Consider the following 115343-nt stretch of genomic DNA (forward strand, 5'->3'; position numbering starts at 1 on the left):
GCGCGCGCTAGTTCAGCAGAGCGCGCGCCAGTTCAGCAGAGCGCGCGCTAGTTCAGCGACTCGCGCACGTAGGCGATGGTGTGGACCACGTCGACGAGTCGCTCACGCTGTTCCGCGGTGAGATTCACGAACTGGATCCCCATGCCGGGGTTGGGGCTCATCGCCAACGGACGCACAGGGTTGATCCATTGCACCACGCCATTGAGTACGAAGGGCTCGTCCGCGTCAGGAGGTGCGAAGCGCAGTGTGAGCGCCGTACCGACCTCGAGGGGTTGATTGGTTCGTACGAAGATACCCAACGCGGAGATGTTCGTGATCGCCGCGTAGAGGAAGGTATCGTCCGTCGTGCAGTCGACAGACCACGTCACGTCGATGCGATCCGCGCTGCGACGGTTCGAAGCTGCCTCGTCGGCATCAGGCTGCGAATCGCCGGATTCCCTCACCCGACTGGCCTTAGCGCCGTTCCGGCCTTCTGTCACGTTTCGTCCAAACTTCCTTACGAGTCCCCGCCTAACGCGAGCACTTTGAGTGGGTTCGTCGCACGCAACTGCGCGCGCTGGTGTTGAAAGGGGACGCCTTCCAAGATCGCGTCAATGAACGATGACGAAACCCGCCTTGATGCGGTTGTTGTCATGGCTGCCCTTCTTCACCTCGAGCCGCCGGTCACCGATGTAGAGACCGTACAACACCTCGTAGCGGCCGGGCGTGAAATGCGGTTCTAGACGGATGGTGTGAATGTCCACGATCTGATCGCTCGGACGCCAGAGGTGCGCGGGGTATTTGCCCCCCAGCGTCTCGTGATCCCCGTTGTAGCGTTTTCGGTAACCGTCGATGTGGATGAACGTCTTCCAGTTTCCGCTGATCGACCGATTCACTCGCCAATGGATCGCGAACTGGTAGTCGACACCAGGCTTGACCACCGGCCACGGCTTTCCGTCGACAGTTTCCGTAGGCACCGGCTTGCCATCTTTGGTGAGATCCCAACCCAAGTTGGTGAGCTGATCCAGATTCGCTCCCACGGTAAATTCCGGCTCTCGCGGAGCATCCAGAATCCAATCACGGAATGGATTCTGGTCGACTTCAGCCTCGCCGAGCTGGTTGCTGGCCAGCAGGATCTCGCTCGAGCGGCTATCTAGAACCGGGAGATTCTTGTGGTGCCGCTCACGGAACTTGGCGTTGATCTGCGCCAAGTCGTCCGCGCGCATCACCAGCCAGCGCCGCTCTTGAGCGTTGTCGAGCCAACGCGCTGCCGCCGGAGCGTTGGGTTGAGTGACCACCGCTGAGCCTGCGTAGTAGTTCGCGCTCTGTCCGTTATCACCCAACATGCCCAGGGGCTCCCCCGGCTTCGCTAGGCGACCGTAGGCTTCGAAGACCTCTTTCGGGGAAATCTGTGCCGCCAGCGCGGGGTAGTAGCCAAGACTGAGCACCAGCCCGAAGGCGGCCAGGGGCACTGCGGCCAAGCTGAAACGCGGAAACGCTCTGCGTGCGCGCAACCAGCGCAGCGCATCACGCGCGAGCATGGCAATCACGGGCAACGTCAACGCGAGTGGTAGCAGCAGCCAGACCAGCGCAAGCACGGATCGTAGCTGACTGGGCATGGTCTCGATTCGCTCCCAGTTCAGCATCCGCGAGGAAAGAAAGCTGAGCACCGCGAACGCCAGCGCCCCCGCTTCGATCAGCAGCAAAAAGAAGCGCAGGTTGCCTTCGAAGGCATCCTGGAGCGTGGCGACGTACTCTCGATAGGGCTTCCGATCGAACGGCTGCACACCGCTCGCGTCGCGCTCGCGGCCGTGCTCGAAAATCAGGCCGAAGAAGCCGCCGATACACAGCAACGTGCCGTACTTGACCACCTTCGTGGCGGTTTCCGCGAAGCTGTCGGGGAACTTCCCCCCCTCGACCACGAACGCCGTCAGGCCCTTGACCGGGAAGTTCTTGAAGTCGGTGTAGTAAATGATGGCGAGCGCGGCGACGGTGATACCGGCCGCCATTGAGCCGCCGAAGTGCCGCTGATCCGCTTCGCTGAGGGCTACCCCGATTGCGGCAGCGAGCGCGAACACGGCGCAGAACGGAAGCTCTCCCGTTGTGGGCGCCATCAGCGCGTGCGCGGCAAGCGCGAGCGAAGGCACCAACATCAAGAGCAGGTGCAGGCCTAGTCCGCGTTCACGCTTCGAGAGGGCCTCTTCAGTCTCGGCATCCGCCGGGGAGAACACCACGAAAAGGCGGCCAATTGCGAAAGGTACCAGGGCGCTCCAGGGCAACAGCCCGTGTCCGAGCTGCTCGAGCACGAGGTCGAAGGTCGGGCGCTGACGCGCTTCGTTGATGCCCGCCCCGAGCCAAATGTCGTAGTGCGTCGGGTCCACATGAGTCAGGGCGTAAAGCCCTTTCCACGTGGCAAATAATCCAACCAACAGACTCGCGCTGGCCACGAGCGTGGAAAATCCCGTACCGCGGCGACGTACGCCGTGGGAGACGAGCCACGCGAGACCAACGCCCAAGGCGGGCACCGCGACGCCAAGCAAGGCGCCGCGCGCGCCGAAGCCTGCCGCTAGCCCAGCCACGCCGAGGAGCGCCCAGCCAAGCTGCCTCGGGCGGAATGAGCCGTCGTGATCAAAGACCGCTAAGCCGAGCCCTGCGCAGGCCATGGCGACGGCGCTCAGGGTCACCGCGTCTCCGAGCATCGTGCGCGCCTGGAGGAAGTAGAGCGGCATCGTCGACAACGCGATCACGCTCAGGGAGGCCGCACGGCGGTCGACCAGCCGCGCCACCAAGAGATACACGCACAGCGCGCCAACGAGCGCCCACACCGCGAGTGGGAGGCGCCCGGCCCAGTCGTGGAGACCAAACAACTTGAAGCCGAGCGCCATCGACGTGAATGGCAGCTCGCCGCGCTCGAGCTCACCCAGCGTGGGCACCGTGTTGTTCGCGCCTTCGAGGGAAAGCCCGCTGGCTCCCATCACGTTGAGCGCAATACGACGTGCCTGATCGGCCACGTCGAGCTCGGGGGGCTCCCAGATCCCTGCCCTGCCGACCGGCATGAGTAGGCTGGCCAGCGCAATGAGTGCCGCAGACGCCGGCCAACCGAAGCGAGACCAGCCGCCTACCTTGTTACTCGGGGCTGCGGGTTGATCGCGCTCAGCCGTTGGCTGATCCGTCGCCGGCCTGGTCGACTCGTTGTCTGCTTCGCCGGGATCGGGCGTCGCGGAAGCGGACTCCGGCGGCTCCGAGTCTCGGTCTGAAGCAGGGGATTCGCTCATGCGTGCGGGACCTTAGCATCAGGGCCATGGGCGTCGGCAAGCGCACAAAAGCGCCCGAAGGGCGAAGAAACGCGCCCGAACTCTGCCTGTGTGCTGGCGCTCACGCCAAACCCAACCATACTCCGCGGCCATGCGTTTCGGGTCCTGCGCCATTGTCGGTCGTACCAACGTGGGAAAGTCCACGTTCTTGAATGCGGTGCTTGGCCAGCGCCTGGCGATCACGTCGCCATTGCCGCAAACCACTCGAGACGTGCTCCTGGGTATCGCCCAGCATGGCGACGCTCAGATCGCGTTCGTGGATACACCGGGTCTGCACGACCCGAAACACGAGCTCGGTCGCCGCATGAACTTGGCCGCACTCGACGCCCTCCGCACCACCGATCTGGTCGTGTTGATGACGGACGTCGGACACCTCACCAAGCTGCGGAAGACCCCTGACCCCAGCCCGGAGCTGGTCCTCGAGGCAGACCGCAAATTGATCGCGGAGTTCCCTAGCGCAGTCCCCTGCATCTTCGTGGTCAACAAGGTCGACAGCCTGAAGGACAAGACGCGCCTGCTCCCGTACCTGCAGTCGGTGGCGGAGTTGCGAGAGTTCACGGCCATCGTACCGGTCAGCGTGCTGAAGGACGACGGCGTGCAAATCGTGCTCGACGAGATCGCGCCGCACCTACCCGAAGGACCGCCAGGCTATGACCCGGATATGCTGACGGACAAGCCGCTGACGTTCTTCGTGCGTGAGTACGTACGTGAGCAAGTCATGCTGCAGCTACGCGCCGAGATCCCCCACGCGGTCGCTGTCACCGTGGAGCGCTTCGACGAGACGGAGCGGAACACCCAGATCAAAGCGACTATCCACGTGGAAAAAACTAGCCAACGTGGGGTGGTGGTTGGCAAGCAGGGCGAACGCATCAAGGCCATCGGCACCAAGGCGCGCGAGCGCCTACAGGAGCTGCTCGAGCGTCCAGTTCACCTGGAGCTCTTCGTGCGTGTGACCGAGCGCTGGAAGGACGTCCCCCGCCAGCTCACGGAGCTTGGCTACAACGTTGCAGACGCCGTCGATCTGAGCCCCAACCCGCGAGCCAAATCATGAGCGGCAACCCAGAGCGTCCCGACGCCGAAGACAGCCTCGAAGACGCTGAACTCGAGCAAACCGATTTCCTCCCGGAAGACGAACCCGTTGAATCCGCGCCGGTCCAATATCAGCGCTGCTTGATCGCCGTCGTGGGCCGCCCCAACGTGGGCAAGAGCACGCTCTTCAACCGTTTGATCGGAGAGCGCCTGGCGATCGTGCACGACGCGCCTGGCGTCACTCGCGACCGCAACTATGCAGACGCCGTGATTGGGGGGCGCAGCGTGACGGTGGTGGATACGGGCGGCTTCGACCCAACCACCGACGACCCCATGGGACAGGGCATCGCACGTCACGTGATGGCGGCCATCGCTGAAGCCGACCTCGTGTTGTGTGTGCTCGACGGCGTGAATCCGCCAACCCAAGCGGACGCCGACGCAATCAAGCTGCTGCGCCGCGCCGACAAGCCGGTGCTCTACTGCGCGAACAAGGTCGACAGCCAGAAACACGAGGCGGAGATCACCGAACTCTATCGCCTCGGGGTCGATCGTTTGTACCCCCTCAGTGCCTTACACGGGCGGGGGTTAGGTGAGCTGGAGTTGGCCATGCGGTCCGGCTTACCGGCGCCAGTTGTGCTCGAGACGGGAGCGACCGATGACCTCGAAGTACCCCGTGTGGCGCTGCTCGGCCGGCCCAACGCGGGCAAGTCATCGCTATTCAATCGCCTGAGCGGCAGCGAACGCTCCTTGGTGGACGACCGGCCTGGAACCACACGAGACGCGGTGGACTCCGAAGTGGAGGTCGCAGGGCAACGCTACTGGCTCATCGATACCGCAGGGATCCGCAAGAAGGCCAAGGTTCAAGAAGAGGTGGAGAGCGCCAGCGTGATGCGCTCCATCAAGGCGGCGGGTCGGGCAGACATCGTGATCTTGATGTGCGACGCCAGTGAAGGGATCGGCGACCAGGAGCAGCGGCTGCTTGGGCTCTGCGCCGAGCGCGGGCGCGGCATCGTCGTGGGGCTCAACAAGAGCGATCTCCTGACGGCCGCCCAGCGCAAAGCCGCCGTGCAACAGGCGGAAGAGAAGCTCGGGTTCGCACGCTGGGCCAAGGTGATGCTGCTCAGCGCGAAGAACGGTAACGGCGTCGAAGCGTTGATGAAGCAAGCCCGGCGCACCCACCGCGAGCTGCATCGGCGGATCCCCACGGCAGAGCTGAATCGCTTCTTCGAGAGCGTGCTGGAGCGGCGCCCCCCGCCGACTGCCGGGGGCAAGGCGCCGCGGCTGTACTACGTGACTCAGGCGCAGACGAACCCGCCGCTCTTCGTGGCGATGAGCAACGCACCCGAAGTGATCAACGAAGGTTACCGCCGGTTCGTGATGAACCAGCTGCGTAAGACCTTCGGTTTCGACTCGGTTCCGATCAAGATCGCTTTCCGCAAGCGCTCGCGCCGCGGCGACAGCTGACCGCAGAAGAGCAGCGGCTGACCTCCCCCCCGAAGAAGCCTGCTGGGGCGACCCTGCGTGCTTACGCCTGGTCACGCGGTGTTGCCTTTCGCTCCTGCCGTGCCCGCATGGCGCGAGCGGCTCCAGCGGCGGCGAAGGAGGACTGCGCGCTCACGCTGAAACCCGCAGTATGGGTGAGCGGATTGCTGGCGCAGGCGATCCGCGATACGGCGCGATGTCATGAGCGACGCAACGAACGTGGTGTTGAGTGAGGCGCAGGGACGCGTGTTGGTGATTCGGCTGAACCGGGCCGATGCGCGGAACGCGATCAGCGGAGACGTCGCCAAGGGCATGGAAGCCGCGCTCGATGAGCTCGAAAGCAACGACGAGCTGTGGGCGGGCGTGCTCGCGGCGAACGGCCCGACCTTCTGCGCGGGGGCCGATTTGAAGTGGATCGCCTCGGGGCGCGCGGCAGAGCTGTCCACTGAACGAGGTGGCTTTGCCGGGCTCGTGCGGCGCAAGCGCACGAAGCCGCTGATCGGTGCGGTTCACTCAGATGCGTTGGCGGGCGGCTTCGAAATCGCCCTCGCCTGCGACATCCTGGTCGCCGCAGAAGGCTCGAAGTTCGGTTTGCCCGAGGTGAAGCGCTCGTTGGTGGCGCTGGCAGGTGGCCTGGTCGAGCTGCCGCGGCTGATCGGTGAGAAGCTCGCACTCGAGCTGGCGCTCACTGGAGATCCATTCCCTGTGGAAAGATTGCTGACAGCAGGCCTAGTGAATCACGTGGTCCCGCAAGAGCAGGTCTTCGAGCGGGCACTGGGGATCGCGACTCGCATCACCGAAGCGGGTCCGTTGGCCGTGAAAGCGTCTCGCGAGATCATCGTCGGTGGACGAGATCTCCCCTCAGAGGAGCGTTGGCAGCGGTCTTTCGAGCTCGGGTGGCCGGTGTTCGGCTCGGAAGATGCCCAGGAAGGCCCGCGGGCGTTCATCGAGAAGCGCTCACCCGTTTGGAAGGGGCGCTAGACCCTCGAGGGCCACAGCAGCGCGCGCGCCCGGAGGATGTGCGCGTTTTGCCACGGGGCAATTGCTGGCTACTCTGCTTCGGCCAGCGGTCGCTCCGAGTGTGCTGGCGGCGCGTGCTGAGGATCGCTACGGCGAGGCGGCGGCTCGCTCGTACTCGGCGGACCGTAGAGCACGCTCCGCAAGTCCGAGCGAGTGAGGATGCCTACCAGCTTGCCATGGTCGAGCACCGGCAAGCGCCCAATGTCGTGGGACTGCATCTCGCGAAAAGCAGACTCGAGGGACGCCTCGGGGGTCGTCGTGCGTAAGTGGTGAGCCATGCAGCTCGAGACCGGCAAATGCAGCCGCCCGGCGGCCTCGGCTTTCTCGACGTCCCGCCGGGAGATCAGGCCAATCAGCTCCCCCGCCTCGACCACGGGTACGCCCGTGTGGTGCCACACCCGCAAGCTGTGCTTGAGTTCAACGAGGGGAGTGGTTGGGGTCACGCTGCGCACCAAGCGACTCATCACATCCGAGACGCGCTTGGGGTTTGGCGGTTCCGCACGAAAACCCGCGAGGATCTGTGCGTACAGTTCGTCGACATCTCCACCTTTGATCGTCGCCGCCGCGGCGCTTGGATGCCCGCCACCTCCAAAGGGCGCGAGCCGCTCAGCCACGTTGACGACCGGTGAACTCGAGCGAGCGACGATCTGCACGCGTTTGTCTTGAATTGCGTAGAACGCAAACAGCGCCTGATTGCCGTCGAAGCCGGCTACCGCGCTGGTGACGTCCGCAAGGCCATTGACCACCTTTTCCATGCGCAGCTTTGCGAAACCGACGTTGGTGCCGCCGATCTCCCGCGACTCGAGGGCGTCGAGCACCCGCTTGATCAGCTCGCGCTGATTGGGGCTGAACTCCGGCTTTAGGTAGCGGTTCAGGGTCTTCAGGTTGCCGCCCTGATCGAGCAGCCAGCCAACGGCGCGCGCGTCGCGTCCTGAGGTGTTCGGGTAGGTGAGTGAGCCGGTGTCCGCGTAGATCCCCAGGGTAAAGAGCGTGGCCTCCTCAACGTCAATGGGAATGCCGGACGCCTTGATGCGCTCGACGAGCAACGTGGTTGCGGAGCCGACGGGCTCGACTAACTCGACCGAACCCTCGACCTCATCCGCGCCTACTTTCGGGTGGTGATCGTAGACGTGGACGTCCAACGTGGGGTCCTGCGCTTCGAGCCGCTGTTGCAGTATCTCGAACGCTCCCAGGCGGCTCTTGCGCCGGTGATCGACAAGGATCACGCGACGCACGCTGTGCTGATCGATGTCGCTGTAGCGTAGCGTGCGGAAACGATCCCGATGCAACGCAAGGTAGTCGTGGAGTGCTGGAGACACGCGCCGCCCGAAGACGATCTCCGACCCCGGGTAGAGCTTCTGCGCGGCGACGGCGGCAGCGAACCCGTCGAAGTCAGTGAGCTCGTGGGTGAGGATGACCTCCATTGGTGCACAGGATAGTGACTTCTGGCGTTGGTTTCCGGCCTTTTTCTGAGCACCCTCGAGCACAGCGGGTGACAGGTGTAGGTCACGCACCAACCTGACCCGGGGTCGGAGCAGCTTCCAGTCACTCAAGACATCGGGAGATCGGTACAGCAGGCGCATCGCGGAGGCGCCGTCGGCTTTGCGATCTCCCGGCGTGGTAGCCGGAGGTCGCGCTGCGAAAACAGCGACAACGCAGTCTCCGGGCGACCGTGGGTCGAACAGGTTTCAGAGCGGTATCGAGTCGCGCGCCTGGCAGTGCGCCGCGGACACCCGCAATCCCGAACGCGACGTCAGCTGCCGGGCGCCAGCAACCGGGAAATTCCCGCCAGGGTCGAGATGTCGTGAACATCGCTCGGCAACGCGGGGATGTTGACCCGGGTTGGCGGGCTGCCATCCGGGTTGTTCGCGAGCGCGCCATCCAGACGGCTGAGGTGCGAACGATCGAGTTCCGCGAGGCTCTGCTCTTCGCTGACGGCGCGCACCAGGCGTGCCGGCGCATCCTGCCCCAACCGAATGCCGTGCTGGGCAAGCGCTGCTTCGACCTCGCCCTCAGTCGCGACAGAGCGTGGCGCCCGATGAACCCGATTCACCACGAACGCGTCCCGAGCCATGCCCTGGTCGTGGAGCCGTTCGGCGAAGAACAGCACCTCTCGAATGGCCATGGGCGCGGGACTGGTTACCAACACGTAGGCGAACTCGGTGGAGCGGAACGCCTTCGCTACCTCTGCCGCACGGCTCTTGAAACCACCAAACAGGTCGTTCAACTCGGTGATGAACTCCGCCATCTGCTCGAGGAAGCCACCGCCAGTTAGCTTGCCGATACCGCGCAGGACCAACGCGACGCTCTTGGCGACGAGATTCAGGCTGAATTTCCCCGAGGATTCAAATGCCTGAATGAACCAGCGCATGGCGGCGCTATCGATGGCCTCAGTGATGCGCTCTGGTGCGTCCAGGAAGTCGAGCGCATTGCTCGTCGGCGGCGTGTCGAGCACGATCAAGTCATAATGGGAGTCCTGTTTGACGCTCAGGAGCTTCTCCATCGCCATGTACTCCTGGGTACCCGCCAGGCTGGTGGACACGTACTGGTACAGACGATTCTCCAGGATCTTGTCCCGAGCGGCGGTTGACGACGCGTGGCGTGTCACCAGCTCGTCGAAGGTGCGCTTGGTGTCCAGCATCATGACCGTCAGGCTGCCTTGGACGTCCAGGCCAGCGCGCTGGAAGAGCGCTGGTTCCACCCGTTGCGCCTCCCCCGTCATCCGGTCGAGCCCTAGGCTATTCGCGAGGCGACGAGCTGGATCGATGGTGAGGCAAAGCACACGCTTGCCCCGTCGGGCACCCGCCAACGCAAGCGCAGCGGCAACCGTGGTCTTGCCTACGCCGCCGCAGCCCACGCACAGCACCACACGGCGCTCGTCGATCAGGGCATCCAGAGAGGGAAGGCTCATCGGGAGACTGCCTTTAGCACGAGATCCCGCGCGTTCCGTCAACCTTCCGGATCGCGCTTTAGTTGTCCGAAGACCGCCCGTTCTAGGAACGTAATGCGGATGTCTTCGCTGCCACACCGCCCCGAGCCCGTTGGTTATGCGGGGCCCGAACGCCGCGTTCTGCGGTCCAGCGACCCTCTGACCGCACTCGAACGCCTGCTCGATGAGGCTCGCCGCCAGAGCCGCGGCGCTGCACTGTTGGTCGCGGACTCCAGCGGCTTGTTGGTGGCTGCGTCGGGCTATTGGAGCCACTGCGAAGAGCTGGCGGCTGTGGCCGCCGCGAATCCCGCGAACGACTCAGGGGAGCGGCAAGTGCGCCGCGTGCGCGTCGCCGGACTCGAAGTGGTGTTATGCGCGGAGGGTGGTGACACGGACGCCGCTCTAGCTCGGGCCCAGAGCGGGACGATCCGCATTCTGGGCAACCGCCGACGCAGCGCCTGAGAACTACACAGCGGGCGATTCTGAGCTATACCGCCCGCATGTCCGGGGGTGCCCAGTACGTCGACTTGCACAGCCATTGGCTGGTGGGGATCGACGACGGTGCGCGGTCCATCGAGGAGAGCCGGGAGATCCTGAGTGGTCTGCAGGCACTCGGATTCGGTTTGGTGATCGCGACGCCTCATATGCGGCCCGGGCTCTTCGACAACGACCGGACGGCGATTCTCTCCGCGTGGGAGCGCACCCGTGAAGAGCTTGGCTCGCTGCGACTGCCGGAGCTGGCGCTAGCGAGCGAGCACTACTTTGACGATGTGGTCATCAACCGCATCAAGGTGGGAGACGGTCTGCCCTATCCTGGAGGTCGGGCTGTACTCCTCGAGTTCTACGACCAGCGCTTCCCCCTCAGCATCTCGCACCAGCTTTTCGAACTGCAGCGTCAGGGGTTGCGCCCAGTGATCGCGCATCCGGAGCGCTACCAGCGGATCTGGGAGGCGCCCGAGGTGCTGGAGCAGCTGGTCGACGCCGGCTCCCTCGCACTGCTGGATACCGCCGCGTTGATGGGGAAGTACGGCAGCCAACCCCGGCGCTGCGCGGAGCACCTACTCGAGGAAGGGCTGTACCACGCGGCCTGCAGTGACGCGCATCGACCGCGCGACGTCGCCGCCGTGGCAGAAGGGATGGAAATCATCCGTCGGCGTTGGGGCGAGGACGAGCTCGACTTTCTGTTCAACGAAGGTCCCCGACAGATCTTGGAGGGACGCGTCCAAACATGAGGGAGCCTTGGATGCGCCGCTATGGCCTGCGCCTAGTGGCTTCCCTCCTGGCCGGCTTGGTCGCGCTCTGGGTACTCCACGCCGGCGGCTTGCCCCTCGTCCCGCCCGCGAGCGCACTCAAGGCAGTTGCGCCTTGGTCCATCGCCGCATACGCCGTTGGCTTTTCGCTGGTTCACTTGTTGCGGGCTGCACGCTGGCATTGGCTGCTGCGTCCCCTTGGCGAGGTGTCCTTCCGCCGAATGCTGAACGTTTCGTTCATCGGTTTCGCGGCGATCGTGGTGCTGCCACTCAGATCGGGAGAGTTCGTGCGTCCGGTTTTGATCCGCAAGGATACGAACATCGGGGGCTGGGCGGCGACTGGGACGATCGCGGCGGAACGCGTGATCGACGGCGTGTTGGTGAGCCTCCTGCTCTTACTCGGCTTGTTGGCCTCCACCCCCTTGGATCCCCTACCCGACCGCATCGGGGAGCTCGCGGTCCCTGCACGCGTGATTCCCGGTCTGGCCTACAGCGCTCTTGCGCTCTTCGCGGGTGCTTTCACGGCGATGGGGTTGTTCTACGTCAAGCGCGAGCTCACGACCCGTCTCGTCAGTGCCACGCTGGGTCGCGTGTCTCCGCGGCTAGGCGCTTGGCTGACCACGCGGCTCGAGCAGCTTGCGTCAGGACTAAGCTTCCTGCCGAAGCCTTCCCTCGCCTGGCCGTTCATTGGGCTTAGCGTCGCCTATTGGCTGACAAACGCCGTGGCAACCCAGGCGCTGGGGGTTGGCTGTGGCCTCGAGGAAATGAGCTTTCCCATCGCGTGTGTCAGCATGGGAGTGCTCGCGCTGGGGATCTTGTTGCCCAATGCTCCAGGCTACTTCGGCGCGTTTCAGGTCGCTGTCTACGCCTCGCTCGCGCTGTTCTTCCCGGCGGCCGTGATCGACTCCAAAGGCGCCGCCTTCGTGTTCATTCAATATGTCGTGCAGACGGCTGTCACGTTGGGAGCAGCCCTGGTCGCGTGGCTCGTTGAGCGCAGTCACCTGAATGCCCGCGCCAAAAACTTGCCCGTGAGTGAGGCAACCCGCTAGCCCACGGCGGTATGTCCAGATCTCGCAACTGGCTTCGCGCCACTTGGTTCATTGGACTGAGCGCGCTTTGGCTCAGTGTTGCTGGCCCAGCAGACGCGCGCGTCGAAGACGACTCGGCCTACTCCAAGGCGCAGACCTTTAGCGGTGCCCTCCGCTACTTGCGGGTGGACCTTGGCTACGAGGTCGTGGAGAAAGATCCCGAAGCGGCGTACCTGCTGTTCAAGTACAGGCCGATGGGCTCTCGCGAGGAAACCAGCGGTTCGATCGAGATCGTCCAGGCCGAGGGCAAGGTGAAGGTCTTCGTGCAGCTCCCCAAGATGCCCGAATACCACGAACGTATGCTCTCCACCGGCCTGATGAAGAAACTGAAGACGGAGTACGGGGAGCCGCCGAAGCCAGCCAAGAAACCGAAGCGTGACGACGAAGATCGCGACGGAAAGTCACGCAAGAAGAAGCCCAAGGGCGACTCCGACGAGTCAGCCGACTGAAACTCCGCGCAGGTTCCAGAGCTCTTCGCCAATCAAGCGCGAAGCGGCGCATGCGCGCCCGTCGCCTGGGTGTATAACGCTCCATCGCGATGGACGAGACCCCCGAACGCATCGGTCGCTACCCGATCGTGCGCCCGTTGGCGCACGGTGCGATGGGTCGAGTCTTGCTCGCACACGATCCGGTGCTCGATCGCCCGGTCGCGATCAAGTTGTTGCGCAACGACCTCGGGCTCACGGCGGACCAGAAAGAAACGCTGCTCGAACGCATGCAGCAAGAAGCTCGCGCTTCCGCGCGGGTGAGCCATCCCAACATCGTAGCGTTGCACGATATGGGGGACTCGGACGAAGTCGGGCTGTTCCTGGTGTTCGAGCACGTCGAAGGCAAGAACCTCAAAGAACGGCTGCTACAGGGCCCGTTGGGTCCTGAATCCGCGGCCGAGCTCGCCGAGGGGCTCGGGTCGGCGCTCGCAACCGCACACGGAGCCGGAGTGCTCCATCGCGACATCAAACCGGAGAACATCATCCTGGCCAAGCATGGGCCGAAGCTCGTGGACTTCGGCATCGCGAGGCTCCCGGACTCCACGCTTACCCACGAAGGCGGCGTGCTTGGGACCCCGGCGTACGCGGCACCGGAGGCGATCGCGAACGGCAAGTTCACGCCGCTTTCGGATCAGTTTTCCCTCGCCACGACGATGTACGAGGCGATCAGCGGTCGGCGCGCTTTCCCGGGCGACGACGCCGTCGCCGTTGCGAGTCGCATCGGCACGGAGGAGCCACCAGCGATTGCCGCGGTATGCGGCGTGGACCCCCACGTGGACACCGTCCTTGCTCGCGGCATGAGCAAAGTGCCGCGGTCCCGCTTCGAATCAGCGGAAGACTTTGGACGAGCACTGGCCGAAGCGCTGCGCATGTCACCGCGCACCGCGATGCCCACCACTCCCGATCGTTACCATGCGGAATCGACTCAGAGTTCGGGTAGAGGGCTACGTGTTGGCGTTGGCGCCGCCGCAGCGGGAGCGCTGATCGCCGTCTCGGCTTTCCATTTGAGCCGTCAGCTCGAGGAACCGCCCCAGGCGGCCACGGTTCCGGTGCCCGTCGCCGTGAGCGTGAGCCAGACGGACGATCCAGACCAACCCGTAGCCGTCCTGGCGGAGCGTCCGCCCGACAAGAAGAAGCGACCTCCCAAGCGCCGAGACCGTCAGCGCACGAGCGTGGACGCTGGCACCAATCCAGATACACCGGAAAAAGCCGGAGATGCCGGATCCGGCGGGAATCCGAAGCCACCCAGCGGCGAGGGGCTGTAGCCCTTCCGTGGGCGGTGATTCGGGTCCGCTCGAACCGCCTTACGAGGCACAAACCCCAGTCAGAACACGGGCCTCTGAAGCTCTCGGCACAACATGAAACACCTCCGGGCCGCCTATCCCGGGAGGGCAAACACCTGTGTTTTGCGCTATGGGAAAGCCCGCTCGCTGTCAGTATAAGCAGCGAACCTTTCGGCGCGGACTTGGCTTGGTCGCGCCCTAGAGCATCGAGCGTCCGCTCGCTGCAACGGAGAACCTCATGCGACTCTCAGCACCGACCATCTTCACCATCGCTTTCGGCATCCTCACGGTCACCTTCGCGGGCTGTGCGGCGACCTCGGACAACAACAAACCGCTTCAGCAAGACTGCAGCGCGGTGACGACTTGCTACGACCAGTGCATCTGCGCCGGAAACGACAGCCAAGTCTGCCTGAACACGTGTAGCGCAAACGGCGGCACCGGCAACACTGGCAACGGCGGGACAGGCAACACCGCGAACGGTGGCACGGGTAACACCGCGAACGGCGGCACCGGCAACACCGCGAACGGTGGCACCGGCAACACCGGAAACGGTGGCACCGGCAACACGACCAGCTGCGACTCGGCCGTCGAGTTCAACGACCCGACCTGCAATGCGTGCATGATGGGCTCCTGCTGCTCCGAGGTGATGGCGTGCTTTGGCACCAGCACCGCTACCGAGCTGCTCCCCTGCGGCAACCTGCAACAGTGTCTCGCGCAGTACTGCGCCGACGCGGCCGACGACGCGGCGTTCCAGGCCTGTGCCCAGCAAGAGTGCTCCAACTTCCTCACCCAAGAGGCGGTCGACGCGCTCAACGCCTGGGGCACCTGCATCGAAAGCAGCTGCACCGCTGCCTGCGGCGGCTGATTCTAGCTTAGAACCAGCGCACCAACCGGCCGCGACCCCGCAGGGTGTCGCGGCCGCGTGCATTCAAGGACCGATTGTGCGAGTCCTGAAGCATGCGGGGCCTGCTCACGGCTGCTTGTTTGCTTGGAAGCGCCTGGCTGTTGCGGCCCCCTACGGTCGCAGAGGCAGCAAGCAACGTTCAAGCACAGCTGACCGATAGCTCGACCCCCGCCGAACGCGCGTACACCGGCGGAATCGTCACGCTTCGCGCGCCGACCTCCACGATGTTGCGGATCCCTTCCGTGAAGTTTCAGATGGGCTCAACGGCAATGGACGTGGTGGAGGCGCTGCTTCTGTGTAACCGCGAGCCCTACGGTGAGCTCTGCGATCAAGGCATGTTCTCCGATGAGCTACCTCAGCACGCGGTGACCCTCGACAGCTTCTGGATAGACCGCACGGAAGTGACGGTGGCCGACTACGCCCGCTGCGTACGCGTCGGCCGCTGCAAGCCGGTTAGAGAGGGCGGCGCGGCGCGCTTCGAGCGCCCGAACTATCCGCGCGGCTTGGTCAGCTATGACGACGCGCGAGACTACTGTCACTTCCGCGGCGCGCGCCTACCGAGTGAGGCCGAGTGGGAAGGTGCGGCGCGAGGCAAGGCACACCGCAAGTTTCCTTGGGGCAATTTGTACAACTCCCGAGCGGCAAACCACGGTCGCTTCGCTTGGAGTGAGACGGAGTCGAAAGACGGCTACGCCGAGCTTGCCCCAGTGGGCGCCTACCCTTCCGGCGCGACGCCTCAAGGGGTGCTCGACATGGCTGGCAACGTGGCCGAGTGGGTGAGTGACTACTACGGCCCTTATCCCGACACGCCCCAAAGGAATCCGCGCGGAACTGGCACAGGCCCACGCATCGCACGCGGGGGGCACTACCAGAGCGCCGCGCCGTGGCTGCGCACTGGCTCGAGGCTGTCCGCCGATCCCGATATTCGCCGGCCGTACATCGGCTTCCGCTGTGCGAAGAGCGCTCGCCGCGTCGCCCCGCAGCGGCTAGGACCTCGGGATGTCGAGTGAGCGACCCTCGAAGCAGGCGAGCAAACAGCGTCTGGTTGTGCCCGTCGCCCAGCGGACGCGTTTCATCCTCGTGGGCCCCCACTACCCAGAGAACGTCGGTGCCGCTGCGCGAGCGATGAAGGCAATGGGGCTGTCGCGTCTTGTCCTCGTCCGCCCAGGGCGCCTCGCGCGGCCGGATCATCCGATGGCGCGCAAGATGGCCGTGAAGAGCCTCGATGTCTTGGACGCGGCACCCATCCTGGAAACCCTCGAAGAAGCGTTGCTTGGGGTCGACTTCAGCATCGCCACCAGCGCCAAAATCGGAAACCGCGGCGCTTACACCCTGCGCACCGGCGCCGAGGAACTCGTGCGACTTGCGAGTCAAGGACTTCAGCTCGCCGTGGTCTTCGGCAACGAGAAGTCGGGTCTGAGCGATGTCGAGAGCCTGCTTTGCGACGCCACGCTGCGCATCCCGATGGCTGCACCGCAACCGTCGATCAACTTGGCGCAGGCGTGTCAGCTGGTCTCCTACGAGCTGTTCGCCACAGCGCTAGTGTCCTGTCTCCGTAGTCCGCTGCAAAACTCGCCCGCCCCCTGAGGGTGTGGGCGCACGAGTTTTGCGCCTTCGCACTACTTCTGAGACGAGGAAACGCTGTGTTGACTTGTTCAGCGAATCACTGATTCGCCTCACTAGCGAGCTGCTGAAAAGCTTCGGCTTTCACCACCCTACCCAGGAAGTCACGCGCACTTTCCAGCGACCCCGGCGAGCGAGACCGCTAGACTGCCGCGACCGATGCCGATTGATCTGCGCTCCGATACCGTAACCCAGCCGAGCGCCGCCATGCGTGAAGCCATCGCCAAAGCGCCGCTGGGGGACGACGTGTATGGCGAGGACCCTAGCGTGAACGAGCTGCAGGACGAAGTCGCGAGCCTGCTCGAAAAGCAGGCGGCGCTCTTCGTGCCCTCCGGCACGATGAGCAATCAGCTCGCGCTCATGGCCCAGACCGAGCGTGGTGACGAGGTCGTGATCGGGGAGCGCGCCCACTGCGCCTGGTTCGAGTCGGGTGCGGCGGCCGCGCTATCCGGCGTTCAGTTCGCGACCGCAGGCAGCGGCGGTCTGTTCGACGCGGATGATCTGCGGGCCGCCATCAAGCCGAGCAGCTACTACCTTCCCCGCACGTCACTGGTGGCAGTGGAGAATACGCACAACGCATCCGGCGGACGGGTGTTCCCCTTGGCAGACGTGGTGGCTATCGCCGAAGCGGCCCACGCCGCGAACCTGAAGCTCCACTTGGATGGCGCGCGCTTGTGGAACGCAGCGGCGGCCACAGGGGTGAGCCTCGCGGAGCTAGCGGCACCCGCCGACAGCGTCAGCGTCTGCTTCTCCAAGGGACTTGGAGCACCCGTCGGCTCGGCGCTCGTTGGTTCTCGGGAGCTGATTACCCGCGCCCGGCGCCTGCGCAAGATGCTCGGCGGTGGCATGCGCCAGGCCGGCGTGTTGGCGGCGGGTGCCCTGTACGCACTTCGGAACAACCAGAGCCGACTAGCGGACGATCATCGCCACGCGCGTTTCTTTGCGGAAAATATCGCAAGCTGCGAGGGTATCACGCTCGACCTAGAAAGCGTGCAGACCAACATTATCCTCTTCGAGGTACCAGGTAGCGCGGAAGAGCTATGCGAGCGCGCAAGGCAGCGCGGGGTACTACTCTCCGCGATGGGCCCAAAGAGCGTGCGGGCTGTGACCCACTTGGACGTCAGCTTCGATGAGGTGCGCGAGGCGGCGAGTTCCATCAAGCAGCTCCTCGACGGGGGTTGGGGGTGAGGGGCGAAGCGTTCTCGCCGCCGGCGGCTACGTTGCTCGCGCTGTCCGCGCTACTGACGCTTGGCGCCTGCGCACCGTCCTTCAGCGATGCGTTCGAGCGCGAGCGCGCCGCTGCCATTCGTACCTACGGCGCAGGCCGCTACGTCGAGGCAGCGCAGCACTGGGAACAAGTGGCGAAAGAAGCGCCAGACAAACATCAGCGCTACGAGGCGCTGTACCGCGCGGCAGTCTCCTACAAGCGCGGCAAGCGAGGCAGCGAGGCGCGAAGACTCTATCAGCGTATCCTTAAGGAAGCGCCAGACACGAGCCGCGCGCCAAGGGCGGCCTACGATCTCGCCGACCTCGACATTGAAGGCGGAAAGGACGCTGCTGGCTTCAAGGCGATGGAGCAGGTAATCGAGCGCTACCCCGACGCCAGCACGGGACCGTCTGCGCTAAACCGCTACCTCGTGTGGCTCGAGGATCAGCAAGGAGAGGCTGCAGCGAAGGCCTGGCTCGAGTCGCGCATTCCACGCCAGGAAGGCACAGAACTCGGGCAGTACCTCCACTACGCCTACGCGAAGCTGCTACTGAGTATGGGCGATAAGCGGGGCGCGCTCGCTCGCTACCTGCTGGTCGCTGATAAGTATCCCTACCCGAAGGGTGCCCTGTGGGACGACTCGCTGTTCCACGCGGCGGAGCTCGAGCAAGAGCTCGGGAACCCCCAAGGCGCAGTGAAGCACCTCAAGCGCATGCTGAAGGAGCGCGAGCCGTCGAGTCTGTCCGGTAGCTACGAGCGCCCCCGCTACAGTGAGAGCCAGTACAAGCTCGCGCTGCTCTACCGTGACGCCCTCCACCAGCCCGAGGACGCCATCCGTGAGTTCGAGCGCTTACGTAAGGACTTTACCACGAGCATCCTGAGGGATGATGCCGCGTGGCAAGAGGCCAAGCTGCGCGTCCAGCGCAACGACACCAGCGGCGCGTGTCGGGCGATGCGTTGGTTGCGCGACGAGATCCCGGATAGTCGCTACTCAGCTTGCGGTCAGCTGCTGTGCAGCGAGCTCAAGCCGCTCGACCGCGAATGCCGCGACTACATCCAGCGCGAGCTTCGGCCAGCAGCAGAAGAGCTCGACGACGCCAGCGAAGCGCCCTGACGAAACGCGCTCGCGAAAAACGCTCAGAGCCGACCACGCGGTGAGGAATGTAAGAAGGGGAGTCGCCTTGCGGCGCTCCCCTCACCCCCAATCGAGCAGTGGACGCGTATCCCGACGACGGCTCAGAGCTCGTCGTCTTCGTCTTCGAAGTACTCGTCGTCGTCTTCCGACTCGTCTTCGTCTTCGTCTTCTTCTTCTTCGTCTTCTTCGTCGTCGTCGTCCTCGTCTTGACGAGGTTCAGTCTTCAGATCGATTCCGACTTCACCCAGCTGGGTCTCGAGCAGCTCGAACAACTCATCGGTGTCGTCGCCGCTCCACTCGTCGAGGATGTCAGTCAGAAACTCGTAGAAGTCTCCGCTGTCCAGCCGTCGTTCGATTTCCTCGACTTGCTCTTCGGTAAAGCTTTCGAGGATGTCTTCGCGTAGCGACTCTGTATCGCCTTCTTCGATGGCCTCCTGAGAGGACAGTCGAATCTGCCGAACCGCACGCCGATCGAGGTAGATGTCCATGGATAGAGCTTCCTGAGTCCTTGGTCGGGCTTTAGACGATGCTTCGATGGCCCGTCAAGGGATCGTGAACACGCCCCGTTGAACTTCGGGTTGAGGTAGAAGATGGGAGTGGGCTGGACGGTTCGAACTCTGCTCGGGTTGATGGCGCTGAACTCGCTCTGCAGCGCCCAGACCGCTGGTGCGGAGGCGAACGTGCGAGACATCCCCGCGCCGCGCGGTGCACCCCCGATCTCGGCGCACTACCTGCAGTATGGGGTGGGGCTGGTGACCGAGTCCGCGGCGGATGCGGGCGACGTGTGTCCAAGCGGGGCATCGGCACCGTGCATTCTGGGGTCCGGTGGCGGCCTCGCGATTCGCGTCGGCTATCGCTCACGGGGCCCCTGGTACGTCGGTGGGGCCTACGAGTTCTCCAGGCAGGACCCTTCGAACCTGATGCGGCTGGCCATCTTGCAGCAGCTCCGCGCAGAAACACGCTTCTATACGAACACCGAGGCCCGTCTGAGTCCGTACCTAGCGGGCGGGCTTGGAATGGCGCTGTACGGCAACGAGTTCGGCAGCGACACCGGCGGGGTGTCGACTTTTCTGGGAGGTGGCCTCGAGCTCCAGCTGAGCCGCACGACGGTGATTGGGGGAAGCTTGGTGTACCGGCCGCTACTGCTTCGTGGCTGGACCGACTCGGCCGGCCAGCGCCGCTCTGATCGCTTCCTGGGTTTCGGATTGGCCCATCTGGTGGCGCTCGAAATCACCCTCGAGGTCCGGAGTCCGCTGAGTCGTTGGTAGTCGCCTTTCGCAAACAGATCCTTGACTCAGCTAGCAGGTAGTTGTCCTCTTGCCGGCTGTGAGGTGTGATCGCTGTGGGCGGGAAAACCCGGACCATGTGACATTCTGCATGGACTGCGGGAACCGCCTGAAGCCGGCGCAACGAGTGGTCGAACCCACGCCACCGCGCGGCGTGCAGTCTCCGCTGGGCGGGACTGCGTTCATGGACCAGTCGCCGCTCGCAGAACAGCCACAGCAACCGCCAGCGCCCGCTGCGCCCATCGCGCCTGCCGCTGCCATTGCGCCCGCTGCTGCCATTGCACCCGCTGCACCCGAGCGCCCACCGAGTGTGAGGCCGCGGCCCGCTGCGCCGGATTTCGAGTTCGCGCCCAAGCCACCCGCTGGCGAGGGCAATACCTGTTCGCGCTGCGGCACGCTGAACCCGGAGGTCAATCGCTTCTGCCTCTCGTGCGGTTCGCAGCTCCATCACTCGAAGCCCGCACTGGCGAGTCCGGTCGTGGACTTCGGAGCGCCCCCAGCGCCCACACCCCAAAACGTGACGTGCGGCCGTTGCAAGGGCAGCAACCAGCCAAACATGCGCTTCTGCCAGTTCTGCGGAGCCTCGCTGACAGGCAACGATGCAACGCGCCCCGACTCGCCGGAAGCACGCCAAGCCGCAGCGGAAGCGTTCGAGCAAATTCGACAAGCCGCACCTCAACCGCCAACGCCCGCGCCCATCGCCCAGGCCGCTCCAGCCTACGCAGCCCCTCAGCCTGTTGCGACTGCCCCGCACCCACAACCACTCGCGGGGCACCAGCCAATTCCGGTGCCAGCGCCGGTTCCCGCCCCACAGCCGGTAGTGTCGCCGCAGCCCGTGCCGCTGCCTCACCCTCATCCAGCTCCTCAGCCGACGCAGCCCCAACCCGCAGCGCAGCCTCACACGGCGCCGCAGCCCGGAGGAGCCCCCGCGGCCGAGGCGTCGGGGCAGGCCCGTGGCAAGCTCGTTGTGATCGCTCAGGACGGTAGCCCTGGCCGCGAATACCCGATTTTCGACGACCAGGTAGACATCGGCCGGCACGAAGGGGCGATTGTGCTGCCCAACGACCCTTACGTTTCCCCGCGCCACGCTCGGGTGATGCATCGTGACGGTCACTTCTTTATCCGCGACCTAGGGTCCGTGAACGGCGTCTACGTGCGCCTAACGAAGAGCGAAAGCCTGAGAAATGCTGACTTGCTTCTCGTTGGCTTGGAGGTGTTAAGGTTCGAAATCGTGAGCGAAGCGGAGAAAGGCTTGGGGCAGGCAGCGGAGCGAGGAACGCAAATCTTCGGTTCTCCAGCCGCGCCGCGCTTCGCGAGGCTGTGTCAGAAGACGGTTGAAGGGGTCACCCGCGACGTCTACCACCTGACGCGCGAGCAAACTGTCATCGGGCGAGAGTCAGGTGATATCGTGTTCACGGGCGATCCATTCATGAGCCGACGACACGCAGGAATCACTCGAGAGCCCTCCGGGCGCGACTTCAGCCTGCGTGACCTGGGTTCGTCCAACGGGACGTACCTGGCGATCCGCGGTGAACAACAGCTGGAAGACGGCGATCACGTACGTATCGGCCAGCACCTATTTCGTCTGGAAATTCTTTCGGGTTCACGCCAAGCACGGCGTGAGTTTTGATCGGGCCACCAAGCTGATATGAGCCAAAACGGGGACGCGGCGGGCGACATCCGCATTCATCTATTCGGCCGTACCGACGTCGGTCAGATCCGCGAACACAACGAGGACAACTTCCTCGTCGCAGACCTGACACGTCGAAGCCGCAGCCTGATGGAGGCGGACCGTCAGCAAACGGTAGGTCCTCGAGGCACGGTTCTCGGCGTGTGCGACGGTATGGGCGGAGCGGCGGCGGGTGAAGTCGCGAGCCAACTTGCCGTCGACATCATCTACGAGAAGCTCGTCGACGGGGAGCTGCCAAAGGATCGCGACGATCTCGCACGGCGCCTGGTGCGTGCGATCGAAGAAGCCGGCCTGCGCATCTTCAACGAGGCTCGCGCTGATCGCAGTCGGCGAGGCATGGGCACCACCTCCACTATCGCGGCGCTCGTCGACTCCCGCCTCTTCCTCGGCCAGGTCGGGGACAGCCGCGCGTACATCTTGCGCGGCGATCGCATGGTTCAGGTTACGCGCGATCAGTCCTTGGTAAACCAGCTGATCGAAGCCGGTCAGCTCACGGAAGAGGAAGCAGAAACCTTCGAGCACAACAACATCATCCTGCAGGCGCTGGGAACTGCGGACACGGTGCAGGTCGACCTCACCTACGCAGATCTGCGCCAAGGCGATGTGCTGATGCTCTGCTCCGACGGGCTGAGCGGGATGTTGCGCGCAGATGAGATGCGCGAGGTGTTGATCACCATCAAAGATCCACTGGAAGCCTGCAAGGTTCTGACGGACCGCGCGAATCTCGCCGGCGGTCACGACAACATCACGGTGATCGTCGCCAAGTTCGAGGGCTCGGGTCTACCCCCGGCGAGTGCTGAAGACCTCCTCAGCTACCAGAAGTACGCGATCACCCAGCAAGCGACCGCAGACGCCACCGTGCGGGCTGCACCCGTCGCTCCAGAGACGCCCCTCAACCTGAGCGACGAAGCAGCTCGCGAGTCACGCAAGCTCAAGGTTTCCCACACCATGGTCGGCATGGACGCCGCGACGGTGCAGGCCGCGGTTCAGGCAGCGGGGCAAGGGCCGGCTCCCCACACTCCACCGATGCCGCCGGCGTACTACGATCCCGAAGAGGATCCGGTCGACATCCCCACCACTGGTTTGCCGCCAACCGTGGTCGGAATGATGGTCCTGGGTGCGTTGCTGGTCGCCGCGTTGGCGGGTGGCTACCTCGCCCTGGCGCCTTGACCAACGCGCCGTTGGAGTTCGCGCGCGCTGATCCCGCGCAGAGCCTGAGCACGTCGCGAGGTCACTGATGCGACACCTGCTGCGACGTCTGCTGTGGCTCTTGCCGGGCCTGATGCTCATCAGCTTGTTGGGCTTCTGGGCGGTCAGCCGTACGTTGCAGCCAAGCGCGAGCGCGGTGCCGCGCTTCTTCAACCCAAACCCGGTCAGCGTGCGTAACCTCGCGGAAAGAGCGATGTGGGACGCAGCCGAGGGAGGAAGCGACGGAGCAATCGAGCTCCGACGCCTCGGGGGCGCAGCACTGCCCTACGTCTTGCCCAAGCTCGATACCCTGCCGCCAGCCCAACGTACCCGCGTCGCGCTCGCTCTGGCCCCGTTGGGTCGCCGGATGGGCGTCGGGGAGCCGGAGGAGCTCGACGACGCCGAGGCGGCAGTGGTGTTCTGGGGGCGCTTTTGGCAAGACCGAGGCCTCGACTACCGCCCTTTGGTCGTCCGACGCGCGGTGTCCAGGCTGGCCTCCAAGAGCTCGACGCTGCGACGTGCAGACGTGTTGGCGCTCGACACCTATGCCTTGCCGGAGCTCTTCGCCGCGCTCTCTCCCCCCCAAACGGAGCAAGACATCCCCAGGGCCCGCCGCTTGGTCGCGGTGATCGCGCACATCACCGAGCGCAATGTACAAATCCGCAAGGAATCTACCTTGAAGGAGGCGCGGCAGAACGTACTCGAAAACCGCGAGTGGTGGCGTAGGGAGCGTTCGAACTACATCCCCCGAGAAGGCACGGACCGGGTCCTCGCGATGCTGCGAGATACCCAGTACGGCGAGTGGCTCACTGCGACCATTGTGTATCGTTCCGACGAGCTGGTTCGCCAACTCGGCTACGCGAGCGTTCCCAGCCTACGCTTGGCCGGCTGGGCAATCTTTGGGTCGATGTTGCTGGCCGTGTTGCTGCTACTCCTCCCGGTACCCCGAGGTCGACGCTACACGCTGCTTTTTGCCTGTTTCGCGAGTTCACCGTTCTGGTTCGTGTTGCTGTGGACAGGGTCTGACCTGGGCGCCGTAGCGATGGCGCTCTTCGGAGGCATCCGCACGGCAACGTACGCGAGAGCTCTACAGCGCCAGCTGGTGAGTCCCACCCTCGATCAAGCCGAACGTGGATTTGGGCTCAGTCCGCTAAGGCGCCGGGTACGTCATGCGCGCCTCGGCCTGGGCTACGCCGTCGCTGATCTGCCACTGGCCTTGCCTGGAATTTTTTCCGCGAGCATGCTCGTGGAGCTGGTTACCGGACAAAGCGCCCTGGGAACTCGCACGCTGCAGGCGGTCAAGCAGGGTGATATCGGCTGGGTGATGGTGCTCCTCGTGGCACTAACCGCGATGGTTGCAGTGGTGCAACTGATCGGCGACTACGCGCTCGGCCGCCTCGACCCACGTCTCCGCGAGGCACTGCACAAGCGAGAGGGGCGACTCGTATGAGGTTTCAAGTCGCGCTGTTGCTACTTGGGCTGGGTCTCGCGCTGAGCGCAGCCGGGTCTGTGCTCTCAGCCTCACCCGGCTTGTTCCAGCTCTGCCTGGTTGGTGTTTCCGTGGCGATTTTCGGGGCAGCGCTCGGCGTTGCGCTAGCGCTCTCCGCTGCGTTCGGCCCACGCGCAGTGGATCGCTTGCTCGCGCGCGGAGTGGAGGCGAGCGCAGCGCTCCCGACGGTGATCTTTCTCGCGCTGATGTTGATCGCCCAACCTGGCCTGGGCAGTACATTAGTTTTGCTTGCGCTGCTCAGGGCGCTACGTGTTGCCCGCCCGCTACGCGCCGAACTCCTGCGGATGCAGACTCTCGATTGGGCCCTTGCATCCCGAGCGCTCGGCGCCAGCACTTGGCGTCAGTTTCTATACGGATATTTACCAGCGTTGCTCGAGTTACTGGCCCTCGAGCTCGGCAGCGGCGTCTTGTGGACGCTAGGTGTGGTCTTCGCCACCTGCTACATGCGGCCCGACCTGTTGCCCCAGGGTGTGCTTTTGTTCGACGCCGCGAGCGGCGTAGCGCCCCTCGGCTGGGCTGGGGCTGCGTTGCTCGGCGCAGGCAGCCTCGGCTTGGTCTTTCCAGGTCGCCGCAAGCGTGGGGGGGGAGGCGCACCAGCGCAGCAACCGAGCCCGACAAGAAGCGCCTGAGCCCAAGAACTGGCGCGGATTTGGGGCTCGCTAACGCGCCGCCGGTTTTTGTTGTAGAAGCCCCCCATGGCACTCGCCCAAATCAGCGAACAGACGTTTGAGCAGGAAGTCCTCCACAGCGAGCTCCCCGTGATGGTGGAGTTTGGCGCTGAGTGGTGCGGCCCCTGCAAGACGGTGGCGCCGGAGCTTGCTGCCCTCGCTCAGGAGCTCGAGGGCAAGGCGAAGATCGTCACCGTAGACATCGACAAGAGCCCAATGTTGGCCCGCGCTCTGGGAATCCAGTCCGTGCCCACGTTCGTGGTCTTCCACAACGGACAGCCTGCTGGAGGCAAAGCTGGCGCGATGAAGCGAGCGGAGCTGCGCAAGCTCATCGAGCCCTTCTTGCCGCGCACCGCCGGTGCTTTGAAGCCCGAAGAGGTCGCGGAGCTGCTGAAGCGCGGACAGATCAGCCTCGTCGACACCCGAGAGGCACCCGTGTTCGCCCGTGCGCACCTACCTGGCGCTGCGAATCTGCCCCTCGAAGAAATCGAGAGTCGCCTGGCGGAGCTACACATGCTCCCCGCGGAACCGGTCTTGTACTGTCGCAGCGGAGACAAAACCAAGGAGCTAGCAGAAAAGCTCAGCGAGCAAGGCGTCCCGGTGAACTTCCTGGAAGGTGGCGTGCTGAACTGGGAAGCCGCCGGCTTCGAGCTCGAGCGCCCGGACTGATAGGCCGAGATGCTGACGTGACGCCCCCCTGCTTGGGCGTCACGGGCGGTTCGCCAGCTCAGACGCCGAGCTTTGACTGAGCCGCGGCCAATGCCACCCGGATCACTTCGCTGACTGGCTGATGAGCCTCCCGCGCGATGCGCTCGCAATCGGAGAACTCGGGCTTGATTTGCGCCGGGCCAAAGTCGCCCTCGCTGACCTTGACGCGTACATCGCCCCACGGTGTTTCCACATGGATTTCTCGGCGTGGTCGAACAACGCGCGCGACACGCCTTCGTCGCACACCAATCGAGCTGGTCTCGCGCAACACGCAGCGGGCGACGTCATCGGCCGTACCCAAGGGCGCCAATGCGGAGATCACCCAGCCTGGTCGGCCCTTCTTCATCGTTACAGGGACAATCCAGGCATCCACCGCGCCGGACTCGAGCACCGCAGCGAGCGCGTGACCAGCGAGTTCACCGGTGAGGTCATCGACATTGGCCTCGAGCAACTCGATGTCATCGGTCGAGCCGTCCGGGGCGATGAGAATCGCCCGGAGAGCGTTGGGACGATCCGGAAGCTTGCGGGTACCTGCACCCCAGCCGTGGGCGAGCGGCTTTCCAGTGGGCCAAACGCCAGTGCTTTCCGCAACCCCGGCCACGATGGCAGCGCCAGTAGGCGTCACCAGTTCGGCCTCGAGCCCGGAGTCGACGGTCAAGAAACCCTTGAGACAACCCAGTGTGGCGGGCGCTGGCAGCGGGATGCGCCCGTGGCGGCACTCCACGAAGCCGCGTCCTAGCGGCAGCGGGGTGACCAGTACTTTGGCCCCCAGATAGTCAAAGCAAGCCGCTGCACCAACGATGTCAACGATCGCGTCAAGCGCGCCGACTTCATGAAAGTGTACCGACTCGACGGGAATGCGATGAACCGCCGCCTCGGATTCCGCAAGGATACGGAAGATGCGCTGAGCTAGCGACTTCACCGATTCGCGCAGCCCACTGTCTGCGATGAGCTTTGCGATTTCAGCGTAGCTCCGCTCCCGTCCGCCGGCCTCCAGCTTGACGTCGAAATGCGTCGCACCGATCGCCCCAGCAGGCACGGAGGCGAGCTCCAGTTCGAAGCCGGAGAGAGACAGCGTCGCCACCGCCTCACGCACCACCGCGAAGGGCACTCCGAGGTCGACCAGCGCCGCGATGGTCATGTCCCCCGCGATACCGCTGAAGGTGTCGAGCAGGAGCAACTTGCCCTGACCAGCACCACGCGGGAGCGCGTCACGCCAGCGCTCTGGGTCGCCATCGATCACCGGACCGTGGTGGTGTCCGTCCCCGTGAGCGTGATGGTGCTCATCCTGATCATGATGCTCATGATCATGGTGCTCATGATCATGGTGCTCATGGTCGTGGTGCTCATGGTCATGAGACTCACCGCCGGCGCCCGGCCCGTGAGTATGCCCCGAACGATGGCTCCCCCCACCGTGGGGCGGGCTCACGCCGCCGGCCCCATACGACGTAGAATGCGAAACGCCGCCATGGCCGCCCCGAATCCGTTGTCGATATTCACCACGGAAACGCCCGACGCGCAGCCGGTGAGCATACCGAAGAGCGCGGTGAAGCCACCAAGCGCGGTGCCGTACCCGACGGAGGTCGGCACTGCGATCACGGGACCCGCGATCAGACCACCGACGACGCTCGCAAGCGCACCCTCCATGCCGGCCACGACGATCGCCACGGGGGTGTTTTGCAGGAGGTCGAGGTGCCGCACCACGCGGTGGATCCCTGCAACGCCCACATCGAAGACCCGTTGGTGCTTGGCACCACAAGCTGCGAGCGTCTCTGCAGCTTCTTCGGCGATCGGGATGTCGCTGGTGCCAGCGGTGACGATGGCAACGGGTGAGTTATCGAGGGACTCGACGACGCGGTCTCGGCTGATCACGACCCGCGCCTCTGCCTTGTACTCGAGAGCTGGCAGGACTTCGCAAATCCTTTGCGCCTTGTCGTTTTCCACACGCGTAATCAGCACGTTGGACGACCGAGCCAAGAGGGCCTGTGCGATGCCGATGATCTGCTCAGGGGTCTTGGACTCTCCAAGCACGACTTCAGGCAGCCCCTGACGCAGGGCGCGGTGGTGGTCCACATTGGCGAAACCGAGGTCCTCGACTGGAAGCTGCTTCAAGAGCTCCACCGCCGAGTCCAGCTCGACCTCTCCACGCTGCACCTTCTGCAATAATTCGCGCACCGATTGCGTGTTCACAGGGGCTCTATAGTCCTTCACCCCGGGCTCCACCACCAAGAGCGGCGCCTGGACCTGTCGCGCCTGGCTTGTGCTCATGCCTACCCGCCACTAGAACCCGTAAAGTGCCAGCGCTTCTCGGCCCCTTGATCGGCTTCGCCTTGGGCGTTGTCTTCGCCTGGTTGAGCGTTGGCAGGGCGGCACGCGACCGGCTCCAGGTGCGTCATCGTGGCACGCTGCTGAGCGCAGCGTACGGCCTGCTGATCTTCGCCCCAGTATGCGGCTATTTCATCGCCTTCGCCCCCGACTGGTCGGTCGCCTATTGGTTCGATGGGGCGGCGCTCGTGACGCCTTGGGGCCTACTCTGGGTGTTGCTCGACGCCAGTGCGCCCGCCCTTGGGTTCCTGATCGCCACACGCCAGGAGCGAGCCAAGCCGAGCTTCCTCGTGCGCGTTGGAAGCGCACCGGCTTTGCTCGCCCTCGGCCTGTTCGTCGTGAGCTACCGAAGGCTTGGAAGCTACGGCACCTATCGCCAGTTCCACGGTGACTTTGGCGTGCACCACGTCAGCGGAACGCCCCTTGGCCACGCTCTACTGTGGATGCTGCCGATCCTCACCCTGGGCACCCTGTGGACGCTGTACTGCATGCGTGACCTCAGCAAGGGCGCGACTTCCCCCATCCCGCGCCGGTCGCGTCGACACCCGGAACTAAGCTAGTGTCCAGGACTGATTCCTCGCGCCGCTCGGCGCGAATGTGGGTTCGCGCCGCGTGAGGCGCCCCCTTAGATGGAGCACCGAGAGATGAAGGACGACACACAACAGCTCAGGGAGCTGGCGGAGAAACTCGTAGCCCGCGCGCAGAAAGCAGGAGCCGACGTCGCTGAGGTGTCGGCGCGCTCAGGCTGGGAGCTGTCCACCAAGGTCAGGCTCGGAGAACCCGAGCTCGTCGAAGAGGCTGGTCACCGCGGTGTGTCGATGAAAGTGATCCGTGACCAGCGCGTGGCCATGAGCGCGACGAGCGACCTCTCGGAGGCCGGGCTGGAGCGGCTGGTGGCGGATGCCATCGCGTTGCTCGACCTGAGTCAGCCGGACGCCTGCGAAGGTCCAGCGGACCCAGAGCTGCTCGCAACCCCTCCCTTCCCTGAGCTTGATCTGTACGATCCCGCCGTCGAGGAGATCGATGCCGCCGCGGCGCTCGAACGCGCCAAGCTGGCTGAAAAGGCCGCGCTCGGCTTCGATGCGCGGCTCACGTTGTCGGAGGGCGCGACGTTTGCTCGCAACAGCGGCATCCGCGTCATGGTGCTCTCCAACGGCTTCGTCGGGACCACGCGCGGTTCCTACGCCTCCCTGGTGGTCTCGCCCGTCGCGAAGGACGACGGCGGCAAGAATCGTCGCGGCTTCTACTGGTCGGCGTGTCGCCATCTGGCCGACTTGGAGGATACCGAGGAAGTCGGACGCGAAGCCGCACGCCGCACGCTACGCCAACTGGGTGCACGCAAAGTCGACACCTGCGAAGCGCCGGTCATATTCGACCCAGACGTCGCCCGCTCCATCGTCGGCACCTTCGCCGGCTGCATCACGGGCGGCGCCGTCTGGCGCAAGTCAAGTTACCTCGCGGAAAGAGAAGGCTCCAGCGTCGCCAGCCCCCTGGTCACCCTAATCGACGATCCGCTGCTACCGCGAGCGCCTGGCTCCCGCCCGTTCGACGGTGAGGGCATGCCGTCCAGGCGAAACGTGGTGGTGCAGGACGGCGAGCTGAAGACGTTTCTGCTCGATTGGTACAGCGCCCGCAAGCTTGGCCGTGAATCAACCCACAGCGCGTCGCGAGGAGGCGCCTCGGTCGGTTCTTCGACCAGCAACTTCGTGCTGCAGCCAGGTAAGGTCAGCCGGGACGAGCTGATTCGCTCGACCAAGCGCGGGCTCTATGTCACCGAGATGATGGGCTTTGGCTTCAATGCGGTGACCGGCGATTTCAGCCGCGGCGCCGCTGGGTTCTGGATCGAAGACGGTGAGCTGGCGTTCCCGGTGAGCGAAATCACGGCCTCGTCGAACTTGGACACGATGCTGAAGAACATCGACGCGGTCGCCGATGACCTGGTGATGAAGACGTCAGTGGCCGCACCAACCTTCCGCGTCTCGTCGATGACCATCGCCGGGTCGTAGCTCGCCAGGCTGCGACCTCAGCTTCTCGAGGCGGGGGTCGTCTGTAGGGACCCAAAACTGAAGAGCCGATCGACGCCCCAGGCGAAGATCGGCTCAGCAGTTTGTGCGTACCCACGCTCAGGGGATCGGCCGGTCACGACGACGGACGCGCAGCAGACTCGCCAGGCTCCCGGGGTCGAGGAGGTCAAGCAGTTCGTAGCCTTCCGCGTCCGCGGGGGGCGAACCAACCCATACCACTCTGCAATCTTCGCACGCCCGATCGATCGCCGCACGGAAGGCCTTGAGGTCGACGCCAACCATCTGCTCGGCGACGACCACAACCATCAGTGGGCGATGGGACGGGCACATCACCAGTGCGTCGAGGGGATTCTCCAAGCTGATGGCCCCTCGAGGTAGCCCAAGTGTCCCAGCGCGCGCATCCTCCGCGACGAGCAACAGTGGACACCTACAGCTCAACTCGTCGGGTACAGGGAAGCCGGAGCGGCGCATGAACTCCGCCACATCTTCCGCGCGGAACCGTAGGTGACGCCCCGGAGTGCGGAAGTGCGGGATGCGTCCGTCCGCCACCCAGTTGTGGACGGTCTTTACTCCACAACCCAGGAGCTCTGCGACCTGGCGCGTCGTCAAAGGCGCCTGCTCCTCGCGGCGATACACTTTGATGCGAGACCCGGAGCTCCGACCGTCATCCCACTCCGCGAGAGTTTCGTCAGTCGTTTCGGCGGATGCGTCGATTGCTCGTTGGTTCACACTGGCCCCCTTTGTGGGGTTGGGGTTGGGTTCGGCGCGCAAACGCGGATGGGGTCGCGCGGGAGGGGATGGGCCGTGGCTAACGCACTGTCACCGCGCGGTAGCCTGAAGTCGCAGTGAAGCTAATCTTGGTTTATGGAAACGAGCCCGCATTCGTCAATCGAAACTCGCGACGCGGGGAAAGATTGTCGCGGAACCAGGACCGTCGGCTAGCGGAGAGTGACTCAACCCGTCTCTCCATGACGCGATCACCAATCCACGAGTGAACGCACGAACGCGCAACCAGCGCAAAGCGCACGGCTGGCTGCTCCAAGCGGCCTTGCAAACCACAACACCTACAGACTCACACCGAACGTTCCCGTTTCGACACCGGAATGTCGGTGACTTGAACGTCTGTTGGCCAGACGCCTTCTGCTGCCCGGAAACACGCGGCAGCGCCGTTCTCGAGTTGTGGCAGCAAACCCGCCGTTGAGCGTTGGCCCGCGGCAAGGGTAACACGCCAGTCGATGCGAAACGGAACTCGTTCGGAGCGCTGACTAATTCTCCCCCGAACGTAGCCACTGCGTGAGACGGAACGGCGTTAGTCAGTAGCGGCGGCGTCGAAACGATTCGCTTCGCCTGGAGATGCGCCCGGCGCGCCGTGGGTCTGGAAAGAGATGAGTACATCACTCAGTTCCGGTGTCCGCCTCGCAACGCTATACCCTGGCTTGTCATGTTTCAACGGTGGAATAGCGGACACCAAATCTCCGTCGGGATCTCGCAGGATGAGCGGCTCTCCTGAATTCGAAAGCCCGCTCTTGCCCAGCTGCTCCACCACGATCAGCTGAACCTCCTTCGAGGGTGACAGGTCGAAAGGGTATGCGCGATCATACTCAGGGGTGACGAGTAGCGCGTACGCTCCCGGCGACACCGTCGCAGGCGGCAGCTCGGTGCGTCCCGCACCATCCTCCAGCGTGTAGCCGTCCAGGGATGCGACGCGGGAGCCCGCATTGAAAAGCTCGATCCACTCCTGCGCGGGTTCTGGCCCGTTCGGATTTGCCAGCACCTCGTTCAGTACAACCTGCGCTCGAGGAGCAAGGGTCCGAACTTCCCCCTCATCACGCAGCGTGTTGCCCGCGGGATCCAAGCTAACCAACGAGTAGGCATAGCTGGTGTCGGGGCTTAGCCCTGAGATGACTAGAAAATCACCAGTTTCAGGCCCGAGTGTGTTGCCAGCGATCTCAACGACCCACAGCGACTCTCGGGGCTTCCGCAATGCCAGGTACGAATCCCCTGCACGCGCGCACCCATCGGCCAAAGGCTGCTCCGTGACCGCGCACTCCAAGGAGGCTCTTGCGACGGATTCTTCAACCGCAAGCCGCGTGGCGGGTAGCCAACTGTCTCCGATTGCAAGCGGCGCGAGACACGGCTCCGAGGCGGAGTCGGTGAGCTCAAGTGTGAAGCAGCTCTCGGCCAGGAACCCTACATCGCTTATCCCCACGGCAACGTGCCCTGCTACGCCGCACGCGTCCAGCGACACGCTGGACTCCCCTACCCGCCATCCTGGACAGAAGACAGCTAGGCGACCGGATCGCCCCTGAGGAGGCCAGACCCGCGGGGCGTATTCGGGTTGTTCGAATGCAACGTCCACCTCGAGCAGCAGGCCCAACCCGAGCTCAGCCAGGGAGTAGCGCTGCCCTGGGACGAGCGGTTCCTGGTTGCCGAGCCATGCTGGAGCCGCGGGATCAACCCCCCAGCGCAACGCTTGAACCTCCCGGTCGAGCAACGACTCGGGGAGGTCGCGCTCACGCAAGCGGCGCTCGTAGTACTCGCTGAGGCTGCCTGTATAGAGCCGCAGGTCGGCGGCGTTGCTGCCGGGCACTTCGAACCGCGCCACGTTTGGGATCCCTCCCGCGCTCGGCGCACCATGAATCTCAATCTCCCTGTCCGGAGCGACCTCCGGCACGGGCGGTTCGAACGAGGGCTCGCAGCCCACTACGACGGCAAGAGCAGCAAGGACGAGCGCGGATGAAACGGGCGGATTCGATCGGAGGTACGGGGCCACCTGAAAACTTCGACCGGTACCAGCGCGAGTTGCTTCTTCGATGGCTGGGGCACTACGGTTCCCGCGTGAGCCCTGAAGACATCAAGCAACTACGCAAGGACCTTGGCTGCACCGCCCGTGAACTCGCAGAGACCCTGGGCCTCGAACAGAAGGAAGTACTCGCGTGGGAGGATGGAGAGCTCTTCCCCACCAAACGCTGGGTGAGCGCGATGCAGCGGCTGAGGCAAGAAGGGCCCAGCGCTATCAAGAAGAAGCCCCGCGGCAAGGCCAAGGGCGCCACGGGGATGGCTCGTCTTCACGACGCGGAACTCTGGGCGATCGTGCGCAAGCTCCTGGCTCACCCTCAGCTGTTCGAACGCGTCAAGGCGCTCGCCGCCGACTTCGACGACCCGAGCTGAGCTAGCGCTCAGTCGTCGTCGTCGTCGTCGTCGTCGTCATCGTCGTCGTCGTCGTCATCGTCGTCGACGTCATCGTCGTCGTCGTCCGATTCGTCGTCATGGTCCCAGCCACGGTCCGTCTCGTCTGCCTCGGTATCGGGGGCACTGATGGAGACGCTCCCCCGAGCCTCTCCGATGTCCTCGTCGTCGGTGTCGTCCTCGATGGACAGCTGGGCGCGTGGCGGCTGCTCGTCCCAGGCGTCAACGGAGTCCTCGCTTAGACCTTCTCCGTCGTCATCGCGTTGATCGGCATCACCGTCATCGGCATCGCCGTCATCGTCGTCATCGTCGTCATCATCGTCATCATCGTCATCATCGTCATCATCGTCATCATCGTCGCCGCCATGGGCCGTGGCGCGCGTGTCCTCTTCGTCACTCTCAGCAGACTCAGCGCGCCGTTGCATGCGCTCCGCTTCGCGACGCTCGAGCTCCTCGAGCTCCGCCCCCATGAGTCCCTCGTCGAGTTCGTCGTCATCCCCGAACGTGTCGCCATCGCTGCGATCGCGAAACTCCTGAGTCGGTTCGCCCTCGGCGTCGACGGGGATCGGATCGCCGCCATCGAACGCTGCTGGCGCTTCGTCGTTGAATTCGATGGGCCCGGCAGGTGCTTCCTCTCCGAGCTGGCTCGTGAACTTGTCTTTCGACTCCTCGCTGAGTTCCGTGAACTCACGCAGCGTCGGGAGATCCTTCAGCGAATCGAGACTGAACAGCTCCAAGAAGGCGTCGCTGGTACCGTAGAGCATCGGACGGCCTGGTTCGTCCTTCTTGCCGAGGATGCGCACCAAATCGCGCTCGAGTAGGCCCTTGAGCACAGGCCCACAGTCCACCCCACGGATGTCGTCTATCTCGGGGCGCGTGATCGGCTGCCGATACGCGATGATGGCGAGAGTCTCGAGCTGCGCGCGGCTTAGGCGCACTGGCCGCTGGGAGAGATGGGTCCGAACGTACTCGCCGTAGCGAGGGTTCGAACGGAAGCTGATGCCTCCAACAGCCTCGTGGAGCACCATCCCGCGGTCGCGGTATTCCGCGCGGAGCTCGTCGATGATCTCCTGTGTTCGCTTCTTGTCGAGCTTGGCAGCGCGGGCCACTTCTTTCACGGACAGCGGCTTGTCGGAGACGAACAGGATGGCTTCGATCAGCCCACGCAAGAAGCCTTCAGTGTCTTCGATGTCTTCCTCGACCGCCGCCTCACCTTCTCCGAGGAGCGAACCAGAGGCGCTCTGCTCATCGCCGTCGATCAGGGTTAGCTGAGGCCCGGCATCGGCGGCTTCCTCCGCATGAAGTTCTCCTTCTGCGGCTCCGTCGCCAGCCTCGGTCGCATCAGAGGCTTGCGGGACGGGCGCTGTCTCTTCTTCCGCGGCATCCCCGTCAGACGCCTCGTCCACCTGTTTTGAGGCCGTCTTCGAGGCCTTCTTGTCCGCCTGCTTGGCGGTCTTCTTCGAGGTCTTCTTGGCGGTCTTCTTCGAGGTCTTCTTGGCGGCTTTCTTCGAGGTCTCCCCAGCTTCCGGCGTTTCCTCCGGTGAGCTGTCCACCTCGGGCGCGCCCACCTCCGCCGCGTCGTCGTTCAGGGGCGCGTCCGGCGTCTCGCTGTTGTCCGTCTCACGTTCCGACGCCGCCGACTTCTCTTTCCTCGCGGCAACTGTCTTCTTGGACGCCTTCGCGGATTTCGTCTTGGTCGCCTGCTTCGCGGCCTTATCGGCCTTGTTTGACGCTGGCTTCTTTGAGGCGTTCTTCGCGGTCTTGTCGGCCTTATTTGACGCCGGCTTCTTTGAGACTCTCTTCGCCGGTTTCGCGTCAGCGTCTTGAAGTTCGCCCGCGCCGGGCTCTGCTGCCTCAGCGTCTGCTAGCTCAGCGCCCGCCAACGGCTCTGACTCAGTGCCATCGGAAGCTTCCGCTTCTCGCTTGGAACGCTTAGAGGCCTTCTTCGGTGCCTTCTCGGCCAGATCGGTGTCTTGCGCCTTCGGCGTCTTGGAGGTCTTCTTCTTGGCTGACTTGGCAGCCTTCTTGGAAGGCTTCGACGCCTTGGTCGGCTTCGACTTGCTCGGCGCTGCGTTCTCTGACGCGGCCTCGCGTGAGTCGTCCGCAGGAGTGGTCTCTGAGGAGTCGCTGGGTGCAGCCTCCTTAGCCTTTGCCGCAGCTGGCTTGTTCGCCTTCTCCGACGCCTTGCTGCTCCTGGACGGCTTCGTGGACTTCGCGTTGGGTGGAGCGTCGCCTGGCTTTCCACCGGCCTTCTTCCCCCGCTTGGTCGCGACTTCGAGGGCGGACGTCGCATCCTCCACAGCGGGCGCGTCGCCGGCGCCTTTGCCACGTGGCTTCTTGGCAGCGGGCGACTCGACCTCGGACGAGGCGTCCGACTGCTTCTTCTCAGGTTGCTTGGCGCGTTTAGCTTGGGCCATCAGTCTTGCTCATCGCTCCCCGGTGCATCCAGGGGCCTGTTTTCGTCTTCCACCGTCGGAGACTCCAGCGGTTCGGCGGCGCTCGGTGGCTCTTCACTCGCTTCCTCCACCAGTGAGGACTCCGGCTCGAGTACGGGAGCGGTTTCGGGTTCGCCGACGGTGCTTTCCTCTGCCGCCGGGGTGTCCTCTCCCCCCCAATAATCCTCCCGGAAATTGAAGCCAGGCTCCGGGTCGACCGCGGGTTCGCCACCCGTGGATGCGTCCGGCTCGACGGGCGTAAAATCGAGCGTCACTCCTTCGGCGGAAGAGCCCCCTTCTCTTGACTCAGCAGCGTCCGCCAAGCTCAGTTCCTCCCGGAAACCGACTGCAGCATGTGGCTCTGGCTCTGGCTCTGGCTCTGGCTCTGGCTCTGGCTCTGGCTCTGGCTCTGGCTCTGGCTCTGGCTCTGGCTCTGGCTCTGGCTCTGGCTCTGGCTCTGGCTCTGGCTCTGGCTCTGGCTCTGGCTCTGGCTCTGGCTCTGGCTCTGGCTCTGGCTCTGGCTCTACAGCATCCTTGGGCGCCTCAAGCGGAGCGGCGGTTGCTTCGGCGTCTGGACCGGCGCCCGGCTCCTCGACGTTCGCCAAATCTTGCGGGGCGTCGGCGTCGGGCTCTTCGTCGGCGTCCTTTGCGGAATCATTCGCGTCGCCTTCGTTGTCCGCGTCGTCGTCTGAATCGCCTTCGTCGTCGTCGTCCGATTCGTCGTCGTCGTCCGATTCGTCGTCGTCATCCGATTCGTCGTCGTCATCCGATTCGTCGTCGTCATCCGATTCGTCGTCGTCGTCCGATTCGTCGTCGTCGTCCGATTCGTCGTCGTCGTCCGATTCGTCGTCGTCGTCCGATTCGTCGTCGTCGTCCGATTCGTCGTCGTCGTCCGATTCGTCGCCGTCCAACGCCTCCGTAGGCTCCGGGGAGTCGCTCTCCGCCTGAGCCTTGATGGCCTGGGGGTGCACGATTCCGTCGGGCAACACGAGTGAGTCGCTGGACTCCTCGTCGGGGGACACCGCCAGGCTGACGAAAATCGTCTCGAATGGTCCCTCCTGCTCGATGCGGATCATGCGCAGCCGGGTCATTTCGAGCAACGCCAGGAAGGTGACGACGACCTCCGCTTTGGTGGCGTCCTCGCCAAACAGTTCCTCGAAGCGGCAGTGCGGGAGCCGCGTCAGCACACCGCTGAGCTCGTTGATCTTGTCGGTGATCGAGAAGCGCTCGAAGTCGATGGTGTGGTCCATCGTCTTCTTCGCGCGGTCGAGCACCGATTGGAACGCATCGAGCAGCTTGAAGACGCCGACGGGCGCAAGCGGTGCCGGCCCATCGACGGTTGGAGCCTCGATGCCGCGACCGAAAATGTCTCGCCCGAACAAGTCGCGGTTACCGAGGTCCTCCGCCGCTTGCTTGTACTTCTGGTACTCGAGCAGGCGTCGAATCAGCTCGGCTCGCGGATCTTCCTCTTCCACCTCCTCGGCATCCTCGTCCGCTTGACTTGGATCCGGGGGGAGCAGCATGCGCGACTTGATGTGCGTCAGCGTAGCCGCCATCACGAGGTACTCAGCCGCGACGTCGATGTTCAGATCCGTCATCAGCTTCAGGTACTCGTTGTACTTCTGAGCGATGAACGCGATGGGGATGTCGAGGATGTCGAGTTCATGCTGCTGAATGAGGTGCAGCAGGAGGTCGAGTGGCCCTTCGAAACTCGGTAGTTGAACGCGGTAGGCGTTGGGATCGACGGTGGCCTCGACCGCCTCCCGGAGTTCTGCCGCGCGCCGCTCAGCCTCGGTCAGCTCCGCAGTTGGAGCTTGCTCGAGAGCAGCTTGCTCAAGAGCGGCTTGCGCGGGCTCTGCTGCGCTTTCCGTCGGCGAGTCCACCGCAGCTTCAGCGGGCGCGGCAGGCTCCGGTTCTGCGGCCTGTTCGGGCCCTGCGGCCTGTTCGGGTTCTGCAACGACGTCCGCAGCAGGCTCGCTGGCTTCAGGGGGCGTGCCGGACTCCTCGGGCGTTTCCGCAGGGTCAGCCTCAGCGCTCTCGGGCGACTCCGCCGGCGACTCTGACTTCGCCTCAAGCGTTTCCGCACGGGTATCCTCCGAAGCCAGTTCCTCAGAGACTTCCGCGACGTCTTCGTCGCTCATCAGAAGCCTCCTATCGGGGCGTGCGCGACGCGCTCGAAGCCGACCAACAGCCAGTTGACTGGCTGGCGAATCACACTGCCAAAGCGACTAACCACCACGAGCAACAGCAGAAACGAAAACGGCGCGACCTTCTCGAGCACGCTATCGAAACGCCGGGGCAGCAACCTCGACCCATCGAGGGGAGGAATAGGCAGCAGGTTGAACACGAACAGCCCGAGGTTCGTGAGCACCATGGCGCTCAGGAAAGCCAGCAGGGGAACGCCGCCTTTCATCAGTAACCCGCTGCGATCGCACACCACGAGGGCGACGTAGCTCAAGCACGCCAGCACGAGATTCGAGAGCGGCCCTGCGGCGGCGACGACCATCGAGCCCGTGCGCATCGTGAGCTTTCGGGTCAGGCGCGTGGGATTGAATTGCACGGGGCGAGCCCAGCCGATCATCGGAACCGAACCAAAGAACGCTGCAGCGATTGGGATCAGGAATGTCCCGAAAATGTCGTAGTGCTCGAGGGGGGAGAGGGTGAGCCTGCCTTGGCGCCGGGGCGTGTCGTCTCCCAACCGGTCTGCCGCCAGCGCGTGCGCGAACTCGTGCACGCTGAGCGACAGCAGCATCACCACCAGGGTGAGCACCAAGTTGCGAATGGTATCGGGCGAGAACACGGAGGACGGAGCCTAGAACGAATCCAAACAGTTGGGGTTTGCCGAGTTGCGCCCCTCCAACCGAGCTGCGGTAGGTCGACCGCGCGGGGATAGCTTCCTGCTCAATCTGCCCCGGCAACGCAACGCCGATCTGACGCTGGCAACACGCCACACCGCGGCGAACTCCAATGCCTAACCGCCTGTGCGTAACTTCGCGGCGGCGGCCGCCCCGCACTCCCCGGAATTCAAGCCTCGCGGCGCTCTTCCCCCAAGAAATCCACAGGCTGTCCCGAAAGGGCTGTGGATAGGAGATCCAACGAGAAAAATTGCGGCAAGACGCGCCTCACGCCCCTCGCGAGCACGAAAACCTGAGTCTCCCAGCGACTCTAGCGGTACCCGACTGCTCGGGAAGGTACTACTACTCCACTCTGTGAGTGCGGCGGCTCGACGTAGCCAAGGGGTGTGATGGGAGAGCGGCGGACGTGCCCGACTTGTGGGGAAAACTACGCCCCGGACGTCATCTTCTGTCCGCGTGACGGCGCACCTCTCGGCGGCCGCAAGACCGAGCTGCAGGACGACGCCTACCTTGGCCTCGAGCTCGCCGGTCAGTTCCGACTGGACCAACTGATCGGGATTGGCGCCATGGGGCGCGTGTACCGCGCACATCAGTCGGGCATTGGACGCGACGTCGCCGTTAAGATCCTGCACCGGGAGCTGCTCACGAACGACACGTTGATCCGGCGTTTCCACCAGGAAGCAAAGGTCGCGAGTCGGCTCCTACACCCGAACGTGGTGCAGGTGCTGATGACAGGGCAGCTTCCACGCATGCCGGACTCGTTGATCGGCGGCGAGTCGTACTTGGTGATGGAGCACCTAGACGGCATCTCGCTGCGCTCCTGCCTGGGTGCGGCGGGAGGTGCGTTGCCACTGCCGCGCGCGCTGCACATCGTGCTCCAGGTCTGCGACGCAGTGGGTGAAGCCCACGCGCAGAACATCGTGCACCGCGACCTCAAGCCCGAGAACGTGATGCTGGTGCGACGAGGCGACGATCACGACTTTGCAAAGGTGCTCGATTTCGGCGTCGCCAAAATCGACCTCGGAGACGAATCCGTCGCGACCCAAGCCGGCGCCGTGTTCGGTACGGCTCGCTATGTGTCCCCAGAAGGCGCACGCGGCGACAAGGTTGGTCCGCCAGGCGACGTGTACGCCCTGGCCACGATGCTGTTCCAGACGTTGAGCGGCACAACGCCTTTCGATGGAGACAACCCGGTAGCCATCCTAGTAAAGCACGCAAACGCCGAGCCACCGGATGTGCGCAGCGTGCCGCGCTCGAGCTACGTGCCGGAGCCCATCGCTCGCGTCATCTTGCAAAACCTCGCCAAGCAGGCTTCCGCCCGCGCAGCGGATGCGAGGGTCTTCGGTCGTGCCCTGGTTGAAGCCGCGCGGCAAAGCGGGCTCGCTCCAGAAGACTTGGCGTTGCGTTCGACACTCCTCGGAGGCGGCACCGCTCTCAGCCTGTCTAGCCTTCAGCGCACCAAGAGCCTGGACTTGAGCCCAGATTTGGCTGCTCGCATGCGTGGAGAAACGCCCGCGCCCGAGGACGCTTCCGCTGATCGCAGCCCAGGTGGCCAAAGCGCACCGAGCGGCACCAAGATCCTCGAACCCGAAGAAGCCGCGCACAAGCCGGTGACGCGCTTGGTGGAGCCAGATCCTCCCGGCAACGCCCATGACACCCGCGTCTCACCTGCCCTAACCCAGAACGATGAAGGAGCGCCGCAAGCGACGCCCGTGAAGCCCGAGCGGACTTCCGGAACCCCCAGCTCGCCGGACACAGGCCTCGCCACGCCAGCTCCGGGCGCGAGTTCTCCGGGATTGACACGACCCAGCTCTCCGGAAGGGAGCCTGGCGCGTCCCAGCTCACCAGGGGCTCTCAGCCTGCCTGACGACGCCCCGCTGAGCGGACCGCACTCGAGCGCTGGTCCCCAGAGCGGCCCCTACTCGTCGCCTTACTCGGGCCGCGGTTCGCTCCCCAGTGTAGAGCCCTACGAGATGCCCGAGGAACAGCCCAGGTCGCTCAAGGCGCTGGTTTTGGTGCTGTGTTTCGTGCTCGGGGCCGGGCTCAGCGTGCTCATCGCCTACAAGCTTGGTGTCTTCCAGAACAAGACGCTCTCTGCGGAGGGCTACACCGAGCAGGCCCAGAAGGCCCTGGCGGCAGGTCACCTGGTGGATCCTCCTGGAAACAACGTAAGGGACATCACCGACGCGGCGCTGCAACAGTGGCCGAAGCATCCCGGGCTGCTCGAAGTGCGCAAAGACGCGGCGAGCCGTCTAGTGGATCAGGCGGAGGCTCAACGCGCGGCGCCGGTGGAAGCCACGCGGCTCCTGAACCTGGCGACAGACCTCGACGGGGACAACACGCGGGCCAAGCAACTGTTACGCGAACTCTCGAAGCCCCCCGAGCTAGACGCAGGGGCGAGCGACGCCGCGCCTAGCGCGACCGGCGCAGCCATTCGGGTTCCCCACGGTAACAAACCACCAGCACCGAAAGCCTCTAGCTCCGCGAGCACCACGCCTAGCAGCGCGCCTTCGGTAGCTCCCCCCGCGCCAACGCCCACGGGCTCCGGAGGGCGTTGGCTATGACACGCGGGTCACTGCTGGTCGCTGCGCTGCTCAGCAGCAGCGTGCTCTTCAGCTGGAGCCCTGCCTCATCTGCCCAGACGCATGAAGACGAGGAAGGCAGCCTCGGCCTCAACCCCCGCACGTTGGTGCGGCCTCATGGCGCTGCAGAGGCCGGCGTTGGCCTGCTCACGCTGCCCGGCGCCGAAGTCTGCGTCGACGTAACCCAGGGCTGCGAGACCGGGGACACGAGCCTCGAGCTCCACGCCTGGCAGCTGTACCGGGCCAACGTCGATCTCGCCTTTGGCGCAGGCCTGACGCTTGCGCTCACCCCCTCCACGGACGCGCCCCGAGAGGACCCTCCAGGAGTGCCCCGCGACCACGCCCGACGTTACTTCCTCGTGGAAGCGACCGCCCGCTACTACGCCGTGGTGAGCCGCTCGGTCGAGTCGTGGATCGGCATCATGACTGGTCTCGTGGTCATCAGCGACCGCTTCACACCCCAGGACCCCGAGAGCGACAAGGCCTTGGTTGGCCCGCCTGGCGTCACCATCCGCACCGAGGGCTACAGCCTTGCCCTCGGCGGGGGCGCGGCGTTCGCCTTGGCGCCCAACTGGAGCCTCGGCACCAGCTTGCGCGTCGGCACTTGGTTCCTCCCGGAAACACCGGAGAAGAGCCCTCTTGGCGACGAAGCCTCTCTCGCCGGTCGCATCACGATGTTCGACATCGGGGTAAACATCGCCTACCGTCTGAATCTCTAACGCGCTCTTGCTTCGTCGAGAGGCACGCTCGAGGGCAACTCCGCAGCTCAAGGCAGACGCAGCAAGAGCCCCGCGGAAGCCTCCAGCAAGCGATCCAAGAGCAACGCGAGGATCCCCAAGAGCGCCAGGCTCTTCAACGGCTCCAGCACCGGCTGCAGGTGCGCCGGGTTCGCAGCGCGGGTCACGAGCGCAGAGGCCAGCTGCAGCACGAGGGACGCGGCGATCAGCGGCGCAGCCACCGCCAGAGCGATCTGGATCCCCTGAGTCAGGTGCAGCGCCGCGCCGAGCAGCGGCTGCCTGAACTCCAAGTTGGGTCGAATCAGCGCCTCGGCGATGCGCGCGGGGCCCCCGCTCTGGAGGAAGAGCCAGCACCCGAGCAACCCCATGAGCGCGCCCGTCGGTCCAATCGGCCGATCCAGCACGGCGATGTTCGCCTCCGCCTTTGCACCCCGCAGGTCGTCCACGACGCCGCCCACCATCACCAGCGTCCAGATCCCCACGGCAGCAACCAACGCCACAGGCAACCCGAGCGCCATCTGTTGCAGCAGCAGCACAGGCCACGCGAGCTTCGACGAGCTCGCGATGGGCGTCAGCGCGGGAGCCACACAAGCAGCGATTGACAGCCCGAGCGCCGCCCGCGCGGGGCCTGGCAGCGCCCGCAAGCCGAACGCAGGCACCAGCGTGACTGAGGGCGCCACCCGCGCCCAGGCGAGGCCCCAGGCGCGCAAATCTTGAGCTGTGAGGTTGAACACCTCGAGCCACGACTCGACCAGCCCAGGAGCAGACACGGCGGGATGATACGTGAGAAGCGAGCCAGCTTCAGAGCCGTTCTCGGTACGCTCGGGCAATGAAGCAGCTTCGCTGAGATCTCGGCTGCGGAACGCCGTACCAGTCCCGCGCGGATCGCCTGGGTTTCGGGCGCCGGCGGGAGATTGACGCGCCTCCGCTAGGTCGCTAGACCGCAAAACCAATCGCGGTTTTGCGGCTCGTGCGCGCAGCCCGCTGTCAGCTCAGGAGGAACAGCCACATGGCTCTCGATCTATCCGCCGTCGGCGCCAAGACCGCCGTCTACGACTACCCCTACGACTGGAAGATCCTCGCAACCTACGCCCTCGGCATCGGCGCCAAGAAGGACGAGCTTGCGTACGTGTACGAAGCCAAGGGGCCGAAGGTCTACCCGACGTTCGCGGTGGTGCCTTCGTTCGGGCCCATGGGTGAGATGGTTGGCAAGACTCAAGGCAGCCTCGCGAGCATTCTCCACGGCGGCCAGTCCGTGCGCATTCACAAGAAGATCCCGTCCGAGGGCGTCGCCAAGACGACCGCCACCCTCGACGGCATCTACGACATGAAGAAGATGGCTCAGGCCATCGTGAAGACTCAGACGGAGATCAACGGCGAGCTGATCTTCGAGACCGAGTCCTCGATCATTTTCCGCGGGGAAGGCGGCTGGGGTGGTGCTCCTCCCCCCAAACAAGAAATCCCGGACATCCCTGATGGGATGAAGCCAAGCTGGATCCATGAGGAAACAACCAGCCCAGAGCAAGCGCTGCTCTACCGCATCTCCGGCGACCAAAACCCGCTGCACGCGGATCCGGACTTCGCGAAGATGGTGGGCTTCCCGGCGCCGATCCTCCACGGCTTGTGCAGCTACGGCTTCGTCGCGCGTGCGGTGATCCTCAAGGCACTGGACGGCGACGGCGATCGCGTGAAGTTCTACTCCGCGCAGTTCCGTAAGCCCGTGTGGCCCGGCGAGACAATCCGCACCGAGGGCTACGACCTCGGCAACGGAGTCACGGCGGTGAAGGCCTATGCAGCGGATCGCCCAGACCCGGTGATCGCCCGCGCGTGGATCGAAGCGAGCGCTTGATCGCGGCCCTGTCCAGCTGTCCAGCTCGGCCGCGTAAGCAGCAAAAACACTAATCAAATCTTAACGTTAGATTGAGTGCGGGAGCAGTCCACTCGAGCCCAGCGGCAACATCCGCTGGCGCCTGGTGGTTGGCTGCCCCGCATTCTGTTACGGAAGCCCCCAGCATGGCGAAGAAGCAATCCAAGCAACACGAACCCGAAGAAGAACTCGACGACGACGAAGAGTACGTCGACGACGAGGAGGGCTCGGACGACGAGTACGAAGACGAAGACGACGACGAGTACGAAGACGAAGACGACGAGTACGAAGACGAGGAGGAGGACGACGAGGAAGAGGAAGTCGCCCCCGCCAAGAAGCGCAAAGCCGCTCCGGCACGCGACGCTCGTGGTGCCGCCAAGCGCCCCGCCGCTCCGCCACCGCCCAAGGTCTACGACCCCGACAAGGATCCCACGTGGTGGGCTCCCTGGGCCGTGATGCTGGGCCTCATCGTGGTTGGCTTGCTCGGCTTCATGGGCGTGTTCTGGCCCGTGGCTCACGCGGAAGCGGAACACGAGGAGACCGCGGCCATCGCCCACGAGGATCCCTCGCCCGCCGCATCCGCCATGAAGCAACTCGACCCGAAGCAGATGGCGGACATCCGTCAGCGCATCGAGGCTCGGCGCAAGGCGCAGCTCGAAGGCCAAGGCACGGAGACCGTGACGGCATCGCATATCCTCATCGGCTACAAGGGCGCTCAGCGCGCGAAGTCGGAGCGCTCCAAGGACGAGGCCAAGAAGCTCGCGGACAAGATCGCCAAGGAAGCCAAGGCCAAGGGTGCTGACTTCGGTGCTCTAGCGAAGAAGTACTCCGAAGGCCCGAGCGGTCCGAAGGGCGGCGATCTCGGTCCCTTCACCCGCGGCCGCATGGTCAAGCCCTTCTCTGACGCAGCGTTCGCGCTCAAGCCCGGCGATGTGTCGGAGCCGGTAGAGACTCCCTTCGGCTACCACATCATCAAGCGCACGAAGTAACGCGCACTCATGAAAGCACGCGAGCCGGTGGTCCTCTGAGGGTCACCGGCTCGTCGCTTTTTTGTGGCTTCTTTTTTTTTGGGGGGGGGAGGCGCGTTGCTCCGCGCCTTTTTACATCCCCACGGAACCGCTCAAGCCAGCAGGTGCTTGGCGATCACGATGCGCTGCACCTGGCTCGTGCCTTCGCCAATCTCGCAGATCTTCGCGTCTCGCAGGTGCCGCTCGATGTCGAACTCCCGCGTGTAGCCGTAGCCACCGTGGATCTGCAGCGAGTCGTTGCAGACCTGCGTCGCGACTTCACTCGCGAAGAGCTTCGCCATCGAGGCTTGCTGACTGAAGGGCTCACCCTTGTCCGCCAGATCTGCCGCGCGATGAATCAAGAGCTCCGCTGCGTCGAGCTTGGTGCGAGCGTCCGCCAGCATCCACTGGATGGCTTGGAAGTCGGCGATGGGGCGGCCGAACTGGCTGCGCTCCTTCGCGTAGCGCACGGCCATGTCCAGAGCGCCGCGCCCGAGCCCGAGGGCCATCGCCGCGATCGAGATACGCCCGCAGTCGAGGATGCTCATGGTGTCGTAGAAGCCGTGGTCCACGTCACCGAGGCGCTGGGCGTCCGAGACACGCACGTTCTCCAGCGTCAGCTCCACGGTGTCGCTTGAGCGGCAGCCGTACTTCTCGAGCTTCTTGCTCGCGGAGTAGCCCGGCGTCGACTGCTCGACGATGAAGGCCGTGATCCCGCGCTGGGCCTTCACTTCCTTGTTGGTGCGCGCGAGCACCACGGTGAAGCCGCCCACCGAACCCTGCGTGATGAACATCTTGGTGCCGTTGAGCACCCAGTCGTCACCGTCGCGCACCGCCGTCGTCTGCATCCCCGCGGAATCAGACCCGGAGCCTGGCTCGGTGAGCGCCCAGGCGCCGAGCCACTCGCCAGTGGTGGCCTTGCCGAGGTACTTTTGTTTCTGCTCCTCGTTGCCGAAGGACAGCACGTGCCCGGTCCCCAACCCGTTGTGGCTAGCGACGGTGAGCGCCAGGGAGCCGTCCACGCGCGCGCATTCCTCGACCACGATGGCGTAGGCGAGCATGTCCATTTCGGAGCCGCCGTAGGCCTCGGGGATGCGAATGCCAAGCAGCCCGAGCTCCGCGAGCTTCGGCACGATCTCGTGGGGGAAACGCTCCTCACGGTCCCACTCCCGAGCCTTCGGGCGCACCTCGCGCTCACAGAAGTCTCGAACCGTCTGCCTCAGGATGCGGTGTTGCTCGGGTAGCTCGAAATCCACGCTCGACCTCGCTGATTGGTAGCCGCAGCGCGCTGCAGCCCGGGGTGAAAGTCTGACCCGGCGAGGTAGCATATCGAGCCGGGCTGGCGGGCAGAAACCAGAGAGAAACAGCTGGTTCAACCAGCGCAGCTGCAGTTCGTTGCAGCTCCTCGCCCTCGCTCCGGATGGGCGCCGATTGGGGAGGGGCCCCGCGTCGCGGGGAGGGGGCTTCGGAAAAGCCCCCTCGAGAAAGCAGAGGTGGACGCGCAAACCGGTGCGAAACGCAGGCGGTCGAGCGCCCTCAACCGGAGGGGGCGAGCGACCGCCGATCGCACCACTGGCGCGTACCCGTAACCAGCGGCACTGCAGTTCGTTGCAGATCTTCGAGCGCTACTCCGAGAACGAGCGCTTGAGTTGCTCGAGCTTTTCGTCGTGGCTGAGCTTCAGCTTGGCGGCTTCGTCGCTGGTTTGATCCGAGCTCAGCACCAGCTCTTCATCGACTACGCCGATGACCTGCTTGCCTTTGATGCCCACCATCCACTCGAGCACGGGTTGGTCGTCGGCAGAACGGCGCTCCATCACCACGGCTTCCACGCCGGCGCCATCGAGCTTCTTCGCCTTGCCCTCTTTGCGCAGCAGCGTCAGCACATCCTTCGCGGCGGCGTCGTCCTCGACCTCCGCGGTTACCATGCGAAAACGCTTGTCCCCGCGGGTGTAGTAGCCCACGGCGCCGGCGCCCGTCCCCGTGACACCGAAGACGTCGCTCATCAGGTAGCGGGTTCCGAGGGCGACCTGCTGCAGCTTCGGCAGCAGCGCCACCGCGGCCGGGGGCTCCTTCTTGCCTTGGATTTGCTCACCAATCACCGTGGCCAGCCCAGGCAGGATCTTCGCGGAGTTTTCCCGCAGCTTGTCAGGCGAATCGAGCTCGTTCGTGTAGCTCAGTTCCGCGAGGTAGTTGCCGCGCCACACGTAGGCAATGCCGCTGCCCAGCGCCCCTGCGCCGCCTGCGGTTAGGGGCTTCGGCGCGTCCTTGGCTGGGTCTTCATCCCCGACCACACGCTTGGTGAAGAACGCGTAGGCGCCTTCCGGGGTGGCGAACTCTGAGAGGTTGATGTTTACGGCACCCGGTGACCCTTGGCCGTCGATGTAGCGCACCGTAACGACCCGCTTCAGCCCGTGCTGCTTGTAGTTCTCGCATTCGCCGTCGAGCAGCTCGGTGCACGCCTTGTCCAGGCTCACCTGAGCGGACTCTCCGTAGCTCCGGGCGGCATTGTTCGGGTCGATGCAGTACTCCCCGGACACTCGAGGGAAGAACGCAGCGGTCTTCGAGTCGCTGACCTTGCCCCCACCATCGGCGCAGGCGCCGGGCTTCGAGCTCTGAATGGGCGGCGGCGCCGCACCCTCAGCGTTGGATTTGTCGTTGCACCCAACCGCCAGCAACAGAGCCAGGCTCAGGGCGGTCCACGTGGTCTCGAACTTCATTAGGCGCCCAATAGCATCGTCCGCTGGGACGCCCCAACTCTGACCGAGCCAAACCAAGGTCGGTTGGCCGGCTGTGTTTGGAGACCGTATCGCCTCTCCCCCAACCTTCCCCTGCTCGGCAGCTCCGCAATGTTTTCAGAGGGACGCAAACCTTAGCCAGCGAACGCGGTGCAAACCTGCATAAATCACCGGAATTTGCTGGATTCTTGCGTCGCAAAGCGAGTCTGGAAGACGGCACGTCATTTGCTCAGTAGCCCACGGGCTGAACTACGATTTGCGGACCATGGGAAACACCCACACTCACCTTCATCGACTCCGGAAGCAACGCGCCCAGCGCGGCTTCTCACTGATCGAGCTGGTCGTCGTCGTGATCATCATCGCGATCCTCGCGGTGATCGCCATCCCAGCGATCAGCAAGCGCATGAAAGATCGGCGCACCAGTGAGCTCGCTCAGCGGGTGAGCCACATCTACCGCGACGCACGCATGCGAGCGATGGGTCGCGGTGGCGCGGTGATGGTCAGCTACACCACGGGCGCCGGCGCGGGTCAGTTCACGGTCCGTGAAGGGGTCGTCGGGACGAGCGGGACCTGTGCGGAGCTGCCGTCGAACGGCTGCAATCGCAACTGGGCCGTGGCGGACAGTCGCGTAATGAACACGCTCTCCGTCGACAGTTCGGGTGAGTACCAGAACATGAAGGTGACGATGACGGACCCCGCTGCGAGCGGCGTCTCCACGATGGACATCTGCTACACGCCCCTCGGTCGCACCTTCGTGCGCTACGCGGCTGGCAGCGCCTTCGTGCCGTTGACGGGTGTCCCCTTCGCCAACGTCTCCCGTTACGACGGCAGCACCCCAGTTGGGCTCGCGCGCAACGTCGTGATCCTCCCGAACGGCACCTCGAGGCTCGGTCTGTGAAGCAGCGACTCGACGCAAACCGACGCGGCTACACCATCGTCGAGCTGATGATGGCGATCGCTGTGTTCGCGATCGGTGTCTCCGGCGTGATCGCGATGCAGAAGGTGACGCTGGCTTCGAACCGCCACGCGAAGAACCTCGCCGTCGCAAACCACATCGCGCAAGCCTGGATGGAGCGCCTGTCCGCGGACGCGGTGCACTGGAACTATCCGGGGCCGCGCAATCCCAGCGCCGCGAGCGACCTGGGCACCCAAACCCAGTGGCTCAAGGAAGTCGACAACGAAGCGGACTGGTTTCAGCCGGACTATATCGGCGCGGAAGACTTCGGCCCGGCGTTCACGGCTCTCGGCGCGCCGTTCGACAACGTCACCAACCCGAACACCGTGGCCGCCTACTGCACGCACATTCGCCTGACGTGGCTGAATCGCGACAATCAAGGCGCCGTCGGGAACGGGTTGATCCGCGCCCAGGTGCGCGTCTTCTGGCTGCGCGAAGGCAATGGCGGCGGGCTCGAAAACGCCGGTTTCTGCAATCCGGCTACGGACGCGGTCGAGGTTGGCAAGCACCCCGAACTCTACCACTTCGTCTACCAAGCATCGGCGATCCGCCAGGAGCCCGCAGGACGATGAGCACGCGGCGTATCCCCAGGGTAATGCTTACGGCGGTGCGGCCTGCCTCGCGGACCGGGCAACGTGGGTTCACCCTCGCGGAGCTGATGGTCGCCATCACCGGTGGGCTCTTCATCTCCATCGCGGTGTTTTCCATGGCCCGCTTTGGCTCGCGCTTCTACCAGCAAGAGTCTCGCGTGGCGAACGCCACCATGAGCAGCGTGGTGGGCTTCGAGCGCCTCAAGGCGGACATCACCCGGGCTGGCTTCTTGGCGTCGCCCAACGTGCAACGCGACCCAAACGTGTGCGGGCAGCCGGCAACCGATGCGAGCTGGCCCGTGCAGCTCAGAGACCTCGCGGCGATCCAGATCACCCCGAACTTCCTCACGGGCAACGCCGTGCTGGACACCGCGGCGAACGGCAATATTCAGCCGGATCAAATCACCCTCGCCGGCTCCTACGTGACCGGAGATGAGTTCCCGATCCGACTGATTCAGCAGACGGGCTCGGGCTACGACGTCACCCTGCAAGTGCTCACCGGGCCCATGGCCCGCCTCGGCACCGCCAACCTGAACAGCGTCTTCCAACCGGGACGCGCGCTGCGCATCATCGACGAATCAGGGAAACAACAGTACGGAACCATCACGGGGACGTCGTTCAACGCGGGTCAGCCGGTGGTGTCCCTGAGCCAGTCACCGCAGCTGATCTTGCGGCAAGGCGGCAGCCAGCAGTGTGGCTTCAAGGGGCTGGAGACCGGCGCGCGGGCGAACGTCGTCAACTTCATCCGCTACGAACTGCGCAACATGACCGGCGACGCCGCCCACGCGGCGCTCTTCGCCGACACGAACGCGGCGGTGCTGGGCGACTCCTCGCGCGTCGAGCTGGTGCGCTACGAAATCAATACCGCAGGGAACCAAATCCAGGGCACCCAGGAGATCGTCGCAGAGCTGGCGGTGGATCTCGCGTTCTCGATCCGAGCGGTCGACGTCGACACGGATCTGAACCAAAGCTACGCCAACGCGCTCAGCCCCATCGGCACCGCGGCTGCACCTAGCGCTGGCGGCAGGCCCGAACGGATCCGGGTCGTGCGCACCCGACTCAGCGTGCGCTCTCGAGAAGCAGATCGCGCGGGTCAGGCCACGCCACCGAACGGCGTGCCCAACGAGCTGTACCGTATCGCGCTAAACCCCAGCGCCACCGCAGCGAACCAGCGCTGGGCGCGGGTTCGCACCATCCAGGCGGATATTTCGCTGCCCAACCTGATGGGGACGACGTGGTGAAACAACGCATGACGCCCGCCCACTTTTCCCGCCATTTGCGCCGTTCTCCCGTCGTGGGTGCGCGCCGGGCCCGCGTAGAGGAGCGCGGCGCCGCCCTCTTCATCGTGGTGCTCGTCATCACGTTGCTAACCGCAATCGGGATCTTCGCCGCGCGCTCCGCGAGCCTGGTGGATATGGCGAGCGGCTACGACCGCCAGGCCATCCAAACCGAGTACATCGCCGAGTACGGGATCCGCGGGGCAACAACCCGCCTCGCGAACGGTGAAGGCAGCGCGGCGCTCAACGAGATGCGCCAAGGCATCGATACCTGTCAGGCGACCAAGGATCTCATGCTGCCCTCGGGTCAGCGCCCGAGCTGCTACAAGTGGTTCATGCCGGAGGTCGGCGCTGCGCTCGGCGGCGCGACCCTGCTGGACACGCCGACCGCGACGGAAGCGGGCTCCTTGGGGCCGCCCGGCGCGACCGACACGGCGATGCTCGGCAACTTCGTCGTCGAGTTGACGGACGAGGCCAACGGCGGCGCCGTGCCGGGGTTCCAGGTCGACGGACAGAACCAGTCCTTTCAGATGGTGCGCATCACTCTCACTTCTCAGGGCGCCGTGCGGCCCTTCACCGCAGGCACCGCCTGCGACGCGTCGAGCTCTCGCTCCGCGGGTTCCGCATATGTCCGCTCCCACGTAGTCACCTTGATCAGCAAGTAAGGCAGAGGCAGCCATGATCGACTCACCACCTCCCAAGCAGCCAGCACCCTCGAGATCCGTGCGCACGCTGCAGCGTGGACTTGTCTGGCTCAGCGCCCTGCTGAGCGGCGCCGGAGCCATCAGCGTCGCCTCGCCCGCTGCGGCACAGGTCGACGTCAACCCGCCGCTGCCCAACGTCATGTTCCTCGTGGATACGTCGGGCTCCATGGAGTACCTCGCATCGTCCACCACCTTCCCCACCTGTAACCCGACCGGTTCGGGCAGTCAGAAGAGCCGCTGGACGGATCTGGTCGAGGTCATGACTGGTTCCGTGCAGAACTACCGCTGCTACTCCCAGAGCCGCAGCTCCTCTCAGTTTGCTGACGAGTTCCGCCTGCCCGGTAAGCCCCAGATCTACGACTACCAGTACACGAACCCGTACAACCGCATCCTGAGCGGCACGTGCACGCCGGGTCCGAACTCAGCGGTGCTCCCCTCGCTGCAGACCTCTCCATACTCGTACCCCACGGACTGGCTGAAGTTTCACACCTACAACAGCACCACGAGTTGTTCGACCTTCCAGCAGGCGAACGACGGCTTGCTCGACACCTTCCGCGGTCGAGTGCGCTTCGGGTTGATGACGTTCGACACCCACACCGACGCGGGTACTGGCGTCTCGGGTAGCAACGCGAACTTTGGAACCGGTGTCGACGGCACTTGGAGCTACTACGTCGGCGGCGCCAAGGCAGGCCATCCGGCTGGCTGCACGACGGGTGACTACGCCCAAGAGGTCGGTGCACGGAACGCCGGCGCACCGCCTTGGGAGGGCCGCATGGTGGCCTTCGGCTCACCCACCGCTCCACAGACCGACATGCTAACGCGTGCGGACAGAATTCAAGACGTATTGCTCGCCACGCGTCCTTACGGCGCGACGCCCATCGCTGGCATGTTGAGCGACGCCTATGCGTTCTTCAACTTGGACAACAGCACGGATCCTCTCGACAACACGCAGAAGTTCGGTCCCAAGGACGATCCGTACATCACCCAGGGCTGCCGCAAGAACGTCATCGTGCTGCTCACCGACGGTGAGCCGAACCTCGACCTGCGTCCCTTCTGCGAGAGCGGCGGCAAGTGCCCCTACGAGCGGGCAGAAGACATCGCCAAGCAGTTCGACACGGATGGTACCCCGGTGTTCGTGGTTGGCTTTGCGGTCAACTCGGTGAACGTCGGCGGAACCGCCCTCGACTGCGGCGATCTCGATCTGGCAAAGCCCGCAGACTCCGCGATGTGCGCGAACCCAGCCAACGCCACGAATCGCGAGCTCCAGGCGTGCTGTACGCTGAGCCGCATCGCGTACAACGGAGGTACGGAGCGCGCCTACTTCCCAACCAACCGCGACGAGCTACGCCAGGCGCTGTCCAACATCCTGTCGCAGCTGGTTCCAACGACGAGCCGCACCCTGCCGGTGTTCGCCGGTACGGGCGACGTGCGGAACAACTTCGCCGGTTCGTACCGCGTGTTGACGTCCTTCACCCCGAAGCAGTTCGACACCTGGTCTGCAGTACTCGAGCGCCAGCGCATCGTCTGCAAGACCCCGTCGAACCCGGCGGATCCCATCGAGCCGGCGCTGGAACCCATCGATCCGGTCAAGGGCGACGACTTCGTCAAGAACGTCAACGACAACCCCACGGGTCGCAAGTTCTACTCCGTGCTCGGCACGAACGGCGGCAGCGGCATCCTCTCGGATCGCTCGATTCGCCCGCTAACCATCGACGACGGGATCGGCGTCTACCAAGGCACACAATACACGGGTGACGCCGCGAGCTTCGTGAGCTCCACGCCCCCCGGCGCCGCGGCGATCACGGCGAGCGACTGCGTCGGCACGAGCACCGCTGCCCAGTGCCGGGACCGCGTCTTCAAGTGGACCGTCGGGTTGCCGAACGGAACCATCTACGACCGTTGCGGTGGCACGAGCTGCAACCTGATCGGTGACATCTACCACTCGACACCTCGCGTGGTGGGCAGCCCCTCGGACATCGTGCGCGATGAGTCCTACGACGCCTTCGCCATCGAGCAGATCGACCGCCCGCTGGTGCTCTACACCTCGACGAATGATGGCTTCCTGCACGCCTTCAACATGAACGTCGGCGCTGACTCGTCGAACCCGGTTGGCAACAACGAGCTCTGGGCCTTCGTCCCGCCGGCGGTGCTGACCGGCATGAAGACGCAGTACCCCGGGCTGCACAAGCAGCTGCTCGACGGCATTCCCGTCATCAAGGACGTCGTGGCCACCGTCAACGGCTCTAGCTTCAAGCTCGAGCGCACCGCTGCCGACGCTCAAGACGGCGGCGGTCGCTGGCGCACGGTGCTGATCCAGAGCTTTGGCTCGGCGAGCACCACCGGCGGCTACTTTGCGATCGACGTCACGGACCCGAAGCCTGACTCATCGGGCAGCAAGGGACCAAAGTTCCTCTGGCAGCTCACCAAGACCACGACGGGCGCGGATCTGTTCGGGCCCTCCACTCCGACGCCCCTCATCACCACGCTGTTCTTCGGTGATCCGGCGAAGGAAGTCGCGGTGGCGGTGCTTCCGGGCGGAGATGGCGGTCAGCGCACGGGCAGCAACTGCACACGCACCATCACGAACCCCAACTCGAGCTACCCCCCTCGTGGCGCGGTTCGCTGCTACGACAGCGGCGCGGACGCGGCGCGCTCCCTCACCATCGTGCGCCTGGACACCGGAGAGGTGATCCGCACCTTCCGCCCCGCCGGCTTGATCCCGGGCAACCTCTCGGCGCGCACCACCGAGGTGGACATCGAGTCGCCGATCACGGGGCAACCCGTCGCCTACCCTGGCGACACCGGCACCGTCGCCGACCGCATCTTCGTCGGTGACCGCGACGGTTCGCTGTGGCGCGTGAACACCTCGTCCACCAACCCCGCGGACTGGACGATGGATCTCTTCTGGGACGCCTACCCGACCAACCTCGGCTTTGGCGCCACCTCGGCTCAACCGATCGTCACCCCGCCGGTACTCAGCGTTGATGGCCTGGGTCAGCTGACCATCGCCTTCTCCACCGGAGATCAGGAGACCTTCACCGCCGCGAGCCAGGACAACTTCGTCTGGTCCCTCACGGAAACGGTTGCCTCCAACGGACTCACCCTCGGCTCGAAGGCCAACTGGTACACGCGCCTCACCGGTGGTGAGCGCGTCGCGGGCCCCCTCTCGCTGTTCAACGGCGCGCTCTTCTACTCGACGTTCAAGCCAGAGACCAACGCTGCCCAGGTCTGCAACGCGGGCGATAGCCGTGTGTGGGGTGTCGACTACCTGATCCCCAAGACCTCGACGAACCTCGGCGACGGTGGACGTGAGCGTCTGCCTGAAGATCCCAACGCCACGGTGCCGACGTTCGTACAGTTCATCAGCGCCTCGACCAGCACGCTGATCGACAACGGCTCCACGATCTTCGGCGTCGGTGTCGCGCAGCTTCCGACCTGCAACGCGGTGGACACCGGCTTCAGCGATCCCTACCTCGGCAGCGGTGCGCACCGCTCCATCAATCGCGTGAACCCGGGTAAGTTCCAGCTGGTGATGCACACCGGCAGCGGAGGCACCAGCGTGGGCGGCGGCAAGACCAACACGCTGAGCTTCGATCTCCCGGCACCTCCGGCGATCGCAACCATCGACTCGTGGGCAGCCCTGGTCGAAGGCCTCTAGCTCCCGGTTTGCCGCAACGCGGAACCTCGTGGGACACTGCTTGTGATGAGGCGTGACGTTTCACGCAGCTACTGGCTGCTGGCTCTCGTGTGCGCCGCGTGCAACGGCACCCCGGAAGAAGTCGCGCCTGCCGCTGCGAGCGCCGCCCCGTCGGCGCATCCGGTGGATCACCTCGCGAAGGGCGAGCTCGCTCAAGGCGAAGAGAAGCTCTTCGGCTTACCCATCCCCCAGAAGATGCGCGTCGAGCGGCGGTTCCTCGACGCCGCGCACGCCGCGGGGCCGGTGACACCGGAGGATCTGTCGAACTACGTACGCCAGCGCGTCTCCGTCGCCCAGGTGGAGATTGGCGCGGCGCGCACCGTCTTTCCTCGGGTGCTGATCCACGGCGGGGATCCGAAGAAGATCTACCGTATCGAAGTCAGCCCGCGCAGCGGTGGTGGCTCAGAACTCGAAGTGCGGGACATCACCCCTGCGCCCATTCCGTCAGGCTTGAGCGATGCGGAGCGGTGGCGCCGAGCCGGGCGTAACCCGGACGGCACGCCCATCGATCCGAAGAAGCTCGAGTGACCGGCCGCGGCCACGGTCGGGCTCCGGCGCGCTATAGTGCACCTCTCCCCCAAACCCGCTGATCGCGCCGCGGAAGGCCTCCATCGGAGCAAGGTGATGAAGTAAGGTCCGCGCCGTGGCGGACTCACTCAAAGCGACACCTCTCCTCGATCGACATCGTGCTCTAGGCGGACGCCTGGTGCCCTTCGCCGGCTACGAGATGCCCGTGCAGTACAGCGGCATCGTGGCTGAGCACCAAGCGGTGCGTGAACGCGCCGGGTTGTTCGACGTGTCCCATATGGGCGAGCTGTTGCTAACGGGCGAAGGCGCCCTCGAGCAGGCGAATCGTCTCGTCACGAACGACCTCGCGCGCATCGCCGATGGCCAAGCGATGTACACCTGCTGCTGCAACGAGCAGGGCACCATCCTCGACGATCTGATCCTGTATCGCCACGCGCCAGAGCGTATCCTCGTGGTTTGCAACGCATCGAACCGCGACAAGATCGTGGGTCATTTCTCGTCTTCGATCACGGGGGTGAGGTTCGAAGATCAGTCGGATGAGACTGCCCTCATCGCACTGCAAGGTCCCAAGGCGCTGCAAGTCCTCGGCGCTGCAGAGCTCTCCTTCGATGCTTCAAGCCTCAAGAGCTTCCGCTTTCAAGCGGGCACGCTGGCGGGCAAGGCATGCACCGTGGCGCGCACCGGCTACACCGGCGAGGATGGCGTCGAGATCTTCTGCAACGTCGCAAATGCAGTCGCGATCTGGGACGCGCTGCTCGAGGCAGGCAAGCCGTTCGAGGTCTTGCCCTGTGGCCTCGGCGCCCGCGACACGCTGCGCCTCGAGGCGCGCCTCTCGCTCTACGGCAACGACATCGACGAGACGACGAACCCTCTCGAAGCCGGTCTCGCCTGGACGGTGAAGTTCGACAAGGCCGAGTTCGTTGGCAAGGCCGCACTAGAAGCCATCAAGGCCGCTGGGCTGACGCGCAAGATGGTTGGCTTCGAGTGCACTGGCCGCGGGATCGCGCGCCACGGCTATCCCATCCTCTCGAAAGACGGCGAGCGCATCGGCGAAGTGACGAGCGGCGCGCCCTCCCCCACCCTCGGCAAGAACATCGGCATGGGCTACGTCCCCGCCGCGCTGAGCGAAGTCGGCAGCGAGTTCGTCGTCGACAGCCGCGGCCGCCAGATCTCCGCTGTTGTCGTCAAGACTCCCTTTTACAAGCGCCCGCCGGCGAGCTAACACGCGCTCAGGCCTTGAGCGCCCCTCACTGGCCATCAACCCTGGACCCCGCGCGTAGAGCGCAGCAGCAGCACAGTGCAGCAGCAGAAGGAGACTCACCACGATGAGTGCGACCGAGGTCAAAGACGATCGTAAGTACACGAAGGACCACGAGTGGCTTTCGGACGACGGCAAGGTTGGCATCACCGCCTTCGCGGTGGATCAACTCGGGGACATCACGCTGGTCGATCTCACCGTGAAGGTCGGCGACGAAGTGAAGCCGGGCGCTGCCTTCGGCACCATCGAGAGCGTGAAGACGCTGAGCGACCTGTTCGCCCCGGTGGGTGGCAAAGTGGTCGCGATCAATGGCGACTTGGAAGACAAGCCGGAGCTGATCAACGACGACTGCTGGGGCGCTGGCTGGATGATTCAGCTCGAAAGCGCAGAGGGTGGCGATTTGATGGATCCCGCCGCATACGGCAAGCACCTCGAAGAATCGGACCACTGATATGCGTTACCTGCCGCAGACCCCCGAAGAGATCACCGAAATGCTTCAGGTGATCGGCAAGAGTTCCTTGGACGAGCTGTTCGGCACCATCCCTGACAGCGCGCGCTTCAAGGGTCTGCTGCAGGTGCCACCCGCGCTGGAAGAGCCGGCGCTGATGGCTCATTTGGAAGATCTCGCGCGGAAAAGCACCGGTGCAGAGATGCTCTCCTTCCTCGGCGCGGGGATGTACCACCATCACATCCCCCCCGCGGTGGATCAGCTGCTCCTCCGCAGCGAGTTCCTCACGGCTTACACGCCTTACCAGCCCGAGGTCGCTCAGGGCACGCTGCAAGCGATCTGGGAGTTCCAGACCATCGTCAGCGAGCTCTTCGGCCTGCCCCTGGCCAACGCGAGCATGTACGACGGCGCGAGCGCGACGGCCGAAGCGGCGCAGATGGCACGCCGCCTGACCGGGCGTGACAAGCTGATCGCCAGCCGCTGCGTGCATCCGGACTACATCGAGGTGACCCGCACGTACCTCTCCGGTCGCGGCGAGGAAGCCTCCCTCAGCGTTGTTTCCGTGGGTAAAGACGGCGGCTGCGACCTGGCAGCCCTGCGGGAAGCCATCGACGACACCACGGCTGCTGTCATGGTCGGGTACCCGAGCTTCTACGGCACGCTCAGCGACTTGCGCGAGCTGGCTCAGGTTGCTCACGATAAGGGGGCGCTGCTCGTCACCACGACGAGCGAGCCGTATGCCCTCGGCGTCGCTGAGTCACCGGGCGCGCTTGGCGCCGACATCGCCGTCGGCGAAGGCCAGGCGCTGGCGGTGCCGCCGCAGTTCGGTGGCCCTGGCGTGGGCCTCTTCGCCTGCCGCAACGACCGCAAGTTCTTGCAGCAGCTGCCAGGCCGCATCGCCGGCGAGACCACGGACAGCGACGGCCAGCGTGGCTTCGTGCTGACTCTAGCTACCCGCGAGCAGCATATCCGCAGGGAACGCGCGACGAGCAACATCTGCACCAACCAAGGGCTGATCGCCCTTGCGCTGGCGATCCGCACCTCGCTGCTCGGCAAGGTCGGCTTCCAGAAGGTCTCCGAGGCGTGCCTCGCCAAGGCAAGCTACCTGCGTGGCCGCATCCTCGAGCTGGACGGTTACAGCGCGGTCTACGAAGCCGCCCCCACCTTCAACGAGTTCGCCGTTCGGGTGCGCGGAGGAAACGCCCGCGCCGTGTGCGAGAAGCTCGAGGCCCAAGGCATCATCGCGGGCTACAACTTGGGCCGCAGCGACGAGAGCCAAGCGGACTGCCTCTTGATCGCGGTCACCGAGCGCCACACCAAGCAAGACCTGGATCGCTTGGTCAGCGCCCTCGACGCGGCCTGAAGCCTGGTCAGACGCTCACTGACATTTGCCAGCGCCGATGGCGCTGGCGCACTCCGTGGCGTCACCCGTCGCCTGCAGCAGGTGTCGGATACGGCACTGGAGCGTGTTTCCGTCCGGCACCGTAACGCTGAAGCCGGAGTCCTTGTCTGCACCATCCACGCTGGCGCACGCGGCCAAGCAGCCAGCCTGATCGACGAAGGTGGTGCCGAAATCCTCCGCACAAGTCGCTTCCAAGAGCTGGCAGTAAGCCGGGCAGTTGGTGGTGCCGCAGTGCCCATCTCCGCCAACGCTCGCGTGCGGACAGTGAATGCTAGGTGCCGCGATGGAGTTGTAAGAGTGGTACTTGCGGCAACCGAGAGTGTCCTCCGTGGTGTCGGTGGTCGCTCCAGGCGTGAAGCTCGCGCACGCCTTCTTGCACTGGGCTTCGCTGTCGTAGACCGCGTCGTCCCCAGTGCAAGCGACCGTCACCAGACGGCAGTAGTCATCACAGCTTGGGGTCGCTTCGGCAGGCTCCGTGCACCACTCCCCGGCGATTGGCGCGAGCTGCGCGTGGCTACAGTGCACGATGGGGTCCACCAGCGCCGACGAGGTGTGCACCAGGCGGCACTGCAGGGTGTCTCCGCCGTGATCGAGCTCGACGTCGAGGGCGCCACGATCCTTCAAGCCTTCACAGCTCGCGGGGCAGTCGAGCACCAAATCCGCGTCCTCGGGGCAGGCTTTGGCGAACAACAGGCAGTAAGACTCGCAGTTCGTCCCGCACGCGCCGTTGCCTCCAGGGCCGGCGTTTGGGCAGTGCACCGCGGGCTCACCAGTAGAAGCTGCGAGTCGAGCTTGGCGTACGCGGCACTCGACGTTGTCTCCGCTGGTGTCCCCACTGTTTCCGGCAGGAAGCGCCGCACAGGTGGCCATGCAAGTATCTACGGAAGCATACTGCGCGAGGGTGCCTGTGCAGGCGCTCATGATGGCGTCGCAGTACGTCGTGCATAGCTCGCTGCTGGTACCGCCGGTGCCGCCGTTGGGATCAAAGGTGCGATCTTCGATACCGGCGATGCTCTGGCAGCCAGCGGAAGCGAAGGCGCCGAGGAGCACCGCGCCCAGCGCCGTACGCAGCACGATACCAGCAACCCGCGCGCCCTTTTTGGCGTCAGTCGACCTCACTGGAACGCTCCCATGAAGCCAAAGCCAGTCGTGCCGCCACCAAAAACCGGTGAGACCTGCCAGCGATTGCGCTGCAGCCGCGCCGCTTGGGGTTTGTCCGGCGCAGTGAAGTAGAGCACCAAGCCGCCGATGAGCGCCGCAGCTCCCACGCCAAACGCGATGTTGGACACCGTGGCCGCGCTCTTGGCGTCGTCCGTCAGATCCACACCTTGCTGGCTGTCGCACTCGCTTCCGCGCGGACAAAACTTCTCGGCGTCGCTGTTCTTCGAGATGGCCTGCAATCCGAACACGCTACCCACTGCGATACCCGCAAGCCCGAGACCACCTACGATGATCCCCGCCGTGCGCTGTCCCGACCCGTCGCTGGTGCCTTCGTCCCCGCGCGGCCCAGGCGCGGGCGCAGGCGTCGGCGTGACCGCGGGTGGCGGCGTTTCTGGCGGCGCCTCGGCCGCTGGCTCCCCCTTGGCCTTGATCAGCGCCGGGAGCTGAGCCTCCACGGTCTTACCTTCACCCTCGACCCGCACCTTGATCGAGTATTCCTGATAGCCGGGCGCACTGATCACGATGGCGTACTCTCCAGGGTCTATCGGCACCGGGACTCCCCACAGCGAGGCATCCACGACCTCTCCACTGCGCTTCACCTGATAGCCGGGGATCGCCCGCGCCTCGGCTCCCACTTGCAGGCTGAGCCGTGACAGCTTGGGCTCCAATGCTTGAGCTCGGGAGCGCCCCATTTCCGCACGGTCTGTTTGACCTTCAGCCTGCGCCTTGCTGGAGGCTTCGCTGAACGTGGCCCACGCACTGGCGGTCTTGCCCTCTTTCTCGTAGCACTCCGCGAGGTACAAGAGCGTGCCGATCGCTGGGTCGATGCGATTGCTCTGCTCGAGCTTGGGGCAAGCTTCGCTGAACTTGCCGTCAATCATCAGCTGTTTTCCTTGGCGAAACAGCGCCTCCGCTGCGGCCCGCTGCTCGCCGCTCTGGGCTGATGCTACCCCGGCACTGCACATCATCAGGGGGACCAACGCGCACGCCGCCGCGCGCCTGATCCCTCGCCAGCCCTGGCCGTACCTTCCCAACATACGGTCAGCGTACACCAATCCGTGCCTGCTTTCGCAACGCTCTCCGCGTGAACAGTCAGCTCAACGCTCACGCGCCGCTTGGCGCGGCACGTTTGGGCGCGGCTTGTTTCGGCGCGGCATGTTTGGGCGCGGCATGTTTGGGCGCGGCTTGATTCGACCGACGCACGCGCGGCGCCAGCTTGTCTCGGCGCCTGCTTGCGCCGGCTGTTAGTTGCGGCCGCCGAAGTCGGTGATGCCCGCCGGCTTCTGTGGCGGCTTCTGGGATGCGGGCTTAGCAGTTGGTTTGGCGGCGGGTTTGGCAACGGGTTTGGGCGCCGGCTTCGCCGCCGTGGTCTGTGGCTTGGCAGCCGCCGCGACCTCAGCGCTGGCTGAGGGCGCTGGCTCGCCAGCCGCTCCCTCGGCTTCAGGCTGCGCCTCCGCTGCCTGTGCAGGCTGCGGTGCGGCAGGCTGCGCCTCGGCGGGCTGCGCCTCGGCGGGCTCCACGGGTGCCGCAGCCATCGCCTCAACCGGGGCCTGAGCCGCAGGTTCGGGCGCCGCCGAGCTGGTGCTGGTGCCCACAGCCCAGAGCGCGGCTACACCGACAACCAACGCGGCTCCAGCGCCGCCAATCCACATCCACGGCCCGCGCTTGGGCGCCTCCGAGCCAGCACCGGTGCGGCCCCAGTTGGCGATTGTGTTTCCCCCTTGGGAAGCGGCATCCACGCCCTGGCTGCTGGGGCGCGGCGGCACGGGGACGGCGATCACCTCGAGGTTCGGCGAAGAAAGGAGTCCCGAAGACTGACTCGGCCCCGACGCGACGGTGCGCGCCCCCGTCATCACCGGTGCACTCCCTCCCGGGGAGCTGCGGACCACGGAGTGGCCCAGCACGCGCTGCACCCGCTCCACGGAGACGATGCTGCCAGGAGGACCAAAGCCGCCAAGAGCGCTAACCAGCTCGGCCACCGTGGAGTAGCGAGTGTCGATTGACTTCTCCAAGCAGTGGAGGACGGCCTGGTTCAGCTCCTCGGAGATATCCCCACGGAAGTGCGTTAGGGGTGTCGGCGTGTCGTTCAGCAACGCGGCGCACAGCTGAGGGATCGAGTTGCCCGAAAACGGCGGCTTGCCCGCGAGCAGCTCGTAAAGGATGACGCCAAGGGACCAGATGTCGGTGCGCTGATCGACATCCTTGGCGGAGTCCATCTGCTCCGGCGACATATAGAGGGGCGAGCCGATGATCGCGGCGGTGCGCGTCAGCGACATGTCCATGCCGCCCCCAAGCGTCTTACTGATCCCGAAGTCCAGCACCTTGATGATGCGACTGCCGTCTGCGCGCTGAGTGATGAACAAGTTCGCGGGCTTGAGATCACGGTGCACGATGCCGACGGAGTGGGCCTCTGCGATTGCCTCACAGGCCTGCAACACGAACTCTACGGCCTCCTCGACGTCCAGCGTGCCGCGACGGGAGAGTTCTTCAGACAGGTCGTGACCTTCCAGGAACTCCATCACCATATACGGCACGCCTACTTCGAGGGTGCCCACGTCAACCACACGGGCGACGTGTTCGCTCTTGATCTTGACAGCCGCGCGCGCTTCCCGCCGGAAACGCTCAGCGGCATCACCGCGCTCTGCCAGCTCGGGCAGCAAGAACTTCATGGCGACGCGTTGGTCGAGTTCGGTGTGCCAAGCCGACACAACCACGCCCATTCCGCCTTCACCCAGGACGCGCTCCACCCGGTATTTACCCGCGAGGATGTCGCCTTCTTTCACCGGAGAGTCAGCCATAGATCGTCCTAGACTACACGCAAACGCGTCCGGACGCCCGTGCTTTGGCCGCCAGCTGCCTGAGATGCAGCTGCTTGAGATGCAGCTGCGGGGTCGGTCTTTCGCGAGGTCTTTCGCGACCCGGGTTGTATGACCGAGCTGCGGTTGGGTTCGAGCTGCGGTTGGGTTCGAGCTGCGGTTGGGTTCGAGCTGCGGTTGGGTTCGAGCTGCGGTTGGGTTCGAGCTGCGGTTGCGCCCTCGAGTCGCGGCCCAGTCAGCTAGAACTTTTCGTCAGGGCGATACGCAGGGAATGGATTGCGCCACCATTCTTCGCCGCTCCGCCGGTACACCGTGAGGCGCGCGAAATCGATGCCAATGGTGAAGCTGTAGGTCTGGCTCTCCTCGCTACCGAAGCCAGCGTTTGCGCTGGCGGTGATTCCCCACGGAGCGCCAAGGTTGAGGCCGCCCCAAACACCATTCGAGCCCACCCCCCACCAGCGCACATAGGGTCCAGCGTCGACCGCCAACCCCCAGTCACCATTGACGAATCCGTGGGTGGCCCCGCGCACCAGCAAACCCAAGTCTGTGCCGCGACCAAAGTGCGTCTGCATGCGGAACAGCCCACCGAAGATCAGGCTGTCCGCTGGCGGTGTACCGATCCCGGTGTCCAGCTGCAGATCCGGCGAGAACCGCGGCTCGGCGGAACGGTCATCTAGGCGCGACGCCCCGCCTCCCAGATAGAGCCAAGAAGAGACGTCGGCCCGCGCCGCGCCGCTCACGCCCAGCGCAGCGAGTAGGGTCGCCGCCCCAAGCGCGCCGTTGTGCAGCCGCGCGGCGTACCGGCGGCCCTTGGTGGGCGCGATTCGCCGATGGGTTCGCGACTGCCCCCACAGCACTTGGGCGGTGGCGCCGACTCGAGATTGGGTGCCTGGCAGCTCGTGCATCGAGCGGCCCGCGTACCACAAACTTGGCGGAAACCCTCTGATTTTTGCGCTGAGGCGGGCTGGAAGGTTGCGCGTCAGTGCGCCGCGACCGCGTCAGGAATTGTCAGGAGCGCACATCAAGCCGCTGGATTTCGCACCAACGACCCGTCGATGGCCGTCCGAATGCGCTTCACGACCAGATCTGCGGCGCGCGAATCGTACAACAGGCCGTTGTGCCCGCAGTCGGCAAGCTCCACGTGCTCTGAACCCGGCAAGTGGCTGAAACCAGTGACCACTTGGTCGTCCGCACCGGATATCGACAAGTGCGGAACGTGAGCGTGCTGGTTGGCGGCGCTCACCACGCGCTCCAGAATCGAACTGCCCGGACTGATGTCGCGCCCCGCAGTCGCCGGCATCAAGCGCGCATGATCCGTTCCGCCGAACGGGCTGCCCAGGCTGACTGTCTGGCGCACTCGCGGGTCGCCACCCAACTCCTGTACGAAGTAACGCGCGACGACGCCTCCCAGGCTGTGACCCACGAGGTGCAGGTGGGTTTCAGCGGGGAGTCGCTTCACCAGGGAAGCGAGATCGACACCAAGACGGTTCACGCCCGGGCCTGGCAGGTAACTGAAGCTCGCGGTGTGCGCGCCGGTTTCGTTCTCGATGCGTTTGCGCAACGGGCGCAACACGCCAGCGGTTGCGAACAGTCCGTGCAGGAGCACGACGACGTGATCGCCAGCGCGAGTTTCCGTAGGTAATACAGCGCCAAAGTCCAAGTGGATGAGCGATGCCTGACGCGCGAAAGCCAGCGCTTCACGGGTGTGCGCTCGCAGGCGACTCACCGTGCTGCTCGGCGATGCTGGACTCTTGGATGCGAACAGGCCCAACACGGAGGGGCTCGAAAAACTGCCTGCCACCCCTATGTTTTACCTGGATGCCGCGAGGTTGGCACCTTCTCAGCACGTCTTTGTCAGAGCGCGTCAGTTGCTTCGCACTCGTGTCACCACAGGTTTGACCAGCGTTTGATTGTACGTACCACGCCAGCCGCCGCAGCACCTCCGCGAGGTGCCGTGCTATCTGCGGTGTGCGGAAGCCAATGACGAGCAACAACATGAGCGATACGCAGCCTCACGCGGATCCAGACGCGACCACCGCGAAGGTGTTTTCGCAGCGTTTTTGCGTCCTTCACGAGGCAATCGACGAGCTTGGCCACGTCAGCAACTTGGAGTGGGTCCGCTGGGTGAGCCGCATCGCCACCGCGCATTCGGAGAGCGTGGGCCTTGGCTTCAGCGCCTACCAGAAGCTGGGCTTGCTGTGGGTGGTGCGGCGCCACGAAATTGATTACCTCGCGGAAGCGCTTGAGGGTCAAGAGCTCGAGGTCACTACGTGGATCGACGACGTCCGGGGAGCGACGAGTCGCCGTAGCACGCGCTTCCACCGCACCGAGCCTGACGGGCGGCGCAGGTTGCTGGTCAGCGCCGAGACCACCTGGGCCATGATCGACGTTCAGCGTCGGCGCCCAACGCGCGTGCCCAAGGACTTGCTCGCGCGCTACGGCTTTGAGCGCTGAGCTCACGCGTTGCTGGAGCTGCGTGTTTTTTTGGGGGGGTGAGGAAGCACCTGGCTGACCTCACCCCCGAGCACGTCTCCGGCTCAGTCGAAGTCTTCGGCGAGGCTTTGTAGAGCTGCCGCGTCCAGCTCCGTGCGCACGCTAGACGCCGGATGATCGATCCCCACGGCAACACCTGTGGCCTTGGCCTGAATCGCGGCTTGTACGGCGGGAGTCAGCGGAAAGCGCAGGTAGTGGACGGCGGTGGTACGCTCCGCCTTCACGGTGCGCAGATCGCTCTCGCTGTAGCAGCGCTCGCCGGCGGCCTCGATGTAGAACTTGGCCTCGACCCCCACGAGCTTCGCCAGCATGGCGTCGCGCTCCGCGGGATCTGGGTACTCGATCATCGCCGTCGCGCTGAGGTGCCCGGGCTTCGGCACCAGGTCGTTGTAGGTGTCGATCTCATGCTGGATCGCCGCTTCTTTGCTGATGCGCTCGGTGCGCAGCATTTCCTGCACCTGCAAGAGCACGGTGTCGTGGTTCTCGAACACCAGGGTGACGTTGCTCCCGAGCGCCACGCGACGCTGTTTCTTCAGGGCAATGACCCGCGCGCGAAAATGCGGGCGGACTTCTTCGTACTCCCTGAGGCCTAGGATTTCTCCGCGTTCCACGAGTTGCATAGCTAGTTCCTTGGTTCAGGCAGTTGGCTTCGTCAACCAGCCTGCTTGCTGCGATCGGCTGACGGAGAGTCCAAGCCGTAGGCCCACGCCAGCGCGGTGATGGGATGCACCATCGGCTTGCCAGTTTCCCCGAGCAAGCGCTGACCCGCGAGGTTGCAGTCTCCGACGAACAGGTCGTACTCGCCCTCTTCCATGCCCCGGGTCATGCGCTGCGCGTACTTCCGACCCTCTTCGTAGTAGGCGGCCTTCATGCCCCAGGTGCCGTCCACCGCGGAGCACTCCTGGACGACCTTGACTGAGGTGTCGGGAACCTTGCCGAGCAGCCGCGCGCCGGGAGTGCCGATCTTCTGTGCGCGCAAGTGACATGCGGCGTGGTAGCCGACGCTGCCGAGGCTGCGTGAAAACTCGAGCTCCAGGTCGTGGCTCTTGCGCAACCCCTCCAGGAACTCCATCAGGTCCACCACGGCGCCTGCGACCTCTTTCGCCTCTGGCGTGTCGAGGTAAACCGGCCACTCGTGCTTCATCGTGTAGCCGCAGGTCGGGCCGGGCACGACGATCTTTCGACCCTCGCGCACATGGGGCAGCAAGATCTCTACGTTCTTGCGGATCTTGGCCTGGGCGGCCGCCACGTCACCTCCGTCGAGGTTCGGCATGCCGCAACACGCTTGCTCCGAAGTCCACTCGACGCTGTAGCCGTTGTGTTCGAGCACAAGCACCGCGTGGCGCGGTACCTCGGGGAAATTGAAGTCGCCGTAACAAGTACTGAAGAGCACCACGGAGCCGTTCTCTCCCGCCTGCTTCAGCGGTTCGTGTTTGTCGAACCACTTACCGAACGGCTCGGACGCCATGGGTGGCAAGGGGAACTCCGAGGAGATGCCAGTGACCTTTTCCGTGACCTTGCGCACCAGGCGGTTCGCGTTGATCAGGTTCGCCATATTGGCCTGCGGGCCAGCGCCAGCCGCACCGACGAGCTTCGGTTCCCCGAGGATTTGATCGACCAGCGGGATGCCGTCGCGTCGGGCGCGCTGCGCCTTTTCTCTCGCCATCAAGCGCGGGAAGTCGAGCAGCTCGTAGGCGTCGTCGGCGTCCGTGTAGGGGCACTTGATGTAGCAGAGCTTGCACTGCCAGCAGTGTTCGCTGACATCCACGAACACCTCGGGGCCCAGAGCCTCGACGCCCTCTGCGCGGTTCGAGTCGATGTCCTTGTCCACCGCGTTGAACAGGATCGGGAAGGAGCCGCAGTAGTTCACGCACATGCGGCACTCGTGGCAAATCTGAAAGGTTCGCCGTAGCTCGTCCTCCAAGTCTACCGCGTCCCAGTAGCGGTCGTGGTTGGGGTTCCACTCGGGGTCACGCTTGGGTCGGCGTTCGGGGATCTTGCTCATACAAGGCGCCTTATACCTCGACTTCCGTCGCAAACGAGCCTCCTCGCCCGCGACGTTTCGAGGCGCGCTGAGTTTCCGCCACCGCAACAAAACGCCTTGGGCCCGATGCGTCCGCATTCGCGAACCCATCGAGCCCAAAGACTACTTCATCGACTCGAAGCCGCGGCGTGTCTCAGTCGAGCTCGTCGAGCGCCTTCTGGAACTTTCCGGCGTGGCTCTTCTCGGCCTTCGCCAAGGTCTCGAACCACTCCGCGATGTCGTCGAAGCCCTCTTCACGAGCGGTCTTGGCCATACCCGGGTACATGGTCTCGTACTCGTGGGTCTCGCCGGTGACTGCCGCTTTGAGGTTCAGCGCGGTGCTGCCGATGGGCTCACCCGTCGCCGGATCGCCAACCACCTTGAGGTAGTCGAGGTGCCCATGGGCGTGACCCGTCTCGCCGTCCGCCGTGTCCTTGAACAAGCCAGCGACCTCGGGGAGGCCTTCGATGTCCGCAACCTTTGCAAAGTACAGGTAGCGACGATTGGCCTGGGATTCGCCCGCAAAGGCGTCCTTCAGGTTTTGATGAGTCTTCGTTCCGTCCAACTTCGCCATTGAATCTTTCCTCCTGGGGTTGCCCAGCCCGGGGACAATCGAACACGTGCGGCGCGCCGTCAACCCTTGGCTGGTCGCGCCTCGGATCCCGCGTCCGTCAACTGCGAATGCTGGAGCAACGCCGCCAAGCCCTTCGCGCCAAGCACAGCGTAGTCTCGGACACAGTTGTTGAAGACCACGTGCACCTGCTGCGCCCGCTCGCGGACCTCACGTACCGTGGGGACCCAGCGCTGGAGCTCCGCGGGTGAGTACAGGTAGTTGAAGCGCTCCCAGACTGAGCTGCCGCGTTTCCATCCTGCGCTGTTGTGGCCATGCAGGCGAAACAGCGCGAGCTCCGGGTCGGTCACCAGTGCGGTCGGAGGCACGCCACCGAGGGGGACGTCGGGTTCATCGACGATCACGTAGCTCAGCTTTTGGCCGCGCAACAGATCGAGCACTCGGCTGCGGCGCTCCGCCGAAAGCCAGCTCGGGTTGCGAAACTCCACGGACAGGGGCACATCACCTACTTCGTTGCGGAGGCCCTCGATGTAGCGCGCGTTTCCGCGGGTGGCCTGAAACCACGGCGGAAACTGCAACATCACGCAGCCAAGGCGCCCCGCGGCCCGGATGGGCTCGAGCTGTTCCAAGAAACGCCGAACCAATTCCCTGCGGATTTCTTGGGGTAGGTCTTTGGGATAGACACGTGGTTTGTCCCCGGCGACTTCCCGCAGCAGGGGCGCTAGGTCACCAGGGGAGCGCGCGATATCCACGGGGTGGCCCGTGAGCACCGGGTGACTCTTCACGTCGAAGTGAAACGTCGCGGGGGTCCACTCCACCCAGCGCGCAACCGTCTGAGGGTCGAGCAAGGTGTAGTAGGTGGCGTCCACCTCGACCAACTCGAACTGAGTCGCGTAAAACTTGAGGCGGTCTTCCGGCGAACTCTTGCCACGCGGATAGAAGCGGTGGCTCTTGATCAGGCTCGGGTCTGTCCAGCCCGCCGTGCCAAAGGCAATGCTAGGAGCCCGCGCCGGCAACTCCACCTGGGCCGCCAGGGCCTGCGCAGACGCGAGCAGCTCCGGCGCGGCTTCAGGAGGCAGCGCCTTGCTCACCCCGCGCGGCCTCCGTCAGCTTCGGCCGGACGCGCGATGGCGCGCCGCACGAGCTCTTCTGCCAGGGCGCGCAGCGTCAGCGGGCTGCAACCTTCCGCCTTGTTGTTGGCGATGATGTACACCACCTTGCCGAGGCGCTCCGTCGCCAGCACCAGCTCCATCACGTCCCGCCGCATGCCCGGCTGAGGATCCCGAAGCTCGTCGAAAGGGGCCAACGTTTCCTTGCGCTTCATGTAGCGTTTTCCCGGAGGAATCATCAGCCGCGAGACGGCCACGTCGCCGGCTTCGAGCAAACCGGGCAGAGCCAGCTGTTCGCCTAGCTTCGGCATGCGCTCCCAGAAGTTGAACACATGGCTCACGCCGTGGCGATGCAGGAGCTCGATGTACTCGGGCAGCAGAAGCTCGCGATTTCTGAGCTCGATCGCGTAGTGAAAACCTCGCGGCAAGCGCCGCAGGAAGCCGCCGAGCTTCTCGATGAAGCGCTCGTCACTGGGTAGCTCGGGTTGATGAAGCGGCATCAACTCGAACACCAGCGGCCCCAGGTGGTCCGCAAAGTGTCGTTCGAGCGGTCCCAGCACCTCCTGCTCCAAGAGCTTCACATTGAAAAAATCGGGGTTCGCCTCGCGGGTGCGCGGGTCCACGGCGCTCGTGATCCGACCGTACACCTTGTGCAAGCAGCGGAATCCGCGCGGCAACTGTTCGGAGTACTCGCGCAGATCCTTCTCGACCAGTGGGCGATAGTAGGAGCGGTCGATGCCCACGGTGCGAAACAGCGGGTGACGAGCATACTCCGCCAGGCCGCGCTGCATGAGTTCACGCTCGCTCGGATGCCCCGCGTAGACGACCCCCGCCCAGCCTGGAAATGTCCAAGACGAGGTGCCCATGCGCACGGTCTCTCCAAGCTGAGACATCAGCGCCGCGTCAGCGGAGGTATCGAGTCCCGGCGGCTCCGGTTCGTCGAACAGGCTGAGTTGGCGATCGCTCACGGCGATTAGGCTACACAATCGTGTCGGTCGCGGCAGCGCAACCGACCCTGCTCTCCGTGAACCACTCGCTAGCGGTAGGTCCAGGACTCAGGGTCCGGCAAGTGCGCTAGGGAATTGAAGCGACTGAGGGTAACCCGCTGTGCGCCCGAGTAGCGCAGCTCGCTGACGCTCGTGTTCTGGACGGCGTACCCCAGTTCCAGCGCGGCCTCTTCCCTCACCCCCAAAATCCCAGCGATCAGCGCACCAATCGCGCCTCCGGAGCTGAACACCGCCACGTTCTGGCCGCTGCCTGGTGCCGAAGTGATGCGTTCGAGCGCAGCCGCCAAGCGCTCGCGAAACGCCTGCCAGGTCTCGAGCTCCCCGGTGGCAAACGCGCCGCGAGACCACAACCGCATGGTGCGCTGTAAGACCAGCTCGGTTGCCCGTGCTCGCGCCTTGCGGTCCGCCGCGGCCGCCACCGCCTGAGCCAGCTTGCCAACCTCTGGGTCGGCATCCATTACCGCTTGGAAACAGTCCTTCAGCAGGAACTCGCCGGGATGTTCGTCGAACGCGCGCTCTTCCTCCAACTGGTCGCGAAGCTCCGGAGCAAACACCTCCAGACACTCGAGCGCAGTGTCACGCTGGCGGCGTCGTGGGCCGCAAATCACACGGTCCAAGCGCAGGCCCTGTTGCTTCCAGAAAACACCCAGCGCCCGCGACTGCGCGCGCCCGTGGGAAGACAGCTCATCGTAGTCCGCCGCCAGGAACGAGGCCTGGCCGTGACGGACCAAGAACAGTTGGCTCATGCCAAGGAGGCTAGCAGCACTGCTTCAGGTGGAGCTACCAGCTGAACCGCCGCTGCTCGCGCCTGCGCTGCTCGTGCCACCGCTGCTCGTGCCTGCTGAGCCACCGCTGGTGCCACCGCTACTCGTGCCGGCTGAGCCACCGCTGCTCGCGCCGGACGAACCAGCTGAGCCACCGCTACCGGAGCTCCCCGCGGAACCGCCACTACTCGTGGTGCCACCCGAGCCAGAGCTGCCGCCAAAGCCAGTGCTGCCGCCGTTCGCATCCATGGTCGAGGGCTGATCCTGACAGCCCATTCCGAGATCGACGCCGCAAGCGCCGTTCGGCTGACAGCAAGGAGTGCCGAAGCCCGTGTTGGGGCAGAACACCGGGTTGCAACCGGCGTCCGGGATCCCACCGGTGCCCGCGTTGCCCGAACCGCCGTTGCCGGTGTTGCCCGAGCCGCCGTTGCCCGTGTTACCCGAGCCGCCTGCCGCGGTGCCGCCGTTGCCACCGCTTGCGCCGGATCCGGCAGAGCCGCCGGTCGTGCCGCCGTCCAGGGTGAAGATCCCCTGTTTTTCGCTCTCCGCGCAGCTCAGCGCCAATGCGCCTGAGAGCGCCCAAAACAAGCCAAAGGTGATGCGGGAAGAAGTCTGCGCCACGGTTCTCGTGCCTCCAAAGCTCGGTCAACCTTAGCCTGCTTACCGGCCTCTCGGCCAGCGTGAACAAACCAGCGTTTGGCTTGAACCCAGTTGAGCAGGGACCTCTGATTAAAAGTTAAAGGTTCAACTGTCTACTTTATTTCGGTCGTTGTTCGCCTCAACGCTAACTGGGTTGCGGCTCCATCCGGGAAGATTCGTCAGGGTGTTTGGGACCGGTTGAAGTTTTTTCGGGGGTGAGGGTGCTCCGCAAGCGCAAAGCCAGCGGCATCACGCATCCGTATCACCTCACCTGTGTTTAGCCTGCAGCACCACAGTCTAAGCCGAACGCAAGCGCCGACGGGACCGTCGTTCCCCGACGGCTCCCGTCCGTGTTGGCGCCCGCGCGCCGGCTTGCGTTCGAACGCGAGTCAACTCAGCTGCTGCGCCGGGCCTTCTCGCGCATGGAGCGGATCCGCAAGCGCAACGCGTTCAGGCGAATGAAGCCCTCCGCGTCGGCCTGATTGTAGACGTCGTCACGCTCGAAGGTCGCAAACTCCTCACGATACAGGGATTCCGGGCTCTTGCGCCCCACGACCTGAACGCCGCCCTTGTAGAGCTTGAGCCGCACCGTGCCGGTCACCGTCGCTTGAATGGAGTCCATCATCGTCTGCAGCATCTCGCGCTCCGGAGAGAACCACAGCCCCCGGTAGACGATGGTGGAGTACTCGGGGATCAAACCGTCTCGGATGCGCATTTCCTCGCGGTCCAGGGTCAGCGACTCCAGTGCGCGGTGCGCCCGCTGCAGCAAGGTGCCACCGGGCGTCTCGTACACCCCGCGCGACTTCATGCCGACGAAGCGGTTCTCCACGATATCCACGCGGCCGACGCCGTTCGCGCCTGCGATCTCGTTCAGGCGGCCGAGCAAAGCTGCGGGCCCCAACGCCTCACCGTCAACGCTAACCGGCGTGCCCTTCTCAAAGCCGATCTCCACGTAGGTCGGCTTGTTCGGCGCGTCCTCGGGGTCCACCGTCAGCAGGAACATATCCTTGGGCGGCTCAGCCCACGGATCCTCGAGGATACCGCCCTCGAAGGAGATGTGGAGGGAGTTCCGATCCATCGAGTAGGGCTTTTCTGCGGTGGCTGTGACCGGCACGCCCCGCGCCTTCGCGTATTCGATGCAATCGGTGCGGCTCTTCAGGTCCCACTCGCGCCAGGGTGCAATGACGGAGACGGCGGGGTCGAAGTGCATCGCGCCGAGCTCGAAGCGCACTTGGTCGTTGCCTTTCCCCGTGGCACCGTGGGCGATGGCATCGGCGCCGACGTCCGCCACCGTCTTCATCATGCCCTCGATGATGCACGGCCGGGCGAGAGACGTGCCGAGCAGGTACTCGCCTTCGTAGAGGCAGTTCGCTCGGAACGCTGGGAAGACGAAGTCACGCACGAAGGCCTCGCGCAGGTCCGCCTGAACGTACTGGACGGCGCCGGTCTTGAGAGCCTTGGCCTCCAAGCCGTCGAGTTCCTCCGCCTGTCCCACGTCGGCGCACCAAGCCACGACCTCACAGCCGTAGGTCTCCTTGAGCCAGAGCAGGATCACGCTGGTATCCAGCCCACCCGAATAGGCGAGCACCACCTTCTTCACGTTCTTTTTCATCTCTATCTCCGTTGGCCGACCAAGAGCGCCGAGCGGCGAAGACATAACAAGTCAGCGCACGTTCGGCTGGTGAAAAAGCAAGGCGGACCCCCGCTGGGGCCATCGCTAGCGTGAGCCGCGGCTCAGCGCGTCTTCGATTTGTTCCACCGATGCCACGCCGGAATAGCGCGCGACTTCGTGGCCCTGATAGTCGAGGACGACCATCACTGGCACCTCGCGGATGTCACCGAAAGGGCCTTCTCCTTCCAGCGCAGCTTGATCCGCCATCGCCACGGGGTAGCTCAAGCCAAGGGACTCACCGAACGCCTGGGCGAGTTCCGCATACTTCGGTGCCTCGAGCACCACGGCGACTCCGTTCGCCCGAGGTTTGTGGGAGCGCAGCACGTCATCAAGGCGCTTCGCCAGGGCCTGGGAGGGCAAGTCGAAGGTAGTGATGAAGACCACAGCCGTGGCGCGACCGGCGGTCTCCCGTGAGCCCACGTGACCGCCACCGGGTAGCGGGAAATCGAAGCGAACCGTGGAGCCGCTCGGCGACTCGCCGCCTGGCCCGAGGCTTTCCGCAGCGCCCGAACAGCCGCACACGACGCTGCCCAGGAGCAGCGCAATCACCCACGCCCTGCAGCGCATCATGCTCGAGGGGGAGGTTGGGAGCTCGGCTCAGGTTGCTGACCAAACAGATCTGCGAAGATACGCAGCGCCTCAGGCAGCTCATGCCCAGCTCGCTGGTGAGCGATGATGGCGTGAGCCAACTCGTCGACGACCGACTTGAGCGGAGTTGCTTCGAGGCGCACGCCACCGATGACGTCCCCCGCACTGGGCGCCTTCGCGCCGTCAACGATGGGGTCGTGCTTTACCCAGGCGAACCCGCTGCGCTCACTATAGCTGCAAGCCAACACCTGGACGAAGTCCAGGTACAGCGGGCTCACGATGGTCGCCACGCGCATCGCGCCGCTCATTTCCCCACGTAAACAACGCAGGGCACCTCGCGGGCTCGCCGTGCCATCGTCAGGTCCAATCGCCTGCTCGATGCGGCGCCTCCGCGCGGATTCAGATTCCACCGACAAGAGCGGCGCGTAGACAGCGATACGGGGGACGTTGACGCGCTGTGAGTCCTGCTCGAGCACGTCCAACCAACGGTCCCGCCCATCGTCGTCTAAGGCCTTGTACGCCATGGCCGCGGCCAGCGCCGCTTCGGCGTCACTCGCCAGAGCGTCGAGCCAAGCGCACCACGCGTCGACCACACGCGCATCCACCCCAGATCGCGCTGCCGTTGGCAGCGGCGTCATGTCCGCAGAGGAGGGACTGCGCCGCGGCAATCTCACTTCATCGGGCTCAGGGGCCTTGGGTGGCTCAGCCATAGAATAGTCGTGACAACTCGAAACGCAGTGACTCCGCGTCTCGAGCCTCCCGAGCAGGAGTCGTGACGCGGCAACACGTGGGTCAGGCTATAGGCGAAGAGTCTGGACCTCGCAACGACACCCTCGCCAAAGATCGGTGACGCCCCACCCGGGACGGATGAGCCCCACAGGTTGCCCACAGCCGGGCCGTTCCTCACAGCCGCGCGGCCGCCCGCAGCGCCGAGCTAGTGTCCTGTCTCCGTAGTTCGCTGCAAAACTCGCCCGCCCCCTGAGGGTGTGGGCGCACGAGTTTTGCGCCTTCGCACTACTTTTGAGACGAGGAAACGCTGTGTTGACTTGTTCAGCGAATCACAGATTCGCCTCACTAGGTCGGCTCCCATCCAAGCTCAGGAGCCAAATCCGCTAGTACGCGATCCAGCTCTTGGATCTGGGAGGGGTGCGTCGCGATGACCAGATCGCCACCGTGCTCTGCGAAGACGTGGGCGAGCCCTTCGCTCGCTTCCAGGATCCCCTTCAAATAGACGACGTCCTTCGCACGCACGCGGATCCTGCGCGTGAGTAGTTCGTCTCCGATCAACGGGGGCACGGCCTTGCCTTGCGCCATAGCTGGCCGTACTACCCCGGAACATGTTGCGCTTCCAGTTGGTCCCGAGCGATCTCGAAGAGGAGGTCGAGCTGCCTCCGCTGCCGCCCTTGGAAGCCGATGAGGAGCCCCCCAAGGACATCGACTACAGCGACTGGCTGACAAGTGTCGAAGAGGAAGACGGCGACGAGGCAGCGGGCCCCGAGCTCGACCTGGGTATCGAGATCGCCGCGCTCGGAGCCGAAGACCTCGAGGACGACGACCCAGAACCCGAGCTCGAGTATGCAGCGCTGTTGAATCTGCCGGACGCAGACGCCGACGACGATGAGCCCGGCGTCGAGCTAGGTGACTGGATGGGAATTTCCGCAGGGGAAATCGACCAAGACTGGAACGACGACTCCGAAGGCCCCCTGGAAGCGCCAACCCTCGAAACCGAACAACTACCGGATCTGGGAGTCGACGCCGAAGAGGAGGGCGACTTCAGCGACTTCAGCCTGGAGGAGCCTGAAGACGTCCAAGAGCCCTGGCACCAGACGCCAGTATTCGACCAGCCGAGCTGTTGCATCAGCGATGGACCGCGGCTCTTGTGTGGCGGCTCCGGAGTGTGGGCGGTAGCACCCCAGGAGCAGCTCGCCGAGTCCGATGTGCGCGATCTTGTCCAGCTTCCACACGGCAACGTGTGGCTCGACCTGGCGGGTCGGGTGTGGCTGGATGGTCAACTACAGGAGCTGAGCTCCCGAGTCGTACAGGTCGAGGCGAGCGGAGAGGAAGCCGGCGCTCTACTAGCCGTAGGCTTGGATGGCACGCTGTATCAGTTGAAGGACGCCGGGGCGGCGGCCTCCGGAGTATGGCGCGCGTTGGTCACTGCGCCGCTACTCACACGTCTCGCGCATGGGAGCTTCCCCACCCTTGGCGTCAGCAAGTCGGACCGACTGTGTCGCTCACTCGATGGCGGGAACACATGGCTTCCGATCGACACCGAGCAGCCTCCCCTAGCGTGGTTGCGCAGCCACGACTTGAAGGTGCACAGCCGTGGGAGCCTGATCGCCCTGGGCAACGAGCGCGCCGGCCTCACGCTCTCGACCGATGGCGGGCTGACGTTCAGTGAGGTTGGACAGCTACTCGGACTGAGCGCGCTGACCAGTGGACGACTGAGCGACGCGAACGGTCCCGGCCTGCGCCTGTTCGCGGCGTGCTACGACGCTGCGATCGACGAGAGCCGGATCTATGCGATCGACCCACTGGAGTTCAGTGTGCAGAGTATCGCCGTGATCGGGCCCCAGGCGGCCGAGCAAGATCCTCGGGTTAGGGCTCTGCACTTCAAGCCAGGCGTCGGGCTGCTGTGCGCTGGGGACTTTGGTTTGATCGAGCTGGTTCCACCCGACGGGCTCGACCCGGTCGTCTGAACTCTGTCGTCTGAACTCAGCGCGTAGACCAGCGTCCGAGCTGCATGGCGTAGAGTTCGGCTTCCCCTTGCCGGCCCTCCGCAAGCGCCGAATCGCGGAGACGCATCAGCACCCCAATCAGCAACGGACGCAGAGCGTCCACCTCGGAGGGACCTACGTCTTCAATCCTCGCGGAAAGAAGTGCGAAGAGCTCCAGGTCGCGCTCGAGGCGCTCCAGGGCGATCGCGAGTTCGAGAGCCGTCGCGTCATCGTCCGGGTCGGCTTCGAGGCGACTCCGCAGACGCTCGACCTTTGCGTGGAGCTCCGCAGGATCCGAGGGGGGCGCTTGCGTATCGGCGCGTTCTGGCTCCGGCTCCAGCGCCGGCGGCTCCGCGAGCGCCGTGGGTTGGTAAGACGTCTGACTCAGCTGGCGCAGCGCCGCCTGGCGTGCGCGCTCTAGTCGCGCCACCTCGGCCGCCACCTCGCGATACGCGGTCGCCACCTCGACATCGTGAGGAGCACGCCTAAGGGCGATCGCCAAGTGCCGCTCTGCCGCCATCACGTCCCCTTGACGGTCCTGCTCGAAGCGTGCCGCCTCGCTGAGCCAACTCGCTGCACTCCGAGCGTCCACGCTGGGCTCGAGCTCGACCAGGTCGCGGAGGCGTGCGAACGCGAGGCTCGCGCCAGCAAGGTCGCCGAGCTTGGCGCGCAGGCGAGCTTCCACCCCGCGCGCTTCGAGTTCTTCGGGCACCCGCGCTGGGACCTGACGTAGGCGCGCGATGGCCGCTGGAATATCTCCTAGCTCGCTTAGAACCCGCGCCAAGTCGAGCAACGCGCCCGGGGGTACGCGGTCTTGAGCTTCGCCCAGTTCGATCGCCCGCTCAAGCAGTGCCGCAGCACGAGTGCCTCGACCGGCATCAGAAAAGGCCTTTGCGAGACCCCAGGTTGCTTCAGCGTCGTCAGGACAGTAGCGCAGCGCCCGCTCGAACACCTTACCTGCTTCCTTGAGGAAACCAGCCTCGAGCAGTCGCCGACCAGCGTGCAAGCAAACGGTATTGCGCGCCAGGGCACCGATGGCCGCAGCTTCAAGGTGCTCCACGTCGGACATCGCGCCTTGCACGTCACCGCGGCCGAGACGCGCTGTCAGACGCGCCCAACGCGCACTGGCCTGGCCAGGCCACCGAGCGACCGCCTGATCCAGCGCGCGAAAGCGCTCCCCGGTCTCCAGCGTCAGTTCTGCGAGCCTGAGCCACATCAACGACGCCAAGGGCGCATAAACCTCCGCGGTCGCAAGCGCCTCCGCGGCCCCTAGTGCCCCGGAAACGTCCCCGGAGTGGGCGAGCAACTCGACCCCGACCACACCACACTCGGCGACCGGGCCAGTTTCAACCACCAGGCCGAGCGCTGCCTCCTGCCGACCCTCCACCCAGGCATCGATCTCTGCCACCTGTCGGGCCAACACGGGGTGCCGAGGTGCGCGCTCTAGCGCCTCCATATAGGACTGCCGCGCGGAATCGATGTTGCCCGCTGCCTGCTGGTCATCGGCGTCGCTGGCTAGCTCCGCCACCTCCAACGCGCGGATGACCCGCGCTCCGTTCGCCGGAGGCGGTAGCCGCTGGTCGAGGCGCACCCGAAAGCGATCGGTTTCGGCCTCGAGGCCGCCGAGGCGCACTCCAATGGCGGACGCGGCACGTACACCCAGCGCGGGCAGGATCGCTCGCGCGAGTTGATGCGCGACGTCCTCCACCTCGAACACCCTGCCTCGTCGCACGGCCACCCTACCGAGCAAGGAGTCCATCACGCGCAGCGCGGGCCCAAGGGGCGGAGTTCCAAGCCCCACGCCGCGCTCGTCGCTCACCACGAGGCGGGCGTGATCGTCCATGGGAGCCCACAGCACGTCGAATGCCAGGGCGCGGGTCCCATGCGCTACGCCGACACCAATGCCTCCCGGCAACGCCCAGAACGTCGCGCGAACCGGCTCGCTCACCCCGAGAGCGTGGCCGAGGCTCGTGCGCGTCCAGCGCTCGAGGTCGGCCATCCCAAGCTCCAGTTCGGCGCACTCGAACTCACCCCGCCGATGACGAAACACGGGCACGCCACCAGACAGATCGACCGGAAATGCCAGGCCGGGGAGGCTGATTGTGAGGCCGTGAACCTTGAGCGGCCCCACTTCCACGGCTTCGTACACCTCGAGTCCCAGCGCACCGCGGGCGACCGCGAGGCGGATCGGGGCCCGATCACTCGCTTCGCTGGCGGTGACGGGGCGTTTGGGGGCACGGACGGCGCGTGAAGACAAAGCTTCGAGGAGTTTACCAGTCCGAGGGCAGTCGACGCTTCTTTCCGGCGCTTGGCGCTGCTCCCTCCCCCAAAAAGAAACTTGGGACGCTCCTGGTCAGCGAGTCCGAGCCTCCTCACCCGATTGGGTCGCGCCCGTCCCGGAAACGCAGGCACGCGAAAACGAAAGAGGGCCGCCCATGGGCGGCCCTCAGCGACTGGGATTCTGACTCAATCGAATGAGTTCGTGAGGAGCTTCACGAAGCGTCGCGCTTCTTCTTCATCAAGCGGATCAGTTCGTCCCAGCCCTTCTTCTTCAAGATGCGCTTGAACTGGCTGCGGTAGCCGCGGGTCAGGCTGCTGCCTTCGGTGACGATGTCGATGATCTTCAGGCTGCCACCCTCGGTCGCGACCACGTAGTCGATGCTGAGAGGCTCCTCGCGCTTGTCCGTCTTGCTCTTGGCAACCGTCTTCACGAGGTACTTGGTGCCGGACTTGTCTTCGCCCTCGAAGCTCACCTGGTAGTTGAGCGTCTTGCGCAGGTTCTTTTCGTAGGCCTGCCGGACGAGGTCCTTCAGCAGGCCCCTGAACTCTTCACGCTCAGCGTCGCTGCGCTTCTTCCACGTGGAAGAGCCGAGGGACTTCTTGGCGAGCGTGTCGTAGTCGAGGATTTGATCGAAGACAGCGTGGATCTTTTCCTTGTTGTCGCCCGCCTTCATCAGCTTCACCAGCTCGGACTGGCGCTGTTGGACGAAGGACTCCGCCTTGCCTTTGGCGAAGGCGGCGCTGGGCAGCAGGAAGAGAGCCAGCATCGCAAAGAGGGAGAGGAACGTCTTTCGGTTCATGTTCGGTCTGCCATTCATGGGTTCCAGGGGGTTTTACGCAACCCCAGTGCCAAACCTTCAAAGCCACCCGGGCGCCGAGCGTTAGAATGTCCGTCGATGTGGCGCCAATCAGGCGAAAATCAAAGCAATTTGCCGCGCCCGGCGCGGCAAACTGTCGCGGCTTTTTTATGCTCAGCACCTCCTGTGGGGCCAAGCGGGGTGTGACCTGCGAGGCGTGGTCCGTGAGTCACACCTGACTGGCATCCGGTGGCTCGACTCGCCGGGCGCGTACCCTGAAGGTCGCTCCCTGACCCTCGCTGCTGTCGACCTCGATCTGAAAACCGTGCTCGTCGGCGATGCGCTTGACCACGGCTAGGCCAACGCCGGTGCCCTTGGAGCGGGTCGTGAAGAACGCATCGAAGAGTCGAGCTCGCGCCTCTTCCTCGATACCGATCCCATCGTCTTCGACGGCCAGGGAGTACTCGTCGTCCCCGTTTTCACTCAGCCGGACGCGAACCTCATCCCCGGCGCTGCTGGCTTGGACCGCGTTGCGCACCAAGTTCCAGACGAGCTGGCGCATTTGCGCGCCGTCCGCCTCGATGAACGCGTGGTCCACTCCCAGATAGACCACACGCACGTCGCTCACCGCGCGGCCTGAGGTAGCGGAGAGCTCCGCGACTTCCCGTGCGGTAATTGCCCAATCCATGGGTCGCAGCTGGGGCTTGCGCGGTCGCGACAGGTCCATCATGTCGGTGACCAAGTCGTTGAGCCGAGAGGCCTCCCGCTGGATGATCTCACACAGCTGCTTGTCCTCTTCTACCAGTCCCGAGCTGGTCTTGAGGAGCTGGATCGACCCCGAGATGGATCCCAGAGGATTGCGGATCTCATGGGCCAGGCCTGCTGCCAAGCGGCCGAGGGCAGCCATGCGTTCGGCTTCCGCGGCGCGCTCCTCCGCCGCCTGGATCTGCCCTCCGGCCTTAGCCAAGCGCTCCGCCAGGGTGCCGCTGAGCAGCATCACCGTGACGATCACCAACGCGTTCAAGAGCGCGTAGTAGCCTAGCTCCTTCGGCGTGTAGATATAGGCTTGAACCGGCTGATCAGGCGGCGGGGCAAGCCATCCAAGATGTAGCGACGCGACGAGACCGCCGTAACACAGGATGCCGCTCGCCGCGGCAATGCCTGCCCCACGGAAACCCGTAAGGATCGCACCCACCGCGCAACTCAAACCGTAGAGCGACGCCGCGCCACTCGAGGCCCCTCCGGAGAGGTACGCCAGCACGGTCCACACCACCTGGTCGAAGATCACCTGGAGATCGGCCAGCACCTCCAGGTGTTTCCCGCTGCGGAGCACGAGGCTGTAGACGCCGGCGAGCACGAAGGATGCCAGGAGCGTGACCAATGACACGCGCGGCGTGAACTGGTCGAACACCAGTGCATCGCCCTTCAGCCCCAAGCCCCCCAGCAAGCCGAGAAGCAGCGCCAAGAGCAGAACGCGACCGCCAGTGAGCCAAACGAGGCGGCGAGGGAGCGCCGCCCCAGCCAATGCGTCGGGTATCCCTAAGGAAACAGCCATGCAGCGCCAAGAACGTCCGAGCTCATCGAGCGCGCTCTAGGCGCGCCGCTAGTCGCCCTTGATGTTACCAGCGAGGTCGAAGATGGGCAGGTACATCGCCGCAAGCACGACACCGACCATGCCGCCGACACCAACCATCAGAATCGGTTCGATCATGCTGGTGAGTGCAGCCACCGCGATGTCCGTCTCTTCCTCGTAGAAGTCGGCGATCTTGTTCAGCATCTGATCGAGCGCACCGGTCTGTTCACCGACGGCGATCATCTGTACGACCATATCCGGAAAGACCTTGGTCTCCATCAGCGGGTCGGCCATGTTCTTACCTTCGCTGATCTTGCGGCGGACGTGCATGATGCCGTCCTCGATGAGCACGTTGCCCGAGGTCTTCGCGCAGATCTCCAAAGCGTCCAGGATCGGCACACCGGACTGCAGCAGGGTGCCGAGGGTGCGCGTGAAGCGCGCGACGGCGATCTTGCGCAGCACCGGGCCAATCACCGGGATGTTCAGCATCAACCGATGCCAGAAGTACTTCCCCTTCGGCTGGCGGTAGCTGTAGCTGACGCCCGCGACGATAGCGATCACTCCGATCACGATGAAGGGCGAATAGCTGATGAAGCCATTCGACATGCTGATCATGATCTGTGTGAGCTTCGGGAGCTGCGCCTTGCCACCGCCGAAGTCCTTGAACATGCCTTCGAACGCCGGGATGACGAAGGTCAGCAGGATCGTCATCACGCCCACTGCAACGAGGATGACGATGCTTGGGTAAACCAATGCACCGCGCACCTGGCTGAGCAGTTTGGCTCGCTTCTCCAAGTAGACGGAGAGACGAGACATGATGGCGTCCAAGATACCGCCGACCTCACCAGCTTGAACCAGGTTGACGAACAGCTCGTCGAAGATCTTGGGATGTCGCCGCAGGGAATCGCTGAATGTCGCGCCTTGCTCGACCGACGCCTTCACGTCCCGCAGACAGTTGGCGAAGATCTTGTTCTTCTGCTGCGAAGCCAAGATGTCGAGGCACTGCACCAGTGGCAACCCGGCGTCGACCATGGTCGAGAACAAGCGGGTGAAGGTGACCAGCTCCTTGGTGCTCACGCCGGAGCCGAACTGGATGTTGAGTGCCTTGCCGCGCTTCTTGACCTTGACTGGGTTCAGCTGCTGCTGGCGGAGCTTGGCGTTGACGGCGTCTTCAGTGTCCGCCTCCATCACGCCCTTGCGGATTTCCCCGCTGCGCGCTCGCGCTTCCCATGCAAATTCAGCCATACCGACGTGCTTCCCGACGTGTGCGCGCTGGTGCTCTCACCAGCTGCGCAGGGCAGTTCGTAACGAGCAAGGGTAGCTCGCCGCAGGCCCAGCGGTCAAAAGCGCGGATAAACCCGTAGGCGGGTTCGGCCGTGCTTCCCCAAACGGGCTTATGCTTCGACATCGATATGCAGAGTTCTCCCCCTTGCTTGGAAGGCGGCCCCTGGGCGGATCCAATGGCCACGCTCCTCCAACACGAAGTCGTCGAGGCCGGGGTGGCCCCAGGGGCGGTGATTGGGGTCGCGCGGCGCCGCTCCGCGAGCTGGCATCGGGGTGTCGCGGCAGCTGGCAGCCTCGAGCCAGCGCCCGACCCCAGCGAGCCCGTGAGCTGGCGCACGGTCTACGACCTGGCGAGCGTCACCAAACCGCTCACTGCGTGTTTGGCGCTGGAGGAAGAAGCGCGTAGACCGGGGTTCCTTCAGCGACCGCTAGGTGACTTGCTGAGCGAGGCCCAGGGCACGCTCGCGGAAGCCTCGACGCTCCACGCGCTCTTGAGTCATCGCGCGGGATTGATCGCGCACCTCGAGTTGTTCGCTTCGCTCCGCGAGGGTCGGCCGCAGCGTTCCGAAGCCTTGCTCAGAGAAGCCGCTCAGGGCTTCCGCCCGGAATGCTTGGATCAGCCATCCGGCACCTATCCGCCGGTTTACAGCGACCTTGGCTACATGCTCGTTGGAGCGGCTCTGGAGGCTGAGTTCGGCCTTTCCCTTGCCGAGCAACTGTCAGCTCTCCAAGCGACTTGGCGCATTCCCGGGTTCTTGGGTCCGGCCGAGGCGCTCAGCCCGAGGGCGACAGCGGCAGCTCGGCAGCCGGTCGCACCCACTGAAGACGTCGGGTGGCGCGGCGGAAGGCTGCGAGGCGCCGTCCACGATGAGAATGCGTGGGCGCTACGCGGGTCTGGCCTGTGCGGCCACGCAGGTGCATTTGGGGAGGTCGCGGCGGTGCTGGAGTTCGGCATCCGGCTACTGGAAAGCCTGCGAGGTGAAGGACCGCTCCCGGCCTCCGTGCTGGCGGATGCCCTGAGCCCCCAAGCCGGAGGCTCCCACCGTCTCGGCTTCGATGGTCGCTCCGCAGGGTCGTCCTCTGGAGCCCACTTCAGTGACGCCAGCTTTGGGCATCTTGGGTTCACGGGAACCAGCCTGTGGTGCGACCCGCGGGCCGAACTGGTGGTGGTGCTGCTGAGCAACCGCGTGTGTCCCACGCGAGATAACATCAGAATCCGCAGCGCCCGGCCGAGAATCCACGACGCCGTCTTCCACCTCACGCAACGCGATTGAAGCGGCCGCTACTCAAAGGACGAACGCCACCAGCGAACAAACGACGGGGACGACCCGAGAACGGGTCGACGCTGGCGGCTTTTTGGGCTTTAGTCGCCCCCAAGTACCTGACTCACCGGGGTGTTGGGTCAGCTCACTTCCCTGCTAATGGTCTGCAGCCAAGAACTCACTCAACTCGGTCGTCTCCTCACTAGGCCACTACGGAACCAGCCGACAGTCCCCGGTCCGCGGGCAAACTGTGCGGGTAGCACTGCGTTCCCGCTCGGTTCCAGCACCAGTCGCCTGGTTGGTCGCGCCAACTTCCCAGAAACGTTCAGCTTGCGCGAGCTGCGCTTGGCTTAGCCCCGGATCCCGGGCAGGATTGTATCGCTCCCATGTGGAAGCTCTCGATCGCCGATGATCAGGCCAATACGACGGTCGTCAATCTGACGCGCGACGAGTACACCGTTGGTCGTGCGGAGGACAGCACCGTCCGACTCACCGAGCGTAACATCTCGCGTCGGCATGCCCGTTTGTACAAGAACGGCGAAGGCTGGGTCATCGAGGACCTCGACAGCTACAACGGCTGCTTCGTCAATGGGACACGCATTGGTGGAGCGCACCGACTTGAGCACGGGGATCTGATCCAGCTCGGCGACTACCGTCTCGAGGTGATGGACGAGGCTGTTGCTGGCGTACCTCAAGGCAAGAACGCCACCATCCCCGCCGTCCCGAAGAGCCAGGCGTTACTCGGCCAGCCTGACCGCCTGGTGATGTTGGTGGGCCCCACTCCTGGGCTCGAGTTCCCACTGACAGAAGACACGCTCACCCTGGGTCGCGGTGAGGAGTGTCAGATCTCGATCAACCACAGCTCCGTCAGTCGGGTCCACGCCGAGATCCGCCCGGCGGGCCGTGGTCGCTACGAGATCCTCGATAAAAACAGCGCGAACGGCGTACGCATAAACGGCGTGGAGTTGCAACGCGGGCTAGTGGACGCGCGCGACAACGTCGAGCTGGGCGACGTCGTGCTGAAGTTCATCCCCGCCGGGCAGATCTACAAGCCAGGCGCTGATGAGAGTCAGCAGATCGACGCCATAAGCCCAGCCGCACTCGAGCGCATCAGCCCCTTGCCGGGCCTGGAGACACCGGCGCCAACCGGTATCCCCGCGGCACTGAAGGTGGTTCTCGCGGTGGTCGGCTTGGGCGTGCTCGTAGTGCTCGGCATGCTCACCCTGGGTGGCAAGTCCGACGCGAACGACGACAGCAGCACCACCACTCAGGCAACCGTTGACCCCGCAGCGCAAGCGCTAGAAGAAGCCAAAGAGCTCCTGAAGCAGAACGACCTAGAAGGGGCGCACAAGCGCGCCACCGAGGGCATCCCGGAGTCCAGCAACGCACGCCAATCTCCGGATTTCCGCGAAATCGAGGCCAAGTGGGCGGACTCGCTGTTCGACAAGGCTGCTGCGGAGACGGACCCCACCAAGCGCCGCGAGATCCTCGACCGCATCGCGAAGGCAACCAGCGTCGACAGTACCCGGCGGAAACGCGCGGTGAACGAAATCGCCAAGTTGGATGGCGACGGCGTCGACATCAACGAGCTGCCCGCCGTCCCCAAGCCCGACACCAGCGCTGGCGCTCCAAGCGCACCCACTTCCTCTGGGGGCCTGGTGCGTAAGAATCCCTTTGGGGAGTCCACCGCCAAGCCCACGCCGACGGAGAAGCCGGCTGCAACCAGCAACGGCAGCGCGATCGACGACGCGGCAAGCGGCGACCGCGAAAAGAAGACTCGTGCGAAGGCGGCACTGCTGGCCAAGGCGAACTCCGGCACCGCGACGAAGCAGGACCTGCGAGTGCTGCGCGCCCTGTGTCGCCAGCTCGGCGATGGCGGGTGCGTGGCGAAGGCGTCCGCGATGCTAGCTAGCGCGCCCGAGTGATCTGGGGGGAGCGATGAAGGCTGAGCCGCCGGTCGTCATCCAAGGACCCGAGCTACGACGACCAGCGCGGGTCCTGACGTCAGCCCCGGTGCTTGCGGTGCTCTTCGTCGTCGGGCTCGGTGCATTGTCCCATCGCGTACCAAGCTTGCAGCGCCTCGCGCTCTTCGACCCGCTACCGGAGGCGGAGGCCGCACCGCCGAGCGTGCCGGCCCCAGTGCTGGTCGAAGGCGAGTCGACGCTCGAATCGGAGACCACAGAACGCCCGGAGCTGGCTCAACCCGAGAACGTAGAAATCCCTACCGGGAGCCGTGGACCGATCGCGGCCGAACAGGGCCCTGCACTGGAGCCCATCAACGTCGAGAAGCCGCCGGTCCCGATCGAAGATCCGTCCGGAAAGGCACTCGACGGCTTCTACGCTGCCCTCGGCCGAGCACAACGCAAGCAACCAGACGGCATCGTCCGGGTGCTCCACTTCGGCGACTCCATCGTCACGTCCGACTACGTGAGCGGCACGCTACGCCGCAAGCTCCAGGGGCGCTTCGGGGACGCCGGCCACGGCTTCATGCTGATGGCGAACGCCTGGCCCGCGTACTTCCACAACGACGTGAGTCGCTTCGCGTCCAGTGGCTGGAAGGTCAGCCGCATCGTGGGGCCACTGTCCCCTGATGGCCTCTACGGCCTCGGCGGCGTCAGCTTCCGCGCGCCTCCGGGCTCTCGAGCGCGCTTCGGAACCGCCAAGAGCGGACACTACGGGCTCAACGTCTCACGCTACGAGGTCTCCTACATGAAGGAGCCGGGCGGCGGGAAGATCCAGCTGAACCTCGACGGCAAGCAGTACAAGGTGCTCGATACCAGCGCCGACGAGAAGCAGACCGCCGTCGAGACGATCGAGGTACCCGACGGCGCTCATGAGCTGGAGGTGGTCACCATCAAGGGCAGCTCTCGCGCGTTCGGCGTGGTGATGGAGCGAGACGTCCCCGGCGTCGTGCTGGACGCGATCGGCGTACAAGGCGCGCGCATCCGCTTCCTCGACAAGCAAGACGACGCTCACTGGGCGGAGCAGCTGAGATGGCGAAAGCCGAACCTCTTGATCTTCGAGTTCGGGGCGAACGAAAGCGGCGATGGCTTCGCTTACCCGATGGATCAGTATCACGAGACCATGAAGGCAGTGCTCCAGCAGGCGCGTAAGGCAGTGCCTGACGCGGGCTGCTTGATCATCTCCGCAATGGACCGCGCGGAAAAGAAGGGTGCGAGCTTGCAGAGCATGGCGGTGATCCCCGCCATCGTGAAAGAGCAAAAGAGCGCCTCGAAGGAAGTCGGCTGCGCGTTCTTCAATACCTACGAGGCCATGGGAGGCCCAGGCTCGATGGCAGCCTGGGTCGGTCGCGGTCTAGGCCAGGCTGACCTCACCCACCCCACGGGCAGCGGCTCCGAAGTGCTAGCGAGCTGGATCTTCCGCGCTCTGATGTCGGGCTACGACGACTACAACAAGCGACGCCACTGACGTCCTCGCCCGCGCATCTATTACCGCGCGGCAACATAACCGCGTCACCTTCCCAGCAGGAAGTCCGCCGTGGCGTCGCCCAGCTTTTGATAGCCCTTCGGGGTTAGGTGGATGTGATCAGGCGCTGCTAGCGGCGGGCTCTGCTTGGCCCAGCGTGTGATGCTGCCCTTGCCTCCCATGGCGTCGAACACGCTGAAGTAGGCGCAGCCAAGCGAGGTGGCCACGCTTCGCTCTAGCTGGTCGATGGCCATGACCCGTTCTTCATTCTTCACCCAGTCTGTCGGCCCGAAGAGCGCGCAGCTGGTTTCCGGAGCCGCACGCCGCACGCGCTTCATCAGTGACTCGAACTGCGGGCGGTACTTCTCCACGGCGTAGTTCGCCCCGGCTTCGTTGGTGCCGTAGGCCAAGATCACGAGATCTGGCTCGCGTTGCTTCAAGAGTTCCACGAAGGCTCCTTCTTCCCAGGCTAGAGCCGTCGCAACGCGCGCACCGTTGATGCCCAGCGTGTCCAGCACAACGCCCGGTCCCGAGCCCTCGAGCACCGCGCCGAACAACTCGGGGCGACCGCTGCCGGGTTCAATCACCAGTGACTCGGACGCCGAGCCTTCGAGCAAACTCCGCTCAATCTGCCCAACGTGCTTGGCCTTGACAGTCTTGCTCTTGTCGCCCAGTTTCACGCGGAAACGCGTCTTGCCGTCGGGCATGCGGAAGTACAGCGTCCAGCGCGCCGTTCCCTTGAGGGTGCCTGAGCGCGGCGTGAGGGTAAGCTTCGCGTCGCCGCTCCCGAACGAAGTGCGCACTCCGCCGATCCCGAACACACCGTCAGCGGTCTTGCTAGACGTCGAGGGTGCGCCGGGGATGTGTTGCCAGTCGCCGTCCCGGCTGATGCTGAAGCCTGAGTGCCGGTAAGGGTCGAGCCCAAGATACACGAAGCCAGGACCGCCAGGAGCGGCTTCTGCGTTCAAGCGTTGCCGCACGGCATCAGTCCAGAAGTCAGCGGCAGTATGTGAATCGCCCAACCAGGTCACGCGGATGGAGCGCTTGCGCTTGCCGTCCTTCAACTCACGCAGTGCGGCCTGAAAACGTCCGAGGGGGCCTTTCGCTGCTTCCGGAGCCGGGTCTGGGGCAGGCTCTTCCACCGCGGCTACAGAGACCTCGGGAGCGGGCGCCTCAGGCGGCGATGTGGAGGCCTCGGACACGCTGGTGGGCACGCTGACGGGGTCTTGGGGGGGAGGCGCGCTCGGCTGCGCTGAAGGAAGCGTGCCGGTGCCGCAAGTCACGACCACCACGAGGCTGCCCAGCACCAGCGCGGCGTAGAGCAACTGTCGATCATTCTGAGGGCGTTGGCTGTCCACCGGCTTGCGTCGACTCACCTGAGAGCGACCTCGGGTACGTCACCGCGCAAGCGATCTTCCTTCAGGCGGCGCTGCACGTAAGAGACGAGCTCTTCGATGTAGCTATCGAGGCTTGGACAATGGATGCCAGAGCCGCGCAGCAGCTCGTCGGCGTGAGTGGTGTCGTAGCGGACGTCGGTGGCCAACAGGTCCACCATGGCTCGCTGATTCTTCGAGATCAAGTTCACGCCCGGCACTCGCAGCACCGCTTTGCTGACGCCGCTTGGAATGAAACGACTCGCCAGGCGCTTCCCTCCAGCGCGAGCAACTAGCTCGAACACCTGCCGCACGCTCAAGGGTGCTGGATCCGCGAGGTGAAAGGTCCTGCCCAGCGCTGCAGGTTGACGCCCAAGGTAAGCCGCCGCACGCACGACGAAGTCGATGGGGACGAGGTTCAATGGCGTGTCGCCTCGTGTTGGAAGCGGTATGGCGACCTCGCTCGGGCTGCTGAGCAGCAGCAGCATCATCATGTACGGACCGTCCAGGCGGTCGACTTCGCCAGTGGTCGAGTCCCCAACGATTTGCGTGGGCCGAATCACACAAATCGGCAAATCTGCCATGGCTGCGCGCGCGATGCGCTCCGCCCGCGCTAGCGTCTTCTCAACGGCGCCCCGGAAAGCCTGACCCGCGTTGAGCTCGTGCTCATAGACGACGCCGGTGCGGTCTCCGCTGACGATGGCGCTCGAGTGCACGACGACACTCAAGAGCTGGGACGAGCAGCGCGCGAACTCGATGATCTCGCGCATCGCCCCCAAGTTGACTTCGTTAGCCATTTGGCGACCTACGCCCTGATAGGTCACCTGAGCGCAGTGGTGGATGCGCTGCACCTTCTGAGACAGCTCGCGGTACTCCTTGCCGCTCAAACCGAGGTCCATCGCAGCGGCGTCGCCCTCCACCATCACCAACCGTTGCCGCGCGGCACTGGACAACGCCTCATGGTGTAAGCGCGCCTCCTCCGCGAACTTTTCCCGCACGATCACGTAGATCAAGCTGTTCGGTTGACTGGCGAGCAGCTCGTCGACCATCTTGCGGCCACGAAATGTTGGGTAGCCGGTGACTAGGATTGTCTCATCGTAGGCCAATGCTGCGCCCTCCCGAGCGGTGGCTCACTGACCACAGAAGTAGTTGCCCACGCCAAGCAACCAATCGCCGACGTCACCGTTGAACTGACAGAAAGCAGCTGGCCCAGTGATCGCCGCCTGGTTGCAGTAGAGCCCCACGAGGTAGTCCTCGCAGTCGCCACCACTTCCGAAGACTTCGTTGCCGCAGGCGTCTTGGTCGGCGTCACTGCACGTGCCGCACGCGGCTTGGTTGCACTGCGCCGCGCAGGTAAAGCTATGGTTGCAGCTCGCGGACAGGAAGGGCGCCAGGCAGCGCGAGTAAGCATCGTCTCCGGTGAACTGCAGCATGCAGTCGTAGCAGGAGGGGTTGCGGTTCAGCAGCTGCCCGAACGCGGAGCCGCAGCTGCCTTGGGAACACCCTGTCGCCAGCTGGTTCAAATCATCCGAGCTGCACGCGTTGGAGCGAAACGCCGGCGATGTTGCAGCGCTGGGGCTGCAACCTGGGTAGGCGGCAGGGCATGTCGAGCCGTTGCTGCACACCTGGCCTTGGCAGGTCTCGCCCTGGGCGCCGCAGTTTTCGCAGAGGCCTCCGAACTGCCCACACGCTTGGTTTCCTGACCCCGGACGGCACTGACCATTGCCGGTGCAACAGCCCGCGCAGTTGTCCGGCCCGCAGTGGGTGCCGTTGTAGCAAAACCCTTGGGGTGCGCACGCTTGGCCGCTGCTCGCGCAGTTGCTGCAAGTACCTCCAGAAGAGCCACACGCTTGATCGTTACGGCCGTCGCGGCAAACGCCGCTTGCGTCACAACATCCGTTGGGACAAGTCGCCGAGCTGCAGCTCGGAACGAAAGCACAGTATCCTCCCGGAACCGAACACTGCAGGCCGGTGCTACTGCAGCTCTCGCACTGCTCGCCGTCGCTACCGCACTCTCCATTGCTGGTACCCGGCCGGCAACTCCCCGAGGCATCACAACAACCATCGCAGTTGGCAGGGCTGCAAGCGGGAGGAGGCCCTTCACACTGGCCGGCGACGCAGCCCTCGCCCAGAGCTGAGCAGTTGGCGCACGTAGCACCGGCGTTCCCACACGCGTCGCTCGTATCCCCTCCGCGGCAAACACCCGCGGCGTCGCAGCAACCAGAACACGACATGCTCGAGCACTCCGGAGGTTTGCCAGCGCAGGTCCCCGCCTGGCAATCGAACCCGAGCTCCGCGCAATCCGCACACAACGCGCCGCTGACCCCGCACGCCGTGATCTCATCTCCTGCCTGACAGGCGCCGGTTGCTGGATCGCAACAACCATCACAGGTACCGGGACCGCACGCTGGTGCTCCACCAACGCCACCACTGCCGGCGTTCCCCGCGGCCCCAGCGTTGCCGCCTTGTCCACCGACGCCGCCGCCGGCGTTGCCGCCCTGAGCGCCTGCACCGCCAGTCCCCGCGGAACCGCCGCTGACCGAGCCGCCACTCGCTCCGACACCAGAACTGCCCGAGACGCCGCCAAAGCCACCACTGGAGGTCCCAGCACTGCCACCGGTCGCGTCTTCATCCTCGAGGTCGCTGCGCCCGAGACAGCCCGAGAGCAGTCCGGCGGCGGCGACGACTGCCCAGAGCATCCCGCGCCTCATGGGCGGTATTCTACAACATCGATGGGGCAAGCAGCGAGCGGCGCGCTGGCCCGCTCGGATCAACGGCGCAGCATCATGCGAGCCAGAGACTGCAGCGCACCTTGATCACCGTCGACCCGCACCAGAGCCAGGCCACCCCGACGTCCCAGGGTGAGCAGCACCGGGGAGTCGGCTCCGGGCGCCGTCGAGTCCGTCCGCACCAAGCGACCCGGCTGGAACATCAACGCAAACGCGACTTCCAGCTTGGCGCGGCGGATTTGCTCGGAGAGCTCCGGGTGGGCCGCAAGCGACTTTTCATCGGCGGCGTTCACCAGCTCCCCAAGGGCAGGGCCCGCCTCCTTAGCGATGGCTCCCCGAAGCTTGGAGTCCGTCGCCTGCCACAAGAACTCGAAGCGCTTTGGCTCCACCTTCGCTCCAGGAGGGAGCTTGGACGCCTTGGGTTTCAGCTCGAAGCCGATGCGATCGGGCGCGGGCGTCACGTCGGGCGCCTTCCCTTTGCCGATGCTGGTCTTGATCTGCCCAAGAAACTCCTCGAGCGGTTGGGAGAACGCCTTGACACCAAGGAGGCCGCGTCCGTCACGGATCCCCTTTTCCAGCTGACCCTTGTCACTGACGTCTGCGGCAATCAGCAGCGCAAGCTCGTCGCTGCCCGATGCGCGTCCCAAGCCAAGCGCGAGCTGGTTTCCGCGTCCGTTCGCGAGCTCGGTGAGCACAGCCTGGAGGCGCTTGCGATCTGCATCAGACAGGCGCGAATCAAGGAGCTTCGCGAAGGTCTCCTCGGTCGCCTTCGCGCTCTCGAGGCGACCGGCAGCACTGCTCTGGGTCAGGAGTGCGAGACTCGTGCCGCGCGGCAACGCCTTGAGCAGCGACAAGTCCCCGGTAGGCATGTCTGACACCAGCTGCTTCGCCTCCCCGCTCGGCTTGGGCGTGATTTGAAGCTCGGCCTCGAGGTGCCGGTCTCCCGGGGTGACGATCAGCTTGGCCTGCTGAGAGCCTTCGACGATGGCAACCAAGTCGTCGACGGCGCTCTCGATCCCCAGCAGAGCCGCCGCCGGATCGCCAAAGTCGGGGGCACGGCCACCGCGCGCTTTACGCGCCTGGAGGTCCATCTCCTGCAGCTGCTCGCGACGCTTTTTCCAAGCGGCTTTGATGCGCTTGGAGACGGGGCCCGCGAGCGCCTTCTCCGAAGCAAGGGCGACAATCGGCTCCTTCGGCGCCGCCTGCTTGCTCAGCGTACGCACCACGTATGGCCCCGCCTTGTCGAGCGCGGCCGGAACGTTCCCGACGAGCAGGTAGTTCCCCAACACCCCCATCCCGAGCGGCTGGGCGTTGCCGGGATTCCTGGGGGTGAGCATGCTGATCTGCGTCTCGTCGTTGCGCTTCATTTCGAAGCGCGCGTCAGCGCCTTTGGTCACGGCTGCGATGAGCTCGCGCCCGCTGCGCAGATGCACCGCCAACACCAACCCGGGGTCGCCCTCCCCGACGTCCACCAACGCGCCCACGACTGGCAGCCCCGCATCGATGCTGGACGAAGCGGTTGGCGGCAGCCCCGTGAGCGTTGTGACCAACACCGGGTAGTTCGCCGGAAGGAGCGCGGCGCCCGCCCCAGCGAGCCCCCGGAGCTCCTTCCAAGTCGGCTCTGGCTGCGCGATGAACACGTCGGCAACAAGGCTCTCCGGAGCCGGGACCGGAGAGAGATCCTCCACGGGCGCCGCAGAGGCCACAGGCTTGCTCTGGTTGTCGTCGTCACAGCCGACCAAGCCAAACAGCGCAGCGCCCAAGACTAGCGGAAGGAGTCCCCGGACCATGCCGGTGGTGCGGCGCCCCACAACGCGTCGAGCGATAGGATTCATCGATTACCTTCAGGATTAGTTCGCACTACCGGCGGGCTGTTTCGAGGGTCCTGCGACCCCCATCTCGAGCCATTCCCGGCTCACGGAGCTTTCAACGACGACTCTCAGAACGGGATGTCATCGTCGCCCCCACCGTAGTCCATGTCATCGTAGCCGCCACCGCCACCGCCACCGCCACCGCCGGATGGCTCGTTGTAGCCGCCGCCGCCACCGCCACCGCCGCCGCCACCGTAGCCGCCGCCGCCGTAGCCGCCCTCGTCGCGACCACCGCCGCCACCACCGCGCCCGGCGAGGATGACTTCGCGGGCAACGACTTCCGTGCGGTACCGTTTCTGGCCCTCGACTTCGTAGCTCGAAGTGCGCAGGCTGCCTTCAACGAAGATACGGGTGCCCTTGGTCAGGAACTTGCCTAACGCCTCGCCGCGCTTCCCCCACACCACCACGCTGTGCCATTCGGTGCGCTCCTGGCGAACCCGATTTTTGTCCAGGTAGGTTTCGCTGGTGGCGAGACGCAGCTTGAGCACCGCCTGCCCTCCTCCAGTCATCCTCAGCTCCGGATCGGCTCCGAGGTTTCCGAGTAGCATCACGCGGTTCAATCCTTCGGCCATGGGTACTCCTCGTGTTGGCTGCCAGTCAGCCAACAAGCTTGTTCTAGCGGTATGGGTTCGTTGATCGACACGCTGGCCGTAGCGAGCGTGCGGGCGCTGTTTGCCCGGAGTGGTCTGGTGCTCGCTTCACGGCGCCGCGTCAAGCAAGCTAGTGCGGAGCGCCTCCACTCCCTGACAAACAATGTCGGGCTGAGGGCAGCTCCGGGACCGTCAAAACCGGGGGACAGCGGACGATTCAGCGTACGTCTTCGCCGAGTTCCCGAAGCAACCCAACCACTTCCCCCCGAATCGACCTCAGCTGATCCAGCATCCCAGAGTCAGCCACGGGCGCTGGCGGGGAGACCTGAGGCTGCGCCTCTTCTGCCACCGCTTCGGTGCTCGCGACGCCATCCCGCAGGCGCTTGCGCGCACCCGCAATGGTGTACCCCTGGTTGTACAGCAGGTCCTTGACTCGCAGCAGCTTGTCGACGTCCCGACGCGAGTAGATGCGCTGTCCCTTGCGCGACTTCTGAGGCCGGATGGTGCGAAACTCCGTCTCCCAGTAGCGCAGCACATGGGGCTCGACTCCGACGATCTCCGAGACCTCTCCGATGCGGTAGTAGAGCTTTACGGGCGGTCGCTTCTCGTTAGCCACGGACTCATTGGGTGCCGTGCCCAGCGCGAGAACGCAATGGCTAACCGCCGTCTTTGCGGTTCTTTTGCTGATCCGCTGCGGCTACGCGACGCCGGGCTCACTCGCCGTGGTCGGCTGAGAAAGAAGCGTGACTCGGGTTGCTCGGACTGGAGGCGTCTGGGTCAGACGCAGCGCCCGGGTCGGAGCGAAGTTCATCTTCAGTCAGGTCGGCGTTCAGCGCCTGCTTCAGCAGCTGACTCGCCTTGAAGTTCAGCACGCGGCGCTCTGTGATCACGATGGGCTCGCCAGTTTGAGGGTTGCGGCCCTGGCGCTGACGCTTGTCGCGCAGCACGAAATTGCCAAACCCGGAGATCTTGATCTTTTCGCCGCGTGCGAGGGTCTCTTTCATGGTCTCGAAGACGTCGTCCACGAGGTCCGCAGATTCCTTCTTCGAATACCCTCCCCCGGCATCGGTGTAGACGGCGTTTACGATGTCAGCCTTCGTCATGTCCGAACCCCCAGCCTCGAGCTCGTCCCATTTGAGATGCCGGAGGTCTTCATCAGAAGCCCGCCTCAGCACCCCGGACTCAAGTAGCGTAGCGTGAGACGCCAAAAAGTCCATAGGTAACGGGAAGCTACGAGAACCGGGCTAGTGGCCGCTACAGTGGGCGATGGTAGGGAACGGCGCCTGTGTGATGCACAAAGCAAGACGGGCGTGCTCCTGGCCGAGGCCGTCGGAGTCACGCCCGTTGGCGATTTTCAGCTGTTTTTAGCTGGCAGAAGCAGCGCCCGGAACCCGGTCGGCCTCCCCAGACTTCTCCGCGCGAGGCACGAGCTGCTCAGAAGTAACGGTCCAGGCCACGTAGCCGTAGCCGAGCGCGAACAGCATCGTGAAGGGGGTCGCGAACCAGTGGCCGGTCTCGACCGAGGCGACGACGCTCGCGATGCTGATGAGCGTCAGGCCAATCTCCACGAAGGGCAGCTGCGCGGCCTGTCGGTAGCGACCGAGCTGACTTCCGCGCTTGGGAGTGCGCACGAACTCACCGCTCATGCTGCGTAGCCCATCAAACACCGCGCGAGTCAGGTGTGGGCTGAGGCCTGCGCCCAGGGCGATGAGCGCCGGAAGCTTCTTCAGGGCTCCAAACACCGAGCGACCCTGGGCGCGCTCCGCGAGGCAGTAGAAGGTCGCCAGCGAACCGGTAGCGCCGAAGCACAGCGGAAGATCGACGATGAACATCGTGCCAACGTCGACGGCAGGCATCAGCACCAGCGCGGGGAGAATCAAGATGCTGAGCAGCAGCATCAACGGGTACGCGAAGTGAGGCGTCAGGTGGAAGAACGCTTCGAGACGCTGAGAGCGGCTGAGATCCGCGCGCATCACGCGCCCCAGCAGCTTGCGAGCCGTCTGCACGGTGCCCTTCGCCCAGCGGTATTGCTGAGCCCGAAAGGCCGACAAATCTTCGGGGAGCTCTGCGGGGGTGAGGACGTCCGGTCGGTACACGAAGCGCCAGCCCTTGAGCTGCGCGCGGTACGAGAGATCCAGGTCCTCCGTCAGCGTGTCGTGTTCCCAACCACCCGCTTCGTGGATCGCAGCGGCGCGCCAGATCCCGCCCGTGCCGGAGAAGTTGAAATAGCAACCGGCGCCGTAGCGAGCGCGGTTCTCCACCATGTGGTGCCCATCAAGCATCAGCGCTTGAACGCTGGTCAACAGGTTCTGGTGGCGATTCATGTGACCCCAGCGGGTCTGCACCATCGCAATCTCGGGTGACTGGAAGTGCGGAGCCACGTCACGCAAAAACCTGGGCTGCGGGACGAAGTCGGCGTCGAAAATCGCGATCAGCTCGCCCTTGGCTCGCGCTAGACCGAAGTCCAGAGCGCCCGCCTTGTAGCCATGCCGGTCGGGGCGACGGATGTAGCTGATGTCGAGACCAGTGCTCGCTAGCTTCGCGACCTTCGCTTCCGCGATGCCCCGCGTCTCGTCCGTCGAGTCGTCCAGCACCTGGATCTCCAAACGGTCCGCCGGGTAGTCGACCTTCGCCACGGCATCGAGCAAGCGCTCGACCACGGTGGCCTCGTTATACAGCGGCAGCTGGATGGTCACGCGGGGTAGTTCCGCGTCGCTCAAAGGAGCTACATCAGCAACCGCTTCGATCCGGCGGCGATGGCGCCAGCAGCTGAAGACCAGGTGCAGGCGGTGCAACCCGTAGGTGCAGAGCAAGAGCAGGATCGCGAAATAGAGAACGACGAAGACAGTAACCATAGAGCCTGTTCGCTCGACTACCATCCCGCTTGGGAGCAAATGTCATTACAATGTAATTCTTTGCATGAAGCTGTCGCCATACGGATCTGTGTGTCATTTCAGTAAGTTGCGAAATGGGGCGCGACATCTGGACGACTCACGGGTCGCCTCCTGAGCGAAACATACGGACTCGCATTCGTATCCGCACGAAAACATAAGGCGCTTCCCTCACCCCCAAACCCGGTGGGGGTGTCGTCAGGAAGATCCCAATCACTCTCGATTGGGGAGGTGCGACGGCGTCCGACTCAGCTCGCCGGGGACTGCCACGAGCGCTCAGAACTGCGAAAAGCCGATCCCGACGCCGACGACGAGCAGGATGTGCAGTGCCTTCTCGTCATCCTGCAGGTCGTACCGATCTTCGTCGACCAGACGACTGCCGAAGCCGGGAGCGGTCTCCGTGTCGTAGTTGGGGTCTCCCCCGAGGCCACCAATCACCGTCGGAACATCGCAGCGCTCATCGCGCTCCGCCGTGACCGTGTCGAAGCGGCTCATCGTGAAGGTCATGAACGGTTCGACGCGGAAAGCTCCGGTCACCGGGATCTGCATGCCGCCACCCAGGCGAAAACCGGTGCCCGAATAGTTCATCGAGTTCTCGCAGGAAGCCTCGCTGCCGTGGGTCACCGTCATGTTCGCGGTCATCTGATGAAGCAGCAGCCCGACTTCACCGTAGAAGCCGAAATCCCCGGGCTGAGTCCCGACCATCAGTCCAAGGCCCGCGCCCGTTGCGTAGGTCGTCGTCTCCACCTGAGTGTCCGAGGCGGTGACGACCGAGTTGAACAACGTGCCCGCCTTCAGGTTGTAGCCCTCGAGCATCAGAAACGGAGTGAAGTACTTCGCGAAGCGATAGCCCCCACGAAGCTCGCCGCCGCCCCCCGGCTGGAACTGATCGCTGATCGGGATCGAACTCTCATCCACGGGGTGCTTGCCGATGTCGCCGATCGGCACTGCACCGCCGAGGTGGATCGCGACGTAAAAGCCTTTGTCCTCCACGCCTTCGCCGACGACGCTGGGCGGCGGATCAGGCGGCGGGTCGACGTCCTTCGCAGCGCCCGTTTCGTTGGGCTTCGGGGTGCGACCCGGAGCGGCGAACGGAGTACCGTCCGGCTTGAGCTCGATCTTGAGATCGAGCTTCTGGCGCTCCACCAGGTTCACCTTGCGCTGCGCCGTGCTGTAACCGGGAGCGCTCGCCTCGATCACCCGCTCGCCAGGGTTCGAAGGTCGGTCCACGCCAATCACGGCGCTCGAGAGCTCGACCCCATCGAGCTTCAGCACGAGTCCCTCGATGCCTGCAGGCTCGATCTCGATGCGCAAGCTTGGCAGCCGCGGCAGCAGCGCCGTGAGCTCTCGCTGACCGTCGGTCTGTGCTTGAACGAACGCAGTGGGTGCGGAAGCATCGAGCTTCACGCGCTCGAGCTTGCGGTAGGTCTCCGCAGCCTCCACCAAGCGCCCGAGCTTTTCCTGGGCGCGAGCGATGTAGAGCAGGTGGATTGGCGCGTCGTATAGCGCTTGGGCGCGGGACACCTTGTCGAGTGCGTCGGCGTACTTGCCCGCTTCGAACGCTTCGATGCCAGCGGTCGCGAGCGTGCGAGCCGTGGCCTTGTCAGCCGCGCTCTGAGCGAGCACCGGCTGGCTGATACAAAGCCCGGAAACCAACGCGAAGACCCCACTCCAGCGTCGACAACGGCTCGTGTGCGGCCGAGAGCGACCGATCGTATTGCCCATCGCATCGAAGTAGAGCGGTCCTTACCCAGCTGGGTCAAGCGGCACACGCGCGGTCGCAAGGCACGTCACGCCACGAGCCGTGCACCTCGTTGTTCGGTGCCTACAGTGAGCTGAGCGTCTCAGTAGCCGATGTCGCGGCCCGTGTTCGCTGGTGGGGGCTTGGGCGTGGCCTTCGGCGGCGCCTTGGGCTCAGGTGCGGGCTGGACGACCTTGGTGACCTTGGGCGTGGTCTTCACCGGCTGAGCCTTGGTGGGCGCTGCCGGCTTCGTGGGTGCGGCGGGCTCGGCACTCGGTGTGGGCACCGCGGGCTCCGCACTCGGCGCAGGCGTTTCCGCACCCGGTGGGTCCGGAGGCGCTGGGGTCACGGCAGGAGGGTCCACAGCGGCGGACAAGCCAGCGCCAGCCAGCGGTTCCGCCGGCGGCTCACTCTTAGCAACACCCGTCCGGCTCATGGCAAACACGCCGACGCCGGCAAGCGTGAGCAGCGCCGCCGCACCAGCGACCCAGAGCAGCGGCCCTCGCTTGGCGCCCTGCTCGGGGGCAGTGTTCTGGGTGAACTCGGTCACCGTTTGCGCCGGGAACCCCGCACTGACGTCTGGCAGGCTCGGATTGCTTAGGCGAATCATCGGAGCCTCGCCGGAAGACACACCCGGAGCCACGCCAAACGCCGCAGCCAGCGCCGTCACCAGCTCGGAAGCGCTCTGAAAGCGCCCATCGGGCTCGCGATTGAGCGCGCGGGCGACCCAGTCATCGAATCCTCGCGGAAGCGCCGGATTGATACTACTGGGCGGGGGCGGATCGATCGTGCAGATCTTGACCAGCAAGTCGCCGATCGCTTCTCCGACGAACGGCAGCTCGCCCACCACACTGCGATACACGATGACGCCAAGGCTCCACAGGTCGGAGCGCTGGTCCACCGTACGCAGCCCTCGCGCTTGCTCCGGACTCATGTAGTAGGGCGTGCCCAGCACGGATCCCGTGCGTGTCGAGGAGCTCGTTTGAGCGTTCTTGTCTAGAAACTTAGCGATGCCGAAATCGACAACCTTCACCAGGTCGCGCTGATCCTCGGCGTCCCAAACCAAAAACACGTTCTCCGGTTTGAGATCACGGTGCACGATGCCCTGTTCGTGCGCCCGAGCCAGCGCACGGCACACCTGAGTGACCAGGCTGATGACCTGTTCTGGCGGGAGCACGCGTTCCCGGTCGAGCCGCGCATCGAGGGGCTCCCCATCGAGGAACTCCATCACGATGTAAGGACAGCCGTCGCTGCCGACACCGTGATCGTACACCTGCACCACGTGCTTGCTGTTCAGACGCGCTGCCGCGTGGGCCTCATTGACGAAGCGCTGGCGTGCCTCGTTGCTGCTCGCGTGCTCCGCCTCGATGAACTTCACCGCGACGCGCGTCCCCAGGGAGGCGTGCACGCCTTCCCACACGGACCCCATTCCTCCACGCCCCAAGAGGCGCGTCAGCTGGTACTTGTCTGCAACCAGCTCAGTTGGGGGCGTCTCCTCGGTGACCACAGCAAACCTGAGGTTACTTGCGGCTGCGGGCGGCTGCAACTTCCCACGAATTCAACCTGAAAAGACACACGTCGGCGCAGGTGGGAGAACGGCCTTGGGGGACCGCGCACTTCACGCTACACGACCCGCCATGGCAACGCGGCTGTTCGAGGCAGGAGATCCCGATGTCCTCTACATCATCGATCTGAGCGGCTACGTCTTTCGCTCGTACCACGCGATCGCGCCTCTAACCTCGCCTTCGGGAGAGCCGACCCACGCGGTCTTCGGCACGGTGAACATGCTCGAGCGCCTGGTGCGTCAGTGCCGGCCCTCGATGCTCGCGGTCGCGATGGACGCCAAGCGCGGCAATTTCCGCACGCAGATATATCCACAATACAAGGCGAACCGGCCCCCAGCGCCTGAAGATCTCAAGCAGCAGATGCAGCGCTGCGGAGAAGTGATCGCCGCGTTCAACATCCCGATTCTGATCGAAGACGGCGTGGAAGCCGATGATCTGATCGCCACCGCCGTGAAGGAGGCCCGCGCGCGCAAACTCAAGGTCGTGGTCGTCAGCGCGGACAAGGACCTCATGCAGCTGGTGGGTCCGGACGTGGTGCTCTGGGACACCATGCGTAACCGCGTGTTTGGTGTACCCGAGGTCGAAGAGCGATTCGGTGTGGGTCCGGCGCAGCTACGAGACCTGCTGGCCCTGATGGGTGACACCTCGGACAACGTCCCCGGTGTGCCCTCGGTGGGTCCCAAGACGGCGCGCGACCTGCTGGTCGAGTACCAAACCCTCGAGGGGATCTACGAGCACGTCGCCGAAATCAAACGCAAGAAGCTCAAAGAGACCCTGGGCGAGTACAAGGACCAGGCGTTCCTCAGCCGCGACCTCGTCACCTTGAAGGACGACTGCGAAATTCAGTTCGACCGTGAGCACCTACGCTACGGCGGACGTGACCTGAGCACGCTGCGCGGGCTGTACACCGAGCTCGGCTTTACCCGGCACCTCTCCGCGCTCGACCAAGAGGAGCAGTACGCCGCAGTTTCCCAAGCTGGGGACGGCCCTGTGGACCCGGAGCCGAAGGAATCCTTCCAAATCGAAGCTGAGTGCGTCGTTTCCTCGGAGAAATTGCGCACCCTCGTCGCAGAAGCAAAAAAGGCGGGGCGCTTCGGTCTGCACGTGCAAGGCGACGTCGAGCAAGCCCCCAGCAGTACGAACCTAGTTGGCATCGGCCTCTCCGTCGATGGCGCCCGCGGTTACTATGTCCCGCTCGGACACCGCACCCTCGATGCGCCAGAGCAAATCCCCACGGATATCGCACGAGAGATCATCGGCCCGCTGCTCGCGGACAGTCGCGTAAAAAAGAGCTGCCACCGCGCGCGCAGCGACGAGCTCCTGTTGAAGCGGCATGGCTACAACCTGGCGGGAGTGGCGTTCGACGCCAGCCTCGCAAGCTACTTGCTCGACCCGGAGTCTCCACCGGAGCTGCCCGCCGTGATTGGCCGCGAGTTCGAGGCGCCGTTCCAAACCTTTGACGCGCTAACCAAAAAGCCCCGACAAAAGCCGATTCCCTTTGGTGAGGTCAGCGTTGGTGAGGCGGCGACCCACGCGGGCGCCGCCGCAGCGTTTGTGCTTCGGCTCTGGGATCGCCTGGCGCCACGCATCGCCGACGAAGGCATGACCGAGGTGCTGGATGAGCTGGAGCTACCCCTCGCATCGGTGCTGAGCGAGATGGAGGGGCTCGGCGTACTGGTCGACATTCCGAAGCTCAAGGCGCAAGGCAAGCAAATCGAAAAGGAACTGGCCCGGCTCGAGAAGCAGGCCCACGAAATCGCCGGAAAGGACTTCAATGTCGGTTCCCCGAGGCAACTCGAGACGCTGCTGTTCGACGAGCTGAAGCTGAAGCCAATCAAGCGCACCAAGACCGCGCGCTCCACCGACGCCGCTACCCTGGAGGCGTTGGCAGAGCAGCACCCGCTGCCGGCCGTAATCCTCGAGCACCGCCAGCTCGCCAAGCTGAAGAGCACCTACATCGACACGCTGCCGAGCCTCGTCAACAAGGACACCGGCCGCATCCACACCCGCTGGCGCCAAACCGTCGCGGCCACTGGGCGCATCAGCTCCGCCGATCCAAACCTGCAGAACATCCCAATCCGCACGGAACTGGGCCGCAGCATTCGCAGCGCCTTCATTGCGCCGCCGGGCCACGAGCTCGTGAGCGGTGACTACTCGCAAATCGAGCTCCGAGTACTAGCCCACCTGAGCCGAGACGAGGTGCTGATCGACGCCTTCAACTCCGGTCAGGACATCCACACCCGTACCGCGATGGAGATCTTCGAAGTCGACGAAGAAGACGTGGACGCCGAATTGCGGCGACGCGCAAAGGCCGTGAACTTCGGCGTGATCTACGGTCAAGGAGACAGCGGTCTCGCCAAGAGCCTGGGCATCAGCCGCGCCGAGGCGAGCTCGTTCATCGCCGCGTACTTCCGCCGCTACCGCGGGGTACGCAGCTTCATGGACGAGACCCTCGAACACGCTCGCGCGGGCGGCTCGGTGCGTACCATGCTCGGTCGCCGGCGCTTGGTGCCCGACCTCCACAGCGCAAACCGCGCCAAGCGCTTCGCCGCCGAGCGCATCGTGATGAACACACCCATCCAGGGCACCGCCGCGGATCTGCTCAAGCTAGCGATGCTGGCGCTGTCGGAGCCCGTGACGCCCGGTTCGCGCATGATCCTCACGGTGCACGACGAGCTGGTATTCGAGGTACCCCACGCAGAAGTTGCGGAGGCGAGCGCCGCCATCAAGGACGTGATGGAGAACGTCTACACCCTCGACGTCCCGCTCGTGGTCGAAGTCGGCCACGGTGCGAGCTGGACCGAAGCCCACTGACCTGGACACGCCCCCACGCGTCTCTTAGCTTCCAACGACCCGCCCTTTCTTCCACGGTATGTCGCCTACTTCGCCCTCGGAACTCACCGACGTCGCCATCATCGGCGCTGGCCTGACCGGCTTGTCCGCGGCGCACCGTCTGGAAGCTCAAGGCCGGGACTATCGCGTCATCGAGCGCCTGTCACACGTCGGGGGCCACGCCATCACGCTGGAAGAGGCGGGCTACCGCTTCGATCGCACCGGACACCTCTTGCACTTGCGGGACCCTCGCACGCGTGAACGAGTGTTGTCGTGGATTGGACCCCATGAGGAGGTGCAACGACGGAGCGCTGTCTTCTCCCACGGCGTCTACACCCGCTACCCCTATCAGGCGAACACCTTCGGGCTTCCGCCCCAGGTCGCCAACGATTGCCTGCTGGGCTTCATCGAAGCGCACTTCCGCAAGGAAAAGCCGGAGGCGAAGAACTTCGAAGAGTTCTGTCGCTTGAACTTTGGCGACGGGATCAGTGACCACTTCATGATCCCCTACAACTGCCGCCTGTGGGGCGTGCACCCGAAGGAAATCACGGCCGAGTGGTGCCAGCGTTTCGTACCCCTGCCCAAGCTGGAAGACGTGGTCGCGGGCGCCGTCGGGTTGAACGACCGCGAGCTCGGCTACAACACCCACTTCGTTTATCCAGAGCAGGGTATCGGCGCACTGCCCCAGGGCATGCTGGCCGCGCTACCCGAAGCGAGCCGCGCTGAGCGGTTGCTGCTCGAGGCTCAAATCGCCCGCGTCGACAGCAAGCGAAAAAAGCTCCACCTGAGCGACGGTCGGGCAATCGAATATCGCCACTTGATCAGCACCGCGCCCCTGGACGTGCTGCTCGGCTTGATGGATCTCCCTCAGCAAGTCGCCGTCGCCGCTAAGCAGCTGCGCTGCACCCACCTCTACTACCTCGACGTGGCGAGCCGCGCTCCCGCGGGGAAACCGCTCCACTGGGCGTACGTCCCGGAGGAGCGCTACCCCTTCTACCGTGTGGGCTGCTACTCGAACTTCAGTGCTGCCATGGCTCCGGAGGGCGGCTCTTGTTACTACGTCGAGCTCGCCAGCCGTGAGGCACCCGAGCTCACTCAGCTGCTGCCGGAGGTGACCGACGGGCTGGTGGAGATGGGTCTCCTGCCAAGCGCCGAAGCCCTGGTATTTGCCCGGCTACGGCGCATCGACCACGCCTACGTGATCTTCGATCACAACTACTATGGGGCGCTGAACGTGATCCGCCCTTACCTCGAGAGCCAAGGCATCATTTCCGCAGGGCGCTACGGGGACTGGAACTACTCCTCCATGGAAGACGCGCTGCTCTTTGGAGAGCGCGCCGTCGATCAGCTAGCCGAGCCGAAGCCGTGAATCCCGAAGTCTCCATCGTCATCCCCGTCTACAACGAGGAAGCCATTCTCCACGCAGCCGTCGTCGACCTGCGTGAGCGCCTCAAGCCTCTGAACTGGAACTACGAGGTGATCCTCGCGGAAAACGGCTCCAGGGACCGCACGCTCGAGATCGCCAAGCAGCTCAGCCAGAAGTACCCCGAAGTTCGCTACTTGAGCGCCGGGGAGCCGAACTACGGGCTCGCCCTGCGTCGTGGGATCCAAGACGCCCGCGGCACCTATGTGTTGTGCGATGAGATCGATCTCTGCGACACGGACTTCCATCAAGAGGCGGTGGACATCCTGCGAGCGGAGCGCGCGCAGCTGGTGATCGGCTCGAAGCTGATCGCCGGCGCAGAAGATGAGCGCCCCTGGGCGCGCCACGCAGCGAGCATCGTCTACACCTCGCTGTTGCGCGCGCTGCTTGGCTTCCGAGGCACCGACACCCACGGCCTAAAGGCGTTCCGCCGAGATAAGCTGCTCGGTCTGGTGAACGCCTGCGTCGTCGACAAGGACGTCTTCGCCAGCGAGTTCGTTATTCGTGCCTATCGCGCCAACGTGGAGATCCTGGAGATCCCCGTGCGTGTGATGGAAAAGCGACCGCCGTCGATCAACCTCTTCAAGCGCGTGCCCAACGTATTGAAGAGCGTCGTCAAGCTGACCGTCGCGATCCGCATGCGCTAGGTGCCCTTTCAGGGCACCTCACCCCCAAAAGAGCGAACGCGGCAAGCGATTGCCGCGTGGTAACTACCAGCGCTCGATGCGCCAGCCGCGACGCCGGGCGATGCGATGGAGACGAGAGTCGGGGTTCACGGCGATCGGCGTCTGGACGCGCTCGAGCAGCGGTAGATCGGTGATGCTATCCGAGTAGAAGACCGCGCCATCCAGGGTCACGCCGTGACGCTCCGCTTCACGCTCGGTCAGCGTGATCTTGCCTGGGCCGTAGCACATCGGCTTCTCCACCTTGCCCGTGAAGCGTCCATCAGCGACTTCGATACGCGTGCAGATCACGTGGTCGATGCCGAGCTCGGCCGCGAGGGGCAACGCGGCGTAGGGCGTCGCTCCGGTCACGATCGCCACCCAGTCCCCCGCCTCCTGGTGCTCCGCCACGGCGCGGCGGCCTGCTTCGCAAATCAACGGGCGCACGTAGTCCGCGTAGACCTCGCGCATGGTCTCCTCGAGCCAATCCTCGCGCTTGCCTTGGAAGCCTTGCATGGCCTGCTCAGCGACGCGCTCCGCGTTGACCACGCCAAAGGTGTATTGCAGGAGCCACCAGGCAACCCGCAGCGCATCGCGCTTGCGCACTCGACCGCGGTCTCGCTGGTGCTTCATGTAGAGCGTCGCGGTGTCCTTGCGGATCAGCGTGCGATCCATGTCGAACAGCGCTGCGCGGGGACCGCCCTGGTGCTTGGAATCGCTCATCGCCTCGTCTTCGTGTACGTACAGCGAGAGCCTGAGGATGCAAGCCCTACCCATCGACGAAGTGTTGCCGGAGATCGCCCTCCGCCTGCGGGAAGCGGGCCGCGTCGTGATCGAGGCGCCTCCCGGTGCAGGAAAGAGCACTCGCGTGCCCCTGACACTGCTGTCGGAACTCCCGCCAGGTTCGCGGGTTTGGGTGAGTGAGCCCCGACGTCTGGCGGCGCGGCTCTTGGCGAACCGTGTTTCGAGCGAGCTCGGGCAGCCCCTCGGAGACCCCGTCGGCTACGCCGTGCGCTTCGAGCGCCGCGTGTCTCAAGACACGCGCTTGGTCTACGCGACCACCGGCGTGCTGCTGCGCGAGCTGTTCGCAGGGAAGAAGCGCGACATCGCCGCGGTGGTCCTCGACGAAGTCCACGAGCGCAGCGTCGAGATCGATCTCTTGCTCGCGCTGCTGCGTGAAGAGTGCCGCCAGCGCCCTGAGTTCAAGCTGGTGGTGATGAGCGCGACGCTAGACGCCGAGCCCATCGCCGAGCTGCTCCGCGACGACACGCGCGGCGCGTGTCCCCGGGTGCGCAGCGCGGGCCGCGTATTCCCCCTGGAAATTCTTCACCAGCCACAGGTCGACGACCGACCCTTGGAGAAGCAGGTCGTGAGCGCTGTGCGTCACCATCTGCGCCAGGGCCCCGACGGCCATGTGCTGGTCTTCTTGCCTGGTGCGCGAGAGATCCGAAATTGCCACGAGGCGCTCGAGCCCCTGGCGCGCGAAGCGGGCTTTGTCACCTGCGATCTGCACGGGGACCTCGATCTCAAACAGCAAGACCAGGCGGTTAGTGACAGCGCCACGCGCAAGGTGGTCCTGAGCACCAACGTCGCGGAGTCATCGGTCACGGTCCCGGGCACCACCGGCGTGATCGACTCCGGGCTCGCGCGCGTCGCGCGTCACTCACCGTGGACCGGCTTGCTCAGCCTGAAGCTCGAAAAGATCAGCCAAGCCTCGGCCACCCAGCGCGCGGGCCGCGCGGGGCGTACAGCGCCGGGCCTCGTGCAGCGGCTCTACACCGCCGGCGACCTCAGTACACGACCAAGCTTCGAGACGCCGGAGATCTTGCGCGCCGACTTGGCGAGCCTCCTCTTGGAGCTCGGCTGTGCGGAGCTCAGCGCTTCAGCGCTGGGTTGGCTGTCTGCCCCACCTGAAGCCGCGCTGCGCGACGCCGAGCGGCTGCTTGGCTGGCTCGGCGCGCTCGACGGCGAACACGCGACGGAGCTCGGTCGCCGCATGCAGCGCTTACCGCTGCCCCCGCGACTCGCCCGGGTATTGATCCGCGCGGAAGAACTGGAAGTGCCCGCGAGCGGCGCGCTCGCGGTCGCGCTGTTGAGCGAGCGAGATATCCTGGCGCGTTCGCCGGTGCGTCACTCGAGAGGGCCACGCCCGGTCGACGCGAGCGGCGACTCCGACGTCGCCGAGCGCATGGAGCGCTTTGAGCTGTGCCGCGAGGACCGCTTCAGTCAGCACAGCGCCCGCAGCCTGGAGCTGAACCTGGCTGCGGTGAAGAGTGTCGCGCGGGCTGAGACGCAGCTCGTCAAGGCGCTCGCGGGCAAAGGGGAGCTCAGCGATAGCTGTCCCCTGTCGGAGGTCGACGCGCGTATCAGTCAGGCGCTGCTCGCCGGTTTCCCCGATCGCGTGGCGGCGCGTAGGCTCTCCACGACTGGCAAAGGAGTGAGCCGCGATCTGACCTTCATGAGCGGTCAAGTCGCGCGCCTCTCGGAGCAGAGCGTGGTGCATGAAGCGCAGCTCTTACTCGGGCTAGAGGTCGCTGATCGTCGCGGGGCTGGTGGCCCTGAGGTGACCCAAGCCTGCGTCATCGAAGAAGACTGGCTGTTCGAAGCGTACCCAGAGCTCTTCAGTGACAAGGACGAGCTGTGGTTCAACCCGGAGACAGCGCGCGTCGAACGCATAGCCCGCATGTACTACGGCTCGGTATGCATCGATGAACGCAAGGCGCCCGCTGCGCCTGGCCCCGAGGCGACGCGGGTGCTCAAGGAGTGGGTCCTGAGCCGAGGCCTGAAACAGCTCGATCCGAAGGACCACCTGGGTGAGCTCGCAGCGCGCATCGAGCTCTGCCTGAAGGCGGACGCCTCGCTCGTCGACTGTTCGACCGCACCTCCCCCCCAAACCCGAGAGAGCTTGCTGGAGCTTTGCCTCGGGGAAGCAGTGGACTTGAGTGCGTTCAAGGCCCAAGAGCTGGCAGTCGCCGCGCAGAGCCTGCTGCCGGCAGAGCTGGTGGCGGCGCTCTACCGCGACGCTCCCGCGGAGATCACCCTGAACGGCGGCCGCAAGACCCAGGTCCACTACACCGGCGGGAGCGGCCCTTGGGTGCAGTCGTTCTTGCAAGATTTCTTCGGCAGCACCGAGACGCCGCGCATCGCCGCCGGGCGCGTTCCCCTCACCTTGCACCTGCTGGCGCCGAATCGCCGCGCGATCCAGGTCACTCAAGATCTGGCGGGCTTCTGGCAACGCGCCTACCCGGAGCTACGCCGGCAGCTCAGCCGGCGCTATCCCCGCCACTCGTGGCCCGAAGACGGAGCCACCGCGACGCCATCCGCGCCACGACCGCCGAGACCGCGCGGAAAGAAGTAGCTGCGGCGCTGCAGCGCACGGCGCCTCAGAGCTTCTTCTTGAGCCGCGCCAAGAGCTTCAGCGCGTCGAGCGGCGTCAATCGATCCACGTCAACGTTGCGCAAGGTGTCGAGCACCTCATGCCCCTTCGCATCTGGCTCAGGCGCCGCAAACAAGTCGAGCTGTGGCCGCGCCCGGTGCTTCTTCGGCGCTGGAGCGTCGCCTTCCGTCGCCTCGCGCTGCCCGCTCTCGAAGGACTCGAGCAGCCCCCGCGCTCGGGCGAGCACCGCTTCAGGGATCCCAGCGAGCTTCGCCACCGCGATGCCGTAGCTGCGGCTCGCGGCGCCGCTGACCAAGCGGTGCAAGAACACGATGTCTCCATCGAGCTCCCGGGCGCTCACGCTGTGGTTCGCGACGTGTTCGCTGTTCTGCCCGAGCTCCGTCAGCTCATGATAGTGAGTCGCGAACAGCGCGCGGCAGCCGATGGCTTCGTCGAGGTGCTCGGCGACTGCCCACGCGATTGCCAGGCCATCGAAGGTCGAGGTGCCCCGACCGATCTCGTCCAGGATCACCAAGCTGCGATCCGTCGCGGAGCGCAGGATGTCCGCGGTCTCTCGCATCTCCACCATGAACGTGCTCTCACCCCGCGCGAGGTTGTCGCTCGCACCGACGCGCGAGAGCACTCGATCGACCAAGCCGATGCTCGCGCGCTTGGCGGGGACGAAGGAGCCGAGCTGCGCCAGGATGGAGATCAGCGCCACCTGCCGGAGCAGCGTGCTCTTGCCCGCCATATTCGGCCCGGTAACGATCCACAGCCGCTCACGCTCGGCGTCTAGGCTCACGTCATTCGGCACGAAGCGACCGAGCGCGGCCAGACGCTCCACCACCGGGTGCCGCGCGTCCACCAGCTCGAGGCGCTTGCTGTCATCGATTTCCGGTCGGCAATAGTCGTAGCGATGGGCTAGCTCCGCGTGGCTCACGGAGACATCCCAGCGCGAGACACGCTGAGCTAGTGCCTTGATGCGCGGCGCCGCTTCCGCAGCCTGGCGCACGAGCTCCTTGATTAGCTCGAGTTCGCGCTCGCGGTGGCGATCTTCTGCGCTACCGATCGCCTCCGAGAGATCATCCAGCTCGGGCAACGTATAGCGCTCGCCGCTCGCTACCGTCTGCTTGCGCCGCCAGTCTTCCGGCACCTTCTTCGCTTGCGAGCGGCCGACCTCGACGTACCAACCGAAGACGCGGGTGTAGCGGATCTTGAGCTTCGGCAGGTCGAGCTCGGTGCGCAGCCGCGCTTCGAGCTCGACGATGCTCTGGGTGCCGTTTTTCCGCAGGGTATCGAGTTTGGCGAGTTCCTTGTCGTAGGTTGGCAAGAAGACACCGCCGTCCTTCGGCAGCGCTGGTGGGCGCTCCACCAGGGCACTCGCAAGCTCGCTCTGCAGCTCCGAAACACAGTCGACCTCGGCTCCTTCGCCGCTCAGGCCGAGCGCCTCCAGCACACTCTCGTCTCGCTGCGTGGCGAGCAACTGAGCGACGGCTGCGGAAGCCAAGAGGCCATCCCGCAGCGCGCCGAGGTCCCGCGGATTCGCCTCGCCGAGCTCCGCTCGCGTCGCCAAGCGCTCCAAGTCACCCACGCCACCCAGCAGCCCGGCGAGCTCGCTCCGGAGCGCGGTGTGAACGACGAAGAGCTCCACTTGATCGAGCCGCCGCCGCACGCGCTCTACGCTGAGCAATGGCGCGAGCAGGCGGCGGCGCAACAGACGTGCGCCGCCAGGGGTCTTCGTGTGATCGATCACATGCAGCAAGCTGGTGTGCTTCTCGCCGCTCATCGACTGGACAAGCTCGAGGTGCCTCTGCGCCGTCGGATCGATCACCAAGTGGCGCTGAGGGTCCCAGCTCCCAATGCGCCGAACCGGGAGCTCCGTCAGGGGATTGCATGCAGCGGCGAAGCGCAGAGCTCGCGCTGCGGCGAGGGCCGCCTGCGGGCCCAGGCGTTCGGCGTCGGTGGTCAGCTTACCAAGCACGGTCGCAAGATCCCCGCCCTCCAGAGGTTGATCCTCGCGGAACGCAACCTTGGCGACGACCTCCTTGAGCGCAGCCTGAGCCGCGACCCGCTGCTCCTCGCTGACGTCCGCGGCGAAGCCCAGCACGACCTCACTCGGAAACGCCCGTGCGAGCTCGCTGAGCACGGCGGTCAGGTCGGTCACTTGCGCGGCGACAAGCTCCGCCGTGGAGAGATCCAAGAGCGCGATCCCGACCTCACCCGCGGTGAGTTCTAGCGCCGCCAGCCAGTTGTTGCGGCCCGCCTCGAGCTGATCGCGATCCGTCACGGTGCCCGGAGTGAGCACGCGGATCACCTCCCGCGGCACGATCCCCTTCACCGTCGCGGGGTCCACCATCTGCTCGCAGATCGCGACCTTGTGTCCCTGCTCGAGCAGCTTTGCCACGTAGCTATGCGCCGCGTGGTGCGGAAAGCCAGCCATCGGGATCTCGTCAGGCTTGCCCTTGTTGCGACTCGTGAGCGTCAACTCGAGCAAGCCGCTGGCGACCACGGCGTCTTCCTCGAAGAGCTCGTAGAAGTCCCCCATGCGGAAGAACAAGATCGAATCTGGATACGCACGCTTTGCAGCTTGGAACTGCTGCATCAGCGGCGTGCTTCGCGCACCCATGAGGCACCTTATCCCAAAGCCGGAAGGCGCGCACAAGGCGCGCCTACGCATTCAAGAAAGCGCTGACCTCAGGCTCAGAAGAACAGGCGCGAGACCGACAGCGAGCGCAAGCTCACCATCACGAGGCCCTGCGTGGCGGCATCGGTGACGGCAAGCTCACCCGTCTGCGGTAGGAGCACCATCGAATACGGACTCACTTGGGAACTCTGCGACGCGAGGCTGATGCTGAGCGGCACGAAGCCACCCACGACCTGCCAGGTGAAGTGCATGCCGCGCACGCTGGGTTGCTGCCCTTGATAGACCACGAAGCGGTGAGTCAGGTTCTGGAAGACACACGCGTCGGGTGCGCTGCCGCTGGTCAAGCAAGCTACCGCGTTGGGATCGGGCACGTTGACGGTCTCGCCGTCTTGCTCGACGGGGATCGTAGCCTGCCCGAAGCCGGAGCAGCCTGTTCCTGCGCAGCTCACCTCATACACACGGCTCTTGAACAGCGCCTTGGCGTCGTCGGTGTCACGGACGCATCGATCCGTGTCCGGATCACGCTCGACGCGATGCCGGTAGCCGCTACGCGACCCCGTCAGCACCCACTGGCGGCCGACGCGCACATCGTAGCTCATTGCCCCAGGGAAGCAGCACTTGAGCACCTCCACGGCGCGCGGCGTGTCCCGAGGCTTCACCACCAGGTGATCCTCATACGCCTCCACGATGGACATGTCCCGTGAGGTCGTCGGCTTGTCTGGCGTGCCGAAGATGGTCTTGCAAGCGCGGAATCCACCGCCGCCATCACAGCTCTGTCCGAGGTCGGTCTTCCAGTAGCTGTCGTCTTCTCCGAGCAGGTCCTGGGTGATGCTGATGTAGTCGTTGTAGTTGTCGGCGAAGGTGTCGAGCTCGGCAGCGTCCACGCCTAGCTCCTCTTCACCAACCTGCCGCGTCAGGTCGCTATCCTGGACGCCGCGGCTGCAGAAGCCGCCACCGCTGTCGCTGAACCCCAGGGCATCGGCGCTCAGGTAGCCAGCTGGGCGCTGCAAGATGATGCCTTCGTAGGTCAGAGTCATCTCGTCTTCGAGACTGAAGGCACGGGGCTCGTTCGTGATCAGCGCGAGGGAGGGACTGGTGGCGCTGGCAGGACTCGTTGGCAGCACGTTCTCGGCATCCGCAGACCCGATGTATTTCCGCGTGGCTACGAAAAGCTCTGCAGGGCTCCCGTCTTCGAAGCTCGTCGCCAGGAGCTTCGGGTGCAACGGCCCATCACCCTCCAAGCCGGTCTCGAGGGCACGGTTGTCCTCGTCCGCCAGGCGGGGCAGCGCGCGCACACCCGGCGAACGCAGTCCGAAGCGCGAGCTGGTGGCGAGCATGGTGGCGCTGCGCGAACGGTGAGCCTCAACCATGTTGCAGCTCGCCTCGTCCGTTACCGTCGCTACGCCGTCCTGCTGACCATCTTCCGTGAAGTAGGCGACGCTATTCGGATCACCAAAGCAGCCCCGGAAGTCCGGTGTGGCCTTGGAGTTAGCCTTGGTTGGACGCCGGCAAGGTTCGTCGTAGTCCTCGACGTCGATCACCGCGATCTGGCCGCTGGTGAGCGCCAGCATGCCGAAGATGCCGCGCAACTGCCCCGGGCGCGCGCCGGCAGACTGCTGGCCATTGGGGCGATACTCCGCCCCCAGCGCGTCGTCGTCGAGGGGATCGCACAGCTGAGCCCCAAGGCCCACGCCATTGCTGTCGAGCACGGGGATGTCCCGCTGTACGAACTCGATGCTGCGCACCGGCGCGTCGAACGCGATGCGATCCGGCGGCTCGAAAGGCATCAACTTGGAGCGCTCGCGCACGATCGGCGTGCGGTTCGCCGAATCCAGGCTGACGTCGAACGCCATCACGCTGCCGTTGAGCTCGTCGGTAGCGTAGACAAAGCGTTTCCCCGAGGAGGTGATGGGCGAGACCGCGACCGCAGAGGTAGTGATGGTGTCCCCCGGGCGATCCAAGCGCACGGGCAAGAGCGGATCCACCTCCGCCATCGTGCACACATCGCTGACGTCGATGCGGTGCAGGATGGGCGCGCCGCGATCGGTCACATACAGCGTGTCGCGATCCAGATCGATGCCGCTCGGGTAGGGTGTCCAGCTCGTCCGCTCGTAGGGCTGCACTTCCGGGGTGCGCTCGAGGTCCGCCGGGATTTCTTGGGGGGGAGGCGCGTCGGGCGTGACTCCATTCAACTTCAAAGCCACGTCCGGCTGGCAGTAGTCAAAGGAACCGGGCTCGGCATTCAAGATCCGCTGCGCGTCCAGCACCCAAACCTCACCCCAGTCGGGCAATGTCACGAGCAGCTTACGGCGCCCAGGCGGCGACGTCTCGACACTTAGATCCGCGGGGCAACTTCGCCCCGTCTGCAGCGCTGGGTCACCTGACGCCGTGTCGCCACTGCAGCTCGCGCGCTGAGTTCCGTCGGCCGCGGGCGGATCCACGAGGATACGCATTTCCCCGGGAGCCACCGGCAGCGCGCACGCAGACCACGTCGTCAGGTCACGGGGCGGTTGGTTCGCCGAGGGTTCGTCGATACAGGACGTAGGCAGCGCAAAGATCCCCTCGCGCCCCAGCTCGCCCACACCAACGAAGGTCGCCTGACCGCCCGGCGTCGCGGCGATGCCTGTAGGCTGAGCACCGATGGGCAAGAAGTTGAAGCCAGGGCTGCCAGGGTCGACGTCTTCCACGCGACCTCTAGAGAGGTTGACGACAGCGACCTCGCCGCGCGTCGTCTGAGTCACTAGTGCAAGCAGCTGGTTCAGCTCCTCGCCATCATCCGTATCGTCATAGTCCGGGCAGTCGTCGATCGAGCGCCCGGGTGTATCGACGTTGTGCTGGTTGCTGCACACGAAGGCGACTTCGCCGCTCCGCTCTAGGGAACGCAGCGGCAAACTGATGGGCGCGTCCTGACAACCAATGAGCCAAACAGCGCTGAGCAAGCCGAGACAGCTCAGGCCATTCCGACCCCTGACCCAGCGCACTGCCTCGCGGAATTGAGAGCCGCTCACTTGGAGGCCCTCGGCGCGGTGGGTGAGCCAACGGTGGCAAGGAAGGTCCCGTAGGTTGGGCTACCTTGATCCAAATCGAGCACGCCGATGTAGGAGTCGGTGAAGTGCGCCAGATAGCCGAAGGCGTGTTGTTCCGCGCTGCTCAGGCTGACATCGGTGGCGAACGCGTGAGGCCCGCGTCCCGTCAGGAACACGGACTCCACACGACCCGTCTTTGGCTCGACGACGTAGAGCTTGCGCGAATCGAAGCAGATCACGAACAGCCGCTTTTCTCTGCGACGGCAAGGGTCATCCGAAGCTTGGGTTGGACTGCAGCGAGCCAACACTTCGCCGCTCACGACGCGGCTCGGACCAGTGGACAGCACCAAAGAGTCGAAGAACTGCGGCAACTCCGAGCCGTTGTCGCGAGTGTGGCCGCGGAGCAGTGACGCGGGCGTGCGGTTGGCGACATAGACGTCGACAGGCACATCGTCCTTGCAGGCATCCAGGCAGTCGCTTTGGTCCGCGATAGCCTCGCTGGTGGTATCCGTCGCGGCCGCCAGACACTGCGCCTCGCACGCCTCACGTGAGGTGGCGTCCAGGCCAAGCCCACGAGAATCGTAGCCAAGGGAATTGGCAGAAACGCTGACGCTGCCCGAGCGCGTCAAGAATGGCCGCGGATCGTTGGACTCGACGTCGTCGTAGTAGCGGAGCAACTCGACGGTCGCGGAGTTGCGAAACGTCACCAAGAACGACGGCCGAGAGGAAGCAAACAGCCGAGACCCCAGAGGCTCTGGGCTATTGACCACCCCCACCGCACCGGAAGGCATGCCGTCCACCACGAACTCCAGGTTCGGCCCTTGCTCCCATGAGTTCACGAACAGCGACGCGCGGCCGGAACTCTGGTGGGTAACCACGATCGCGCTTGCGTCTGGCGTAGCGGCGATTCCGTACGGTTCCGTGGGCATACGCAAATCGCGCGTGTTCTCCGCGTCGGGATCGTCCCCACGCCGGTGGTTGTCGTCACAGGCACCAGCGTTGCGATCCTGACCGCAGTCGAACTCGTTGCCCACGGCGTCCAGGTAGTGGAGCGTTGCGTCGCCTCGCACCGGGATGAACACCCGCAGGCCCTGGCGGGTCGCGCAATAGCCGGCGTAGCTCTGCCCCATCTCGGCTCCCGCTTGGGTCTCGAGCCAGGGCCTGCACTCACCGCTGCTGCAATTTCCCTGAGGATCATCCATCGACGCCGTACAACCTTCGAACTCCCGCTCGGCGGTGGTGGGGTCGTCTCCATCGTCCCACTCCTCACGCACCAAGACGTCGGTCGCGAAAGCTCCGATCCCAATGCTCTGCTCGAGCAGGCTGCTGCCCGCGGGCGGCTTGGATGGGTTGATGGGCTTACAGCGCCCCGGAGCGATGCTGCGATCAGCAGCAGACTTCACGCCGAGCCCGGCGCAGTCAGGATCCGCAGAAGTGTCGACCGCCAGCTTTCGCAGCGCGGGCAGGTCGAACACCTGAAATGAACCAGCGTTGAACTGCAGATCGAAGTCGCTGTTCGCGACCAGGAGTTGGCTCTGATCCGGCGTCACCGCCACGCCAACCGGGAAGTAGATCCGATCGAGCGGCGGCTCGGGACCATCGCCTGGCGCAAAACAGCCTTGGGCCCCGAGGAGCAGAAAGCAGGTAAGAAGACGTCGCATGTGTGGTGACTAGGTTCCCCCCCGGGGAGGTCCTGCCCTCAGCGGAGCGTTGGACCTTCGAGCGATCGGACGCCAACGGTTGGCGGACGAACTTCAGGGCTATTCAGCTGGCAGGCCTCATAGCGAATTGTCGGGTGGGTTTCACTAAGGAAGTCGGGTTGATGCTAGCCCACGGACCGTCGCGGGACGCTACGCGTTGACCCCGCACCTCGCGAGGGTCAAGCGCGACTTCCCCACCCCGTCGACGGCCGGAAAGCTGAGGACCTGCTTACGCCTCATCGCAGCAACGCCATTGAGGCGCAAAAAGCTACAAAACAGCTACGCCCGCCATTTCGGCGGGCGTCGAAGCCGGACTCGCGTCTCGACCGCGGGTTCGGTAGG

92 protein-coding genes and 1 pseudogene are annotated in these 115343 nt (G+C 64.9%); 44 read left to right on the forward strand and 49 right to left on the reverse strand.

Features of this window, described 5'->3' with window-relative positions; all coding sequences use genetic code 11:
• Positions 1–47: 47 nt before the first annotated feature.
• Both H6718_24730 and H6718_24735 read right to left on the reverse strand, forming a co-directional pair.
• Positions 48–443 carry a TIGR02266 family protein gene (locus H6718_24730; GenBank protein MCB9588639.1) on the reverse strand — a complete coding sequence of 132 codons (396 nt, stop codon included), beginning with the start codon at positions 441–443 and terminating at the stop codon, positions 48–50.
• A gap of 147 nt (positions 444–590) precedes the next feature.
• Positions 591–3254: a glycosyltransferase family 39 protein gene (locus tag H6718_24735; GenBank protein ID MCB9588640.1), complete on the reverse strand. Its 2664-nt coding sequence runs from the start codon at positions 3252–3254 to the stop codon at positions 591–593.
• A gap of 130 nt (positions 3255–3384) precedes the next feature.
• On the opposite strand from H6718_24735, the gene era reads away from it, so the two are divergent.
• The 3 genes from era (at position 3385) to H6718_24750 (ending at position 6785) form a co-directional block, all read left to right on the forward strand.
• On the forward strand, positions 3385–4344 hold the full coding sequence (era, locus tag H6718_24740) for a GTPase Era (GenBank protein ID MCB9588641.1): 960 nt from the start codon (positions 3385–3387) through the stop codon (positions 4342–4344).
• Entirely contained in the window at positions 4341–5786 is a 1446-nt protein-coding gene (gene der / locus H6718_24745) for a ribosome biogenesis GTPase Der (protein MCB9588642.1), read from the forward strand. The genes era and der overlap by 4 nt, the downstream gene beginning before the upstream one ends.
• Before the next feature lie 219 nt (positions 5787–6005).
• A complete protein-coding gene (locus H6718_24750; protein ID MCB9588643.1) occupies positions 6006–6785 on the forward strand; it encodes an enoyl-CoA hydratase/isomerase family protein in 780 nt (259 codons plus the stop codon).
• A gap of 68 nt (positions 6786–6853) precedes the next feature.
• On the opposite strand, the gene H6718_24755 is transcribed toward H6718_24750, so the two are convergent.
• Entirely contained in the window at positions 6854–8248 is a 1395-nt protein-coding gene (locus H6718_24755) for a CBS domain-containing protein (protein MCB9588644.1), read from the reverse strand.
• A 329-nt stretch (positions 8249–8577) separates the two neighbouring features.
• Positions 8578–9735 (reverse strand): ArsA family ATPase, encoded by a 1158-nt coding sequence (locus H6718_24760; GenBank protein ID MCB9588645.1) that lies wholly within the window; start codon positions 9733–9735, stop codon positions 8578–8580.
• A 99-nt stretch (positions 9736–9834) separates the two neighbouring features.
• On the opposite strand from H6718_24760, the gene H6718_24765 reads away from it, so the two are divergent.
• From H6718_24765 to H6718_24810, 10 genes are all read left to right on the forward strand, one after another.
• A complete protein-coding gene (locus H6718_24765; protein MCB9588646.1) occupies positions 9835–10215 on the forward strand; it encodes a hypothetical protein in 381 nt (126 codons plus the stop codon).
• 38 nt (positions 10216–10253) lie between these two features.
• Complete coding sequence (locus H6718_24770; GenBank protein ID MCB9588647.1) at positions 10254–10985, forward strand: protein tyrosine phosphatase; 732 nt, start codon at positions 10254–10256, stop codon at positions 10983–10985.
• Positions 10982–12052 carry a flippase-like domain-containing protein gene (locus tag H6718_24775; GenBank protein MCB9588648.1) on the forward strand — a complete coding sequence of 357 codons (1071 nt, stop codon included), beginning with the start codon at positions 10982–10984 and terminating at the stop codon, positions 12050–12052. The genes H6718_24770 and H6718_24775 overlap by 4 nt, the downstream gene beginning before the upstream one ends.
• 11 nt (positions 12053–12063) lie before the next feature.
• Positions 12064–12540 carry a hypothetical protein gene (locus H6718_24780; protein MCB9588649.1) on the forward strand — a complete coding sequence of 159 codons (477 nt, stop codon included), beginning with the start codon at positions 12064–12066 and terminating at the stop codon, positions 12538–12540.
• An 89-nt stretch (positions 12541–12629) separates the two neighbouring features.
• Positions 12630–13844, forward strand: coding sequence for a serine/threonine protein kinase (locus H6718_24785; GenBank protein ID MCB9588650.1), 1215 nt, complete (start codon positions 12630–12632; stop codon positions 13842–13844).
• Positions 13845–14100: 256 nt separating this feature from the next.
• Complete coding sequence (locus H6718_24790; GenBank protein MCB9588651.1) at positions 14101–14727, forward strand: hypothetical protein; 627 nt, start codon at positions 14101–14103, stop codon at positions 14725–14727.
• 92 nt (positions 14728–14819) lie between these two features.
• On the forward strand, positions 14820–15776 hold the full coding sequence (locus tag H6718_24795; protein ID MCB9588652.1) for an SUMF1/EgtB/PvdO family nonheme iron enzyme: 957 nt from the start codon (positions 14820–14822) through the stop codon (positions 15774–15776).
• On the forward strand, positions 15766–16353 hold the full coding sequence (locus H6718_24800) for an RNA methyltransferase (protein ID MCB9588653.1): 588 nt from the start codon (positions 15766–15768) through the stop codon (positions 16351–16353). The genes H6718_24795 and H6718_24800 overlap by 11 nt, the downstream gene beginning before the upstream one ends.
• A gap of 195 nt (positions 16354–16548) precedes the next feature.
• On the forward strand, positions 16549–17577 hold the full coding sequence (gene ltaE / locus H6718_24805; GenBank protein MCB9588654.1) for a low-specificity L-threonine aldolase: 1029 nt from the start codon (positions 16549–16551) through the stop codon (positions 17575–17577).
• Complete coding sequence (locus H6718_24810; GenBank protein MCB9588655.1) at positions 17574–18710, forward strand: tetratricopeptide repeat protein; 1137 nt, start codon at positions 17574–17576, stop codon at positions 18708–18710. The genes ltaE and H6718_24810 overlap by 4 nt, the downstream gene beginning before the upstream one ends.
• Before the next feature lie 122 nt (positions 18711–18832).
• Here H6718_24810 and H6718_24815 read toward each other — a convergent pair whose 3' ends face one another.
• Positions 18833–19219, reverse strand: coding sequence for a hypothetical protein (locus H6718_24815; GenBank protein ID MCB9588656.1), 387 nt, complete (start codon positions 19217–19219; stop codon positions 18833–18835).
• Positions 19220–19327: 108 nt separating this feature from the next.
• Here H6718_24815 and H6718_24820 point away from each other — a divergent pair, with 108 nt between their 5' ends.
• From H6718_24820 to H6718_24845, 6 genes are all read left to right on the forward strand, one after another.
• Positions 19328–19999, forward strand: coding sequence for a hypothetical protein (locus H6718_24820; protein ID MCB9588657.1), 672 nt, complete (start codon positions 19328–19330; stop codon positions 19997–19999).
• Between the two features lie 109 nt (positions 20000–20108).
• Positions 20109–21647: an FHA domain-containing protein gene (locus H6718_24825; GenBank protein MCB9588658.1), complete on the forward strand. Its 1539-nt coding sequence runs from the start codon at positions 20109–20111 to the stop codon at positions 21645–21647.
• 18 nt (positions 21648–21665) lie between these two features.
• Positions 21666–22877: a serine/threonine-protein phosphatase gene (locus tag H6718_24830; GenBank protein ID MCB9588659.1), complete on the forward strand. Its 1212-nt coding sequence runs from the start codon at positions 21666–21668 to the stop codon at positions 22875–22877.
• Positions 22878–22944: 67 nt separating this feature from the next.
• On the forward strand, positions 22945–24345 hold the full coding sequence (locus tag H6718_24835) for an ABC transporter permease subunit (protein MCB9588660.1): 1401 nt from the start codon (positions 22945–22947) through the stop codon (positions 24343–24345).
• Positions 24342–25034, forward strand: coding sequence for an ABC transporter permease subunit (locus tag H6718_24840; protein MCB9588661.1), 693 nt, complete (start codon positions 24342–24344; stop codon positions 25032–25034). The genes H6718_24835 and H6718_24840 overlap by 4 nt, the downstream gene beginning before the upstream one ends.
• 66 nt (positions 25035–25100) lie before the next feature.
• On the forward strand, positions 25101–25742 hold the full coding sequence (locus tag H6718_24845) for a thioredoxin fold domain-containing protein (GenBank protein MCB9588662.1): 642 nt from the start codon (positions 25101–25103) through the stop codon (positions 25740–25742).
• Positions 25743–25800: 58 nt separating this feature from the next.
• Here the strand turns inward: H6718_24845 and larC are convergent, their stop codons facing one another.
• Entirely contained in the window at positions 25801–27210 is a 1410-nt protein-coding gene (gene larC, locus H6718_24850) for a nickel pincer cofactor biosynthesis protein LarC (protein MCB9588663.1), read from the reverse strand.
• On the reverse strand, positions 27207–27971 hold the full coding sequence (gene larB / locus H6718_24855; protein MCB9588664.1) for a nickel pincer cofactor biosynthesis protein LarB: 765 nt from the start codon (positions 27969–27971) through the stop codon (positions 27207–27209). The genes larC and larB overlap by 4 nt, the downstream gene beginning before the upstream one ends.
• A gap of 104 nt (positions 27972–28075) precedes the next feature.
• On the opposite strand from larB, the gene H6718_24860 reads away from it, so the two are divergent.
• Both H6718_24860 and H6718_24865 read left to right on the forward strand, forming a co-directional pair.
• Positions 28076–28666, forward strand: a complete 591-nt coding sequence (locus tag H6718_24860) for a hypothetical protein (GenBank protein MCB9588665.1) — start codon at positions 28076–28078, stop codon at positions 28664–28666.
• An 84-nt stretch (positions 28667–28750) separates the two neighbouring features.
• On the forward strand, positions 28751–30112 hold the full coding sequence (locus tag H6718_24865; protein ID MCB9588666.1) for a TldD/PmbA family protein: 1362 nt from the start codon (positions 28751–28753) through the stop codon (positions 30110–30112).
• 117 nt (positions 30113–30229) lie between these two features.
• Here the strand turns inward: H6718_24865 and H6718_24870 are convergent, their stop codons facing one another.
• Complete coding sequence (locus tag H6718_24870) at positions 30230–30739, reverse strand: helix-turn-helix domain-containing protein (protein ID MCB9588667.1); 510 nt, start codon at positions 30737–30739, stop codon at positions 30230–30232.
• A gap of 700 nt (positions 30740–31439) precedes the next feature.
• A complete protein-coding gene (locus tag H6718_24875) occupies positions 31440–32735 on the reverse strand; it encodes a lamin tail domain-containing protein (protein ID MCB9588668.1) in 1296 nt (431 codons plus the stop codon).
• A gap of 233 nt (positions 32736–32968) precedes the next feature.
• Here H6718_24875 and H6718_24880 point away from each other — a divergent pair, with 233 nt between their 5' ends.
• The gene (locus tag H6718_24880) at positions 32969–33301 is read left to right on the forward strand and encodes an XRE family transcriptional regulator (protein ID MCB9588669.1); all 333 of its coding nucleotides are present in this window, start codon (positions 32969–32971) and stop codon (positions 33299–33301) included.
• 8 nt (positions 33302–33309) lie between these two features.
• Here H6718_24880 and scpB read toward each other — a convergent pair whose 3' ends face one another.
• From scpB to H6718_24895, 3 genes and pseudogenes are all read right to left on the reverse strand, one after another.
• Positions 33310–35736 (reverse strand): SMC-Scp complex subunit ScpB, encoded by a 2427-nt coding sequence (gene scpB, locus H6718_24885; GenBank protein MCB9588670.1) that lies wholly within the window; start codon positions 35734–35736, stop codon positions 33310–33312.
• A 1025-nt stretch (positions 35737–36761) separates the two neighbouring features.
• Positions 36762–37895: pseudogene (locus H6718_24890) on the reverse strand (segregation/condensation protein A).
• Complete coding sequence (locus H6718_24895; protein ID MCB9588671.1) at positions 37895–38554, reverse strand: site-2 protease family protein; 660 nt, start codon at positions 38552–38554, stop codon at positions 37895–37897. The pseudogene H6718_24890 and the gene H6718_24895 overlap by 1 nt, the downstream one beginning before the upstream one ends.
• Before the next feature lie 444 nt (positions 38555–38998).
• On the opposite strand from H6718_24895, the gene H6718_24900 reads away from it, so the two are divergent.
• Both H6718_24900 and H6718_24905 read left to right on the forward strand, forming a co-directional pair.
• Entirely contained in the window at positions 38999–41173 is a 2175-nt protein-coding gene (locus tag H6718_24900) for a protein kinase (protein MCB9588672.1), read from the forward strand.
• On the forward strand, positions 41170–41910 hold the full coding sequence (locus H6718_24905) for a hypothetical protein (GenBank protein ID MCB9588673.1): 741 nt from the start codon (positions 41170–41172) through the stop codon (positions 41908–41910). Before H6718_24900 ends, H6718_24905 begins: the two co-directional genes overlap by 4 nt.
• Before the next feature lie 47 nt (positions 41911–41957).
• On the opposite strand, the gene H6718_24910 is transcribed toward H6718_24905, so the two are convergent.
• Positions 41958–42698 (reverse strand): flagellar biosynthetic protein FliR, encoded by a 741-nt coding sequence (locus tag H6718_24910; GenBank protein MCB9588674.1) that lies wholly within the window; start codon positions 42696–42698, stop codon positions 41958–41960.
• A gap of 239 nt (positions 42699–42937) precedes the next feature.
• Here H6718_24910 and H6718_24915 point away from each other — a divergent pair, with 239 nt between their 5' ends.
• On the forward strand, positions 42938–43777 hold the full coding sequence (locus H6718_24915) for a MaoC family dehydratase N-terminal domain-containing protein (protein MCB9588675.1): 840 nt from the start codon (positions 42938–42940) through the stop codon (positions 43775–43777).
• Positions 43778–43941: 164 nt separating this feature from the next.
• Positions 43942–44784 carry a peptidyl-prolyl cis-trans isomerase gene (locus tag H6718_24920; GenBank protein MCB9588676.1) on the forward strand — a complete coding sequence of 281 codons (843 nt, stop codon included), beginning with the start codon at positions 43942–43944 and terminating at the stop codon, positions 44782–44784.
• Positions 44785–44915: 131 nt separating this feature from the next.
• Here the strand turns inward: H6718_24920 and H6718_24925 are convergent, their stop codons facing one another.
• The gene (locus H6718_24925; protein ID MCB9588677.1) at positions 44916–46058 is read right to left on the reverse strand and encodes an acyl-CoA dehydrogenase family protein; all 1143 of its coding nucleotides are present in this window, start codon (positions 46056–46058) and stop codon (positions 44916–44918) included.
• Positions 46059–46427: 369 nt separating this feature from the next.
• Positions 46428–47519 (reverse strand): hypothetical protein, encoded by a 1092-nt coding sequence (locus tag H6718_24930; protein MCB9588678.1) that lies wholly within the window; start codon positions 47517–47519, stop codon positions 46428–46430.
• Between the two features lie 283 nt (positions 47520–47802).
• Here H6718_24930 and H6718_24935 point away from each other — a divergent pair, with 283 nt between their 5' ends.
• The 9 genes from H6718_24935 (at position 47803) to gcvPA (ending at position 58357) form a co-directional block, all read left to right on the forward strand.
• Positions 47803–48435: a prepilin-type N-terminal cleavage/methylation domain-containing protein gene (locus H6718_24935; protein ID MCB9588679.1), complete on the forward strand. Its 633-nt coding sequence runs from the start codon at positions 47803–47805 to the stop codon at positions 48433–48435.
• Positions 48432–49064: a prepilin-type N-terminal cleavage/methylation domain-containing protein gene (locus tag H6718_24940; protein MCB9588680.1), complete on the forward strand. Its 633-nt coding sequence runs from the start codon at positions 48432–48434 to the stop codon at positions 49062–49064. The genes H6718_24935 and H6718_24940 overlap by 4 nt, the downstream gene beginning before the upstream one ends.
• The gene (locus H6718_24945) at positions 49061–50323 is read left to right on the forward strand and encodes a prepilin-type N-terminal cleavage/methylation domain-containing protein (GenBank protein MCB9588681.1); all 1263 of its coding nucleotides are present in this window, start codon (positions 49061–49063) and stop codon (positions 50321–50323) included. The genes H6718_24940 and H6718_24945 overlap by 4 nt, the downstream gene beginning before the upstream one ends.
• A complete protein-coding gene (locus H6718_24950) occupies positions 50320–51024 on the forward strand; it encodes a pilus assembly PilX N-terminal domain-containing protein (GenBank protein ID MCB9588682.1) in 705 nt (234 codons plus the stop codon). The genes H6718_24945 and H6718_24950 overlap by 4 nt, the downstream gene beginning before the upstream one ends.
• Positions 51025–51037: 13 nt before the next feature.
• Positions 51038–54721, forward strand: coding sequence for a hypothetical protein (locus tag H6718_24955; protein MCB9588683.1), 3684 nt, complete (start codon positions 51038–51040; stop codon positions 54719–54721).
• Between the two features lie 45 nt (positions 54722–54766).
• The gene (locus H6718_24960; GenBank protein MCB9588684.1) at positions 54767–55288 is read left to right on the forward strand and encodes a hypothetical protein; all 522 of its coding nucleotides are present in this window, start codon (positions 54767–54769) and stop codon (positions 55286–55288) included.
• A 115-nt stretch (positions 55289–55403) separates the two neighbouring features.
• Positions 55404–56510: a glycine cleavage system aminomethyltransferase GcvT gene (gene gcvT / locus H6718_24965; GenBank protein ID MCB9588685.1), complete on the forward strand. Its 1107-nt coding sequence runs from the start codon at positions 55404–55406 to the stop codon at positions 56508–56510.
• 103 nt (positions 56511–56613) lie between these two features.
• A complete protein-coding gene (gene gcvH / locus H6718_24970) occupies positions 56614–56997 on the forward strand; it encodes a glycine cleavage system protein GcvH (protein ID MCB9588686.1) in 384 nt (127 codons plus the stop codon).
• Position 56998: 1 nt separating this feature from the next.
• Complete coding sequence (gene gcvPA / locus H6718_24975) at positions 56999–58357, forward strand: aminomethyl-transferring glycine dehydrogenase subunit GcvPA (protein ID MCB9588687.1); 1359 nt, start codon at positions 56999–57001, stop codon at positions 58355–58357.
• A gap of 15 nt (positions 58358–58372) precedes the next feature.
• On the opposite strand, the gene H6718_24980 is transcribed toward gcvPA, so the two are convergent.
• The 5 genes from H6718_24980 to H6718_25000 form a co-directional block, all read right to left on the reverse strand.
• On the reverse strand, positions 58373–59515 hold the full coding sequence (locus H6718_24980; protein MCB9588688.1) for a hypothetical protein: 1143 nt from the start codon (positions 59513–59515) through the stop codon (positions 58373–58375).
• Positions 59512–60438 (reverse strand): hypothetical protein, encoded by a 927-nt coding sequence (locus H6718_24985; protein MCB9588689.1) that lies wholly within the window; start codon positions 60436–60438, stop codon positions 59512–59514. Before H6718_24985 ends, H6718_24980 begins: the two co-directional genes overlap by 4 nt.
• Positions 60439–60801: 363 nt before the next feature.
• Positions 60802–62355, reverse strand: a complete 1554-nt coding sequence (locus H6718_24990) for a serine/threonine protein kinase (GenBank protein MCB9588690.1) — start codon at positions 62353–62355, stop codon at positions 60802–60804.
• Positions 62356–62612: 257 nt separating this feature from the next.
• Positions 62613–63278 carry a hypothetical protein gene (locus H6718_24995; protein MCB9588691.1) on the reverse strand — a complete coding sequence of 222 codons (666 nt, stop codon included), beginning with the start codon at positions 63276–63278 and terminating at the stop codon, positions 62613–62615.
• A gap of 116 nt (positions 63279–63394) precedes the next feature.
• Positions 63395–64099: a hypothetical protein gene (locus H6718_25000; protein ID MCB9588692.1), complete on the reverse strand. Its 705-nt coding sequence runs from the start codon at positions 64097–64099 to the stop codon at positions 63395–63397.
• 254 nt (positions 64100–64353) lie between these two features.
• Here H6718_25000 and H6718_25005 point away from each other — a divergent pair, with 254 nt between their 5' ends.
• Positions 64354–64827, forward strand: a complete 474-nt coding sequence (locus H6718_25005) for an acyl-CoA thioesterase (protein ID MCB9588693.1) — start codon at positions 64354–64356, stop codon at positions 64825–64827.
• Between the two features lie 83 nt (positions 64828–64910).
• Here H6718_25005 and H6718_25010 read toward each other — a convergent pair whose 3' ends face one another.
• The 11 genes from H6718_25010 to H6718_25060 form a co-directional block, all read right to left on the reverse strand.
• A complete protein-coding gene (locus tag H6718_25010) occupies positions 64911–65486 on the reverse strand; it encodes a DUF3501 family protein (protein MCB9588694.1) in 576 nt (191 codons plus the stop codon).
• Between the two features lie 32 nt (positions 65487–65518).
• A complete protein-coding gene (locus H6718_25015; protein ID MCB9588695.1) occupies positions 65519–66871 on the reverse strand; it encodes a hypothetical protein in 1353 nt (450 codons plus the stop codon).
• A gap of 172 nt (positions 66872–67043) precedes the next feature.
• Positions 67044–67463, reverse strand: a complete 420-nt coding sequence (locus H6718_25020; GenBank protein ID MCB9588696.1) for a rubrerythrin — start codon at positions 67461–67463, stop codon at positions 67044–67046.
• 59 nt (positions 67464–67522) lie between these two features.
• On the reverse strand, positions 67523–68551 hold the full coding sequence (locus H6718_25025; GenBank protein MCB9588697.1) for a DUF72 domain-containing protein: 1029 nt from the start codon (positions 68549–68551) through the stop codon (positions 67523–67525).
• Positions 68548–69537, reverse strand: a complete 990-nt coding sequence (locus H6718_25030; protein MCB9588698.1) for a DUF72 domain-containing protein — start codon at positions 69535–69537, stop codon at positions 68548–68550. The genes H6718_25025 and H6718_25030 overlap by 4 nt, the downstream gene beginning before the upstream one ends.
• Before the next feature lie 68 nt (positions 69538–69605).
• On the reverse strand, positions 69606–70322 hold the full coding sequence (locus H6718_25035; GenBank protein ID MCB9588699.1) for a histidine phosphatase family protein: 717 nt from the start codon (positions 70320–70322) through the stop codon (positions 69606–69608).
• 24 nt (positions 70323–70346) lie between these two features.
• Positions 70347–70961, reverse strand: coding sequence for a hypothetical protein (locus H6718_25040; protein ID MCB9588700.1), 615 nt, complete (start codon positions 70959–70961; stop codon positions 70347–70349).
• A 412-nt stretch (positions 70962–71373) separates the two neighbouring features.
• Positions 71374–72591, reverse strand: a complete 1218-nt coding sequence (locus H6718_25045) for an argininosuccinate synthase (protein MCB9588701.1) — start codon at positions 72589–72591, stop codon at positions 71374–71376.
• 105 nt (positions 72592–72696) lie between these two features.
• Positions 72697–73221, reverse strand: a complete 525-nt coding sequence (locus H6718_25050) for a hypothetical protein (GenBank protein ID MCB9588702.1) — start codon at positions 73219–73221, stop codon at positions 72697–72699.
• Positions 73218–73949: a hypothetical protein gene (locus H6718_25055; GenBank protein ID MCB9588703.1), complete on the reverse strand. Its 732-nt coding sequence runs from the start codon at positions 73947–73949 to the stop codon at positions 73218–73220. The genes H6718_25050 and H6718_25055 overlap by 4 nt, the downstream gene beginning before the upstream one ends.
• Positions 73950–74313: 364 nt before the next feature.
• Positions 74314–74553 carry a DUF4911 domain-containing protein gene (locus H6718_25060; GenBank protein ID MCB9588704.1) on the reverse strand — a complete coding sequence of 80 codons (240 nt, stop codon included), beginning with the start codon at positions 74551–74553 and terminating at the stop codon, positions 74314–74316.
• A 23-nt stretch (positions 74554–74576) separates the two neighbouring features.
• Here H6718_25060 and H6718_25065 point away from each other — a divergent pair, with 23 nt between their 5' ends.
• Complete coding sequence (locus H6718_25065) at positions 74577–75938, forward strand: hypothetical protein (protein ID MCB9588705.1); 1362 nt, start codon at positions 74577–74579, stop codon at positions 75936–75938.
• A 16-nt stretch (positions 75939–75954) separates the two neighbouring features.
• Here H6718_25065 and H6718_25070 read toward each other — a convergent pair whose 3' ends face one another.
• From H6718_25070 to H6718_25085, 4 genes are all read right to left on the reverse strand, one after another.
• Positions 75955–78213: a tetratricopeptide repeat protein gene (locus H6718_25070; GenBank protein MCB9588706.1), complete on the reverse strand. Its 2259-nt coding sequence runs from the start codon at positions 78211–78213 to the stop codon at positions 75955–75957.
• Between the two features lie 235 nt (positions 78214–78448).
• Positions 78449–79036 carry an ABC transporter substrate-binding protein gene (locus H6718_25075; protein ID MCB9588707.1) on the reverse strand — a complete coding sequence of 196 codons (588 nt, stop codon included), beginning with the start codon at positions 79034–79036 and terminating at the stop codon, positions 78449–78451.
• A 226-nt stretch (positions 79037–79262) separates the two neighbouring features.
• Positions 79263–80588 carry a two-component sensor histidine kinase gene (locus H6718_25080; GenBank protein ID MCB9588708.1) on the reverse strand — a complete coding sequence of 442 codons (1326 nt, stop codon included), beginning with the start codon at positions 80586–80588 and terminating at the stop codon, positions 79263–79265.
• Positions 80589–80636: 48 nt separating this feature from the next.
• Positions 80637–81851 carry a type II secretion system F family protein gene (locus H6718_25085; protein MCB9588709.1) on the reverse strand — a complete coding sequence of 405 codons (1215 nt, stop codon included), beginning with the start codon at positions 81849–81851 and terminating at the stop codon, positions 80637–80639.
• Positions 81852–82018: 167 nt separating this feature from the next.
• On the opposite strand from H6718_25085, the gene H6718_25090 reads away from it, so the two are divergent.
• The 3 genes from H6718_25090 (at position 82019) to H6718_25100 (ending at position 86581) form a co-directional block, all read left to right on the forward strand.
• The gene (locus H6718_25090) at positions 82019–83164 is read left to right on the forward strand and encodes a beta-lactamase family protein (GenBank protein ID MCB9588710.1); all 1146 of its coding nucleotides are present in this window, start codon (positions 82019–82021) and stop codon (positions 83162–83164) included.
• Between the two features lie 374 nt (positions 83165–83538).
• Positions 83539–85077 carry an FHA domain-containing protein gene (locus tag H6718_25095; protein MCB9588711.1) on the forward strand — a complete coding sequence of 513 codons (1539 nt, stop codon included), beginning with the start codon at positions 83539–83541 and terminating at the stop codon, positions 85075–85077.
• Between the two features lie 13 nt (positions 85078–85090).
• Complete coding sequence (locus H6718_25100; protein MCB9588712.1) at positions 85091–86581, forward strand: hypothetical protein; 1491 nt, start codon at positions 85091–85093, stop codon at positions 86579–86581.
• Between the two features lie 44 nt (positions 86582–86625).
• Here H6718_25100 and H6718_25105 read toward each other — a convergent pair whose 3' ends face one another.
• From H6718_25105 to H6718_25150, 10 genes are all read right to left on the reverse strand, one after another.
• On the reverse strand, positions 86626–87954 hold the full coding sequence (locus H6718_25105) for a hypothetical protein (protein MCB9588713.1): 1329 nt from the start codon (positions 87952–87954) through the stop codon (positions 86626–86628).
• Entirely contained in the window at positions 87951–89000 is a 1050-nt protein-coding gene (locus tag H6718_25110; GenBank protein ID MCB9588714.1) for an SDR family oxidoreductase, read from the reverse strand. Before H6718_25110 ends, H6718_25105 begins: the two co-directional genes overlap by 4 nt.
• An 81-nt stretch (positions 89001–89081) precedes the next feature.
• Entirely contained in the window at positions 89082–90662 is a 1581-nt protein-coding gene (locus H6718_25115; GenBank protein ID MCB9588715.1) for a hypothetical protein, read from the reverse strand.
• A gap of 59 nt (positions 90663–90721) precedes the next feature.
• Positions 90722–92515: a hypothetical protein gene (locus tag H6718_25120; protein ID MCB9588716.1), complete on the reverse strand. Its 1794-nt coding sequence runs from the start codon at positions 92513–92515 to the stop codon at positions 90722–90724.
• Between the two features lie 104 nt (positions 92516–92619).
• Positions 92620–93123, reverse strand: a complete 504-nt coding sequence (gene ssb, locus H6718_25125) for a single-stranded DNA-binding protein (GenBank protein ID MCB9588717.1) — start codon at positions 93121–93123, stop codon at positions 92620–92622.
• A gap of 235 nt (positions 93124–93358) precedes the next feature.
• Positions 93359–93757: a MerR family transcriptional regulator gene (locus H6718_25130; GenBank protein ID MCB9588718.1), complete on the reverse strand. Its 399-nt coding sequence runs from the start codon at positions 93755–93757 to the stop codon at positions 93359–93361.
• 97 nt (positions 93758–93854) lie between these two features.
• Positions 93855–94244, reverse strand: coding sequence for an integration host factor subunit alpha (locus H6718_25135; GenBank protein MCB9588719.1), 390 nt, complete (start codon positions 94242–94244; stop codon positions 93855–93857).
• Between the two features lie 261 nt (positions 94245–94505).
• Positions 94506–95996 (reverse strand): glycosyltransferase, encoded by a 1491-nt coding sequence (locus H6718_25140; protein ID MCB9588720.1) that lies wholly within the window; start codon positions 95994–95996, stop codon positions 94506–94508.
• 312 nt (positions 95997–96308) lie between these two features.
• Positions 96309–97658, reverse strand: a complete 1350-nt coding sequence (locus tag H6718_25145) for a tetratricopeptide repeat protein (protein ID MCB9588721.1) — start codon at positions 97656–97658, stop codon at positions 96309–96311.
• Positions 97659–97876: 218 nt separating this feature from the next.
• Positions 97877–99319: a protein kinase gene (locus H6718_25150; GenBank protein MCB9588722.1), complete on the reverse strand. Its 1443-nt coding sequence runs from the start codon at positions 99317–99319 to the stop codon at positions 97877–97879.
• 91 nt (positions 99320–99410) lie between these two features.
• Here H6718_25150 and polA point away from each other — a divergent pair, with 91 nt between their 5' ends.
• The 3 genes from polA to H6718_25165 are packed head-to-tail and all read left to right on the forward strand — an operon-like array spanning position 99411 to position 104240.
• Positions 99411–102152 carry a DNA polymerase I gene (gene polA, locus H6718_25155; protein ID MCB9588723.1) on the forward strand — a complete coding sequence of 914 codons (2742 nt, stop codon included), beginning with the start codon at positions 99411–99413 and terminating at the stop codon, positions 102150–102152.
• A gap of 58 nt (positions 102153–102210) precedes the next feature.
• On the forward strand, positions 102211–103539 hold the full coding sequence (locus H6718_25160) for an FAD-dependent oxidoreductase (GenBank protein ID MCB9588724.1): 1329 nt from the start codon (positions 102211–102213) through the stop codon (positions 103537–103539).
• Positions 103536–104240, forward strand: a complete 705-nt coding sequence (locus H6718_25165) for a glycosyltransferase family 2 protein (protein MCB9588725.1) — start codon at positions 103536–103538, stop codon at positions 104238–104240. The genes H6718_25160 and H6718_25165 overlap by 4 nt, the downstream gene beginning before the upstream one ends.
• A 63-nt stretch (positions 104241–104303) precedes the next feature.
• Here the strand turns inward: H6718_25165 and H6718_25170 are convergent, their stop codons facing one another.
• The gene (locus H6718_25170; protein MCB9588726.1) at positions 104304–105032 is read right to left on the reverse strand and encodes an HAD family hydrolase; all 729 of its coding nucleotides are present in this window, start codon (positions 105030–105032) and stop codon (positions 104304–104306) included.
• Between H6718_25170 and hrpB the strand changes: the two genes are divergently transcribed.
• Positions 105016–107613 carry an ATP-dependent helicase HrpB gene (gene hrpB, locus H6718_25175; GenBank protein MCB9588727.1) on the forward strand — a complete coding sequence of 866 codons (2598 nt, stop codon included), beginning with the start codon at positions 105016–105018 and terminating at the stop codon, positions 107611–107613. The genes H6718_25170 and hrpB overlap by 17 nt on opposite strands.
• A 25-nt stretch (positions 107614–107638) precedes the next feature.
• Here hrpB and mutS read toward each other — a convergent pair whose 3' ends face one another.
• From mutS to H6718_25190, 3 genes are all read right to left on the reverse strand, one after another.
• Complete coding sequence (mutS, locus tag H6718_25180) at positions 107639–110257, reverse strand: DNA mismatch repair protein MutS (protein MCB9588728.1); 2619 nt, start codon at positions 110255–110257, stop codon at positions 107639–107641.
• Positions 110258–110331: 74 nt separating this feature from the next.
• The gene (locus H6718_25185; GenBank protein MCB9588729.1) at positions 110332–113283 is read right to left on the reverse strand and encodes a hypothetical protein; all 2952 of its coding nucleotides are present in this window, start codon (positions 113281–113283) and stop codon (positions 110332–110334) included.
• Positions 113280–114962, reverse strand: a complete 1683-nt coding sequence (locus H6718_25190; GenBank protein ID MCB9588730.1) for a hypothetical protein — start codon at positions 114960–114962, stop codon at positions 113280–113282. Before H6718_25190 ends, H6718_25185 begins: the two co-directional genes overlap by 4 nt.
• Positions 114963–115343 lie beyond the last annotated feature (381 nt).

It is taken from the genome of Polyangiaceae bacterium, assembly GCA_020633205.1.
In the GTDB taxonomy this organism is placed as follows: domain Bacteria; phylum Myxococcota_A; class Polyangia; order Polyangiales; family Polyangiaceae; genus JAHBVY01.

Excerpts from the sequence above, each read along its gene's own strand:
- gcvH (MCB9588686.1), top strand. The coding sequence starts at position 56,614 with ATGAGTGCGACCGAGGTCAAAGACGATCGTAAGTACACGAAGGACCAC.
- H6718_24905 (MCB9588673.1), top strand. The coding sequence starts at position 41,170 with ATGACACGCGGGTCACTGCTGGTCGCTGCGCTGCTCAGCAGCAGCGTG.
- gcvPA (MCB9588687.1), top strand. The coding sequence starts at position 56,999 with ATGCGTTACCTGCCGCAGACCCCCGAAGAGATCACCGAAATGCTTCAG.
- era (MCB9588641.1), top strand. The coding sequence starts at position 3,385 with ATGCGTTTCGGGTCCTGCGCCATTGTCGGTCGTACCAACGTGGGAAAG.
- H6718_24755 (MCB9588644.1), bottom strand. The coding sequence starts at position 8,248 with ATGGAGGTCATCCTCACCCACGAGCTCACTGACTTCGACGGGTTCGCT.
- H6718_24945 (MCB9588681.1), top strand. The coding sequence starts at position 49,061 with ATGAGCACGCGGCGTATCCCCAGGGTAATGCTTACGGCGGTGCGGCCT.
- H6718_25095 (MCB9588711.1), top strand. The coding sequence starts at position 83,539 with ATGTGGAAGCTCTCGATCGCCGATGATCAGGCCAATACGACGGTCGTC.
- H6718_24960 (MCB9588684.1), top strand. The coding sequence starts at position 54,767 with ATGAGGCGTGACGTTTCACGCAGCTACTGGCTGCTGGCTCTCGTGTGC.
- H6718_24750 (MCB9588643.1), top strand. The coding sequence starts at position 6,006 with ATGAGCGACGCAACGAACGTGGTGTTGAGTGAGGCGCAGGGACGCGTG.
- H6718_24830 (MCB9588659.1), top strand. The coding sequence starts at position 21,666 with ATGAGCCAAAACGGGGACGCGGCGGGCGACATCCGCATTCATCTATTC.
- H6718_24815 (MCB9588656.1), bottom strand. The coding sequence starts at position 19,219 with ATGGACATCTACCTCGATCGGCGTGCGGTTCGGCAGATTCGACTGTCC.
- H6718_25045 (MCB9588701.1), bottom strand. The coding sequence starts at position 72,591 with ATGAAAAAGAACGTGAAGAAGGTGGTGCTCGCCTATTCGGGTGGGCTG.
- H6718_24735 (MCB9588640.1), bottom strand. The coding sequence starts at position 3,254 with ATGAGCGAATCCCCTGCTTCAGACCGAGACTCGGAGCCGCCGGAGTCC.
- H6718_24915 (MCB9588675.1), top strand. The coding sequence starts at position 42,938 with ATGGCTCTCGATCTATCCGCCGTCGGCGCCAAGACCGCCGTCTACGAC.
- H6718_25100 (MCB9588712.1), top strand. The coding sequence starts at position 85,091 with ATGAAGGCTGAGCCGCCGGTCGTCATCCAAGGACCCGAGCTACGACGA.
- H6718_24900 (MCB9588672.1), top strand. The coding sequence starts at position 38,999 with ATGGGAGAGCGGCGGACGTGCCCGACTTGTGGGGAAAACTACGCCCCG.
- H6718_25050 (MCB9588702.1), bottom strand. The coding sequence starts at position 73,221 with ATGATGCGCTGCAGGGCGTGGGTGATTGCGCTGCTCCTGGGCAGCGTC.
- hrpB (MCB9588727.1), top strand. The coding sequence starts at position 105,016 with ATGCAAGCCCTACCCATCGACGAAGTGTTGCCGGAGATCGCCCTCCGC.
- H6718_24760 (MCB9588645.1), bottom strand. The coding sequence starts at position 9,735 with ATGAGCCTTCCCTCTCTGGATGCCCTGATCGACGAGCGCCGTGTGGTG.
- H6718_25085 (MCB9588709.1), bottom strand. The coding sequence starts at position 81,851 with ATGGCTGAATTTGCATGGGAAGCGCGAGCGCGCAGCGGGGAAATCCGC.
- H6718_24845 (MCB9588662.1), top strand. The coding sequence starts at position 25,101 with ATGGCACTCGCCCAAATCAGCGAACAGACGTTTGAGCAGGAAGTCCTC.
- H6718_25140 (MCB9588720.1), bottom strand. The coding sequence starts at position 95,996 with ATGGTTACTGTCTTCGTCGTTCTCTATTTCGCGATCCTGCTCTTGCTC.
- ltaE (MCB9588654.1), top strand. The coding sequence starts at position 16,549 with ATGCCGATTGATCTGCGCTCCGATACCGTAACCCAGCCGAGCGCCGCC.
- H6718_24790 (MCB9588651.1), top strand. The coding sequence starts at position 14,101 with ATGCGACTCTCAGCACCGACCATCTTCACCATCGCTTTCGGCATCCTC.
- H6718_25090 (MCB9588710.1), top strand. The coding sequence starts at position 82,019 with ATGCAGAGTTCTCCCCCTTGCTTGGAAGGCGGCCCCTGGGCGGATCCA.
- der (MCB9588642.1), top strand. The coding sequence starts at position 4,341 with ATGAGCGGCAACCCAGAGCGTCCCGACGCCGAAGACAGCCTCGAAGAC.
- H6718_25110 (MCB9588714.1), bottom strand. The coding sequence starts at position 89,000 with ATGGTCGACGAGCTGCTCGCCAGTCAACCGAACAGCTTGATCTACGTG.
- H6718_24920 (MCB9588676.1), top strand. The coding sequence starts at position 43,942 with ATGGCGAAGAAGCAATCCAAGCAACACGAACCCGAAGAAGAACTCGAC.
- H6718_25075 (MCB9588707.1), bottom strand. The coding sequence starts at position 79,036 with ATGAACCGAAAGACGTTCCTCTCCCTCTTTGCGATGCTGGCTCTCTTC.
- H6718_24775 (MCB9588648.1), top strand. The coding sequence starts at position 10,982 with ATGAGGGAGCCTTGGATGCGCCGCTATGGCCTGCGCCTAGTGGCTTCC.
- H6718_25020 (MCB9588696.1), bottom strand. The coding sequence starts at position 67,463 with ATGGCGAAGTTGGACGGAACGAAGACTCATCAAAACCTGAAGGACGCC.
- H6718_25135 (MCB9588719.1), bottom strand. The coding sequence starts at position 94,244 with ATGACGAAGGCTGACATCGTAAACGCCGTCTACACCGATGCCGGGGGA.
- mutS (MCB9588728.1), bottom strand. The coding sequence starts at position 110,257 with ATGGGTGCGCGAAGCACGCCGCTGATGCAGCAGTTCCAAGCTGCAAAG.
- H6718_25060 (MCB9588704.1), bottom strand. The coding sequence starts at position 74,553 with ATGGCGCAAGGCAAGGCCGTGCCCCCGTTGATCGGAGACGAACTACTC.
- H6718_24825 (MCB9588658.1), top strand. The coding sequence starts at position 20,109 with ATGGACTGCGGGAACCGCCTGAAGCCGGCGCAACGAGTGGTCGAACCC.
- scpB (MCB9588670.1), bottom strand. The coding sequence starts at position 35,736 with ATGGCCCAAGCTAAACGCGCCAAGCAACCTGAGAAGAAGCAGTCGGAC.
- H6718_25010 (MCB9588694.1), bottom strand. The coding sequence starts at position 65,486 with ATGCAACTCGTGGAACGCGGAGAAATCCTAGGCCTCAGGGAGTACGAA.
- H6718_24930 (MCB9588678.1), bottom strand. The coding sequence starts at position 47,519 with ATGAAGTTCGAGACCACGTGGACCGCCCTGAGCCTGGCTCTGTTGCTG.
- H6718_25120 (MCB9588716.1), bottom strand. The coding sequence starts at position 92,515 with ATGAATCCTATCGCTCGACGCGTTGTGGGGCGCCGCACCACCGGCATG.
- H6718_24865 (MCB9588666.1), top strand. The coding sequence starts at position 28,751 with ATGAAGGACGACACACAACAGCTCAGGGAGCTGGCGGAGAAACTCGTA.
- ssb (MCB9588717.1), bottom strand. The coding sequence starts at position 93,123 with ATGGCCGAAGGATTGAACCGCGTGATGCTACTCGGAAACCTCGGAGCC.
- H6718_24835 (MCB9588660.1), top strand. The coding sequence starts at position 22,945 with ATGCGACACCTGCTGCGACGTCTGCTGTGGCTCTTGCCGGGCCTGATG.
- H6718_25170 (MCB9588726.1), bottom strand. The coding sequence starts at position 105,032 with ATGGGTAGGGCTTGCATCCTCAGGCTCTCGCTGTACGTACACGAAGAC.
- H6718_25160 (MCB9588724.1), top strand. The coding sequence starts at position 102,211 with ATGTCGCCTACTTCGCCCTCGGAACTCACCGACGTCGCCATCATCGGC.
- H6718_25115 (MCB9588715.1), bottom strand. The coding sequence starts at position 90,662 with ATGAGGCGCGGGATGCTCTGGGCAGTCGTCGCCGCCGCCGGACTGCTC.
- H6718_24995 (MCB9588691.1), bottom strand. The coding sequence starts at position 63,278 with ATGCACGAGCTGCCAGGCACCCAATCTCGAGTCGGCGCCACCGCCCAA.
- H6718_24990 (MCB9588690.1), bottom strand. The coding sequence starts at position 62,355 with ATGGCTGACTCTCCGGTGAAAGAAGGCGACATCCTCGCGGGTAAATAC.
- H6718_25065 (MCB9588705.1), top strand. The coding sequence starts at position 74,577 with ATGTTGCGCTTCCAGTTGGTCCCGAGCGATCTCGAAGAGGAGGTCGAG.
- H6718_24955 (MCB9588683.1), top strand. The coding sequence starts at position 51,038 with ATGATCGACTCACCACCTCCCAAGCAGCCAGCACCCTCGAGATCCGTG.
- H6718_25035 (MCB9588699.1), bottom strand. The coding sequence starts at position 70,322 with ATGAGCCAACTGTTCTTGGTCCGTCACGGCCAGGCCTCGTTCCTGGCG.
- H6718_24800 (MCB9588653.1), top strand. The coding sequence starts at position 15,766 with ATGTCGAGTGAGCGACCCTCGAAGCAGGCGAGCAAACAGCGTCTGGTT.
- polA (MCB9588723.1), top strand. The coding sequence starts at position 99,411 with ATGGCAACGCGGCTGTTCGAGGCAGGAGATCCCGATGTCCTCTACATC.
- H6718_24985 (MCB9588689.1), bottom strand. The coding sequence starts at position 60,438 with ATGATTGACGGCAAGTTCAGCGAAGCTTGCCCCAAGCTCGAGCAGAGC.
- H6718_25005 (MCB9588693.1), top strand. The coding sequence starts at position 64,354 with ATGACGAGCAACAACATGAGCGATACGCAGCCTCACGCGGATCCAGAC.
- H6718_25080 (MCB9588708.1), bottom strand. The coding sequence starts at position 80,588 with ATGGCTGTTTCCTTAGGGATACCCGACGCATTGGCTGGGGCGGCGCTC.
- H6718_24770 (MCB9588647.1), top strand. The coding sequence starts at position 10,254 with ATGTCCGGGGGTGCCCAGTACGTCGACTTGCACAGCCATTGGCTGGTG.
- H6718_24765 (MCB9588646.1), top strand. The coding sequence starts at position 9,835 with ATGTCTTCGCTGCCACACCGCCCCGAGCCCGTTGGTTATGCGGGGCCC.
- H6718_24785 (MCB9588650.1), top strand. The coding sequence starts at position 12,630 with ATGGACGAGACCCCCGAACGCATCGGTCGCTACCCGATCGTGCGCCCG.
- H6718_24840 (MCB9588661.1), top strand. The coding sequence starts at position 24,342 with ATGAGGTTTCAAGTCGCGCTGTTGCTACTTGGGCTGGGTCTCGCGCTG.
- H6718_25015 (MCB9588695.1), bottom strand. The coding sequence starts at position 66,871 with ATGAGCAAGATCCCCGAACGCCGACCCAAGCGTGACCCCGAGTGGAAC.
- H6718_24780 (MCB9588649.1), top strand. The coding sequence starts at position 12,064 with ATGTCCAGATCTCGCAACTGGCTTCGCGCCACTTGGTTCATTGGACTG.
- H6718_25190 (MCB9588730.1), bottom strand. The coding sequence starts at position 114,962 with ATGCGACGTCTTCTTACCTGCTTTCTGCTCCTCGGGGCCCAAGGCTGT.
- H6718_24935 (MCB9588679.1), top strand. The coding sequence starts at position 47,803 with ATGGGAAACACCCACACTCACCTTCATCGACTCCGGAAGCAACGCGCC.
- H6718_25055 (MCB9588703.1), bottom strand. The coding sequence starts at position 73,949 with ATGGCTGAGCCACCCAAGGCCCCTGAGCCCGATGAAGTGAGATTGCCG.
- H6718_24795 (MCB9588652.1), top strand. The coding sequence starts at position 14,820 with ATGCGGGGCCTGCTCACGGCTGCTTGTTTGCTTGGAAGCGCCTGGCTG.